The sequence below is a fragment of the Subdoligranulum variabile genome (assembly GCF_025152575.1).
Lineage (GTDB): Bacteria > Bacillota > Clostridia > Oscillospirales > Ruminococcaceae > Gemmiger > Gemmiger variabilis.
Genome location: NZ_CP102293.1, coordinates 1 through 115,343, shown reverse-complemented (window position 1 = coordinate 115,343; position 115,343 = coordinate 1). Strand labels below are relative to the sequence as shown.

General features: G+C 53.8%; 97 protein-coding genes, 4 tRNA genes, 3 rRNA genes, 1 other RNA gene and 1 pseudogene (1 of these 106 running past the window's edge). 86 read left to right on the top strand and 20 right to left on the bottom strand.

Annotated features, from left to right (window positions below; all coding sequences use genetic code 11):
* The 31 genes from NQ490_RS00530 to NQ490_RS00380 all read left to right on the top strand — a co-directional run.
* A protein-coding gene (locus NQ490_RS00530; protein WP_407084114.1) for a site-2 protease family protein crosses the window boundary here: on the top strand, window positions 1-644 show its 3' portion. Its footprint begins 19 nt before the window's first position; the window shows 644 of its 663 coding nt (coding positions 20-663); its start codon lies off the left edge, out of view; it ends in the stop codon at window positions 642-644.
* Between the two features lie 2 nt (window positions 645-646).
* A complete protein-coding gene (locus NQ490_RS00525) occupies window positions 647-1,378 on the top strand; it encodes a segregation and condensation protein A (protein WP_007046828.1) in 732 nt (243 codons plus the stop codon).
* Window positions 1,371-1,946, top strand: a complete 576-nt coding sequence (gene scpB / locus NQ490_RS00520) for an SMC-Scp complex subunit ScpB (RefSeq protein ID WP_007046827.1) — start codon at window positions 1,371-1,373, stop codon at window positions 1,944-1,946. Before NQ490_RS00525 ends, scpB begins: the two co-directional genes overlap by 8 nt.
* Window positions 1,947-1,961: 15 nt before the next feature.
* Window positions 1,962-2,681: a hypothetical protein gene (locus NQ490_RS00515; RefSeq protein ID WP_147644669.1), complete on the top strand. Its 720-nt coding sequence runs from the start codon at window positions 1,962-1,964 to the stop codon at window positions 2,679-2,681.
* A gap of 36 nt (window positions 2,682-2,717) precedes the next feature.
* The gene (ytfJ, locus tag NQ490_RS00510; protein WP_007046825.1) at window positions 2,718-3,110 is read left to right on the top strand and encodes a GerW family sporulation protein; all 393 of its coding nucleotides are present in this window, start codon (window positions 2,718-2,720) and stop codon (window positions 3,108-3,110) included.
* 9 nt (window positions 3,111-3,119) lie between these two features.
* The gene (locus tag NQ490_RS00505; RefSeq protein ID WP_007046824.1) at window positions 3,120-3,923 is read left to right on the top strand and encodes a pseudouridine synthase; all 804 of its coding nucleotides are present in this window, start codon (window positions 3,120-3,122) and stop codon (window positions 3,921-3,923) included.
* A 167-nt stretch (window positions 3,924-4,090) separates the two neighbouring features.
* Window positions 4,091-5,413: a carboxyl transferase domain-containing protein gene (locus NQ490_RS00500; RefSeq protein WP_007046822.1), complete on the top strand. Its 1,323-nt coding sequence runs from the start codon at window positions 4,091-4,093 to the stop codon at window positions 5,411-5,413.
* A gap of 54 nt (window positions 5,414-5,467) precedes the next feature.
* Complete coding sequence (locus tag NQ490_RS00495; RefSeq protein ID WP_007046821.1) at window positions 5,468-5,842, top strand: biotin/lipoyl-containing protein; 375 nt, start codon at window positions 5,468-5,470, stop codon at window positions 5,840-5,842.
* A gap of 22 nt (window positions 5,843-5,864) precedes the next feature.
* Entirely contained in the window at window positions 5,865-7,268 is a 1,404-nt protein-coding gene (locus NQ490_RS00490; protein ID WP_040918067.1) for an oxaloacetate decarboxylase subunit alpha, read from the top strand.
* A gap of 180 nt (window positions 7,269-7,448) precedes the next feature.
* Entirely contained in the window at window positions 7,449-8,327 is an 879-nt protein-coding gene (locus NQ490_RS00485; protein WP_007046819.1) for a YicC/YloC family endoribonuclease, read from the top strand.
* Window positions 8,328-8,336: 9 nt separating this feature from the next.
* Window positions 8,337-8,585, top strand: coding sequence for a DUF370 domain-containing protein (locus tag NQ490_RS00480; RefSeq protein ID WP_007046818.1), 249 nt, complete (start codon window positions 8,337-8,339; stop codon window positions 8,583-8,585).
* A gap of 15 nt (window positions 8,586-8,600) precedes the next feature.
* Window positions 8,601-9,179: a guanylate kinase gene (gmk, locus tag NQ490_RS00475; RefSeq protein WP_007046817.1), complete on the top strand. Its 579-nt coding sequence runs from the start codon at window positions 8,601-8,603 to the stop codon at window positions 9,177-9,179.
* Window positions 9,176-11,443: a replication restart helicase PriA gene (gene priA, locus NQ490_RS00470; protein WP_007046816.1), complete on the top strand. Its 2,268-nt coding sequence runs from the start codon at window positions 9,176-9,178 to the stop codon at window positions 11,441-11,443. The genes gmk and priA overlap by 4 nt, the downstream gene beginning before the upstream one ends.
* A 21-nt stretch (window positions 11,444-11,464) precedes the next feature.
* Window positions 11,465-11,980 (top strand): peptide deformylase, encoded by a 516-nt coding sequence (gene def / locus NQ490_RS00465; protein WP_007046815.1) that lies wholly within the window; start codon window positions 11,465-11,467, stop codon window positions 11,978-11,980.
* 3 nt (window positions 11,981-11,983) lie between these two features.
* Window positions 11,984-12,904, top strand: a complete 921-nt coding sequence (fmt, locus tag NQ490_RS00460) for a methionyl-tRNA formyltransferase (RefSeq protein ID WP_007046814.1) — start codon at window positions 11,984-11,986, stop codon at window positions 12,902-12,904.
* Window positions 12,901-14,214: a 16S rRNA (cytosine(967)-C(5))-methyltransferase RsmB gene (gene rsmB, locus NQ490_RS00455; RefSeq protein ID WP_007046813.1), complete on the top strand. Its 1,314-nt coding sequence runs from the start codon at window positions 12,901-12,903 to the stop codon at window positions 14,212-14,214. Before fmt ends, rsmB begins: the two co-directional genes overlap by 4 nt.
* Before the next feature lie 48 nt (window positions 14,215-14,262).
* On the top strand, window positions 14,263-15,300 hold the full coding sequence (rlmN, locus tag NQ490_RS00450; protein ID WP_007046812.1) for a 23S rRNA (adenine(2503)-C(2))-methyltransferase RlmN: 1,038 nt from the start codon (window positions 14,263-14,265) through the stop codon (window positions 15,298-15,300).
* Between the two features lie 65 nt (window positions 15,301-15,365).
* Window positions 15,366-16,115 (top strand): Stp1/IreP family PP2C-type Ser/Thr phosphatase, encoded by a 750-nt coding sequence (locus NQ490_RS00445; RefSeq protein WP_007046811.1) that lies wholly within the window; start codon window positions 15,366-15,368, stop codon window positions 16,113-16,115.
* Window positions 16,108-18,006 (top strand): Stk1 family PASTA domain-containing Ser/Thr kinase, encoded by a 1,899-nt coding sequence (pknB, locus tag NQ490_RS00440; protein WP_007046810.1) that lies wholly within the window; start codon window positions 16,108-16,110, stop codon window positions 18,004-18,006. The genes NQ490_RS00445 and pknB overlap by 8 nt, the downstream gene beginning before the upstream one ends.
* Window positions 18,007-18,021: 15 nt before the next feature.
* Window positions 18,022-18,882, top strand: a complete 861-nt coding sequence (gene rsgA / locus NQ490_RS00435) for a ribosome small subunit-dependent GTPase A (RefSeq protein ID WP_147644668.1) — start codon at window positions 18,022-18,024, stop codon at window positions 18,880-18,882.
* Window positions 18,879-19,514 carry a thiamine diphosphokinase gene (locus tag NQ490_RS00430; RefSeq protein ID WP_007046808.1) on the top strand — a complete coding sequence of 212 codons (636 nt, stop codon included), beginning with the start codon at window positions 18,879-18,881 and terminating at the stop codon, window positions 19,512-19,514. Before rsgA ends, NQ490_RS00430 begins: the two co-directional genes overlap by 4 nt.
* 241 nt (window positions 19,515-19,755) lie before the next feature.
* Window positions 19,756-21,303, top strand: a complete 1,548-nt coding sequence (locus NQ490_RS00425; protein ID WP_040917665.1) for a DUF3794 domain-containing protein — start codon at window positions 19,756-19,758, stop codon at window positions 21,301-21,303.
* A gap of 13 nt (window positions 21,304-21,316) precedes the next feature.
* Window positions 21,317-22,792: a stage IV sporulation protein A gene (spoIVA, locus tag NQ490_RS00420; protein WP_007046806.1), complete on the top strand. Its 1,476-nt coding sequence runs from the start codon at window positions 21,317-21,319 to the stop codon at window positions 22,790-22,792.
* 16 nt (window positions 22,793-22,808) lie between these two features.
* The gene (locus NQ490_RS00415; protein ID WP_147644667.1) at window positions 22,809-23,021 is read left to right on the top strand and encodes a hypothetical protein; all 213 of its coding nucleotides are present in this window, start codon (window positions 22,809-22,811) and stop codon (window positions 23,019-23,021) included.
* On the top strand, window positions 23,018-23,272 hold the full coding sequence (locus NQ490_RS00410; RefSeq protein WP_007046804.1) for a pro-sigmaK processing inhibitor BofA family protein: 255 nt from the start codon (window positions 23,018-23,020) through the stop codon (window positions 23,270-23,272). Before NQ490_RS00415 ends, NQ490_RS00410 begins: the two co-directional genes overlap by 4 nt.
* A 42-nt stretch (window positions 23,273-23,314) precedes the next feature.
* Window positions 23,315-23,657, top strand: an RNA gene (gene rnpB, locus NQ490_RS00405) — RNase P RNA component class A.
* Window positions 23,658-23,802: 145 nt separating this feature from the next.
* Window positions 23,803-24,702: an RluA family pseudouridine synthase gene (locus NQ490_RS00400; protein ID WP_007046803.1), complete on the top strand. Its 900-nt coding sequence runs from the start codon at window positions 23,803-23,805 to the stop codon at window positions 24,700-24,702.
* 68 nt (window positions 24,703-24,770) lie between these two features.
* The gene (locus tag NQ490_RS00395; RefSeq protein ID WP_040917663.1) at window positions 24,771-26,621 is read left to right on the top strand and encodes a peptidoglycan DD-metalloendopeptidase family protein; all 1,851 of its coding nucleotides are present in this window, start codon (window positions 24,771-24,773) and stop codon (window positions 26,619-26,621) included.
* A gap of 178 nt (window positions 26,622-26,799) precedes the next feature.
* Window positions 26,800-28,083 (top strand): UDP-N-acetylglucosamine 1-carboxyvinyltransferase, encoded by a 1,284-nt coding sequence (locus NQ490_RS00390; RefSeq protein ID WP_040917662.1) that lies wholly within the window; start codon window positions 26,800-26,802, stop codon window positions 28,081-28,083.
* A gap of 121 nt (window positions 28,084-28,204) precedes the next feature.
* Window positions 28,205-28,942, top strand: a complete 738-nt coding sequence (locus tag NQ490_RS00385) for an MBL fold metallo-hydrolase (protein ID WP_007046800.1) — start codon at window positions 28,205-28,207, stop codon at window positions 28,940-28,942.
* Between the two features lie 13 nt (window positions 28,943-28,955).
* Entirely contained in the window at window positions 28,956-29,441 is a 486-nt protein-coding gene (locus NQ490_RS00380; protein ID WP_007046799.1) for a 23S rRNA (pseudouridine(1915)-N(3))-methyltransferase RlmH, read from the top strand.
* A 43-nt stretch (window positions 29,442-29,484) separates the two neighbouring features.
* Here NQ490_RS00380 and NQ490_RS00375 read toward each other — a convergent pair whose 3' ends face one another.
* On the bottom strand, window positions 29,485-31,008 hold the full coding sequence (locus NQ490_RS00375; protein WP_007046798.1) for a 4Fe-4S dicluster domain-containing protein: 1,524 nt from the start codon (window positions 31,006-31,008) through the stop codon (window positions 29,485-29,487).
* 200 nt (window positions 31,009-31,208) lie between these two features.
* Window positions 31,209-32,510 carry a tRNA (N(6)-L-threonylcarbamoyladenosine(37)-C(2))-methylthiotransferase MtaB gene (mtaB, locus tag NQ490_RS00370; RefSeq protein WP_040917659.1) on the bottom strand — a complete coding sequence of 434 codons (1,302 nt, stop codon included), beginning with the start codon at window positions 32,508-32,510 and terminating at the stop codon, window positions 31,209-31,211.
* Window positions 32,511-32,647: 137 nt separating this feature from the next.
* Between mtaB and NQ490_RS00365 the strand changes: the two genes are divergently transcribed.
* From NQ490_RS00365 to NQ490_RS00275, 19 genes are all read left to right on the top strand, one after another.
* On the top strand, window positions 32,648-33,865 hold the full coding sequence (locus NQ490_RS00365; RefSeq protein WP_007046796.1) for a D-alanyl-D-alanine carboxypeptidase family protein: 1,218 nt from the start codon (window positions 32,648-32,650) through the stop codon (window positions 33,863-33,865).
* 110 nt (window positions 33,866-33,975) lie between these two features.
* A complete protein-coding gene (locus NQ490_RS00360; protein ID WP_007046795.1) occupies window positions 33,976-35,310 on the top strand; it encodes a glucose-6-phosphate isomerase in 1,335 nt (444 codons plus the stop codon).
* 48 nt (window positions 35,311-35,358) lie between these two features.
* Window positions 35,359-35,763: a hypothetical protein gene (locus NQ490_RS00355; RefSeq protein ID WP_007046794.1), complete on the top strand. Its 405-nt coding sequence runs from the start codon at window positions 35,359-35,361 to the stop codon at window positions 35,761-35,763.
* A gap of 159 nt (window positions 35,764-35,922) precedes the next feature.
* Window positions 35,923-36,423 carry a YceD family protein gene (locus NQ490_RS00350; protein ID WP_007046792.1) on the top strand — a complete coding sequence of 167 codons (501 nt, stop codon included), beginning with the start codon at window positions 35,923-35,925 and terminating at the stop codon, window positions 36,421-36,423.
* Window positions 36,424-36,447: 24 nt separating this feature from the next.
* The gene (rpmF, locus tag NQ490_RS00345; protein WP_007046791.1) at window positions 36,448-36,633 is read left to right on the top strand and encodes a 50S ribosomal protein L32; all 186 of its coding nucleotides are present in this window, start codon (window positions 36,448-36,450) and stop codon (window positions 36,631-36,633) included.
* Window positions 36,634-36,706: 73 nt separating this feature from the next.
* The gene (locus tag NQ490_RS00340) at window positions 36,707-38,044 is read left to right on the top strand and encodes a DUF512 domain-containing protein (RefSeq protein WP_007046790.1); all 1,338 of its coding nucleotides are present in this window, start codon (window positions 36,707-36,709) and stop codon (window positions 38,042-38,044) included.
* A 12-nt stretch (window positions 38,045-38,056) separates the two neighbouring features.
* Entirely contained in the window at window positions 38,057-39,400 is a 1,344-nt protein-coding gene (gene der, locus NQ490_RS00335) for a ribosome biogenesis GTPase Der (protein WP_007046789.1), read from the top strand.
* Window positions 39,401-39,406: 6 nt separating this feature from the next.
* Entirely contained in the window at window positions 39,407-40,069 is a 663-nt protein-coding gene (plsY, locus tag NQ490_RS00330; RefSeq protein WP_007046788.1) for a glycerol-3-phosphate 1-O-acyltransferase PlsY, read from the top strand.
* Window positions 40,070-40,423: 354 nt separating this feature from the next.
* Window positions 40,424-40,693 (top strand): AtpZ/AtpI family protein, encoded by a 270-nt coding sequence (locus NQ490_RS00325; protein ID WP_040917656.1) that lies wholly within the window; start codon window positions 40,424-40,426, stop codon window positions 40,691-40,693.
* A gap of 19 nt (window positions 40,694-40,712) precedes the next feature.
* A complete protein-coding gene (locus NQ490_RS00320; RefSeq protein ID WP_007046785.1) occupies window positions 40,713-41,129 on the top strand; it encodes an ATP synthase subunit I in 417 nt (138 codons plus the stop codon).
* Window positions 41,126-41,989, top strand: coding sequence for a FoF1 ATP synthase subunit A (locus tag NQ490_RS00315; RefSeq protein ID WP_007046784.1), 864 nt, complete (start codon window positions 41,126-41,128; stop codon window positions 41,987-41,989). Before NQ490_RS00320 ends, NQ490_RS00315 begins: the two co-directional genes overlap by 4 nt.
* 29 nt (window positions 41,990-42,018) lie before the next feature.
* On the top strand, window positions 42,019-42,258 hold the full coding sequence (gene atpE, locus NQ490_RS00310; RefSeq protein WP_040917654.1) for an ATP synthase F0 subunit C: 240 nt from the start codon (window positions 42,019-42,021) through the stop codon (window positions 42,256-42,258).
* Window positions 42,259-42,292: 34 nt separating this feature from the next.
* Window positions 42,293-42,799, top strand: coding sequence for a F0F1 ATP synthase subunit B (atpF, locus tag NQ490_RS00305; protein WP_007046782.1), 507 nt, complete (start codon window positions 42,293-42,295; stop codon window positions 42,797-42,799).
* Window positions 42,796-43,332 carry an ATP synthase F1 subunit delta gene (gene atpH / locus NQ490_RS00300; RefSeq protein WP_007046781.1) on the top strand — a complete coding sequence of 179 codons (537 nt, stop codon included), beginning with the start codon at window positions 42,796-42,798 and terminating at the stop codon, window positions 43,330-43,332. The genes atpF and atpH overlap by 4 nt, the downstream gene beginning before the upstream one ends.
* Before the next feature lie 42 nt (window positions 43,333-43,374).
* The gene (atpA, locus tag NQ490_RS00295) at window positions 43,375-44,895 is read left to right on the top strand and encodes a F0F1 ATP synthase subunit alpha (RefSeq protein WP_040918064.1); all 1,521 of its coding nucleotides are present in this window, start codon (window positions 43,375-43,377) and stop codon (window positions 44,893-44,895) included.
* Between the two features lie 16 nt (window positions 44,896-44,911).
* Window positions 44,912-45,766, top strand: a complete 855-nt coding sequence (gene atpG / locus NQ490_RS00290) for an ATP synthase F1 subunit gamma (RefSeq protein ID WP_007046779.1) — start codon at window positions 44,912-44,914, stop codon at window positions 45,764-45,766.
* A 23-nt stretch (window positions 45,767-45,789) separates the two neighbouring features.
* On the top strand, window positions 45,790-47,184 hold the full coding sequence (atpD, locus tag NQ490_RS00285; RefSeq protein ID WP_007046778.1) for a F0F1 ATP synthase subunit beta: 1,395 nt from the start codon (window positions 45,790-45,792) through the stop codon (window positions 47,182-47,184).
* Between the two features lie 12 nt (window positions 47,185-47,196).
* Complete coding sequence (locus tag NQ490_RS00280) at window positions 47,197-47,601, top strand: F0F1 ATP synthase subunit epsilon (protein WP_007046777.1); 405 nt, start codon at window positions 47,197-47,199, stop codon at window positions 47,599-47,601.
* Between the two features lie 109 nt (window positions 47,602-47,710).
* Window positions 47,711-47,787: transfer RNA gene (locus NQ490_RS00275), tRNA-Pro, on the top strand.
* Window positions 47,788-48,184: 397 nt separating this feature from the next.
* Here the strand turns inward: NQ490_RS00275 and NQ490_RS00270 are convergent.
* Window positions 48,185-50,635 (bottom strand): site-specific integrase, encoded by a 2,451-nt coding sequence (locus NQ490_RS00270; protein ID WP_007046775.1) that lies wholly within the window; start codon window positions 50,633-50,635, stop codon window positions 48,185-48,187.
* 567 nt (window positions 50,636-51,202) lie between these two features.
* Here NQ490_RS00270 and NQ490_RS00265 point away from each other — a divergent pair.
* The 6 genes from NQ490_RS00265 to NQ490_RS00240 all read left to right on the top strand — a co-directional run bounded on the left by NQ490_RS00265 (window position 51,203) and on the right by NQ490_RS00240 (window position 56,559).
* Window positions 51,203-52,731, top strand: a 16S ribosomal RNA gene (locus NQ490_RS00265).
* A 155-nt stretch (window positions 52,732-52,886) separates the two neighbouring features.
* A tRNA-Ala gene (locus NQ490_RS00260) sits at window positions 52,887-52,962 on the top strand.
* A 3-nt stretch (window positions 52,963-52,965) separates the two neighbouring features.
* Window positions 52,966-53,042 (top strand) — tRNA-Ile (locus tag NQ490_RS00255).
* 337 nt (window positions 53,043-53,379) lie between these two features.
* Window positions 53,380-56,211 (top strand): 23S ribosomal RNA (locus tag NQ490_RS00250).
* Window positions 56,212-56,308: 97 nt separating this feature from the next.
* Window positions 56,309-56,425, top strand: a 5S ribosomal RNA gene (gene rrf / locus NQ490_RS00245).
* The 16S, 23S and 5S rRNA genes sit together here with 3 tRNA genes alongside, the layout of an rRNA operon.
* A 58-nt stretch (window positions 56,426-56,483) precedes the next feature.
* Window positions 56,484-56,559: transfer RNA gene (locus NQ490_RS00240), tRNA-Lys, on the top strand.
* Window positions 56,560-56,727: 168 nt separating this feature from the next.
* Here NQ490_RS00240 and NQ490_RS00235 read toward each other — a convergent pair.
* From NQ490_RS00235 to NQ490_RS00225, 3 genes are all read right to left on the bottom strand, one after another.
* Entirely contained in the window at window positions 56,728-56,907 is a 180-nt protein-coding gene (locus tag NQ490_RS00235; RefSeq protein WP_007046198.1) for a hypothetical protein, read from the bottom strand.
* A gap of 27 nt (window positions 56,908-56,934) precedes the next feature.
* Entirely contained in the window at window positions 56,935-57,894 is a 960-nt protein-coding gene (gene mobV / locus NQ490_RS00230; protein ID WP_007046199.1) for a MobV family relaxase, read from the bottom strand.
* A 181-nt stretch (window positions 57,895-58,075) separates the two neighbouring features.
* Window positions 58,076-58,924 carry an RNA polymerase sigma factor gene (locus NQ490_RS00225; protein WP_007046200.1) on the bottom strand — a complete coding sequence of 283 codons (849 nt, stop codon included), beginning with the start codon at window positions 58,922-58,924 and terminating at the stop codon, window positions 58,076-58,078.
* A 252-nt stretch (window positions 58,925-59,176) separates the two neighbouring features.
* Here NQ490_RS00225 and NQ490_RS00220 point away from each other — a divergent pair, with 252 nt between their 5' ends.
* The 6 genes from NQ490_RS00220 (at window position 59,177) to NQ490_RS00195 (ending at window position 65,354) form a co-directional block, all read left to right on the top strand.
* Window positions 59,177-59,692 (top strand): hypothetical protein, encoded by a 516-nt coding sequence (locus tag NQ490_RS00220; RefSeq protein ID WP_007046202.1) that lies wholly within the window; start codon window positions 59,177-59,179, stop codon window positions 59,690-59,692.
* Window positions 59,693-59,761: 69 nt separating this feature from the next.
* Window positions 59,762-60,271 (top strand): hypothetical protein, encoded by a 510-nt coding sequence (locus NQ490_RS00215; protein ID WP_007046203.1) that lies wholly within the window; start codon window positions 59,762-59,764, stop codon window positions 60,269-60,271.
* A 69-nt stretch (window positions 60,272-60,340) separates the two neighbouring features.
* Window positions 60,341-60,886: a hypothetical protein gene (locus tag NQ490_RS00210; RefSeq protein WP_040917508.1), complete on the top strand. Its 546-nt coding sequence runs from the start codon at window positions 60,341-60,343 to the stop codon at window positions 60,884-60,886.
* Window positions 60,887-61,294: 408 nt separating this feature from the next.
* Window positions 61,295-61,648, top strand: a complete 354-nt coding sequence (locus tag NQ490_RS00205) for a helix-turn-helix domain-containing protein (protein ID WP_007046206.1) — start codon at window positions 61,295-61,297, stop codon at window positions 61,646-61,648.
* Window positions 61,645-63,150: a recombinase family protein gene (locus tag NQ490_RS00200; protein WP_259951336.1), complete on the top strand. Its 1,506-nt coding sequence runs from the start codon at window positions 61,645-61,647 to the stop codon at window positions 63,148-63,150. The genes NQ490_RS00205 and NQ490_RS00200 overlap by 4 nt, the downstream gene beginning before the upstream one ends.
* Before the next feature lie 731 nt (window positions 63,151-63,881).
* Window positions 63,882-65,354, top strand: a complete 1,473-nt coding sequence (locus tag NQ490_RS00195; RefSeq protein WP_040917510.1) for an MFS transporter — start codon at window positions 63,882-63,884, stop codon at window positions 65,352-65,354.
* A 3-nt stretch (window positions 65,355-65,357) separates the two neighbouring features.
* Here the strand turns inward: NQ490_RS00195 and NQ490_RS00190 are convergent, their stop codons facing one another.
* Window positions 65,358-66,380, bottom strand: coding sequence for an AraC family transcriptional regulator (locus tag NQ490_RS00190; RefSeq protein WP_007046210.1), 1,023 nt, complete (start codon window positions 66,378-66,380; stop codon window positions 65,358-65,360).
* Between the two features lie 64 nt (window positions 66,381-66,444).
* Here NQ490_RS00190 and NQ490_RS00185 point away from each other — a divergent pair, with 64 nt between their 5' ends.
* The 4 genes from NQ490_RS00185 (at window position 66,445) to NQ490_RS00170 (ending at window position 72,201) form a co-directional block, all read left to right on the top strand.
* Window positions 66,445-67,908 carry a family 43 glycosylhydrolase gene (locus tag NQ490_RS00185; protein WP_040917512.1) on the top strand — a complete coding sequence of 488 codons (1,464 nt, stop codon included), beginning with the start codon at window positions 66,445-66,447 and terminating at the stop codon, window positions 67,906-67,908.
* 12 nt (window positions 67,909-67,920) lie between these two features.
* On the top strand, window positions 67,921-69,045 hold the full coding sequence (locus tag NQ490_RS00180; protein ID WP_007046212.1) for a GDSL-type esterase/lipase family protein: 1,125 nt from the start codon (window positions 67,921-67,923) through the stop codon (window positions 69,043-69,045).
* A 2-nt stretch (window positions 69,046-69,047) separates the two neighbouring features.
* On the top strand, window positions 69,048-69,788 hold the full coding sequence (locus tag NQ490_RS00175) for a polysaccharide deacetylase family protein (protein ID WP_007046213.1): 741 nt from the start codon (window positions 69,048-69,050) through the stop codon (window positions 69,786-69,788).
* A gap of 73 nt (window positions 69,789-69,861) precedes the next feature.
* Window positions 69,862-72,201: a glycoside hydrolase family 2 TIM barrel-domain containing protein gene (locus NQ490_RS00170; protein ID WP_187118493.1), complete on the top strand. Its 2,340-nt coding sequence runs from the start codon at window positions 69,862-69,864 to the stop codon at window positions 72,199-72,201.
* Window positions 72,202-72,356: 155 nt separating this feature from the next.
* On the opposite strand, the gene NQ490_RS00165 is transcribed toward NQ490_RS00170, so the two are convergent.
* Window positions 72,357-74,969: a family 78 glycoside hydrolase catalytic domain gene (locus NQ490_RS00165; RefSeq protein ID WP_040917514.1), complete on the bottom strand. Its 2,613-nt coding sequence runs from the start codon at window positions 74,967-74,969 to the stop codon at window positions 72,357-72,359.
* Window positions 74,970-75,163: 194 nt separating this feature from the next.
* Entirely contained in the window at window positions 75,164-76,519 is a 1,356-nt protein-coding gene (locus tag NQ490_RS00160) for an MATE family efflux transporter (RefSeq protein ID WP_040917516.1), read from the bottom strand.
* Between the two features lie 168 nt (window positions 76,520-76,687).
* Here NQ490_RS00160 and NQ490_RS00155 point away from each other — a divergent pair, with 168 nt between their 5' ends.
* Window positions 76,688-77,260, top strand: coding sequence for a TetR/AcrR family transcriptional regulator (locus NQ490_RS00155; protein WP_007046218.1), 573 nt, complete (start codon window positions 76,688-76,690; stop codon window positions 77,258-77,260).
* 65 nt (window positions 77,261-77,325) lie between these two features.
* On the opposite strand, the gene NQ490_RS00150 is transcribed toward NQ490_RS00155, so the two are convergent.
* Both NQ490_RS00150 and NQ490_RS00145 read right to left on the bottom strand, forming a co-directional pair.
* Window positions 77,326-78,525 carry a helix-turn-helix domain-containing protein gene (locus NQ490_RS00150; RefSeq protein WP_007046219.1) on the bottom strand — a complete coding sequence of 400 codons (1,200 nt, stop codon included), beginning with the start codon at window positions 78,523-78,525 and terminating at the stop codon, window positions 77,326-77,328.
* A gap of 69 nt (window positions 78,526-78,594) precedes the next feature.
* Complete coding sequence (locus tag NQ490_RS00145; protein ID WP_040917518.1) at window positions 78,595-79,896, bottom strand: glycoside hydrolase family 1 protein; 1,302 nt, start codon at window positions 79,894-79,896, stop codon at window positions 78,595-78,597.
* Between the two features lie 239 nt (window positions 79,897-80,135).
* Between NQ490_RS00145 and NQ490_RS00140 the strand changes: the two genes are divergently transcribed.
* The 6 genes from NQ490_RS00140 (at window position 80,136) to NQ490_RS00115 (ending at window position 89,943) form a co-directional block, all read left to right on the top strand.
* Complete coding sequence (locus NQ490_RS00140) at window positions 80,136-81,623, top strand: MFS transporter (protein WP_007046221.1); 1,488 nt, start codon at window positions 80,136-80,138, stop codon at window positions 81,621-81,623.
* Between the two features lie 70 nt (window positions 81,624-81,693).
* Complete coding sequence (locus tag NQ490_RS00135) at window positions 81,694-83,877, top strand: glycoside hydrolase family 2 protein (RefSeq protein WP_007046222.1); 2,184 nt, start codon at window positions 81,694-81,696, stop codon at window positions 83,875-83,877.
* 5 nt (window positions 83,878-83,882) lie between these two features.
* Window positions 83,883-85,697, top strand: coding sequence for a family 43 glycosylhydrolase (locus NQ490_RS00130; protein ID WP_007046223.1), 1,815 nt, complete (start codon window positions 83,883-83,885; stop codon window positions 85,695-85,697).
* Window positions 85,698-85,700: 3 nt separating this feature from the next.
* Entirely contained in the window at window positions 85,701-86,552 is an 852-nt protein-coding gene (locus NQ490_RS00125) for a sugar phosphate isomerase/epimerase family protein (RefSeq protein WP_007046224.1), read from the top strand.
* A gap of 45 nt (window positions 86,553-86,597) precedes the next feature.
* Window positions 86,598-87,422 (top strand): SDR family NAD(P)-dependent oxidoreductase, encoded by an 825-nt coding sequence (locus NQ490_RS00120; RefSeq protein ID WP_007046225.1) that lies wholly within the window; start codon window positions 86,598-86,600, stop codon window positions 87,420-87,422.
* A 460-nt stretch (window positions 87,423-87,882) separates the two neighbouring features.
* Window positions 87,883-89,943, top strand: a complete 2,061-nt coding sequence (locus NQ490_RS00115; protein WP_198005053.1) for a beta-glucosidase — start codon at window positions 87,883-87,885, stop codon at window positions 89,941-89,943.
* Window positions 89,944-90,055: 112 nt separating this feature from the next.
* Here the strand turns inward: NQ490_RS00115 and NQ490_RS00110 are convergent, their stop codons facing one another.
* Window positions 90,056-91,237 carry an IS110 family RNA-guided transposase gene (locus NQ490_RS00110; protein WP_040917863.1) on the bottom strand — a complete coding sequence of 394 codons (1,182 nt, stop codon included), beginning with the start codon at window positions 91,235-91,237 and terminating at the stop codon, window positions 90,056-90,058.
* A gap of 248 nt (window positions 91,238-91,485) precedes the next feature.
* On the opposite strand from NQ490_RS00110, the gene NQ490_RS00105 reads away from it, so the two are divergent.
* From NQ490_RS00105 to NQ490_RS00055, 11 genes are all read left to right on the top strand, one after another.
* Window positions 91,486-91,659 carry a hypothetical protein gene (locus NQ490_RS00105; RefSeq protein WP_156793904.1) on the top strand — a complete coding sequence of 58 codons (174 nt, stop codon included), beginning with the start codon at window positions 91,486-91,488 and terminating at the stop codon, window positions 91,657-91,659.
* 47 nt (window positions 91,660-91,706) lie between these two features.
* Window positions 91,707-92,681 carry an AraC family transcriptional regulator gene (locus tag NQ490_RS00100; RefSeq protein ID WP_007046228.1) on the top strand — a complete coding sequence of 325 codons (975 nt, stop codon included), beginning with the start codon at window positions 91,707-91,709 and terminating at the stop codon, window positions 92,679-92,681.
* 83 nt (window positions 92,682-92,764) lie between these two features.
* Window positions 92,765-94,261 (top strand): rhamnulokinase, encoded by a 1,497-nt coding sequence (gene rhaB, locus NQ490_RS00095; RefSeq protein ID WP_007046229.1) that lies wholly within the window; start codon window positions 92,765-92,767, stop codon window positions 94,259-94,261.
* A complete protein-coding gene (locus NQ490_RS00090; RefSeq protein ID WP_007046230.1) occupies window positions 94,258-95,682 on the top strand; it encodes an arabinose isomerase in 1,425 nt (474 codons plus the stop codon). The genes rhaB and NQ490_RS00090 overlap by 4 nt, the downstream gene beginning before the upstream one ends.
* Before the next feature lie 42 nt (window positions 95,683-95,724).
* Complete coding sequence (rhaD, locus tag NQ490_RS00085) at window positions 95,725-96,552, top strand: rhamnulose-1-phosphate aldolase (RefSeq protein WP_040917521.1); 828 nt, start codon at window positions 95,725-95,727, stop codon at window positions 96,550-96,552.
* A 69-nt stretch (window positions 96,553-96,621) separates the two neighbouring features.
* On the top strand, window positions 96,622-97,770 hold the full coding sequence (gene fucO / locus NQ490_RS00080) for a lactaldehyde reductase (protein WP_007046232.1): 1,149 nt from the start codon (window positions 96,622-96,624) through the stop codon (window positions 97,768-97,770).
* Between the two features lie 444 nt (window positions 97,771-98,214).
* Entirely contained in the window at window positions 98,215-98,535 is a 321-nt protein-coding gene (locus tag NQ490_RS00075) for a DeoR family transcriptional regulator (protein WP_040917523.1), read from the top strand.
* A 540-nt stretch (window positions 98,536-99,075) separates the two neighbouring features.
* Window positions 99,076-101,016 carry an ATP-dependent DNA helicase gene (locus tag NQ490_RS00070; RefSeq protein ID WP_259951335.1) on the top strand — a complete coding sequence of 647 codons (1,941 nt, stop codon included), beginning with the start codon at window positions 99,076-99,078 and terminating at the stop codon, window positions 101,014-101,016.
* Complete coding sequence (locus NQ490_RS00065; RefSeq protein WP_007046237.1) at window positions 100,971-101,348, top strand: recombinase family protein; 378 nt, start codon at window positions 100,971-100,973, stop codon at window positions 101,346-101,348. Before NQ490_RS00070 ends, NQ490_RS00065 begins: the two co-directional genes overlap by 46 nt.
* Before the next feature lies 1 nt (window position 101,349).
* Entirely contained in the window at window positions 101,350-101,790 is a 441-nt protein-coding gene (locus NQ490_RS00060) for a recombinase family protein (protein WP_187118495.1), read from the top strand.
* A 267-nt stretch (window positions 101,791-102,057) separates the two neighbouring features.
* Window positions 102,058-103,746: a recombinase family protein gene (locus NQ490_RS00055; protein ID WP_007046239.1), complete on the top strand. Its 1,689-nt coding sequence runs from the start codon at window positions 102,058-102,060 to the stop codon at window positions 103,744-103,746.
* Between the two features lie 293 nt (window positions 103,747-104,039).
* Here NQ490_RS00055 and NQ490_RS00050 read toward each other — a convergent pair whose 3' ends face one another.
* The 3 genes and pseudogenes from NQ490_RS00050 to NQ490_RS00040 all read right to left on the bottom strand — a co-directional run bounded on the left by NQ490_RS00050 (window position 104,040) and on the right by NQ490_RS00040 (window position 107,807).
* Complete coding sequence (locus tag NQ490_RS00050) at window positions 104,040-106,169, bottom strand: tetratricopeptide repeat protein (protein ID WP_040917528.1); 2,130 nt, start codon at window positions 106,167-106,169, stop codon at window positions 104,040-104,042.
* A gap of 456 nt (window positions 106,170-106,625) precedes the next feature.
* A pseudogene (locus tag NQ490_RS00045) lies at window positions 106,626-107,255 on the bottom strand (IS110 family transposase); the annotation flags it as partial.
* Between the two features lie 336 nt (window positions 107,256-107,591).
* Window positions 107,592-107,807 (bottom strand): aldo-keto reductase family protein, encoded by a 216-nt coding sequence (locus tag NQ490_RS00040; protein WP_040917533.1) that lies wholly within the window; start codon window positions 107,805-107,807, stop codon window positions 107,592-107,594.
* Window positions 107,808-108,095: 288 nt separating this feature from the next.
* Here NQ490_RS00040 and NQ490_RS00035 point away from each other — a divergent pair, with 288 nt between their 5' ends.
* On the top strand, window positions 108,096-108,971 hold the full coding sequence (locus NQ490_RS00035) for a LysR family transcriptional regulator (RefSeq protein ID WP_007046243.1): 876 nt from the start codon (window positions 108,096-108,098) through the stop codon (window positions 108,969-108,971).
* A 502-nt stretch (window positions 108,972-109,473) separates the two neighbouring features.
* Here NQ490_RS00035 and NQ490_RS00030 read toward each other — a convergent pair.
* A complete protein-coding gene (locus tag NQ490_RS00030) occupies window positions 109,474-110,118 on the bottom strand; it encodes a Crp/Fnr family transcriptional regulator (RefSeq protein WP_007046244.1) in 645 nt (214 codons plus the stop codon).
* 99 nt (window positions 110,119-110,217) lie between these two features.
* Here NQ490_RS00030 and NQ490_RS00025 point away from each other — a divergent pair, with 99 nt between their 5' ends.
* Window positions 110,218-111,549, top strand: coding sequence for an MATE family efflux transporter (locus tag NQ490_RS00025; protein WP_040917954.1), 1,332 nt, complete (start codon window positions 110,218-110,220; stop codon window positions 111,547-111,549).
* Between the two features lie 403 nt (window positions 111,550-111,952).
* Here the strand turns inward: NQ490_RS00025 and NQ490_RS00020 are convergent, their stop codons facing one another.
* From NQ490_RS00020 to NQ490_RS00005, 4 genes are all read right to left on the bottom strand, one after another.
* Window positions 111,953-113,464 (bottom strand): recombinase family protein, encoded by a 1,512-nt coding sequence (locus NQ490_RS00020; protein WP_007046246.1) that lies wholly within the window; start codon window positions 113,462-113,464, stop codon window positions 111,953-111,955.
* A 94-nt stretch (window positions 113,465-113,558) separates the two neighbouring features.
* A complete protein-coding gene (locus tag NQ490_RS00015; protein WP_007046247.1) occupies window positions 113,559-113,750 on the bottom strand; it encodes a hypothetical protein in 192 nt (63 codons plus the stop codon).
* Window positions 113,751-113,820: 70 nt separating this feature from the next.
* On the bottom strand, window positions 113,821-114,762 hold the full coding sequence (gene mobV, locus NQ490_RS00010) for a MobV family relaxase (protein ID WP_007046248.1): 942 nt from the start codon (window positions 114,760-114,762) through the stop codon (window positions 113,821-113,823).
* Between the two features lie 185 nt (window positions 114,763-114,947).
* Window positions 114,948-115,343 carry a replication initiator protein A gene (locus tag NQ490_RS00005; RefSeq protein ID WP_007046249.1) on the bottom strand — a complete coding sequence of 132 codons (396 nt, stop codon included), beginning with the start codon at window positions 115,341-115,343 and terminating at the stop codon, window positions 114,948-114,950.

Below are 115,343 nucleotides of genomic sequence, written 5' to 3'. Positions count from 1 at the left end.
TGCTTTCGCCGTATGAGATTGCACTCTATCTGCTGCGGGCTCTTGTTGTGCTGATCGCCATCCCGTTTCATGAGGCTGCCCATGCGCTTGTCAGTCACTGGCTGGGAGACGATACAGCCGTTCGCGCAGGGCGGCTGTCGCTCAATCCTATGCGCCATTTTGATCCGCTGGGAGCGCTTTGCATGCTCATTGGCGGTGTGGGGTGGGCAAAACCGGTTGGCATCGATGTGCGAAACTATAAAAATCCGAAAGTCGGAATGGCTGTATCGGCGGCAGCCGGCCCTGTCAGCAATTTTTTGCTGGCCTGGTTTTCCATGATTCTATATAAATGCGTTGTTTACAGCGGCCTGGGAGGAAAAGTGCCTGCTGTGAGCATTTTCTTTTATTATATGGTGGCCATGAATCTGAGTCTGGCGGTGTTCAACCTGATTCCGATCCCGCCGTTCGACGGAAGCCGTATCGCCTTACTGTTTTTGCCGCAGCGTCTGTATTTCAAGGCCATGCGGTATGAACGTCAGATTATGCTTGTGGTTCTGCTGCTTGTGTTTTTAGGCATTCTCAATCTGCCGCTTTCCGTTACGGTGGATTTTCTTTGGGATCGCATGGTGGACGCAACGGGCTTTGTAGATATGCTCTGGGGGTAACTTTGCAGGAAACACTGACATTCAAACTGGAAGATTTTGAAGGACCGCTGGATCTTCTGCTGTATCTGGTGGGGAAGAACAAGATGAATCTCTATGATGTGAACATCATGGAGTTGATCGACCAATATACAACGGCCATCCGTACGCTGCAACAGAACCGCATGGATGTATCCAGCGAGTTCATTGATATGGCAGCTCATCTGGTGCAGATGAAGAGCGCCTTGCTGTTGCCGCGCAGTCCGGAAGCGGAGCGCATGAAAGCGGAATTGACCGGAAGGCTGATCGAATACAGCGCCTGCAAGGAGGTGGCTGCCCAGCTCGGCAGCCGCGCCAGGGACCTGTATACAGCGGTACGGGAACCGATGCCGCTGGTGGGGGCGGCTGAATATACACGCCGTCATGATCCCAACCTTTTGGTGCAGGCGTGGTTTAATTTGATGGGCCGCAGCCTTCGAAAACGCAAGCCCACGCAGGAACGCTTTGAGCCGTTGGTGACGGCACCGTTTGTTTCGGTGGCCAGCCGAGTATCTCATATGCTGCGCGGCTTGCTGCGCGGGAGTCTGCGCAAGATGAATCAGCTGTTCAGCCGGGAGGAAAGCCGCAGTACCAATGTGGCCACTTTTCTGGCGCTGCTGGAATTGATTCGTGCAGGGCGTATCCGCGTAGAGGATAACGGAACATTGGATCTGGACCGTAGCCATCACAGACGAAAGGAGGGCACAGCCCATGAATGAAGCACAGCATATCGGTGCATTGGAGGCGATGCTGTTCGCTCATGCGGAACCGGTGGAAACAGAGCGACTGGCGGATGCGCTGCGCCTGTCTGTCGGGGAAGCGCAGGAACTGTTGGAACGGCTTCAAAAGCGTTACGATGAGCAGGAAAGCGGACTGGCTTTGCTGCGGTTCGAACCGGACCGCTGGCAGATGACAACCCGCCCTTATTACGGGGAAATGGTCAAACGAATACTGGATACCCGGCGTAATGCGCCGCTTTCGCCGGCTGCGCTGGAAGTGTTGTCGGTCATTGCCTACAATCAGCCGGTGTCTCGCAGTTTCATCGAGCAGGTGCGCGGAGTGGATTCCTCCTCCACTGTGACGAAACTGCTGGAAAAAGGTTTGATCGAGGAAGCGGGACGATTGGATTTGCCCGGAAAGCCGGTGGCGTTTCAGGTGACGGATACGTTCTTGCGCGTGTTTGGATTGGGAAGTCTCAACGATCTGCCGCCGCTGCATGATGAGGCCGGAGGAACCGTGCAGGAAGAAAATCGTGACGACGAAGCTGAACAGCTGGAATGGAAGTGAGTGCCAATGCCTGTATTGCTTGCGGTGCTGAAAATTCTGGCGGTTCTGCTGGTGATCCTTGTGGTGTTGGCGGTTGTGGCGTTGCTCCTGCCGTTGGGGTTTGCGTTGGAATATCGGCCGGATCGGTTCCGGGTGTCGGCGGTTTACGGTCCGTTTCGCCGTACGGTCTGGTCTCATCGGATGCACCGGCCGAAGCAAGGAAAAATAGTGGACGTCCCGAAAGAAACGGCCACTGAAGCACCGGCGCCGCCCGCCGCAAAAGAGGAAGTCGTGCCGCCGGAACCGTCGCAGGAAGAAGAGGAAGAAGAACTTCCGTCCGGCGCTATGGGACGGCTGGAGCGAATGATTTTGCTTCTGGAAGATAACCCGAAAGCTTTGGCGGATTGTGTACTGGGGCATATGCGGTGGCTGCATCGGCATTCGATTTTTAAAATGAGCATCCGACATGCGGATGTCTTCTGGACCGTAACCTGCGGGGATGCGGCTAAGACGGCCATTGCCTACGGTGCAGAAATGGCGGCCCTGAACACAGCGATTGCGTTGGTGCAGCAAACGGTTCGTCTGCAAAGTGACCGCCTGTGGCTGGAACCGGATTTTACCGGTAATCGCCGTGCCGAACGAAAAATTGCCTGCACGGTGTCAGCCAGCGCCATTTTGATGCTGCATCTTCTGTATCGTGTCTGGAAAGACCCGCTGCTTCAGCCGCAAACACAACCTGAACCACAAAAGATCTGATTCATTCATAAAACCTATTCTTGGGAGGAGTTTATTATGGCAGAACATCCGATTCAAGGTCTTATGGGCGTTACCATCGACAAGATTCGCGAAATGGTGGACACCAGCACAATTATCGGAGATCCCATCCGTGTGGATGGCGCTACAACCATTATTCCGGTGTCTCGTGTCACCTTTGGGTTTGCGTCAGGCGGCTCTGATGTGGCGCCCAAATCCGACAAGCAGATGTTTGGCGGCGGGACCGGTGCCGGGGTTTCGGTAACACCTGTGGCATTTCTGGTTATTTCGGGCGGGAATGTGCGCACGGTACAGCTGATTGAAAAAGTGACGGCAGTGGATAACGCCATTGCCGCGTTGCCGGATCTTGTGGAGAAGATTACGGCCATGATCAAAAAGGACAAGGACGAAGCGTCTTCGTCCGAAGCATAAGGAGTAAGCATGGCAGAACAACGAATTCAAAAGGTGCTGGCAGATCAGGGAATCTGCTCCCGCCGCGAAGCGGAACGGCTGATTGCGGCGGGCAAAGTCAAGGTCAACGGACGTCCGGTCGGCCTGGGGGATAAAATGGACCCGGATTATGATAAGGTCTCGATTGACGGCAAGAATGTGCGCATTGTGCGCAAACGCCAGTATACCTATATCATGCTGCACAAGCCGCGCGGTTACCTGACGACTCGTTCCGATGACCGGGGACGGAAAACGGTGATGGATCTTGTGGCAGATGTGCCGGCCATGCTGCGTCCGGTGGGACGTCTTGACAAGGACAGCGAAGGCCTTCTGCTGATGACCGATGATGGCGCCTTCATCAACCTGCTGACGCATCCTTCGGGTGGCGTCGGTAAGCTGTACCGTGTGACGGTCAATCCGCGGGCCACCGAGGAGCAGGTTGTGCAGATGGCATCCGGCGTGGTACTTGACGACGGCGTACGGACTCAGCCCTGTGTCATTCATGTGGTAACAGACGAACCGGGACGCACGGTTCTGGAAATCACGCTTCATGAAGGGCGCAATCGCCAGATTCGCCGGATGTGTTCGGCGGTGGGACTTCAGGTGGTACGTCTCAAACGCAGTGCGGAGGGCCCCGTCAAATTGGGAATGCTGCAGCCCGGCGAGTACCGCGAACTGAAAAAGTCGGAGGTCAGTGCTTTGCGCAATGCGGCACAGAAAAACACTCGTTCTGCGCCGGTTCGGGAAGAAAATGCGCCGCGTAGACCCGGCCCGTTGCCTCGCAAAAAGGATTGAACCGCACAAAATGCTGCGGAAAATACGAAAAAAGAATAAAAAATCCAGAAAAACTGAATCGTTTCTACTTGTGGAATTTTACACAAAGTAGTATAATTGTGCCAAATGACATATTTTTATGAACATTTTCACAAAAAACAGTCAGTCTTATCATGGGAGGTCACTGTATGGCAGCAAACAAACCCGGCAAGGCAGAAATCCTTGCAGCATTTTTTGACGACGGTACATATTCGCCGCTGTATACTGAGGGCGCCGTCAGTGCGGCGTATGGCTGTGCCAATGGGCAGAGCGTGTACGTTGTGTACGAGAACGGTGAGGCCGTTGGCGTGCAGGATATCAAAAACAATATCCGCGTGCTCGAAATGGCTGCTGAGACCGGCGCACCCGTTGTTACATTCTACAATTCCACCGGTGCCAAGTTGGATGGTGGTCTGGAACTGCTCAATGCTACCGCTGCTTTGACAGCGGAGATTGCTCGCGTTTCCGGCGTTGTGCCGCAGATTGCGGTGATTACCGGTACTTGTGCCGGAACCAACGCCATCAATGCGGCAGCAGCCGATGTCTGCATTATGGCAGAGGATGCCGAGCTGTTCCTGAATGCTCCTTTTACGGCTGAGGATAATGTCGGCGGAGCGGGTTCTGCTGCGTTTGCTGCCAAGGCTGGTGTTGCAGCTGTGACGGCCGCGGATGCAGTGGCGGCGGCCAAGCAGGCGGCCAGCATTGTGGCCCTGCTGCCGGCAAACAACCTGGCTGGGCCTGCACTTTTTGACTTTGCTGCGCCCAGCAAGAACCTCAACGCGGCCCAGTATTCCGCTGCCAATGCGGTGGCTGCTTTGGCAGACGCTGACAGTGCGGTGGAGCTTTACAGCGGCTATGGCAAAAACATTGTCACCGCCCTGGCTACCATCAACGGCAGCGCGGTGGGCATTGTGGCAACGGAGAAGGATGCCATCTGCCATAAGTGTACAGCGAAGGCTGCCCGTTTTGTCCGCCTGTGTGATGCCTACAGCATTCCCGTAGTGACGGTCGTCAACACCAATGGCTTTGTCAAGAGCGAAGGGGATGACCAGGCCGGCGGCATTCGTCAGGCTGCCCGTATGGCCGGTGTGTATGCAGAAGCCACCACGGCGAAGGTTGCCGTACTCGTTGGAGATGCCATCGGGCCCGTTTACACTGTCTTTGCGGCCTGTGCCGACTGGCGTGTGGCGGTTCAGGGATGCACCGTTGCTCCGCTGGCTCCTGAGACGGCCGTCAGCGTCATGTACAAGGATGAAATTTACGCTTCCGACAATATTGCCAACGCTACCAAGGCCAAGGCTGCTGCCTATGCCAAGGAGGTCTGCGGTGCCCAGGCTGCCGTACAGAACGGTGCTGCGGATACGGTTTGCGAAGCAGCCGGCGCCCGCGGAGCTGTCGCTCAGGCGCTGGATATGCTGGCCAGCAAGCGTGCGGTTCGTCTGGCCAAGAAGCATGGCAACATTACACTGTAAGCACCCGCTCACAGAATAAAATCATAAACCTTGATTTTTAAGGAGGAACTTCCTATGAAAAACCTGATCGTTACCGTCAACGGTGTTGCTTACAATGTCACGGTTGAGGAAGGCACCGGCGCGCCCGTGGCTGCCGCTGCTCCCGCCGCTGCGCCGGCACCGGCTGCCGCTCCTGCTGCGCCGGCTGCTCCCGCTGCACCTGCCGGTGCCGCCGGTTCTGTGGTGGTCAATGCCCCCATGCCCGGTAATATCCTGGATGTGAAAGTCAAGCCCGGTGATTCCGTCAAGGCCGGTGACACGCTGCTCATTCTGGAAGCCATGAAGATGGAAAATGAGATCAGTGCTCCGCAGGATGGCACCATCGCCAGCATCGATGTGCGCAAGGGCGACGTCGTGGATTCCGGCGCGCTGCTGTGCACCATGAACTGATCGAAAGACGAGGTGAATGACATTGGCTAAGAAACCGATTAAGATTACCGAGGTCGTTCTGCGCGATGCGCATCAGTCTTTGCTCGCCACCCGTATGACGATGGACGAAATGCGCCCGATTCTGCCCGAAATGGACAAAATTCCGTACTTCTCCGTGGAATGCTGGGGCGGCGCCACCTTCGACTCCTGCATCCGTTTCCTGGATGAAGACCCGTGGGAGCGTCTGCGTATCCTGCGCAAGGAGTTGCCCCATCAGAAGCTGCAGATGCTTTTCCGTGGCCAGAACATGCTGGGTTACCGTCCGTACGCCGATGACGCTGTTGAGTACTTTGTCCAGAAGTCTGTTGCCAACGGCATCGATGTGATTCGTATTTTTGACGCACTGAATGACCCTCGCAACCTGCAGACTGCCATCGAGGCGGCCAACAAGGAAGGTGCTCATGTACAGGCATGTATCAGCTACACTCTGAGCCCTGTACATAACAATGAGTATTTTGCCAAGTATGCCAAGACTCTTGAGGAGATGGGCGCCAACTCCATCTGCATCAAAGATATGGCTGGCCTTCTGAAGCCGTATACCTGCTACGATCTGGTGAAAGAACTCAAGTCCACCGTCAGCATTCCGGTAGATATCCACAGCCACTATACGGCAGGTCTGGCCTCCATGTCCATCCTCAAGGGCATCGAAGCTGGTGCTGACATCGTTGATACCGCCATGAGCCCGCTGGCACTGGGCACTTCCCATATGCCCACCGAGAGCCTTGTTGCTGCGCTGCAGGGGACTGATTACGACACCGGTCTTGACCTCAACCAGCTCAATGTGGTGCGTGCCTACTTCGCCAAGCTGCGCGAAAAGTACATCGCCAACGGTCAGATCAGCCCGAAGTCTCTGGGCGTCGATGCCAACACGCTGCTGTATCAGGTGCCGGGCGGTATGTTCTCCAACATGCTCAAACAGCTCAAGGACGCTGGCAAGGAAGACAAGCTGGATGAAGTTCTGGCAGAGATTCCTCGCGTGCGTGAGGATGCCGGCTACCCGCCGCTGGTTACGCCCACCAGTCAGATCGTTGGTACTCAGGCTGTCTTCAATGTTATTCTGGGTGAGCGCTACAAGATGGTCACCAAGGAGTTCAAGGGCCTGGTCCATGGCGATTACGGCAAGACGCCCGCTCCCATTAAGAAGGAATTCAGCGATTTTATCCTGAAGGGAGAAAAGCCCATTACCTGCCGCTTTGCAGATACGCTGGAGCCTGAGATGGATAAGCTGAAGGCAGAAGCAGCCAAGTACGCTATTCAGGAGGAGGATGTGCTGACCTACGCCATGTTCCCGCAGGTCGCGCCCAAGTTCTTTGAGAAGCGCAATGCCCGTCTGCAGGGTGTGGATGCCCTGCATGCCGACTATGAGAACAAGTCTCATCCGGTCTAAGTGAAGAAGATGCCGCCCTCGCGTTTGCGAGGGCGGTTTTGTGTTGTCTGTGTAAAAATTCGCGTCAAAGACGGGGAAAGCGGCTGTCCCACCTTGCATCTTGGCGGTAAAAATAGTACAATATACAATATATGTTTTTGTGCGACCGGAACAAAAAGACATAGCCACGAGGTGTAGGATATGGTTTTGAGTATGACAGGGTATGGCCGCGCAGGTGCACTGTTGCATGGCCGTGATATCAAAGTAGAGTTGCGCAGTGTCAATGCGCGCTTTTTTGAGTATTCCTCCCGGCTGCCGCGCTCCTGCGCATTTTTGGAGGATAAGCTCAAAAAGCTGGTTGCCGCCAAAGTCAGCCGCGGAAAAGTGGAACTGAATCTTTCCATTCAGACGGTTACGGCGGCCGATACCGTTGTTTCTGTAAACTGGCAGTTGGCGCAGGGGTATCGTGCGGCACTGAATGCCATGTCAGAGCGGATGGATCTGAAAAATGATGTTACGGTCGGTATGCTGGCTCGTTTCCCGGATGTGCTCACCCAAACGGCGGCACCGACAAACGAGGAAGAGCTTTGGCAGGATGTACAGTCCGTAGCGCAGCAGGCCATTGAAGCATTTGTCGCCATGCGTGCGACGGAGGGGGAAAAGCTCAAGGAGGATGTGGAAGGCCGACTGACAACCATCGAGGAACTGGTTGCACAGATTGAAAAGGACAGTGCCGGACGGGTACAGGCGTATAGTGATAAACTCTATGCCCGTTTGCAGGAACTGCTGGGAGACCGGAACATTGATGAAGCCCGTCTTGTGACAGAGGCGGCTATCTTCGCAGATAAGACAGCCATCGATGAAGAGACGGTTCGTCTGCACAGCCATGTGGCTCAATATCGGGAAATTCTGGAGCTGAACGAACCGATCGGCCGGAAATTGGATTTCCTGACGCAGGAGCTCAACCGCGAATCCAATACTATTGGTTCCAAGTGTCAGGATGTGGCCATTACGCGTCTGGTGGTGGAGCTGAAGTCCGAAATCGAAAAGATCCGTGAACAGATTCAGAACATTGAGTAAGAGGGAACCATGAAACTCATCAATATCGGCTTCGGCAACATGGTCAATGCGGATCGGGTCATCACCATCGTGAGCCCGGATTCGGCGCCGATCAAGCGTCTGATCCAGGATGCACGGGAAAAGGGCGCGCTGATCGATGCGTCCTACGGGCGGCGTACCCAAGCTGTGCTGATTATGGATTCCGACCATGTGATATTGTCCGGCATTGCGCTGGACAGTATCACAGGACGTTTTGCACAGGAAGAAAAGGAAGAATAAAAGGGGTTAGGCAGGATGAAAGGTGAAAAATATCTGTTCGTGGTTTCGGGACCGTCGGGAACCGGCAAGGATACCGTTGTGGCCAGCTTGCTGAAGAATCATCCGGAGATTCAGCATACGGTTTCGGCCACCACCCGTGCGCCTCGCGAAGGGGAAAAGGACGGAATCAACTACCACTTCATGTCGGTGGCTGATTTTGAGGATCACCTGGCACACGATCGGATCGTAGAGCACACGCAGTATTGCGGAAACTATTATGGTACGCTGCGCAGCGAGATCGAGACACGGATGGAGCGGGGCATTCCGGTCATTCTTGTCATTGAAGTGGAAGGCGCTGGTAATATCAAGAAGATGTATCCCGGGGCCACGACGATTTTTGTGCTGCCGCCGGATATGCAGGAACTGGAGCGCCGCCTGCGCAATCGCGGCACCGAGGATGAGGCGACCATCCAGCGCCGTCTGGAGCGTGCAAAAACGGAAATTGCCAACTCGGTGGATTATGACGAACATGTGGTCAACGTGCAGGTAGAAACCTGCGCCGAAAGTTTGTATTCCATCATTCAGTTCCGGCTGCAGCACGGGAAGGACGAATGACCCTGACAACAGTTCAGGTCGCGGTGGATAACGCGACAATTCATTTTGATAAACTGTATTCCTACCGGATTCCAGACGCACTGCTAGGGCGTGTCTGGCCCGGCAGCATGGTGTTGGTCCCTTTCGGGCGGGGAGACAAACCCCGTATGGCGGTGGTGCTCCGGGTGGAAGAGCTGGATGCCGGGGCGGCGCCCAAACGATTGAAGATGCTTCATGATGCCGCTCCGGAACAGACCAGACTGACACCGGATCTGCTGGAACTGGTTCACTTTCTCAAAGATCGGACTTTTTGTACCTGGTTTGAGGCAGTGAAAGCCGTGATTCCATATGGTGCACAGTATCGTGCGGCAGTGGTTGACGGCAAGCCGGTCATGCAGAGCAGACTCAGCCGTTCTACAGAACGGGTGTACACGCTGACAGGGGAACTGCCTCAGAAGCCAAAGCCCGGCCCGCGCCAGAAGGCGGCGGTGGAGGCTCTGCGCAAGGGGCCTCTCACCGCTCACCAGTTGGATGAGGTGGGGATCTCCAAAACTACGCTGGATACCCTTTGCGAAAAAGGTGTCCTGTCTGTGGCCGAACAGGACAAAGCGCTGGATCTTTTTGCGGATATTCCGTATGAGCCGCAGCCCATCACATTGGCGCCGGAGCAGCAGCGGGCCTTTGCGGCCCTTGCGCCGGATCTGGAAGATGGAAAACCCCATGCGGCACTGCTGCATGGAGTTACGGGCAGCGGAAAGACCATTGTCTTTCTGAAACTGATCGAGCGGACGCTGGAACTGGGGCGCAAGGCAATTGTCCTGGTGCCGGAAATCAGCCTGACGCCGCAGATGATCCGCCGGCTGAAATCTACTTTCGGCAGTCGCCTGGCGGTACAGCATTCGGCACTGAACAACACCGAGCGGTTGCTTCAGTGGAGGCTGATCCAGCAAGGGCACGCGGATATTGTGGTGGGGACGCGCAGCGCTATTTTTGCACCGCTGCAAAATATTGGCCTCATCATTATGGATGAAGAGCAGGAACATACCTACCAGAGTGAATCCGCGCCGCGGTATGATGCCCATGATGTGGCAAAAAAGCGCGCGGCGATGGAAAATTCCCTGTTGGTGTTTGCTTCTGCGACGCCGATGACCGAGACCTATCATGCGGCGGAAAGCGGCAAATACAAGCTGCTTACGCTTACGCAGCGCTATGGTGGACGTCCGCTGCCGCAGGTGGATTTCATTGATATGCGTGCGGAGCTGGCTGCCGGAAATCCCAGGGAAGTCAGCACGCGAATGATCCGTGAACTGCAGGAAAACCTTGAAAATGGCGAACAAAGTATTCTGCTTTTGAACCGGCGAGGTTATCATACGGTGGCCATGTGTGCGTCCTGCGGCCATGTACTGAAATGTCCCAACTGCAGCGTTCCGCTGGTATACCACAAGCCCCAGCAGGCGCTGATGTGTCATCATTGCGGGCATATCGTGCGTCCGCTGCCGCAGCTATGCCCGGAATGCGGCGGCAAGCTGAATTACAGCGGGTTCGGTACCCAGCGCGTGGAGGAAGAACTGGCAGAACTGCTGCCTGGGGCGCGGATTCTGCGCATGGATCAGGATTCCACAAACCAGAAAAATGCCCATGAAACCATGTTGGCGCAGTTTGGGCGGCAGGAATATGACATTCTGTTGGGAACGCAGATGGTGGCCAAGGGTCTTGACTTTGAAAAGGTTACGCTGGTAGGCGTTCTCGGTATTGACTCGCTTTTGTTCGGACAAGGGTTCCGCGCGTATGAAAGCGTTTTCAGCCTGGTTACTCAGGTAATCGGCCGGGGCGGCCGCGCTGCCTTGCCTGGACGGGCACTGATTCAGACAACTGTGCCCAATCATCCGGTGCTGCAGCTGGCTGCCGCGCAGGATTATGAAGCGTTTTACCGGGAGGAAATTGCGTTTCGTAAGTTTGGCCTGTATCCGCCTTTCTGCGCGTTTTGTGTGGTGGGCTTTGTGGGCGCCGCCGAGGGAACTGTGGCCATGGCAGCGCATCGTTTCGGCACGCTGCTGGCGGAACGGGCTGCACAGCATCCGCAGATTCCGCTGCGCCTTTTGGGGCCGGCCCCCATGGGGATTACGATGCTCAACGGAAAATACCGTTACAAACTGACTTTGAAATGCCGCAACAATGCGGCGTTTCGGTCACTTTTGCAGGAGACCCTGGATGCCTATGCACAGGAAAAACTGCCGCAGAAGGCATCGGTGATTTTGGACTTCAACTCCGATGGAGATTTGTAAAGATAACGGGAGGTAATTTGTATGGCACTTCGTACCATTGTACAGGACGGCGATCCGATTCTGAAAAAGGTCTGCCGCCCCGTCACGAAATTTGATGATCGTCTGAGAATTCTTCTGGATGATATGAAGGAAACGCTGCTGGCCGCCAACGGTCTGGGACTGGCCGGACCGCAGGTCGGTATGATGCGGCGGCTTTTCATCTGCCTGGATGAGCGGGACATGCCCGAGGAGGTTCCGGAAAACTACGAATACAAGTTCATTGAATTCATCAACCCGGAGATCCTCGAACTGAGTGATGAAAAGGTGGAACTCTATGAGGGCTGCCTGTCCTTCCCGGGACATAACGGCGCGATTTCTCGCTCCAAGCATGTGAAGGTGAAAGCACAGGACCGTCATGGTGAATGGTTCGAGATGGAAGCTGACGATATGTTGGCGCGCTGCATCCAGCATGAAAACAATCATCTGGATGGCATTACAATCATGGATCTGGCTACCCATTTCTATGAGGACGATTATCCCGAAGAAAACGAGGACTAATACATGAAAATCCTGTTCATGGGCACCCCCGATATTGCTGCCGAAAGTCTGGCGGCGCTGATTGACGCCGGACATGAGATTTGTGCGGTGTTTACCCGGCGTGACAAACCGGTAGGCCGCAAACAAATCCTGACAGCGCCGCCGGTCAAACAGCTGGCGGAGAAATATGGCATTCCGGTATATCAGCCGCGTACGCTGCGGGACGGCTCTTCCGATGATCTGATCCGTAGTCTGGCTCCGGATATTGTTGTCGTGGTGGCATACGGATGCATCATCCCGCCGCAACTTTTGCATGTGGCCCGGTACGGCTGCATCAATCTGCACGTTTCACTGCTGCCCAAATACCGTGGTTCGGCTCCCATCCAGTGGGCGGTGCTGAACGGCGATACCCGTACGGGGGTATCCATTATGCAGCTGGACGAAGGGCTGGATACCGGGGACGTGTTGATGGTGGAGCCTGTGGACATTGAGCCGGAAGAGACAAGCGGTCAGCTTTTTGATCGTGTCAGCGCCACCGGGGCAAAGACATTGGTGGCGGCATTGGAAAAGCTGCAGGCCGGGGAGCTGGAGCCGGTGCCACAGCAGCAGGAACTGGCTACGCTGGCGCCGCCGCTTACCAAGGATATGGCAAAGTTTGATTTTTCACAGACTGCAGCCCATATTCATAATTGGGTGCGCGGTATGAATCCCTGGCCGGTTGCGTGGTTTGTGCAAGACGGCAAGCGCATCAAAGTGCTGGAATGCCGGGTGGCCAAAGAAACTGCCTGTGCAGCGCCGGGAACGGTGCTTGCCCTGAAACCGCTGACGATTGCAGCGGCAGAGGGAGCGGTGGAGCTTCTGACGGTAACGCCGGAGGGCGGCAAGCCCATGCCCGGAACGGCCTGGGCGGCAGGCCGACGTCTTAAAGTGGGGGATAGCCTGTGACGCCGCGCCGTCTTGCTGTCAAGGCACTGCTGCACCAGGAACAGGCGGGATATGCCAACCTGGTGCTGGATGCCGAGCTGAAAAAGTGTACGCCCCCTCTGGAAGGCCGGGATGCAGCTTTCGCAGCGCGGATCTTTTACACCGTGCTGGAATATCAGCCATTGCTGGATTTTTTGCTTGATCGCTTCAGCAAGAAACCGGTTGCAAGGTTAGATGCACCGGTGCGGGCTATCCTGCGTGCAGGTCTGGCCCAGGCCCGGTTTATGGAAGTGCCGTTGCCGGCCGCTGTAAACGAATCAGTCAAACTTACCAAGGCAATGGGAAAAACAAGTGCGGCCGGAATGGTCAATGCTGTGCTGCGGCGTGCTGCTGTTTATCCGGTCAAAGAAAAGGATTTTGCTGATCCTTTGGAACGCCTGCAAATCTATGATTGTCTGTCCCGGCCGGTGGCGGCACTGCTGTACCAGGAATACGGGGAAGAGACCTTTGATTTGGCAGCGGCTTTTCGCAATCGACCGGTGTCCGCTGTGCGCGTGAATACGCTGCGTACGACGGATGAAGCGTTGATTCAGGCTTTGCAGGCAGAAGGCCATACGGTACGTCCAGGTCCGTGGCCTCATGCATTGCTGGTGGAGTTTCAGGGATCGCCGGCAGCAGGCAACTCCTTTGCGGAGGGGCACTACCACGTCCAGGGATTGGCCAGCCAGTTCGCGGCTCTTTCGCTGGCAGTGCGCCCGGGGCAGAAGGTATTGGATCTCTGTGCAGCACCTGGCGGCAAAAGCCTGACCCTGGCGGAAGAAATGCAGAATACCGGGGAACTCATCAGTGGGGAAGTGCTCCCCGGACGTGTTTCCCTGATCCAGAAGGCTTTTGAACGATGCGGTATACGTTGTGCCCGTGCGGTTCAAAATGATGCCACGGTTCCGCGCAAAGAGTGGGGAACCTTTGATCGCGTGTTGTGCGATGTGCCCTGTTCCGGGTTGGGCGTCATAGCCAAAAAGCCCGATATCCGCTATAAAGATTTGGATGGCATGGAGAATTTGTGCGCCATTCAGCAAAAAATCTTGCAAAATGGCGCGGATTCTCTTGCCGAAAACGGCCGTTTGGTGTATTCTACCTGTACAATCAATGTGCAGGAGAATCAAAAACAAGTCGAGAATTTTCTTTGTGACCACCCGGAGTTCCGTGTGGTTGCGCCAGAGTTGACGCTTCCGGGCATGGAGCAGGGACCCTTCGGAACCTTGTTCCTGCCCCATAAAACCGGAACTGACGGCTTTTTTGTAGCCATTTTGGAAAAACTTTCGACATAATTTTGGTTTATACTATATCATGGGAAAGGGGGAACTCCTGTGAGCGAGATGCGGAAAATCTGTTTGTCGGATTATACGCTGGCGGAACTGACTGCCTATATCGTGGGTCTGGGCCAGCCCAAATTCCGTGCCAAGCAGATCTTTAAATGGCTGCATCAGAAGCTGGTGACGGAGTTCACCCAGATGACGGACCAGCCCAAGACGCTTTTGGCGGTGCTGGAGGAGCAGTGTACCATTGCGGTACCGACGATCCGCCGCAAACAGCAATCCAAGGATGGAACCGTCAAATATCTGCTGCAGCTGGCAGACGGGAACTGTATTGAAACGGTTCTGATGCGGTATAAATATGGCAACACGGTATGTGTTTCCACGCAGGTGGGGTGTGCCATGGGATGCCGTTTCTGCGCCTCTACCCAGGCTGGCCGCGTGCGGGACCTGACGGCGGGGGAAATCGCAGCAGAAATCTACACGGCGCAGAAGGATTCCGGTGAGCGTGTTTCCCACATCGTTCTGATGGGAATCGGAGAACCGCTGCACAATTTTGACAACGTGATGGATTTTCTGGAGATTATATCCTGCCCGGAAGGCGTCAATATTGGCATGCGCAATATCAGCCTTTCCACCTGCGGTCTGGTCCCGAAAATCGATGAACTGGCCAAACGGCACCTGCAGCTCACCTTGTCAGTTTCGCTGCATGCGCCGGACAATGTGACCCGTTCCGGCATGATGCCGGTCAATGATGCTTATCCGTTGGAGGAGCTGATTCCTGCCTGCCGCCGGTATCAGAAGGAAACAGGGCGTCGTATCAGCTTTGAGTATTCCATGGTGCGCGGCGTCAATGATAGTTCGGAGATGGCACAGAAATTGGCCCGGCTGATCCATGGTATGGGTGCGCATGTGAATCTGATTCCCATCAATCCGGTGGATGGCAGTCCCTACTCCGCAACGGATGAGGCCAATGTGCGCCGCTTTCAGCAGGAATTGGAGCATCTGGGGGTCAACGCAACGGTGCGTCGGCGCTTGGGAACGGATATCAGCGCCGCCTGCGGACAGTTGCGCCGTGAAGATGCGCAGGCTTCCACCTGAAACAATCAGTATCCGGGAAAGTCCGGAATTTGTAATGAATTACACCAAGGAAAGGAACATCCTGAATGAAGATCGCCGCGATCACCGATATCGGCAGTTGTCGCCAGGAAAATCAGGATAATTACTGTGCGCAGCAGCTGGCGGGCGGTACGGCCTGGGGGATTGTATGTGACGGCATGGGCGGTGTGAATGGCGGACGGATTGCCGCCCGTATTGCCACCGATACCATGCAGCAGTACTTTGCCCGGCAGATGCGCGCTTTGCAGCCGGGCGGAGAAAAAAGCTTTATTATGCGGGGGTTTGATGTTACAAACCGCGCGGTCTATGATAAGGCAACGTCGGATCCTGAAATGCTGGGTATGGGGACGACCGGTGTCTGTGCCTATGCCGGAAACGGATACGCACATATCGTGCATGCGGGCGATTCCCGAGCGTACCTGTACCACGAGGGGGAACTTCGCCAGATCACGCGGGACCATTCGATGGTCCAGCAGCTGGTGGACAGCGGACAGATCACCCGGGAGCAGGCTTCTCTGCATCCGCAGAAAAATCTGATTACCCGGGCACTGGGCGTGGCGGCCAACATCGTACCGGAATACAACCGCTGTGAGATAGAAGCCGGGGACATTCTGCTCCTGTGTACGGATGGCCTGACGAATATGATCCCGGACGGTGAGATTGCACGGGTTCTGAAGGAAGTGCCGTTCTTCGATGCGACGAATATTCTGGTAGACCGGGCTTTACAGGCCGGTGGTCAGGACAACATTACGGTTTTGCTTATGGGCGTGGAAACAACGGAGGTCAACAATGGATAATCTGATTGGGAAACGACTGGATGGCCGGTATCTGATTCAAAGCCTGGTCGGCGTCGGCGGTATGGCCAACGTGTACCGTGGTGTGGACGAGAAGACCGGCAATGCCATTGCAGTTAAGGTATTGAAAGAAGAATTCCTGGACAATGAGGAACTGGTTCGCCGCTTCAAGAATGAATCCAAGGCGATTTCTATTCTGGATCACCCCAACATCGTCAAGGTGTATGATGTTTCTGTCACCGATAAGCTGCAATATATCGTGATGGAATATGTGGATGGCATCACGCTGAAGGAGTATCTCAAACAGCGCGGCGGCGCGTTGACCTGGAAGGAAACGGTGCATTTTGCCACCCAGATCCTGGGGGCGCTGCAGCACGCACACTCCAAGGGAATCATTCACCGCGACGTCAAGCCGCAAAACATTATGCTGCTGGCGGATGGTTCCATCAAGATGATGGACTTCGGCATCGCCCGCTTCTCCCGGGCACAGAGTCAGACCGTCAGCGATAAGGCCATCGGTTCTGTACACTATATCAGCCCCGAGCAGGCCAAGGGCGACAAGACCGATGCACGCACCGATATCTACTCGGTGGGCGTTATGCTGTATGAGATGCTTTCGGGGCGGCTGCCTTTCGATGGCGACGGTGCGGTATCCATTGCGATCATGCAGATTTCCGATAAAGCCAAGCCGCTGGCACAGGTAGCACCGAATGTGCCCGAGGGACTTCGGCAGATCACCGAAAAGGCGATGGAGAAAGATCCGGCCAAGCGCTACCAGAGTGCACAGGAAATGCTGGAAGCCATCGAGGCATTCAAGCGCAATCCTTCGGCACGTTTTGAGTACGAATATCGCAACACCCAGGATAATCCGGAAAAGAGTATCAACCGAGTGGTAAACAACGTGAAGTCCAACAACAAAACCAGTAATATTCGGACCGGGGAAGCCCGCCGCGTGGGAACGTCCAACCCGGGACGCAGCAAATCTTCCAGGAAGTCTCGCAAGGAGAAAAAGCCTTTCTCTGTGCTGCCGATTTTCTTTGGCATGGCGGTTGCCTTTGTCATCGGCGCTGCGATTCTTGTGTATCTGATCTTCACCAATTCCAGTAACCTTCTGTTCTCCAACCGGGCAGATGTGACCATCATTAACTTCGTGGGTATGACGCTGGATGAATACCGTGCTTCGGACTATAATACACTGCTCAAGCTCCAGGAGGCGGAAGAATACAATTCCACCTATCCGGCTGGCACCATCATCCGGCAGAATCCCAAAGCGGGACGTACGGTGAAAGAGGGCCAGAAAATCACGCTGACTGTGAGTCTGGGTACCCAGTATGTGACGATTCCCGAAACCAAGAATATGGTGGCGGAAGATGCAGAGAAGACCCTGAAAGATATGGGGCTCAACGTGCTTCAGAAGCCGATGCAGGATAATACGGTGGCAAATGGTGCGGTCATTTATACCAGCCCGGCTGCAGGCGAAACGGTGGAAGGCGATTCTACCGTGATTCTGTATGTCAGCCGCGCTGTCATCAGTAACACCAACTATGTGCCCAGCGTTACCGGCAAGACGCTGGATGACGCCAAGAATGACCTGAAGGTCCTAAACTTCTCGGTTCGTACCATCGAGCAGGCCAGCGAGGAGCCGGCCGGCACCGTTCTGAATCAGTCTCCCGAGGCCGGTACAGAGGCGCGCGTCAGCTCCATCATTACGCTGGTGGTCTCCACCGGTGTGCCGGAGCCCCCTGCCGAAACGCCTGCTCCCAGCACCGACGGAACCATACAGGAAAGCTGGTGGTGGAGCAGCGACGGCAGTCATCAGATCCATCAGTATCCTGACGGCTCCATGGTGAATGAAAATGGCGTCCCGTGTGACGCACAGGGCAACCCCATCTGACGTATGGCGAGGGCAATGAAGTATATTACCAAAGGCATCGGTGGATTTTACTATGTCCGGACACCGGACGGAATCGTGGAATGCAAGGCAAGAGGCATTTTCCGGAAACGCGGTATTACGCCCGTGGCGGGAGACAATGTAGAACTTTCGGCCGATGGTTCCATGATCGACGAGATTCTGCCGCGCAAAAATGTGTTTGTCCGCCCTCCGGTGGCCAATCTGGATGTGCTGTTCATCGTGGCCAGTACCACCCAGCCGGTTCCGAGTACATTGGTGCTGGATGAACTGGCGGCGGCGGCCATATATAAAGACGTGCAGCCGGTTTTTGTGGTGACCAAGGCGGATCTGGCAACGGCGGACAAACTGGCCCAGGATTATGCAACCAGTGGGATTCCGCTGATTCAGCTCCACTATGAAACGGGCGAAGGGCTGGATACCATCCGTGAATATATCCGGGGACATCTTTGCGCCTTCTGCGGCAACTCCGGCGTGGGCAAGTCAACCCTGCTGAACGCTCTGGCTCCGGAACTGAAACGGGAAACCGGCCAGATCAGTCAAAAGCTTGGACGTGGCCGGCATACCACCCGGGAAGTGGAGATTTTTGAGGTCTGTGGTGGACGTCTGGCGGATACGCCGGGCTTTGCGAGCCTGGAAGCACAAAAGCTTTGCCGTATTCCCAAAGAAGATCTGCAGCATACCTTTCCGGATTTTGAACCCTATTTCGGACAATGCCGGTTTACTGGATGCTCGCATCGCAGTGAAACAGGCTGTGCGGTGCGTGAGGCCGTGGACCAGGGAAAAATCAGCAAGACCCGGTATGCCAGTTACCTGACCATGTATGAAGAAGCCAACGCCCGGAAAGAGTGGGAAAAATGAGCAAACGTGCCGTTGTGTTTTCGGCAGTCCCCATTGGAACCGAGATGGCTGCCTATCTGCGGCCGCAGGATTTCATTGTGGCCTGCGATGCAGGCTATCGCAATGCAGCCAGACTTGGGGTTCATCCGGATCTGATCGTCGGGGATTTTGATTCGGCGCCACAGCCTGTAACCGACAGAGAGACCATCGTGCTGCCGCATGTCAAAGATGACACGGATACCCAGTTTGCCGCGCGCTGGCTTGTGGAACACGGATTCGACGAGGTGGTCCTGCTTGGCGCGTTGGGCGGCGCCAGGGTGGAACATATGTTTGCGAATATTTCCACAGGGCTGTACCTGGCGTTGCAAGGCGTCGAGGTTATTCTGGCTGATGCCAGAAGTGAAATGCACTACCTTTTGCCGGAACATCCGCTGGATCTGGAACACAGAGACTGGATGTACCTGTCTGTCTTTGCGCTGGGGCAGCCTATGACAGGTGTCACGCTGCGGGGGGTGTACTATCCCTTGCAGGATGCGACTCTGTCGGAGTTGGATTATCCGTTGGGCACAAGCAATGAGTTCGTTGCCCCTACCGCCCACCTGGAGTGTGTGACCGGACATGGTCTTGTAGTGCTGACCCGGTCGGACGGGTAACACAACACACCTGTTCCCGCATAGTATGGCATACATCACGCGACGAAAGTGAGGTGTATGCCATGCATGTGGTCGTGGTCCGCTGCCCGCGCGCACTGCGCTGGCTGCTTCGTGCAGCGTTCAAAGTCTGAAGTCTTCTTTACGCAATCCCTGCCGCAAGGCAGGGGTTATTTTTTTGCCCTGCCGCATATACATGCACCAGACAGCCAACCAAGCGATCAATGGAAAGGGGCAATCAAACATGGAACTTAAGGTGTTTAAAGACACCATAGCTGCCTATGGAGGCCGATGGGAAACACGGCTGGAACTTCCGGTGGAAACGGAAATTCTGATTCCGGATTATCTGCCGGCGGTGTTCAAGATTGTTAAATGCCTGATGGAACCGGTCGTACTGCAAAATCGCGTGACAGCAAGCCGCTGGCAGGTGGAAGGGTATCTGCGTTGTACGGTCTATTATCAAAGCGAGGAGCCGGGGTGCCGGTTGTACCGTACTGAGCAGAAATTTGCCTTTGAAAAGTCGGTCGAGCTGCCGGAAGGATTGTACGCTGAGGGACCGGCGCAGCTTTGGGGAGAACCGGAGTACTGCAATTGCAGAGCGGTCAGCGAACACCGCATTGATCTGCGCGGAGCGTACATCCTGTGTGGCGCGGTGCTGCTCAGTAAGGAGTGTGAATTGCTGACTTCCCTGGCGGACTGCGGCATCGAACAGAGAACCCGGGAACTGGATGGGCTGCAGCGCATTGCAGCGGAGGAAAAGACACTTACCGCCGAAACAACTCTGCAGATTCCGGATGTGGGAGAAGCGGTGCTGGACATTGGGGGCAATTTTTCTTTGGGAAGCGCTACTCTGCAAACCGGTCAGGCCAGTGTACAGGGGACGCTGCAGATGCAGGTGTGCTATCAGGCGGCCGATTCTGAGGAGCTGGAAGTCCGGCAAAAGGAAATTCCCGTACAGCAGACAGTGGAACTGCCGGGGGCGGCAGAAGAGGACACTTGTATTGCCTGGGGAAAGGTAATGGCCTGTACACTCACTGCCGCCGATGTCAGCGGAGAAGCGGTGCTGAATATTACCTGGAAATTGCATTTGGAGGTCTGGCATCGAGCTGCCCGAACCGTGGTGGCGGATGCCTATTCGACTGTCTGCCAGACGCAGACGATCCAGACGGTTTGTAAACTGCTGAATCAGACGGCAGATTTGGGGGGGCGCACCAGCGTTGTGCTGGAAGATGAACTGCCGGACCCCGAAGTGACCGTCAAGGGCTGCTTCGTCAGCCTGGGGAACGCCATACCCGTGGCGGAGGAAAATGATAAGGAGGGAAAATTTTCCTTACAGGGAAAAGGAACCGCTCATGTTTTCTGTGCGGATGCCCGCGGAGAACTGACGTGCTATGATAAGTCCTTTACATGGCAGCCGGAAGGCAGCTGGAACGGAACAACAGCCGATGCATGTGTGTGTATGGGGGCCTCGGCGGCACGGGTTTCCAGCTCCAAAAATGGTGGAAGGCTTCGTGTGGAACTGGAGGTTGAAACCCAGGGCATGCTGCTGCAGGCAATGGCTTGTGAGGCGCTCTGTGAAGTGGAGCTGGGGGAAGAGTATGCGGAAGGAAAGGACGGGCCAGCGCTGTACATTTACTACGCGCAGACGGGGGAACGTGTATTTGATATTGCCAAACGCTACCATGCGCGAGCAAAAGATCTTGTGGCGGCCAATCGTTTGGAAACGGACGGTCAGGTTCCTCAGGATCTTACAACGGGAACAGCGTGCCTGCTGATTCCGGCGGCGCTGTAAAGGAGGAACGACTGTGACCCAGGAACAAATTTATCAGAACATTGCGCAGCGCACCGGAGGTGACATCTATCTTGGCGTGGTGGGCCCGGTACGCAGTGGCAAAAGCACATTCATCAAGCGGTTCTCCGAGTTGATGCTGCTGCCGCACATTCAAAATGATGCCCGCCGTGCGCGCGCCAATGATGAATTGCCGCAGTCGGCCGCGGGGCGTACCATTATGACCACCGAACCGAAGTTCATTCCCGAAAAAGCTGTCACCATTGAATTATCCGGGGGAGGAAGCTTTCGGGCGCGCCTGATCGACTGCGTCGGGTACATGGTCGAGGGCGCATTGGGACACGAAGAAAATGATGCACCGCGTCTGGTCAAAAGCCCCTGGTTTGATCATGAAGTTCCTTTTGACCTGGCGGCGGAGACCGGCACCCGTCGGGTGATCCGGGAGCACGCCACAGTCGGCGTCGTTGTTACGACGGATGGATCAGTGGCCGATTTGCCCCGGGAAGCTTATCGGGAGGCGGAACAGCGCATTGTGGCCGAACTGGATGCCATCGGTAAACCGTATATCATTTTGCTGAACTGTGCCGAACCAGAGTCTGATGCGGCTCAGCAGTTGGTAGCCCAGATGAGCGAACTGTACAATCACACCGTGTTCCCAGTCAATTGCGTAACCATGACGGCAGAAACTGTGGATGGTCTGCTACAGAAGCTGCTGTACGAATTTCCGGTGCGGGAAATCGCAGTCCATATGCCCAGCTGGGTGACGATGCTGGAGTCCGGGCACTGGCTGCAAAATGCTGTATACACGGCCATGCTGGAATATGCGGGAACTGTTCATAAGATGGCGGATGTGGCCGGCCGGCGGCCGCAGCTGGACTGCGAGTATATCGTGAGTACCTCCCTCACGGGGATGGACCTTTCTACCGGCAGTGTACGCATCACGGCCGGAATTGCGCCGGATATCTTTTACAGGATTCTGGGGGAACAGACGGGGCTGGAAATCGTGGATGAGGCAAGCCTGCTTCCCTGCGTGGTAAGCCTGGCCCGCGCTAAACGAGCCTACGACAAGATCAAGTCGGCATTGGATCAGGTGGAGGCGACTGGCTATGGAATCGTAATGCCGGGCATTGACGAACTGACGCTGGAAGAACCGGAGATTGTCCGGCAGGGGGGACAGTACGGGGTTCGTCTTTCGGCCAGTGCGCCCAGCCTGCACATCATGCGTGCCAATATCCATACGGAACTTTCTCCCACGGTGGGCAGTGAGCAGCAGGGGGAGGAACTGATCAAGAGTCTGCTGTCTGACTTTGAGACCGACCCCGGAAAATTATGGAGTACCAATATTTTCGGAAAAAGTCTCAATGAACTGGTCAGCGAGGGCGTGCAGGCCAAGCTGCTGCATATGCCTCAGGAAGCAAGAAATCGACTGCAGGTTACGCTGGAAAGGATCATCAACGAAGGCTGTGATGGTTTGATCTGTATTTTGCTGTGAGATGGGGGAGAGGCCTGTGTTTAAGCGAATGACCCGCCAGGAAAAGGAACGCCGCGCGGTACAGGGAGAACTTAGGGAAGCCATGCAGGCGTTGCGTGCCAACGAAGTGGCTTTTGAGGAGGCACAGGACCCGTTTTACATCGAACAGCTGACTTATCAGCATGCGGCGCTGATGTGCCGATGCCGTGCCTTGCTGCGGGTGCTTCGTTCGGGAGGTGAAGATCCTTGAACAGTTGGTGGTGTCTGGTGGGGGCAGGTGTTTCTTTGGTAGTGGTAGGCCGTTGTGCGGCACACCAGCGCCATCCGCTTCGCGCACTGCTGGGAGCCGCCATCTGCGGTTTGGGCACGTTGGCGCTGCTGGCGCTGCTGGAACCGCTCACCGGGGTAGCACTGCCGCTCAATCGCCTTACCGGATTTGTTGCCGTAGTACTGGGGATGCCGGGGGTGATTGCACTGTTGCTTTTGCAACTGCTTGTGTAGCACTTGCCAAGAGAATGATTTTATGCTATACTAAGCCGAAAACGAGTGGAACATACGGCGGCGGGACAGCTCGCAAGAGCTGCCTGAGGAAAGTCCGGGCTTCACAGAGGCGTAGCAACTGCTAACGGCAGCCGGGGGTGACCCCAGGGATAGTGCAACAGAAAGAAACCGCCGTGCTTTGGCACGGTAAGGATGGAAAGGCGAGGTAAGAGCTCACCAGCGCACTGGCGACTTTGCGGCTATGTAAACCCTGCTTGAAGCAACATCCGTATGGGACATTATGCGGAGCCTCGCGCGTCCCGGTGATGGCGTGAGCCTTGCGGCGACGCAAGGCCAAGATAGATCGTCGTTTGATACAGAACCCGGCTTACGGTCCAGTCGTTTTTTATGAACGTTCCGGCACGCCCGCAGCGTCACTGCGCGGGGGTGCCGTTTTTGTTGTCCGAAGGTACCAAACATTGGGTTTGCATCGCCGGAGGCTTTGTGTTATAATACCCACATATGGGTGCAAAAGGAGGACGCACGAAGCAATGGAACTGCACTATGTCGTGCCGTCCGAAGCCGAGGGCCAGCGTCTGGGGCTTTTTTTGCGTACCTGCGGCGTGACTGCTGGGCTGATCAAGTCGGTCAAACACACGGGTCAAGGCTTTTTTGCTGATGGTCAGGCGCTGCATACCGACCAAAAAGTTCACGCAGGGCAGTGTATCACGTTTGCTTTGCCGCCGGAACCGGCTACCAGTGTTATACCCCAGCCGATTCCTTTATCCATTGTGTATGAAGATGAATTTGCTGCGGTGTTGGACAAACCTGCCGGGTTGGCAGTTCATCCTACATTGAATTATCCGGACCATACCCTGGCCAATGGCTGGATTTATTATCTGCAGAGCCAGGGAAAAAACGGTGTGTTTCGGCCGGTCAACCGGATTGATAAAAATACCAGTGGCCTTGTATTGTGTGCTCAGAATGCTTTCGCTGCTCCGCTTCTGGCGGGACAAGCGAAAAAATGCTATCTGGCCATCGTACAAGGGTCCCTGCCGCTGGGACCGGGACGGGTTGAGGCACCGATCGGCAGACGAGGAGATTCCATCATCGGCCGCTGCGTGACGCCGGAGGGAAAGTACAGCCTGACAGAGTATACAGTGCTGGCTGCAAGTGCGGAGCACAGCCTGGTGGCGTGTATACCGCGCACCGGCAGGACCCACCAGATTCGGGTGCATATGGCCTACATAGGCCACCCGCTGGCGGGAGATACTCTCTACGGCGGAAATATCCGTCGAATCGGGCGGCATGCGCTGCACTGTGCTGTACTGCATTTTGTCCATCCTGTTACCAGGAAACCGATTCGGGTATCCTGCCCAATGCCCTCCGATATGGAGGGGTTGGCGCAGGCTAATTATCTGCTTGACGGATGGTCATTGGATCAGTTCTGAACGTTTCATGCAGAGGAAATAACGCCTCGTCTTTGCCACGTTGTTACGCGGAAAGGAGACCCCGTACTTTGAATTCCACCCAGACTGATAAACAACCCAATCAGAAAAAGAAGAGCGGTCTGTCCCAGCGTCTGGATGACTGGCGCTGCAAGCGGACGGTTCGTTCCTGGCATCGCAGGAAGAAGCGTGCCAAACGCCGGCGTCATATGTCAGGCCTGCTTGATAAGATTCCCTATGCCTATGTGATCGGCGATTTCCTGTACATGGTCGGCTTTTGGGTCGAGTATGCGGGCGTTTGTGCGTGGCGAAAGCTGCGGGGAATTGTAGGTGCCATTGCGGCTACCATCGGCAACCTTTTGCTGATGATTGTACGGCCTTTTGTGTTGGGCATCCTGACCTTTATTGAAGATCTTACCAGCCCGTTTACCAGGATGGCTTCGGGAATCCGCCATATCCGGGAATTGCCGGATGTGTTGGAAGAAGAAGACGCCGGACAGATTCGCGCAGCCAAGGTACAGTATTTCCGCCGTGGCGTCAAAAAATATTACCCGGTGGTCTGGAACGCCATTACATATTTCCTGCCGGCGCTGGCAGCAGCAGCCCTGATCGTGATTGTTCGCAATGGACTGAATGTTCGCTTTGTGCTCAATGTTCAGGTGAACGGCGAGAGCGTAGGATATGTGGCCAACGAGCAGGTGTTCGAGAACGCACGGGATGATGTGCAGTCCCGTATCAATACGGCCAAAAGCATGCTCATCGAGAGCGGCGCCAATGTGCCGGATACACAGTGGGATGTATCGCCCACTTACACACTGGCGGTTTCCGGCCAGACAATGACCGAAAGTGAAATCGCCAACGCTATTTTACGCACGGCCAGCGATGAGATCATTGATGCCACGGCTGTTTACATCGATGGGGAACTGCGTTTTGTCACTACCGAAGGTGACCATCTGCGTACCTATCTGGAAAGCATTAAGGAACCTTACGAAGATACCACGGATCCCTCGGTCTATACTGCTTTTGCCCATGAGATCCGTTTGCTGGACGGTGTGTATCTGAATGAATCCATCAGTTCCTACTCAGATATCATTCAGGAACTGAACGCCGGTTCTGGTATCCAGACTTATACGGCGGTGGATGGCGATACGGTCCAAAGCATTGTGGATGCGACAGGCGTTTCCTTCGATTCCCTTGCGCAGATGAATCCTGAACTGCTTACACTGGATCAGGAAGTGGATGCGGGTACCGAGCTGATTACCGGTGCCGCATCGGCGGAACTGCTCAAAGTCAAGGTGGTTCGCCGTGAGACCGAGACGGTGGCAATTCCTTTTGATACGCAGAATACAGATTCTTCGGAATACGATTTCGGGAAAGTCGTGACACTCCAAGAAGGGGAAGACGGCTCGGAGGATGTCACTTACGAAGTAACCATGATTGACGGTGTGGTTACCGACCGGCAGGCAATCTCTTACACGGTGACCAAAGCGACTGTTCCGGAAATTACGGTGACCGGCACTCGCCTGAAGAGTGGCATGGTGGCACAGGTCGGTTCCGGCAGCTTTATCTGGCCGGTTCCCAACTACACCTACGTCAGCCGCTGGATGAGCAGTGGACACCGTGGCGCAGATATCTGCGCCCCCTATGGGACCACAATCATTGCCTCGGACTCCGGTACGGTGGTGGCAGCCGGCTGGCACTACTCTTACGGTAACTACGTGGAAATCGACCACGGCAATGGCTACAAGACCCTGTATGCACATATGTCTGCCATTGCGGTCACACAGGGGCAGGCGATCGCACAGGGCGACAAGATTGGTGAAGTGGGATCGACCGGCAACTCGACCGGCAATCATTGCCATTTTGAAATGTTCTATAACGGCAGTCTGTTCAGTGCCCAGACTTTGTTCCCCAACATGTAAGCCCGCTTAAAAAAGTGGCTGTACACCGTCAAACACTGGCACTTTTTCACAAAGTTTTTGCATTTGTGATAGGGGATACTTTTCAAATAGTGTATAATGGTGTATAATGAGACAAAGTGCGCAAAGATCTACCGATGGAGGGACTCCGTTCGGTATATCGCACAAAGGAGAGCTACATTTGGAAAAATTTGTGATCCGCGGGGGTAACCCGCTGCATGGCGATGTGAACATCGGCGGCGCGAAGAACGCTGCGGTGGCCATTTTGCCTGCCACGATTTTGGCTGCTGATAAATGTCTGATCGAAAATTTGCCCTGCATCAGTGACGTGATGGCGTCGCTCCAGATCCTCAGCGAGCTGGGGGCCAGCATCCGCATGGTCAGCCGCAGTACCTACGAGATTGATACCACCCATATTGATTGCACCGAGGTGTCCAACGAACTGTCCCGTCAGATGCGTGCCAGTTATTATTTCCTGGGTGCGCTTTTGGGACGTTTTGGTACCGGGCAGGTTGCCATGCCGGGCGGCTGCAACCTGGGGCCTCGGCCCATTGATCAGCATCTGAAAGCGTTTACCGCTTTTGGCGCAGATGATTCGGTCGAATACGGTCAGATTCACGTGAAAGCCGACAAATTGCTCGGTGCCCATGTTTTCTTTGACACAGTATCTGTAGGTGCCACAATGAATGCCATGCTGGCTGCCGTGTTGGCGGAAGGCACGACGATTCTGGAAAATGTGGCGCGTGAGCCGCACATTGTGGATCTGGCAAACTTCCTGAATATGATGGGAGCCGATGTGCATGGCGCCGGCACGGATGTGATCAAGATTCATGGCGTCAAAAAGCTGCACGGTTGTAATTATGCCATTATTCCGGATCAGATTGAGGCAGGCAGTTATATGGTGGCAACGGCTATCACCAAGGGCGATGTGATGCTGCATAACATTATTCCCAAGCATCTGGAGCCCATTACCGCGAAGCTGCGGGCGGCCGGATGCACCATTCAGGAGTATGATGATGCGCTGCGGATCACCCGCACGGGGGCGCTTAAACCGCTGAAAGTCAAGACGATGCCTCATCCGGGATTCCCCACCGATATGCAGCCGCTGATGACGGCCCTGTTGACACTGGCGGAAGGAACATCCATCGTGACCGAGGGAATCTGGGAAAACAGATTCCGTTATGTGGATGAGCTGATTCATATGGGGGCTAACATTCAGGTGGACGGTCAGGTCGCGGTGATTGAAGGCGTGAAAGAGCTTCGTCCTGCGCCGCTGCGGGCTACCGACCTTCGTGCCGGCGCTGCTATGGTGGTCGCTGCTTTGGCAGCCAACGGAGTGAGCGAGATCGACGAGACAATCCATATTGAACGCGGTTATGAGAATATTGTAGAGAAATTGCAGTTGCTGGGAGCGGATATTCGCCGGGTCGAGATTCCGGCCAATGCCATTACCCGCGCTATCTGAAAAAGGTCAGTGGGCCGCCCAACGGCGGCCCACTTTTTATGGGTTGAGAGCAAAAGGAAACTGTTTTATGGCATTATTTACCACTTTGTATTCGGGGTCTTCCGGGAATTGCGGTTTGGTGATGCAGGATCGGTCATATCTGCTGGTCGATATGGGAAAGAGCTGCCGCACGACTTTGGCGGCATTGCGCAAACTGGATCTGGCAATCAGCGATTGTGCGGGCATCCTGGTTACCCACGAACATTCGGATCACGTAGCCGGATTGGACACCTTCTTGAAGAAATATCCGGTTCCTGTATATGCACGGGCAGATACGCTGGAGGTACTGGAATCTCGGGGCACATTGCCTCCGGCGGTGGAAGGAATTGCGGTAGACGGTGGCCAGACCATGGATGTGGGACATTTCCGGGTAACGGCTTTCCCTACCAGCCATGATGTCCCTTGTTGCGGCTACCGAATTATAACGCCGGATCAGCATCGTATGGCCATTGCCACCGACTTGGGGGTGCTGACGCCGGTGGTGGAAGACAATCTGATGGGGTGCGATCTTGTGGCGCTGGAAGCCAACTATGACGCGTTCAGCCTGCATGGCGGACCCTATCCTTATTATCTGAAAAAACGCATTGCCAGTGATCGGGGGCACTTGGACAACAAAGCCTGCGCGGCGGCAATTTTGGACCTGATCCAGGAAGGCTGCAAAAAGTTCGCCTTGTGCCATCTAAGCCAGACAAACAATTCTCCGGAACTGGCCTTGACCACCGTTTACAATGTGTTGCTGGCGGCGGGGATTCAGCCAGGACGTGATGTGGTGGTCCAAGCACAAACGCGCAATGACATCAGTCCTTTCCTGGAATTTTAAGGTGGGGGATGTTATGCAGAATGTGGATCTGATTTGTGTGGGGAAACTCAATGCCAGTTATTTTGCAGCTGGTGTGGCAGAATACCAGAAACGACTGGGAGGGTTTTGCAACTTCCGTATTCTGGAGTTGCCGGAGGTCACGATTGCAGATAAGAACGCAAGCGACAAGCAAATTGCCAAAGCGCTGGAAAAAGAGGGCGAGGCAATTTTACATGCAGTTCGGAAAGGTGCTTATCTTGTGGCGCTCTGTGTGGAAGGCAAGCAAATCTCCAGCGAAGAGTTGGCAGACTTGTTGGCTCAACGGGCGGGAAGCGGCGCGGGGGATGTAGCATTTGCGATTGGCTCTTCCCATGGATTGGATGAACGCGTCAAGCGTGCGGCGCAGGCCAGAATTAGTTTGGGGCGCATCACCTTGCCCCATCAACTGGCGCGGCTGGTCTTGACAGAGCAACTGTACCGTGCCTGCACCATCAATGCTGGTATGAAATATCATAAATAAAAAATGCCCTGCACGATTTCGTGCAGGGCATTTTATCATACAATCAATACTTCAGCAGGCTGATGGAATCCTTGTACGGAGTCTCCGTAGAGTTCTTCATCTTGGCCTCATTCTTGTACTTGTTGAGCATAGCCGCGCTCTTGGCGGGATCTGCCAGCGTGCCGGCACCGGCGATACAACCGCCCGGGCAAGCCATGCCTTCCAGCAGATAACCGTTGTATTTGCCGGCCTTGGCCATGGTCATCATCTTGCGGCAATCGGCCAGGCCCTGGGCGTTGGCAACTTTGACCTCGCGGTCGGGATCCATCTTCTTGATGGCGTTGACAACGGCCTGGGCCACGCCGCCGGAAGCAGCAAAGCCACGACCATCGGCACTGGCGCTCTCAAAGGCATCTTCGGGACTGTTGGGCAGGGAAGCGAAGTCGACTTCCTTGGCTTCAAACAGACCCATCAATTCCTCGAAGGTAAGAACGAAGTCCACCTCACTGCGGACAGAACGACGGCTGGCCTCCAGCTTTTTGGCGGAGCAGGGACCCACGAAGCAGATGCGGGCATCCGGATGATCTTTCTTGATCAGACGGGCAGTCAGCACCATGGGGGTCATCGTCATACTGATGCAATCTGCATATTCGGGGAAGAGTTTCTTGGCCATAACGCTCCAGGCGGGGCAGCAAGAAGTGCCCATGAAGGGATGCTTGGAGGGGACCTCTTCCATGAAATCTTTGGCTTCATCAATGGTGCACAGGTCGGCGCCGATGGCGACCTCCTCCACGTCGCAGAAGCCCAGCATCCGCATGCCTTCCTTGAGCTTGGAAGGAGTCATGCCGGGGAACTGATTGATGAAAGCAGGAGCCACAATGGCAATGACTTTGTCACCGCGCTTGATGGACTGTACCAGCTGGAAGATCTGTCCTTTATCCACGATGGCACCAAACGGGCAATTGACAAGGCACATGCCGCAGGAAACGCACTTGTCGTAGTCGATGTCTGCGCGGCCATACTGGTCGGAGTGGATGGCACCCATACCGCAGGCGGCAGCGCAGGGACGCTCCGTCTTGACGATTGCGCTGTAGGGGCAGCTGTTGACGCAGCGGCCGCACTTGACGCAGAGACTCTGATCGATGTGGCTCTTTCCGTTGCGGAAGCTGATGGCGTGCTTGGGGCAGACTTCCTGGCAGGGATGGGCAAGGCAGCCCTGGCACATGGCAGTGACCTTGATGATCTTCTCCGGGCAGCGGTTGCAGGCAAACTTGATGACGTTGATCAGCGGCGGTTCGTAGTACTTATCCGCAATGACGCTGTGCTCGAGACCTTCGCTGGCGGGAACGCTTTCATCCAGAGGGCGCAGGGACAGGCCCATAGCCAGACGAATGCGCTCCGAGATGATGGCTCTCTCCAGGAAAATGCTGCTGCGCAGAGAACCTTCTTCGCCGGGAATGATCTTGTAGGGCAGCTCGCGCATCAGATTGGCGTAGTCAGACATTTCGTTGACTTCGTACGCCATGCGCGCGACTTCGGTGAACACCTTGCGACGGATATTCGTAACGGGGGTGTAAATACCTCTCATTGTGATTGCTCCTTCTTCATTTGCTCCGATTTCTCCAAAAAGACGCGACCTGAGCGGGGTATAACCGCTCCTGTTAAAATTTTACCAAAAAGACACTCGTTTGGCAAGAGGCACGGCAACAAAAAACAGGGAAAATACAAATTATTTTCCCTGTTTGCCAATTTTATTTTGATTGATTCTGTTTTGGTGACTTCTTATCTTTATCGGAAAAGTGTGGCCCGGCAACGTTTGCCGTCCCACTCACCCAATGTGACCTGGACGATGTCGCCTGTGTGATGATCGGGGGCGGTGACAAGGACCGGAAGATACTGCTTGGTATAGCCGGTAAACAGGGTGGCGGAAAGCGGTGTTTCCAGTAGTACCTCAGCGGTACGGCCCTGCATTTTGACAGCCTCCTCGGCGCGCACGGCTTCTACGGCGGCGGTCATCCGGCGGCTGCGGTCCTCCTTCTCATGCTCGGGAATCTGGTCCGGAAAATCGTAGGCGGGGGTGCCTTCGCGGCGGGAGTAGGGGAAGACGTGCACCTTGAGAAAATGCTGGCCTGTTACAAAGGCCATGCTGGCCTCGAAGTCCTCCTCGGTCTCTCCGGGAAAACCGACAATCACATCGGTGGTGAAACTGACATTTTCAGCGCCAAATGCATGCCGGAGCTTGTCAGCGATTTTGGCGAACTGTGCAGTGGTATAAGGGCGCCGCATGGCCCGCAGCGTTTTATCGCAGCCACTTTGCAGGCTGAGATGGAACTGAGGACAGAGTTTTTTCACCCGGGAAAGGCGCAGAATGACTTCATCATGCAGCATGTCGGGATCCAGACTGCCCAATCGGAGCCGTTCCACGCCCGGTACGGCGGCGGCCTTTTCTACAAGCTCCACCAGGCTGGTCCCGCTGTCTGTACCGTAGCTCGGCAGACTGATGGCTGTCAGGACGATCTCCTTATACCCGGCTTCGGTCAGCCGATGCAGTTCCTGCAGGATGCTGCTTTCCTCTCTGCTGCGCACAGGACCACGAGCGCGGGGAATCACGCAATAGGCGCAGCGGCGGTTGCAGCCGTCCTCCACTTTGACAAATGCGCGGGTGTGCTCAGCAAATTTATCCATGGGAAGCTCTTCAAAACGTTCGCCCTTCTCGTGAGGGCGGATATCGATTACCCGCTCCTGTTCGCCGTTCAGTACCATTTGCACGTCGTGCAGAATGGACCGGCGGTTCCCGGAACCGGTTACCACGTCAGCCTCGGCGATTTCAGAGGCTTCCTCAGGAAAAGCCTGCGGATAGCAGCCTGTCAGCACCGTGACTGCGCCGGGATTTTCCCGCTTGGCACGCCGAAGCCATTTGCGGCTTTTCTGGTCGCCGAAGTTGGTTACGGTGCAGCTGTTGACCACATAGACATCCGCTGCCTCCTCGTTGGAAACAACGGTGTACCCGCTTTCTTCAAACAACTGCGCCAGGGCGCCGGTTTCGTTCTGGTTTACCTTGCAGCCCAAGGTATAAAATGTTACCCGCATGGTGATGGTTCCTTTACAATCAAAAGTGTTCAATAGCGCCCTTATTATAATGGAAACGCCATAAAAGCGCAATACTAAAACCGAAACACCCCGCATAGCCTTAAACAAAGTCAATTTGCAGCGGGGGTGTTGTTGCAATGAAAAAGCGTACCGTGACAATCCTATTGTGTCTGGCACTGGTGCTGTTCTCGGTATTTCGGGCGTATGCCGAAGCGGATTCTGCCGTGACGGTTCCGGCAGAGGTGACGCCGCAGGCGCAGACAATTACACCAGCGGGAACCAGCGAGTTTGACGTTCCCTGTGAAGCGGCGATTCTGGTGGATGAAGATTCCGGTACTGTGTTGTATGAAAAAAATGCAGATGAACAGCGCCCCATTGCCTCCATCACCAAGGTGATGACGCTGCTGTTGACTTTTCAGGCGCTGGAATCCAGGAAAATCAGCCTGGAAGACAACGTCCCTGTCAGCGAACATGCCTACAGTATGGGGGGCAGTCAGATCTGGCTGGAGCCCGGGGAACAGATGACGCTGAACGATATGCTGAAAGCGATCTGTGTTTCCAGTGCCAACGATGCGGCCGTAGCGGTGGCGGAGTTTGTAGGGGGCAGCGAACCGGCGTTCGTGCAGATGATGAATGAAACCGCTGCGCAGCTGGGCATGACTTCGACGCACTTTGAAAATGCCTGCGGCCTTGACCAGGAGGGACATCTTTCCAGTGCCCGGGACGTGGCCATCATGAGCCGGGAGATGCTGCTGCACCATACCGAGGTCCGGGACTACTGCTCGATCTGGACCGATACCCTGCGCAATGGTGCAACACAGCTCGTCAACACCAACAAGCTGCTCAAGAGCTATAACGGCATTACGGGCCTCAAAACCGGTACGACCAGCAAGGCGGGGGTGTGCATTTCTGCCAGTGCGGAGCGCAATGGCCTGCGTCTGATTGCGGTGGTTCTGGGGTCGGCTTCCGGAAAAGAACGTTTCCAGGCCGCTACTGCGTTGCTGGACTACGGCTTTGCCAACTTTGAGAATATAACGGCAGAACTTCCGGACGATGCACCGCAGACGATCCCGGTAACCCGTGGCACCGCCGATGCTGTTGCTCTGGAATATGATACACCGCAAAAATGCCTTGTGCCAAAAGGGCAGGGGGAAAACCTGCGGATTGAGGTGGAGCTGCCGCAGACCTTGCAGGCTCCGGTGAAGGCGGGAAGCCAGGTGGGCACCGTGCATTGGATGGATGGAGAAGCTGAATTGCAAACATTTACCATTACTGCAGCACAAGACGTAGAGGCGTTGAGTTTTGGGTATTGTTTCGGGCTTTTGGTGCAGAGTCTTGCCTTATCCGACGTTTAATTTGTGCAATGTTCATGAAAAAGTCGAAAAAAATACCGGACATTTGCTTGACAATACCGACGCAAAACGGTATCATGAAGACAATCAAAACATAAAGGAGGGGCATTAAGATGGCTGTCAAATTCAATGGCAAGCATCTGGCAAAATTCATCCGTCCTGAAGAATATGAGGCAATTTATCCGCAGGTCGAGTTGGCCCACAAGCAACTGGAAACCAAAACCGGATTCGGCAATGATTTCCTGGGCTGGCTTGACCTGCCTGTTACTTATGACAAGGAAGAGTTTGCCCGCATCAAAGAGGCGGCCAAGAAGATTCGTTCGGATTCCGACGTTCTGCTGGTTGCCGGTATCGGCGGCTCTTACCTGGGCGCCCGTGCTGTGGTGGAGGCTGTCCGCGGTCTGTACCACAATGAACTGGATGATGGTCTTAAGATTTACTTCTGCGGCAACACCATTTCGCCCACGGCACTCAATGATATCATCAAGCTGACCAAGGGTAAGCGGTTCTCCATCAACGTTATTTCCAAGTCCGGTACGACCACGGAGACTGCCTTGGCGTTCCGCGTGCTCCGCAAGCTGCTGGAAGATTCCGTCGGCCCCGAGGAAGCCAACAAGCGCATCTACGCCACCACCGACCGTGCCAAGGGCACCCTCAAGCAGCTGGCCAATGAGCAGGGCTGGCCGACCTTCGTCGTTCCCGATGATGTCGGCGGCCGCTACTCGGTGCTTACCGCTGTAGGCCTGTTGCCCATTGCCTGCGCCGGCATCGATATCGATGAACTGATGCAGGGTGCTGCAGATGGCCGTGAAAAGTTCGGCAAGTGCAGCATGGACAATGACGCGTACCGTTACGCGATGACCCGCAATATTTTGTATCGCAAGGGCAAGAGCGTGGAAACGCTGGCTTGCTTTGAGCCGGACTTTACCATGATGAATGAATGGTACAAGCAGCTGTTCGGCGAGAGCGAGGGTAAGGATCAGAAGGGGCTGATGCCGACTTCCTGCATCTTCTCTACGGATCTGCATTCCATGGGTCAGTTCCTGCAGGATGGCAGCCGCGTGATGTTTGAAACCTATGTGGATGTGAAAAACACCCGGGAGGATTTCTACATCGAGCCGCTGGAAGGCAACTTCGACGGTTTGAACTTCCTGGCCGAGCAGAATATGAGTGTTGTCAACCGCAAGGCGATGGAAGGCACCATTCTGGCCCATACCGATGGCGGCGTGCCGTTGGGCATCATCGAAGTGGATTCGCTGAATGCGCATGACATCGGCGAGTTGATTTACTTCTTCTGGAAAGCCTGTGCGGTATCCGGTTATCTGCTTTCTGTGAACCCCTTCGACCAGCCCGGCGTGGAGAGCTATAAGAAGAATATGTTCGCACTGCTTGGCAAGCCCGGTTATGAAGACCGCAAGGCGGAGCTGGAGGCTAAGCTGCAGGACTGACGGAAACTCGCGCCGTGAGGCGCCTACGAATAAAGGAGGTACCCCCTTATGCTGAAACTGATTGTTGGAACCAAAGGCTCTGGCAAGACCAAGACCATGATTGACATGATCGACAAGGCGACCAAGACCACTTCCGGCAACATTGTGGTGATCGAAAAGTGCATGAAACTCACCACTGAAATCAATCATGCTGCCCGTCTGGTGGACGTGGACGAATACGGTGTCGTCGGTGCGGACATGCTGTACGGCTTTGTGGCCGGCGTTCTGGCAGGCAACTATGATATTACAGAGCTGTTCATCGACGGTATCCTGCGCATCATCGATCATGATCTGGACGCCGCAGACAAGGTTCTGAAGGCCATCGACAAGATCACCAAGAACATCGAGGTCGTGGTTACGGTTTCTGCAAATGCGGACGAGCTGCCCGAAGATTTGAAGAAGTACGTGATCTGAGCATAAACGACCCTTTGAAGAAGATTGCAGGGCGGGAAAGAGGTTTCCCGCCCTGTTTTTTGCGAAAAATGCGAAAAAAATCGCAACTTTTTGCGGTTTTCTGGTTGACAAGCCCCTGCCACTTGTGTATACTATTTAAGCAACCTTTTGAGGTGTACTATGCAATTTGATCTTCGACCCTTTCTGGAAAATGCCAGAGTGCCTTGCAAGACACATTTTCTGGCTGATCTTTCACAGGCGGATTTCGGCGGCTATACGCTGGCCGCACCGGCAGAATGTGATTTCTCGGCAACGCCCACCGCTGATGGCGCGGCGTTGCTGTTGTGTGTAAAGGCACAAATCAATGCCGAGTGTGCCCGTTGCCTGGAACCAATCCAAAGGGAATATGCGTTTGAGCGGGAATATCTCGTTCGGATGCGGGATGTGGAAGATCCTGATTTTGAATTGCCCTGTCAGGAAAAAGGCTGTCTCGACCTCGAGGAACTGGTCTTTCAGGAACTGATTTTCGAGGTTCCCACGGTACTGCTTTGCAGCACCGATTGCCAAGGTCTATGCCCCATCTGCGGCAAGAAGAAGGCGGCAGGATGTACCTGCCAACCGGCAGACAATGCTGCCCCTGCGGATGCTCGGCTTAGCATATTAAAACAACTGCTCAGTTGAATTTCACCAAGGAGGTGTCCGATTATGGCTATCGTACCCAAGAGAAAGCATTCTCAAGCCCGCCGCGACAAACGTCGCTCTAATGTCTGGAAACTGGAGGCGCCGACGCTGGTGAAGTGCCCGCAGTGTGGCGAACTGAAGGTTCCCCATAAGGTTTGCGGCAAGTGTGGCTACTACAAAGGCCAGGAAGTCATCAAGAAGGAAGCGTAAGTTTCTTGCTAGGGGAGGGCAATGCCTTCCCCCTTTTTGTTACAGTTGATTTTAGGAGAGGAGGGCCGGGACAATGGCCTTGTATGTGACCTCGGTTGATGAAAATTCACCGGCCCAGAAGCTTGGCATCGGAGAAGGCTGCGCCCTGCTGGCCGTCGACGGGCATCCGCTCGGGGACGCGTTGGACTATCAGTTTTATACAACCCCGGCGCGCTTTACGCTGGAGGTTTGCGAAAATGAGCAGCACCGGACGCTGACGGTAGAAAAAGGCGAGTATGAACCGCTGGGCTGCAATTTCAAAACCTATCTGGGAGATGAAAAACACAGCTGCGCCAATCATTGTATGTTCTGCTTTATTGATCAGCTGCCGCCCGGAATGCGGGAGCCCCTCTATTTTAAAGATGATGATGAGCGCCTCTCTTTTCTTTTCGGCAACTATATTACGCTGACCAATCTCAGCGATCGGGAAATTGACCGCATCATAGAGATGCACATCAGCCCGATTTTCGTCTCGGTGCATACGACGAATCCGCAGCTGCGGATCCGGATGCTGGCCAACAAACGGGGCGGTGAAGTGCTTGCATACCTGCCCAGGTTGGCTGCCGGCGGGGTCGAGCTGAACTGTCAGCTGGTTCTGTGCCGAGGGATCAATGACGGGGATGAGCTGCGCCGTACGCTGGATGACCTGCTGGCGCTGCGCCCGCAGGTAGGCAGCATTGCGGTGGTGCCGGCTGGTGTGACAGATTACCGCAAAGGTCTTTATAAATTACAGGCCTATGACAAGGATTCTGCGGCGGAGACACTGGCCATTCTGGAAGAATACAGCAATCGCTGCCGTAAGGAGTACGGCCGCAGCATTGTCTATCCCAGTGATGAGTGGTATCTTACTTCCGGACGGGAATTGCCTCCGGCGGAATTCTATGATGAGTTTGCCCAGCTGGAGGACGGCGTCGGTATGTGGCGTCTTTACCACGATACCTTTCTGGAAGAACTGGAAAACTATCGCGGTCTGGTATTGCCTCACAGCATGGATGTGGTCACCGGCACTTTGGCCGGACCGCTGATCGAACAGTCTGCTCGGGCGCTCATGCAAAAGTATCCTCAGGTAAAGATCAAGGTGCATCAGATCCGCAACGAGTATTTTGGCGGAAATGTCAGTGTGGCGGGGCTTGTCACGGGCACCGACATCATCAAGCAATGCAAAGGGAACCTGCAGAGCGATCTGCTGGCCGTGCCGGAAGTGATGTTGCGGGACGAGAAAGATCGTTTCCTTGACGATATCACGCTGCCGCAGCTTTCCGAGGCGCTGGGGTGCCGGACGATGGCGATTCCCACTGACGGCGCAGGCTGCTGCAAGGCTTGCCTCAGTGCCCATAAACGTATACGAAGAATCAAACGAGGACCCAACTAAGGAGGGGTGGACATGGCAAAACCGATCGTTGCCATCGTGGGACGGCCCAACGTGGGCAAATCCACGATTTTCAATAAACTGACCGGCCAGCGCCTGGCCATCGTGGAGGACACGCCGGGCGTGACCCGCGATCGCATTTTCTGCGACTGCGAATGGTGCGGCAACAAATTCCTGCTGGTTGATACGGGTGGCATTGAACCTCGGATCGATGACGGTTTGCTGGCCCATATGCGGGAGCAGGCACAGATTGCCATTGACTCGGCAGACTGCATCATCATGGTTACGGAGCTGACCAACGGTGTCACGCCGCAGGATCAGGATATTGCCGGTATGCTGATGCGCAGCGGTAAGCCGGTTGTGCTGGCCGTCAACAAGTGCGATAAGATTGGCGAACCGCCTATGGAGCTCTATGACTTTTATTCGCTGGGTCTGGGAGAGATCATCCCGGTCTCGGGTGTGCATGGTCATGGAACCGGCGATTTGCTCGACGCAGTGTGCGCACATCTTGACTTCACGCGGGATGACGAGGACGGCGACGACCGCATTACGGTGGCAGTCATTGGACGGCCCAATGTGGGCAAGTCCAGCCTCATCAACCACATTCTGGGCGAAAACCGTCTGATCGTGGCCAACGAAGCCGGCACCACCCGGGATGCCATCGATACGCTGGTGGAGAACAAGTACGGCAAGTTTGTCTTTACCGATACGGCCGGCCTGCGCAAAAAAGGCAAGGTGGAAAGCGGCGTGGAGCGCTACAGCGTTCTGCGCAGCCTTGCGGCGGTGGAACGCAGCCGGGTGTGCGTCATTATGATCGACGCGACGGTTGGATTTACCGAACAGGACTCCAAGGTTGCCGGTTATGCGCACGAACAGGGTAAGGCCTGCATCATTGCGGTGAACAAATGGGATGCGGTCGAAAAAGACAGCTACACGATGGATGCCATGCGCAAACAGCTGGAAGAAGATTTCAGCTTTATGTCCTATGCCCCCATTGTTTTTATCAGTGCCAAGACCGGACAGCGTGTGGACAAGCTGTTTGAGACGATTCATTTTGTGGATATCCAGAACGGTACCCGTGTACCTACCGGTGCACTCAATGAAATGCTGGCGCGTGCTACCGCCAAGGTACAGCCGCCTTCCGATAAAGGCAAACGCCTGAAAGTATTTTATATTACCCAGACTTCCACCCGTCCGCCGACGTTTGTGTGTTTTGTGAACCAGAAAGCACTGTTCCATTTTTCCTATCAGCGGTATCTGGAAAACCAGATCCGTGAAACGTTCGGCCTGACGGGAACGCCTATTCGTATGATCACGCGGGAACACGGAGACGGCTCGGTAAAAGCAGGGAAGGTGTAAAGAATCATGGTACTTCATGTGATTGCGGCTTGTGTACTGACGGCGCTGGCGGGATATCTGCTGGGAAGCATCCTGTTTGGCGTGCTTGTATCCAAAACCATGTTCAACGAGGACGTCCGTACCCACGGAAGCGGCAACGCGGGTATGACCAACGTTCTGCGTACCTACGGCAAACTGCCTGCGGTATTGACCATCATCGGCGATGTGGGAAAAAGTGTGGCCGCAGCTAGCCTCGGCCGGCTGCTGTTTGCCTCGTTGATCGGTACAGACGCCCTTCTGGCACCGGTATGCGGTGCGTATCTCGCGGCGATTTTCTGTATGATCGGCCATAGCCGTCCGCTGTATTTTGGTTTTAAGGGCGGTAAATGTGTTCTGGTAGGCGCTGGCGCAGCGCTGTCCATCAGCCCCATTGTTTGCGGAATTCTGCTGCTGGTGTTCCTCATCCAGTTCGCTTTCTCCCGCATTGTTTCTCTGGGCAGCATTATGGTGGCAGCGTTGTTCCCAGTGGTAACGCTGATTTATTGGGTTGTGTGCGGAGTCAACGTCCCCACGGTGATCTTCAATACCCTGTGTTGTGTAATTATGGCAACAATGGTGATCTGGTTGCATCGTTCCAATATTGAGCGCCTGAAAAACGGCACGGAATATCGGTTTGGCTCCCAAAAATAAAAGATTTAACTACACGAAGAAAGCGGTATGGGATAAGGATCCCATACCGCTTTTTCTTTTTGAGGACTTCCATATATTGGAAATCTTTGAAAACTTTGCCTTGCTGGGCGTTGCATGCCGATGGTAAAAACAAATTTATACTGTAAAATGCTTCTTAGGTACTGAGAATACAGGTTGCGCATAGCAACGTTGAATTAAAAGTCATACATATGTTGATGAAATAACGTGTCAAAAAACCAAATCCAGGCAAGAGTGAACAAAAATTATAGGACACAGACAAAAGAAACTGTTGAAAAATTAAGCGTGCTGGTGTATACTATAGCCATTGAGCGGCTTTTGCACGCGGGAGGTTCCATGAAAGATCTGTATGATGTTGCCCGGCATCTGGTATGGCTGACGCAGTTCGGCCTCTCGGTCTGCGTGCCGCCCATTTTGTTTGTGCCGATTTCGGTCTGGTTGCGGAAAGCTCTTTCGCTCGGCAGCTGGATTGTGGCGGTGGGTGTGATTCTGGGTATACTGGGAGCAGTGAGCAGCCTCCGCTATTCTTTGAAGGCCATTGAGCGGCAGGGAAGAGAACCTAAGAAAAAATCTTCGCCACCGGTATCCTTTAATCACCACGGGTAAGGAAAGGAGCAACCTTCGGATGCAAAAACACAGAGATATTCTGCGTCAGGTTGGCCGTCTGACGATTGCTTTGGCGATCTGCGTAGGAATCATGCTGGGGATTTATGCACTGCTGGGTGCGTTCACAAAACAGGTCCTTGCCGGCGCCGCAATCGGCTTTATCTTGTCGATCGGTAATTTTGTGTCGCTGAGCATCACCGTATCCAATGCGTTGGATCGCGCAGCGCGGGATAACGACCCGCAGCGGGCGCAGCTTTCCATTCAAGCATCCAGTGTAGTCCGGCTGTTGGTGCTTGCGGTCATTTATATTCTGGTTTTCCGGACGCATGTATGTGATCCGGTGGCAGCGCTGCTGCCGTTGCTTCTGGCACAAGCGGTGCTGAAACTTGTGGAGTTTTTCCGCAACGATGATAAAGGCGGTGATGCGGCCGTATGAATGGTCCTAAAATTTATTTTACCATACCGCTGTTCGGTGGAATCCCAATCACACAAACCATTGTCTCCTCGTTCGTGGTGATGGTCTGCCTGTGCGTTGCCGGTATTTTGCTGGGGCGCAATCTGCAAAAGCGGCCGTCCCGGCGTCAGGTTCTGGTAGAAAAAGGCGTATCTATGCTGTATGGCATGGTGGAAGATACCATGGGCAAACACAATGCTTATTGGACACCTTACATCGGCGCGCTGTTTCTGTCTTCCATGTTTGGATCTTATATCGGAATGACCGGTATATTCCGTTCTTCCACAGCAGATCTTTCTACAACCGTCACATGGGCCTTGATGACCAGCTTCCTTTGCTGGGGCTGTTCCATCAGAGCCAATGGCGTGTTGGGATGGCTGAAAGGTTTTACCGAGCCGATTGTCGTTATGACGCCGATGAATCTTGTGTCGGAAATCGCGCAGCCGATTTCCATGGCATTCCGTCATTTCGGCAATATTGCGGGAGGCAGTGTGCTGACCAGTCTGGTGTATTCGGCGCTGGCCACGGCCTCGGCTGCACTGCTAGGGCTGGTAGGGAAAAGTGTCCTGGTTTCAGCGGTGATTTTACTGATCGGTGCCGTATTGCTGATAAATGGTGTGCGAGAGAAAAAGATGGCGCGCAAAATTTTTGGCGTTGTTTTCCTGGTTACCGGTATTCTTGCTTTGCTGGGACTTAGCGGCGTACCGTATCTGGAGGTCGGCATTCCCGGCATCCTGAGCCTTTATTTTGATGTTTTTTCCGGCGGGGTACAAGCCCTTGTCTTTAGTTTGCTGACGATGGTTTATGTGGGCAATGCATGCCCCCCGCCGGAAGAAGCCTGATTTTGTATTTTATTATAGGAGGAACCCCTATGGAAGCTGCAATTGTAAAAGCCGCCTGCGCGATTGGTGCTGGTATCGCAATCGGATTCGGAGCCATTGGTCCGGCTATCGGTGAAGGCAATGCTGTGGGCAAGGCGTTGGAGGGTATGTCCCGCCAGCCTGAAATGACCAATGTCCTGCGCACCAACATGATTCTGGGCTGCGCCATTACCGAGTCCACCGGCATTTATTCGCTGGTTATCTCCCTGCTGCTTCTCTTCGTTTTCTGATGAAATACGAAGAATACGGAAGGAGGGATGACTTATGACGGGATTTGAAAGCTTTGTCGGCGTTAATCCGTGGACGGCGCTTTTCACCTTCTGCAATATGCTCATCACCTTTGCGGTGCTGCGCCATTTCCTGTTTAAACCGGTCAAACGGATGATCGACGACCGCCAACAGGAAATCGACAACATGTACGCCGAGGCGGCGGATGCAAAGCAAAAGGCGGCTGATCTTGAAAAAGAATACCAGGCACATTTGCAGAGCATCAAAGCCGAACAGGACGACATGCTTCGGGAAGCTACGACCCGCGCACAGAAGCGCGAAGAGGAAATCGTAAACGCGGCCCGTGCCGAGGCGCAGGCTTTGCGGAATGCAGCCGAAGCTGAGATGGCGCAGGAACGCAAAAAAGCAGTCAATGACCTGAAAAATGAGATCGGCGGTATCGCGGTAGAGATTGCCAGCAAGGTAGTGGAACGCGAGATCAATACGGCGGATCATCAGGCCTTGATTGACGAATTCATCCGGAATGTGGGGGATGCCTCATGACCGAACAGGCCAAGCGTTATGGAAGCAGTCTCTACGAACTGGCAGCGGAAGAATCGCTGACGGAACCTATTCTGCAGGAGCTCATTTTGGCTGATGCCTGCTGCAAGCAGGAACCTTCCTATCTCCGACTTCTGCAAACGCCCAGCATTCCCAAAAGGGAACGGTGTGCGTTGCTGGACAAGGCTTTTGAGGGGATGCATCCGTATGTGGTGAATTTCCTCAAGGTCTTGTGTGAAGCGGATCTGATAGGAGAGCTTTCCGGGTGTCTGGAAGCCTATCGGCAGCAGTACAATGAAGAGCATGGCATTTTGGAAGCGACTGTGACCTCGGCAGTACCGCTGTCCGAGGCAGAACGCGAAAAGCTGATTGCCAAATTGGAGGCAAAAACGGGCAAGACCATCCATCTGAGCGAAAAGACGGACCCGTCGGTTCTTGCCGGATTGCGCCTCGATCTGGCGGGCGAACGCTTGGATGGTACCGTGCAGCGTCGTTTGGAATTGCTGCGCGAGGACATTGCCAACGTGGTTCTATAACGAAGAACGCCCCATTTTATAGATTGAGTGGTGAAACAAACCGTGCAACTGAAACCCGAACAAATTTCTCGCATTATTCGCTCCCAGATCAAGTACTATCAGAATGCCATTGAGCAGTCCGAAACCGGCACTGTCACGATGGTAGGTGACGGTATTGCCCGCGCCTCGGGGCTTGATAACTGTATGGCTGGCGAACTGGTGCAGTTTGACAGCGGCACCTACGGCATGGCTCAGAATCTGGAAGAAAACAGCGTTTCCATTGTTCTGCTGGGCGATGACAGTGGTATCAAAGAGGGAGACGGCATTCGCCGTACTGGAAAAGTAGTTTCTGTCCCGGTGGGCGAGAAGATGATTGGCCGTGTGGTCAACGCCCTGGGACAGCCCATTGACGGAAAAGGCCCCATTGAAGCGGCAGATTACCGAGCCATCGAATCTCCGGCGCCGGGTATCATTGACCGTCAACCGGTGAAACAGCCGCTGCAGACCGGCATCAAGGCCATCGACTCGATGATTCCCATCGGGCGAGGTCAGCGCGAGCTGATTATCGGTGACCGCCAGACCGGCAAGACGGTCATCGCAACTGACACGATCATCAATCAGAAGGGCAAGGATGTCCTTTGCATTTACGTGGCGATCGGCCAGAAGCGTTCTACCGTTGCTTCGCTGGTAGAAAACCTGGAAAAGAACGGTGCGATGGCTTATACCACAGTGGTTTGTGCAACTGCGTCGGAACTGTCTCCGCTGCAGTATATTGCTCCGTACGCCGGATGCGCCATGGGCGAGTATTTCATGCAGAAGGGAAAGCATGTGCTGATCATCTATGATGATCTTTCTAAACATGCGGTGGCTTACCGTGCGCTGTCTCTGCTGATTCGGCGCCCGCCCGGACGAGAAGCGTACCCTGGCGACGTCTTCTATCTGCACAGCCGGTTGCTGGAACGTGCAGCTAAGCTCAGCGATGAGAAGGGCGGCGGATCTCTGACGGCACTGCCCATCATCGAGACGCAGGCAGGTGACGTGGCGGCCTATATTCCCACCAACGTTATTTCTATTACCGATGGTCAGATCTTCCTGGAAACCGAGTTGTTCCACGCGGGCATTCGTCCTGCTGTCAACCCGGGTATTTCGGTGTCTCGTGTTGGCGGCAACGCCCAGATCAAGGCCATGAAGAAAGTGGCCGGTACGCTGAAGCTGATTTATTCTCAGTATCGTGAATTGCAGGGCTTTGCTCAGTTTGGCTCTGATCTGGATGCCGACACCAAAGCGCGTCTGGCCCAGGGGGAGCGTATTGTAGAAGTCCTCAAGCAGGACCGCAACAGCCCTGTTGCGGTGGAAAAACAGGTGGCCATTCTCTATGCCACGGTACACGGATATCTGAAGGAAATTGAGGTGCCCGCAATTGCATCCTATGAACGGGAACTGTACCAGTACCTCGATGAAGATTCGGACGCTGCGGATGTTATGGAAATCATCCGAACGACCGGGGATCTGAAAGCAGAAACTGAGGAAAAACTTAAGGCTGTTCTGACAGCGTTTACTGAAAAATTCCAGAAAGAGAACTAAGCCGTAAAGGGAGGTGATGGTGGTGGCTGGCTCGATGAAAGAAATCAAGCTGCGCATCAAAAGTGTGGAGAGCACCATGCAGATCACCAAAGCGATGGAGCTGGTGGCATCCAGTAAACTGCGCCGTGCCAAGGAGCGTGTAGAACGGAGCCGTCCCTATTTTGAAACCTTGTATGCGACTTTGTTTGACATTGCAGCGACGGATACGCAATTCGACAGTCCCTATCTCGCCAAGCGGGAAACCCAGCGCAGGTTGTATATTGTAATTGCTGGTGATCGTGGTCTGGCAGGCGGCTATAACGCCAATATCCTAAAAGCGGTTCAGGCTGACGCGGAGGAGCAGGATTATGTGGTGCTTCCTATCGGCAAAAAAGCTGTGGAGTATTTTGTGCGCCACAATGTCCCAATTGTTACCCAGGCCTTTGCCGAAGCGGGGGATTTATCTGTAAGCGATTGCTTTGAGATCTCCAAAATCGTATGCCAGAAATTTCTGACAGGGGAGATTGACGAGATCAGACTTTGCTTTACACAGTTTGTCTCTATGCTGACGCAGACGGCTACGATTCTGCCTGTGTTGCCTTTTGAAAAGCCCAAAAGCCCAAAAAAGCGCCAGAGTCTGATGCTGTATGAACCCGATATTACGACGGTGTTTGATAATATCATCCCGGAATATCTGGCCGGTGTTGTGTATGGGGCTTTGTGTGAAAGCGTAGCCAGTGAACAGGGGGCACGCCGCACGGCGATGGAGGCTGCCACCAAAAATGCCGGTGAAATGATCGAGCATTTGAATTTGTACTATAACCGTGCCCGCCAGGCCGCGATCACTCAGGAAATTACTGAAATCGTGGCCGGTGCCGACGCGGAATCTTGAAAGCCCACAAAGGAGTGTGTGCTATGCCAGAAAAACACATCGGTAAGGTTGTACAAGTGACCGGACCTGTGCTGGACATTCGTTTCAATGATGGGGAACTTCCTGCCTTGCTGAATGCGGTAGAACTGCAGAACCACGGCAAAACACTGGTGGTGGAAGTTGCACAACATATTGGCGATAATGTGGCCCGTTGCATTGCTATGGCTGCCACGGATGGCCTGGTACGTGGCACCGAGGCCGTTGATACTGGAGGTCCCATCACGGTACCTGTCGGTGATGAATGCCTGGGACGTGTTTTCAATCTGCTGGGCGAGCCCGTGGATGAAAAACCTGCGCCGGAGAATATGGAACGTTGGCCCATTCATCGTGCGGCGCCTGCTTTTGATGAGCAGGAATCCTCCACTGAAATCCTGGAAACTGGCATCAAGGTCGTGGATTTGATCTGCCCCTATGCAAAAGGCGGCAAGATTGGCCTGTTCGGTGGTGCCGGTGTCGGTAAGACTGTTCTGATTCAGGAATTGATCTACAATATCGCTACAGCGCATAATGGCTATTCTGTTTTTACCGGTGTCGGAGAACGTACCCGTGAGGGCAACGATCTTTATGGTGAAATGCAGGAAAGCGGAGTTTTGAACAAGACAGCGCTGGTCTACGGCCAGATGAACGAACCCCCGGGAGCTCGTATGCGTGTGGCGCTGTCCGGCTTGACGATGGCTGAATATTTCCGCGATGTCAAGCATCAGGATGTGCTTCTTTTTATTGATAACATCTTCCGTTTTACCCAGGCGGGCTCTGAGGTCTCGGCGCTGCTGGGGCGTATGCCTTCGGCCGTAGGCTATCAGCCTACGCTGGCCACGGAAATGGGCGCTTTGCAGGAAAGAATTACCTCTACCCAGAAAGGGTCTATTACGTCGGTGCAGGCGGTATATGTGCCCGCGGATGACCTGACAGACCCCGCACCTGCCACGACCTTTACCCACCTGGATGCTACGACGGTTCTGAGCCGTGATATTGCTTCTCAGGGCATTTATCCGGCTGTAGACCCTCTGGATTCCACCTCCCGGATTCTTTCTCCGGAAGTAGTAGGGCAGGAGCATTATAAAACAGCCCGGGCGGTGCAGCAGGTGTTGCAGCGCTACAAAGATTTGCAGGACATTATTGCCATCATGGGCATGGATGAACTGTCCGAAGAAGATAAAATTACTGTCAACCGTGCCCGTAAGGTGCAGCGTTTCTTGTCTCAGTCTTTCCATGTGGCGGAGCAGTTCACCGGTATGCCCGGTCAGTATGTGCCGCTGAAAGAGACACTGCGGGGCTTCAACATGATTTTGAACGGTGAATGCGATTCCATCCCGGAAAGCGCTTTCCTCTTTGCGGGCACTATTGATGATGTGCTGGCAAAGGCCGGAAAGCAGTAAGGAGGCGGGCCTATGGCAAGTTTCCCTCTGAAGATTTTGACTCCGGATGGCGTTGCATTTGACGGTGAGGTCAAATCTCTGTCTTGCCGCACCATCGGCGGGCAGGTGGAGCTGCTCGCGCGGCATATTGATTATTGCACAGCGGTAGGTATGGGAGAAGCCCGTATTACCACGGAGAATGGAACTGTACGCCGGGCGGCCTGCATGGGTGGTATGCTCAGTATGATAGGCGGGGATTGTCGTCTTCTTGCGACGACCTTTGAATGGGCGGATGCCATTGACGTAGAGCGTGTAGCGCGCAGTAAGGCACGTGCGGAAGCTATTCTGGCCCAGAAAGGAATTGATAAGCACGAAATTGAGCTGGCGGAAGCCCGGCTTAAGCGTGCGCTGGTACGTGGCAGTGTGGCAAGTCGATAGCGTGAATTGTAAGCTCAAAAAAAGTTTTGAAAAAAATCAAAAAATGTGTTGACATTTTTTGCAAATGGGCTTATAATAAACAAGCTGATTCGAGACAGCCCAGTTCCGACCGGGTGTAGCGCAGTTTGGTAGCGCGCTTGAATGGGGTTCAAGAGGCCGTGAGTTCGACTCTCGCCACTCGGACCAAACAAGGGCCGTCAGGGTCAGCTAAAAAAGGACCGTGGAACGTAGGTTCCAAGGTCCTTTTTCTTTGCTTGTATCATAAAACGGACTTCTATATTTTCGGCATGGAGCGCTTTTTCGGCTCTCGTATTGAATACGTATTGAATAGCGCAAAATACCCCGATTTTGAAGGGGCTGTTTTTGCATCAAAGATACATAATTTTCGCGCTTTTTTACTTAATCTGGCTTTGACAAAACAGAAAATTTTGAAAGACGGAATTGTACACGATGCACAATGATTTTATGCGTAGAAGTTTTTGCTTTTTTGACCCGGCATTTTCCGTTTCGCACCATCTTGGAGATTTGAGGGGCGATTAGTCCATAGGGAACTCGTATTGAATAAAATCGGTAAAAATCTATGTTATTTGCCGGACCGAAACGGATACCGTTTGCTTTGAATTGCCAATAAATTGTTTCTAGCCAGAAATTCTGAAGAATCGGATCTGGCGGGTAACGATTCCTTGTAGCGCACTTCCACCTTCAAACTGTTGGTTATCACCAGAATTTGATTTTGAGGTTCGGTATCCTGGATAGTGATTTCGTAGGTTCCATTCGGAGGTAATGAAAGTTCAATGCCGCAGGCAGGAACTTCAGTATAGGTATATTTGCCGCCGGCATTATACCGTAAATGGCGGGCAGGACTAAATACCGTAGAGCGTACGTACTTCTGTAAGCACATGACATATAGTTCAGAAGGCGTTTTACCTCGGTTCATAGAACGACTATCTATGGTTTTCATGGCATGACCCATCTGCTGGTAGAGCTCTTGCGTGGAAATGCCTCGACAGTGCAGCCATGTACAGAAGTTCCTTCGCAGAGCGTGACAGGTCGCCATAGACTGCAAAGATTGGTCTTGTTTTTTAGAGGCGAATGTGTAGGCGCGTTCATTTGATATTAACGTAAAATTCTCTTTTTTGCGAAGAACCCCTGAAATCAACTTACTGGTATAGTCTTGGAAGGCGGCTGGGGCGCTGTTTGACTCCGAGACTTCACCACCCAATTGATTACACATCAGAGATAAGAAATAATTGTTATCCTTTGTATTCGTGCCAATGGCGCAGATAAGCTGACGTCCTAAATCAACGGATACCGGGATGGTTCTATAGGATGGATTGGTTTTCGGAAACTCAGTTCTTTTGCCATTTTTAGTATCGAACTGACCAGTGACACTGATATAGTAGAGTTGGCCCTGAGAGCCTTGGATGCAGTGGAGAGAGCTGTATAAGAGGCCTGTGCATTCACTGATGCGCAAACCAGTATCAATGAGCAATGCTATCTGACCATGTATTTCAGAAGTACTGCAGAGCTGCTGGAGAACATTGAATGGAAGACTCCGAGCACTGTCTGTTCTGGCTAGCAATAATTCATCGTGCGAAGGCTTTCCGTTATATCGGCTCGGGATAACAGGAATTTCGTAGCCACTTACTTTTTGTAAATCCAGAATCAATTCGTAAAGCAGATTTAGACGCTTCTTTGCTGACTCTGGAGCTTCCATTCCGGGAGACCATTGAGTGGTGCCACGAGTTGCTTCCAAGGCGTGGCGACAAATCTTATATTGAAGTTCTGTATACACTTCTTTGGTAAGGTCTTCCGCAGTATAGCCTTTTATCTCATCCATAAGGATCTTGTACTGACCCCTATTCATGGCATTTGCCATCTTTTGAATGGCATCACTGTACTCCGATACGAGTAAAAAACCTCGTGTGGGTTGGATTCCCTCAAGGACAAGGCCGTCCCAGTACATCTTAAGCTGATATAAATCCTGAGGTTCGGCCTTATGCGCCTTAAGTTCGTAGATGTCGTACTTGTCATTTGTCCCTTTGTCGACTACATCAATACGAGTGCCGGTTGGCCAAACAGAAATTTCACTGGTTACTTCATCTTCAGGATTCGCGGCTTTGAGGAGTTTCATCCATTTCTTTTTCAGTTCATCCTCGCTGTATTTTATGGCGTTTTTCTGGGGAGGAAACTCTGATAGCGCATCGAAAACAGTTTCCCAATCGGGATCGTTTCGGTCGATTCCCGTTTTGTTGTTAAGGGTGGCAAGAACTCCCCGCGGCAGTTCGGGTAAAATCAGCTCACCTACGAATTCGTTGTAGCTGTTGTGCCGACAGAGGGGACTTCCATCTTCACGGTGCCAAATCTCTCCCAACTGGGCAGTGGCGATTACACGCTTGCCAAGCCGAATATCAATGCCTTGGGTAGGCTGGCTGCATTGATAGTAAAATCGAGTTTTACTGCCATGTACAAGGTGCTCACGCTTGGATTTGTCAAGCGTACCGTGAACATAGGTGACCGGAACTATCTGACCACCCAGTTCGACTTCCAGCCGTTCGGTTCGTGCCATCATTATAGGAACCGGGATGGGCGGTACCAGCAGGCTGTTTTGCCCGATGGTTACTGCAATTTTAGCGCTGGGTTCAAGTGAGATGGGGTCCAGCTCTAGATAGCCACGGTAGGCAACCCCCAGATGTTCAATAAGCCACTGACGCAGTGTAGATAAATCGCTTAGTTTACGGTTTCCCTGACGTTGCAAAGTGCGGGCCATAGACATCGGCACTCGCACATAAATGACCGTCGAAGGCTCGGGCCACTGGAGATTCAGCGTATCAGGAAGGTCGATTGTATTTGTCATTTTTACCGTCATGTTGAGGTCGAAGGGACCGCTGACCTTGTAATAGGGACCGGGCTGGCAACGGGTGTAGATACACCAGTCTCCGCTACCGCCGGACAAGCAGGCCAGTGCGTTATTCAAGCCATAACCGTGTTCGTTTAAACGGTTATCGTTTATCCCTCCTTGCGATACTCCCATTATACCGTTTCTTTTTCCGAGGAACAATTGAGCCGTACTTCAATCGGGAGGCACAAAAATTAACCGGAAGTTAAACAACAGAAAATAGAGTGGAATGATTTTATAGGCTTATTGTTTCTTTAAGAGGAAAAGCCGCTTTCGAGTTAAAGAGGGAAACAAAAGTGCGGAGAGAAAAAAATCTGAAAAAAGGTGTTGACAAAGTGAGTTCGGGGTGGTATTATAGTCAGGCTGTCCGGCGCGGAAGCGACGCGGATGGCCGCTGAAAAACCGCATAACAACAGCCTTTGAGAGCTTTTCGGGAGCTTCGCTCCTCGAAAAAACTTCAAAAAATCTCAAAAAAGTTCTTGACAAAATGAACTTCGCGAGATATAATAAATAGGCTGTCACGCGAGATGCGAACAGCGGGCAGGACCTTGAAAATTGAACAAAACTGAAACTTGTGGAACCTTATCGTGGGTGGAAACCCACGTAAATCAATTCCAAATTACAAGTAATTCAAATAGGACGCAAGCGATTGTGTCTGAGTGATTTACAAGATTAAACACTTATAAAGTGATTTAATACCATTTTATAAAGAGTTTGATCCTGGCTCAGGACGAACGCTGGCGGCGCGCCTAACACATGCAAGTCGAACGGAGTTATTTCGGTTGAAGTTTTCGGATGGATACTGGTTTAACTTAGTGGCGAACGGGTGAGTAACGCGTGAGTAACCTGCCCTGGAGTGGGGGACAACAGTTGGAAACGACTGCTAATACCGCATAAGCCCACGGCCCGGCATCGGGCTGAGGGAAAAGGATTTATTCGCTTCAGGATGGACTCGCGTCCAATTAGCTAGTTGGTGAGGTAACGGCCCACCAAGGCGACGATTGGTAGCCGGACTGAGAGGTTGAACGGCCACATTGGGACTGAGACACGGCCCAGACTCCTACGGGAGGCAGCAGTGGGGGATATTGCACAATGGGGGAAACCCTGATGCAGCGACGCCGCGTGGAGGAAGAAGGTTTTCGGATTGTAAACTCCTGTCGTTAGGGACGAATCTTGACGGTACCTAACAAGAAAGCACCGGCTAACTACGTGCCAGCAGCCGCGGTAAAACGTAGGGTGCAAGCGTTGTCCGGAATTACTGGGTGTAAAGGGAGCGCAGGCGGACCGGCAAGTTGGAAGTGAAATCTATGGGCTCAACCCATAAATTGCTTTCAAAACTGCTGGCCTTGAGTAGTGCAGAGGTAGGTGGAATTCCCGGTGTAGCGGTGGAATGCGTAGATATCGGGAGGAACACCAGTGGCGAAGGCGACCTACTGGGCACCAACTGACGCTGAGGCTCGAAAGCATGGGTAGCAAACAGGATTAGATACCCTGGTAGTCCATGCCGTAAACGATGATTACTAGGTGTTGGAGGATTGACCCCTTCAGTGCCGCAGTTAACACAATAAGTAATCCACCTGGGGAGTACGACCGCAAGGTTGAAACTCAAAGGAATTGACGGGGGCCCGCACAAGCAGTGGAGTATGTGGTTTAATTCGAAGCAACGCGAAGAACCTTACCAGGTCTTGACATCCGATGCATAGTGCAGAGATGCATGAAGTCCTTCGGGACATCGAGACAGGTGGTGCATGGTTGTCGTCAGCTCGTGTCGTGAGATGTTGGGTTAAGTCCCGCAACGAGCGCAACCCTTATTGCCAGTTACTACGCAAGAGGACTCTGGCGAGACTGCCGTTGACAAAACGGAGGAAGGTGGGGATGACGTCAAATCATCATGCCCTTTATGACCTGGGCTACACACGTACTACAATGGCGTTTAACAAAGAGATGCAAGACCGCGAGGTGGAGCAAAACTCAAAAACAACGTCTCAGTTCAGATTGCAGGCTGCAACTCGCCTGCATGAAGTCGGAATTGCTAGTAATCGCGGATCAGCATGCCGCGGTGAATACGTTCCCGGGCCTTGTACACACCGCCCGTCACACCATGAGAGCCGGGGGGACCCGAAGTCGGTAGTCTAACCGCAAGGAGGACGCCGCCGAAGGTAAAACTGGTGATTGGGGTGAAGTCGTAACAAGGTAGCCGTATCGGAAGGTGCGGCTGGATCACCTCCTTTCTAGGGAGTCAGACGTAATGAGTCAGCTGGTCTGAGTCATTACGGACAGGGAAACAAGTTTCAGTATTGTTCAATTTTGAAGGCCCTGAAGTGCGAAAGCACGACAGACCTTCAGAAGCATAAGGGACAGCGAAACCCGAAACGCTGTAAGGCGCGGGGGTATAGCTCAGTTGGGAGAGCACCTGCTTTGCAAGCAGGGGGTCAAGGGTTCGAATCCCTTTATCTCCACCATTTGGGCTGATAGCTCAGCTGGTTAGAGCACTCGGCTGATAACCGAGAGGTCGATGGTTCGAGTCCATTTCAGCCCACCACTGGTTATCCAGTGCGCTGGGTAACCCAAGAATCCTTATGCAAAGACCTCGAAGGCTATACGGAGTGAAACGAGCCCTTCACGGAGCGAGTTGAACGAAGTATAACACACTCGATGGTCGAGTCCAACGGATGGATGTACACCGCATCGCGCAAGCGAGGCGGACAGATGTCCGAAGGACAGATGTACCTTGAAAACTGAATATAGAACTGCGAAATGAGATTTTAAGCTAGTAAAATTCCTGATTTTTTATAAAATCTATAATTTCACCAAGCGGTAAAATCTCGTTGGCAAATGGAGAATCTGAAAAGAGATATGTTTATCGAGAGATAAACAACGGTCAAGCTACAAAGGGCGCAAGGAGAATGCCTTGGCACTGGGAGCCGATGAAAGACGTGGTAAGCTGCGATAAGCCTTGGGGAGGAGCAAACATCCTTTGATCCAGGGATTTCTGAATGAGGAAACTCACTGAAGCTCATACTTCAGTATCCTGCACTGAATCCATAGGTGCAGGAGGGGAACCGCCTGAACTGAAACATCTAAGTAGGGCGAGGAAGAGACATCAACCGAGATTCCGTTAGTAGTGGCGAGCGAACGCGGAAGAGGGCAAACCGGAAGGAGAAATCCTTCCGGGGTACGGACCGCTTTTAGGACCCAAGCTGTTAGCCGAATGGTGTGGGAAAGCCATCCGGAGAGTGTGAGAGACACGTAGGCGAAAACGGCGAGGGCTGCGCGAGTTCCAGAGTACGGCCAGACACGTGAAACCTGGTCGGAAGATGGGGGGACCACCCTCCAACCCTAAATACTACCCAGTGACCGATAGCGTATAGTACTGTGAAGGAAAGGTGAAAAGGACCCCGGGAGGGGAGTGAAAAAGAACCTGAAACCTTGTGCCTACAAGCACATAGAGCACATCAACGTGTGATATGGTACTTTTTGTAGAACGGTCCGGCGAGCGATTGTACGTTGCGAGCTTAAGCACTTCAGGTGCGGAGGCGTAGCGAGAGCGAGTCTGAATAGGGCGTTCAGTAACGTGCAATGGGCCCGAAACCGGGTGACCTACCCATGATCAGGCTGAAGTGAAAGTAAAATTTCATGGAGGGCCGAACCGACCTCCGTTGAAAAGGCGGCGGATGAATTGTGGGTAGCGGAGAAATTCCAATCGAACTCGGAGATAGCTGGTTCTCCCCGAAATAGCTTTAGGGCTAGCCTCATGTTAGATACCCGGAGGTAAAGCACTGAATGGCCTAGCGCCCGAGAGGGTAGCGAAGCCTATCAAACTAAGAATGCCGGAGTATCGATGCATGGGAGTCAGACAGTGTGAGATAAATCTCATTGTCAAAAGGGAAACAGCCCAGATCTACAGCTAAGGTCCCAAATTGTATCTAAGTGGAAAACGATGTGAAAATACACAGACAACCAGGATGTTGGCTCAGAAGCAGCCACTCATTTAAAGAGTGCGTAATAGCTCACTGGTCGAGCGTCTTTGCGCGGAAAATTTAACGGGGCTAAGATACAAACCGAAGCTTAGGCTGCATCGTAAGATGCGGGGTAGGGGAGCGTTGTGTAAGCGGAGAAACAGTAGCGTAAGCGGCTGTGGAGTTTACAGAAGTGAGAATGCCGGAATGAGTAGCGCGAATGCAGTGAGAATCTGCATGGCCGGAAACCTCAGGTTTTTGGAGGAAGGTTCGTCCGCTCCAAGTTAGGCGGGAGCTAAGGTGAGGCCGAAAGGCGTAGCCGATGCACAGACGGTAGAGATTCCGTCCCCACCGAAAGATTTAAGCGCAGGGACACTTTTTGAAGGTCAGAGCCGGGTGTTGGTTCCGGTAGTGATCGAGGGAAATTTAGTACCGAAGTCTGGCTGAATGAGAGGCGAGAAAAGCTGCGTGTATATCTAAGGTGCCCGTACCGCAAACCGACACAGGTAGGTAGGAAGAAGATTCTAAGGCCAACGGGAGAAGGGTTGTTAAGGAACTCGGCAAGTTGACCCCGTAACTTCGGAATAAGGGGTGCTCACGAGAGTGAGCCGCAGAGAATAGGCCCAGGCAACTGTTTACCAAAAACACAGGTTTGTGCTAAATCGAAAGATGACGTATACGAGCTGACGCCTGCCCGGTGCTGGAAGGTTAAAAGGAGATGTGCAAGCATTGAATTGAAGCCCCAGTGAACGGCGGCCGTAACTATAACGGTCCTAAGGTAGCGAAATTCCTTGTCAGGTAAGTTCTGACCCGCATGAAAGGCGTAATGATCTGGGCACTGTCTCAACAGCCCGCCCGGCGAAATTGTAGTACCGGTGAAGATGCCGGTTTCCCGCGACAAGACGGAAAGACCCCATGGAGCTTTACTGTAGCCTGATATTGGGTTTCGGTGTTGCATGCACAGGATAGATGGGACGCTAGGAAGCAGAGGCTTTGGCCTTTGTGGAGCGGACGTTGGGATACCATCCTTGCGACATTGGAATTCTAACCTGCGCCCTTGAATCAGGGCGGGGGACATTGTCAGGTGGGCAGTTTGACTGGGGCGGTCGCCTCCTAAAATGTAGCGGAGGCGTTCAAAGGTTCGTTCGATCTGGACGGAAACCAGATGAAAGAGTGCAAACGCATAAACGAGCCTGACTGCGAGACTGACGGGTCGAGCAGAGACGAAAGTCGGAGTTAGTGATCCGGTGGTATGTGAGTGGAAATGCCATCGCTCAACGGATAAAAGTTACCCTGGGGATAACAGGCTGATCTCCCCCAAGAGTCCACATCGACGGGGAGGTTTGGCACCTCGATGTCGGCTCATCGCATCCTGGGGCTGAATTCGGTCCCAAGGGTTTGGCTGTTCGCCAATTAAAGCGGTACGCGAGCTGGGTTCAGAACGTCGTGAGACAGTTCGGTCCCTATCTGTCGTGGGCGCAGGATATTTGAAAGGCGCTGTCCCTAGTACGAGAGGACCGGGATGGACGAACCTCTGGTGCACCAGTTGTCACGCCAGTGGCACAGCTGGGCAGCTATGTTCGGATCGGATAAACGCTGAAAGCATCTAAGCGTGAAGCCGGCCTTAAGATAAGATATCCCACTGAGTCAATCAGGTAAGACCCCTTGAAGACTACAAGGTTGATAGGCACAATGTGTAAGTGGCGCGAGCCATTCAGCAAGCGTGTACTAATAGGTCGAGGGCTTGACCCCATCTTGATCAGATACTCTATTTGCAAAGCAGTTCGATATTCAGTTTTGAGGGTACATCCTCAACAAAAGAGAAGCAGATGACAAGGTCATATGCATGGCCGGTGTCGATGACGGTGAGGTTCCACCTGTTCCCATTCCGAACACAGAAGTTAAGCTCACTTGTGCCGAAGATAGTTGGCTGGAGACGGCCTGTGAAAATAGGTAGATGCCGGCTTCTCTGAAAAGCAGCCTCCGGGCCGAGCCTTGGGCCCGGTCCGGAGTTTGCTTTATATGCACCATTAGCTCAGCTGGTAGAGCAACTGACTCTTAATCAGTGGGTCCTGGGTTCGAGTCCCCGATGGTGCACCAAAACAATATAATCCGAACTTATTTCCGATAGGAGATGGGTTCGGATTATTTGTTATATTCGACCCCGGCGAAGCCAACCACTCGGCTCGGGGAAGGAAAAGGACCATATAAATGCAAAAAAGGCGGGGCGTCACCATTGCTGGATGACGTCCCGCCTTTGCTATACCTTTATTTCTTTTCCTTCTCTTTTTCCTTTTCCTCTTGCTCCTTCCTCCATTGGGCAAACTCCCGCTGGCCTTCCTCACTTTCAAAGAAGGCCAGGATATCCGGCAGAAGGCATCTGGCGATGGCCTCTACCTGATACTGAGGGATGTTGGTGCGGTTGATCGGTTTCTTCCTTCTTCCCAAATGTACCTCCGTGACTCTGAAAATGTTTCATCGCTCTTGTTCTTTCGCCCGACGGTGGACTTTCTGCTGTTCCCGCAGCGCCTTTCGCACTTCCGGGGGAATGTTGTCCACAAACCGCCGCAGCTGTTGATTTTCCTTTTTCAGCATGAACAACTCCAACTCCTTCTGGCTGCTGTCGTCCTCCTTGATCTGGCTTCGGAGGTTGATGTTCTCCTGGGTCAGATACTGGATGGTGGCTTGATACTTCTTCATCTGGCCCAAATGCTTTTCCAGCTGGGAGAAGTAAGGCTCCACCATTTGCAGCAGCTCGTCCCGTTTCTTCCCTGCATTCAGCACCCCGATCTGAGAAATGACCTGTTCAATGGCCTGTTGCTGTTTAGAAAGGTCAGTGGACTGTTTGAACAGCCATGTGGGAATGTGCTTTCTCTTGGTGACCAGAGAACTTTCCCCCCGCTGCAGGACTGGGAACGCCTTGTTCATGTGGGCGTGGAACTCATCCTGCCACCGGGAGAGCTGCACCCGATTCCCCAAAATCTCCTTGGCAGACAACCGTCCATCCTTCGTGATGGGGGTGAAGCAGAGATGCAGGTGGGGCGTTTTCTCGTCCATGTGTACCACGGCGGAGAAGATATTGCCCCGCCCCACCTTCTGCTCCATGAAGGCCACAGCCTCCGTGAAGTAGGCCCGGACTTCCTGCCTGCTTCTTCCCTTAAAGAATTCTGGGCTGGCAGTGATGAGGGTGTCCACAAACATGGTGCTGTCCTTCCGGGTTCGGCAGCCCGCCGCCTTGATCCGGCTGTTTATCTCTCGCCGATACTTCTGCGTGGGCTGAATGATATGAAAATTGTCCTTGCTCCTGCGGACATCTATGTCCGGGTTGCTGGCGTACTGTTCCTTCCGGCGCTCGTGGTGTGCTTCCAGAGCACCTGCCGGTCCCGCCTTGTGTTTGGTAAACCGTAGAATTGCATACTGTGATTTTTCTCCCATTTTGCCTCCTGTGGCCGATATTTTTCCCCGTCAGTGGAGTGGGCCGCCCCATCCCTGTACAGGGTCGGTACGGCCCGGTTTGGGGCCTCTGTGGCCCCTGGGTGCCCTGCATGATAACCACCTCCCTTGCAGTTATCGGGACAGAAAAAAGCCACGCTCACCCGGTTCGGGTTGCGTGGCTTTATCGCCCTGATTCCTGTTCGTATTGGATAAACTGCTTCTTGATAGCCTCCATTCGCTTGACCACGGCACTGTGGGTTTTGTACCCCAGCCTGTCTGCGATCTCTTCCAGTGTGTATCCCTCCACCCGAAGTTCCAAAATCGCCATATCCTTTTGGGATAGGGTGGCCTTGAACCGCCGACAGAAGTCCTCGCTCTCCACCTGTTCCGTGAAGTCACCCTTTGGGTCGGGGAGGGAATGAATGTTGCTGTCCTCATCCTCCATGCATTCTTCCAGGGAAACGGTCTGTACCCGTTTGGAGCGGGTGTGATACCACTTGCGGAGGAAGTCTTTTCGGACATTGGTGTCCCACCGCTCAAAATCTTCCTCGCAGGGCATGTTCCGTATTACTTCCAACATGGGGCCCCAGCCCTGTTCCTCGATGGTCTGTTCCACCACCTGTTTCATGACCTGGCGCACATCTTCCGGGTCGCAGAAGGGAATCTCATAGTCAGGGGGCAAGGCAAAGAGTGCCTGCACGCCCCAGCCCCGCAGTTTTTCCACTCCTTTGGCCCACAGGGGCAAGGCATAGGACAAGCGCCATACCGGGGAATAGCCGGAGTAATGTTCCTTCCAGCCGCCAAAGCCAAAGTGAGGGAAAGCAAGGGAAGCCACGGCATCCATGATCTCGTTCAAGAACTGCTGGCTCAAAATGACCTTGCCCCATCCGGGGGAAGCGTTCAGTGCTCCCATGCTGCGGGGCAGTTTGCTCAGTGTAGGATAATGGGAAATCACATCATAGGGCAGCATATACGCCAGAGGCAGGTAACGGACGGGGCTGTCATAGGAAAATTGGTAGATAACGGGCATATAGGTTCGACCTCCTTTCGTGAGAGACGGTTGTGTCTCTAATTATTAACGGCACAAGTATATACCTTTTGTTCCTGCTTTTCAAAGAAATTTGAAAAGCAGGGAAATAAATTTCCATAGCAATAGGGAGCAGAAAGCCTTTTAGGCGAAGAAAGGAAGTTTTTCTGTTTATGACTTGCAGTTTTCACTTTATCCCTTTACAATGAAAGCAGATAGAATTGCACCTGTTTGGTGCGGAAGGGGGATTGTTGCATGGGACTGATTGCAAAATCTGCAAAAGAAGTTACGGAACGACACAAAGGATTTGAGCCGCTGGAACTGACCGAGGGCAACGTCCAGGCCATCTTCAATCGGTGTTTGGCGAAAGAGGGTGAGGACTTCTATAATGTTCAGGTGGTCGGCTCAGAACTGACAAAGAACCCTTCAGATATTGTCCAGTTGTCCAGAGAAAAGATGGAAAAAAACGAGCAGAATATTCGTTATCTGCTGGGCCAGTTGAAAACAATCCATATTCCCAATGTGAAAGTAATCTCACTGCAAGAGGGTTTCTTCCGATATGACAATCATGTTTGGACAAAAGACTTTAACTCTCTTTTTCAACTCTACGATTTGGCATTGGGCTGTGTCTATTTCCGTGGCTTTGGACAAACAGAGGACGGGAACATTAGCAGCCTGATAGATTACAAGCATATCACCCCCACGCTCTCCCCGAAAGACCCCGCCTTCCCGGCGTGGTGGGAGGCCCACAAGAGCGAGTGGGAAGCGTGAGGGCGAATCTTACGGATAAACTATTGAAAATAAACTTGCACCTGTTTGGTGCGGAAGGGGGATTGTGTCATGGGCTTTAATCTGAATAAGGCAAAGGCGGCAAAAGAAGAAATTTTGAAGTCGTTTACTCCTCTGGAACTCAACGAGGGCAATGTTCAGGCCATCTTCAAACGGTGCCTGATTACAGAGCAAACAACCGATACAATCGGCACTTCAATTATGGATGTGGAATTAGGTTTACTGAAAGAGCATGTTCCTGTTTTGTTTGATAAGAAGAAAATAGTACAAGATAAAAGGGCCATTCAATATCTCTATGGTCAGCTTTTGAACAGACATCAGGGAAAATCCTCTATTTCGCTGAATGAGGTATTTCAAACATACAATGGGGAAACCTGGACGAAAAGCAATGGGGTTGTATTGATTTTTTTGCATTTGGGCAGTGCGACAACATCTATCATGCCATTCGATTGCCAAACCAAAGTGGCCCCTCTCCCATTTCTTTATCCTGCGACCCTCTCCCCGAAGGACCCGGCGTTCCCAGCCTGGTGGGAAGCCCACAAAAGTGAGTGGGAAGCGTGAGGGCGAATCTTGTGAACAAATGATAGATGATAAACCAGCACACGTTTGGTGCGGAAGGAGGATTGTGTTGTGGCGATTGACATGAATGCTTTGCGGGCAAAGGCTATGGAGAAAAAGACGGAGAAACCACCAGAGTTTATCCCTATTGATTTGAACGAGGGCAATGTCCAGGCCATTTTCAATCGGTGTATTGCCAAGGAGGGAACGCCGGAGGACAAGTGCTTCAACAGCATCCTGTTTTCCCGTCTGCGGGGGTACAGCTCCGATGCAGAGCGCATCGTTGTGTTCAACCGGGAAAAGGTGTTGGCCAACAAGAAAAATATTCGGTATTTCTATGGTCAGTTGAAAAATATCCATGCAGGAAACAAAAACTTGCAGATTAGCGAGGCGTTCCTCACCTACTCCGGCACGCACTGGACAACAAACAAGGGTGTTCTGCTGGAATTTTTGTATTTGGGTGCTATCAATGATGGACATTGTCTATTGTGTGCTTTTGATGCCGAGAGTAACAATTCTACTATTTTGAATACCGATACCATCACCCCCACTCTTTCACCAAAAGACCCGGCGTTCCCGACGTGGTGGGAGGCCCACAAAGCCGAGTGGGAGGACTGACAGTTTCGTCCGAGTGCGTACCATCGAATTAGGTGGTCTGCCCTGACTTTGTATACCTGCCAGCCCCCGGCACCTTTTCCCAGCCCGTGGTATAGGGCGCTTCGCCCAACCTTGCGCCCCCGTTTCCGTACTCCTGTGGCCGGCAGGTATAACACACTATACCTTGCAAGCAAGGTAGTGTGCCAGGGGGACACCCCCTGGACCCCCTCGTGCTACTGGTGTGCGCCGAGTTGATCCCGTCCACCTCTGTTTTGTAAAACGCATAGAACCAGCGCAGGACAGCGTACCCCGTGGCTGCCCTGCGCTTTTTCTTTTGCCCATCCGTAAATCTCGGAGAATCTGATTTCGGGTTGCATTTTTGGAAAAACCGGGTTATAATGAAATTGACCCGGAAAAGGAGGCGAGAGTATGATAGAAGTGGGTAAGCGATTGAAAGCCCTGCGGGAGAGCATCGGATTCTCTCAGGTGAAGATGGCCCAGGCATTGGGCAGCACACAGTCCAGCATCAACCGATATGAAAATGGACAGTCCTCTCCATCGGTGGAACTGTTCCGCCGGTATGCAGATTACTTTGATGTGTCCCTGGATTATATCTTTGCCCGGACGGATAAGCCCCAGGGGGAAACCTATCACTTCAAGCCCAAGGCAGCCCCGGAGCGGGAGGAGCTGCGGCAATTCATTGAGATGTGCTTTGACCCGCAATCTCCCATGAACGAAAAGCTGAAGGAAACCCTGTTCCGCATGATGGAGGGTGAATCATGAATGCTGTGATCTATGCCCGGTACTCCTCGGACAACCAGCGGGAAGAAAGTATCGAGGGCCAGATCCGGGAATGCACTGCCTACGCTGAGAAAAACGGCATTACCATCCTGCGCCACTACATTGACCGGGCCTTGTCCGCCAAGACCGACAACCGCCCGGAGTTTCAGAACATGATCAAGGACAGCGGCAAACGCCTGTTTGATATGGTCATTGTCTGGAAGCTGGACCGGTTTGCCCGCAACCGCTACGATAGCGCCCGTTACAAGACCACACTGAAAAAGAACGGGGTGAAGGTGGTGTCTGCCACCGAGATTATCTCCAACGGGTCCGAAGGAATCCTTCTGGAAAGTCTGCTGGAGGGCTATGCGGAGTATTACTCCGCCGATCTGGCAGAAAAGGTCTCACGGGGAATGACCGAGAATGTCCTCAAGTCCAAGTACAATGGGGGAAACCGCACCATGGGATATGTCATTGACAGTGACCGGCATTTCCAGCCGGACCCCTTGACTGCGCCATTTATCCGAGAGGTATTCCAGCGGTATGCCGAAGGAGCTACCATGACCGAGATACGGGACTGGCTCAATGAGCAAGGGGTAAGAAACACCAGGGGCCAGAAGATGAACTACGGCAGCATCCAGCGGATTTTAAACAATCGCCGGTATATTGGAGAATACACCTTCCGGGGAACCGTATCGCCGGAGGGTATCCCGGCCCTTGTGACGCGGGAACTCTTTGACCGGGTGCAGGAGAGGATGGCCAAAAACAGAAAGGCCCCGGCCCGTTATAAGGCCGAGGAAGAATATCTGCTGACTACCAAGCTGTTCTGCGGTTACTGCGGAGCGTACCTCTGTGGGGAGAGCGGTGTCAGCCACACGGGAAAGGTGCATCGGTACTACAAGTGCGTATCTGTGAAAAAGAAGCGGACGGAGTGCCACAAGAAATCGGTGCGGAAGGACTGGATCGAAGACCTGGTGGTCAGCGAGACCATGAAGATGGTCATGGACGATCAGGTCATTGAAGCCATCGTGTCCATGCTCATGGATCTGCAGGACCGGGAGAATGTGAATCTTCCCCTGTACGAACAGCAGCTGCGGGAGGTAGACCGGGCCATCGAGAATCTGCTGAACGCCATCCAGCAGGGGATTCTCACCAAATCCACCAAGGCACGGCTGGAAGAACTGGAAGCCAACAAAGAGGACCTGGAGACCAGGATCACCTGTGAGAAGTTGGCTAAGCCTCGGATCAGCGCCGAGTTCATCACCTTCTGGCTGCAACGGTTCCGCAAACTGGATGTACGGCAGGAATCCCACAGGAAAATGCTCATTGATACCTTCATCAACGCCATTTTCCTGTATGACGACAAGGTGGTGCTCACCTTCAACTATAAGGAAGGAACCAAGACCATCACCTTCGATGACCTCAAGACCGCTCTGGCAGAGGAAAAAATAAGTTCGGATTTGGATTGCCAAGCTGCACCAAGAAGAGCCTTACGGAAAACGTAGGGCTCTTTTTTTATTGCTATAATCCGGGATGTTGCGGCAGCCTGTGCACCATCGGGGACGAGAACAGCTGCGAAGGCGACCGCCGCCTGCGGCGGAAACAGTGAGCCGGAGCAGGGGCAGAGGTTGCAGAGGTGGCGTCCCATTCCAAGGGGCGCTGGCCGATGCGGGCACCGCAACCTGTAGGGCCCCGCCGCCTTGCGTACCGGCGGGCAAAAACGGTGCAGTGGACCATTTTAGAGCGCAAGTCCCTCCACAGCCTGATTGGCCGGAAAGGGGGCTGTACCATCCCCTTCGGGGCGGGCTCATGTGTCGTGCAAGCGCTTGCATTCGCCTCGCGGGGATCGGTCGCTAATTTTGCACCATACTGAAAAATCCGAACGCATACTTTTTGTAGATGCGTTCGGATTTGTGTTTTTGTAGGTTTGGTGATGCGATTGTGATTACACCCGATAATGTCACAGACCTTATGGGGTACCCATCGGAAGGCTTTTGAAAGGCCAAGAGGGATATCTGTCGCCATTTTTGTGAAAGGTACATACCGCGTTGTAACAAAATGTGATTATTCTTTCTTGCTTCGGCGTCAAGAAACAAAATGATACAATAAATTGAAAAAGGGCGACCTTTTGTCATTGTGGAATACAAAGGAATAATCTATCATTGAATTGTTGGAATTGCACGAATTCGGGCCTTGTTGGTTGAGAATAACTGATTAAATGGCAAGGGGGATAGTAATGCTCAAGTCTATCTGTGTGAAAAATCCGGACGCAATTACGCTGCGAGACTGTTTCGGCGCAACGGCGCTGTCTACTGTAAATGGTCTCTGTACCGTGTTTATGTCCAGCATGTTTATGCAGTATATGACCGACTACGCCGGACTGGGCGCTATGGGAGCGACCTTGGCTACATCGCTTCTTCTGTTTGCGCGGATCTTTGATGCTGTGGATGATCCCGTTCAGGGATTATTGATGGATCGCGGGAAACGGACCAAAATCGGAAAGTACAAACCTTTTTTTCTCCTCAGCATACTGCTGACTGGCATTGGCTGTGTATGTCTCTACTCGTTCCCGTCCGAGTTTGTGTCCAAGCCCGTACTGGTTGTTGTGTGGGTTGTCGTTTTCTACTTTTTGTTTGATGTGGGAACATCCTTTTATAAGGATAATCTATTGTTCCGAACGATGACCAATGATCTCAACGAACGTTCCAAGCTGGTTATCGGGCCGCGGGTTTGGACCATGATCCTGGGCGTTGTTACGTCCGCCTTTACAGCTGTGCTGGTTGCGGTCAACGAACGCGTGGGCAACTATCATGACTCATTTGCCATCCTGATCACTGTTATTGTTGGTGCAGCGATGGTGCTCTCTCTTATTGGCTGGTTCCTTGTCAAAGAAAAGCACAGTGTGCAGGAAGAAAAGGCAGAGTCGGTAAAGTTTAAGGACTTCTTTCTTCTGTTCAAAGAGAACAAGCCGATGGTGGTCTACTATTTGAAATGCGTCTTTTCCGGTTTTATCTGGTCCCTTATTTTTGCCACACCTGCGTATTACATAAAATGGGGATTCTGCACGGATTTGGCCACCGGCGTCACAGACATGGAGCAGTATGGTGTCCTCAACGGCATTTCTTCCATGATGATGCTCGTACCACTCCTGTTTGGTGCAGTTATTGGCCGTCCGCTCTTGAAACTCTTTAAGAACAACCCGATCAAAATGACTTGTTTCCTTCTGATTGTGCAGTCTGTCGGCGGGGTGGTCCTGTTTATTACCCAGATGGCGGGCCTGCTTACGAATATTCCTGCGCTGTTCTTCATTACCCTGTTCATCATGGCAGTGGGGGTGGGAAGCGACTTTGTCCCGCAGTCCATGGTGGAAATGGAGATTATGGACTACAACATTTATAAAACCGGCAAGGATCGTTCCGCTTTGACAATGGTTGTCGGCAGCTTCATTGTCAAAGCCCAGGCGGCGCTTTCGGCTGCAATTATTGGCGCTGTGCTCATGGCAATCGGCTACAACGTTGATCCCGTCACCTCCGAATACATGGGGGAACTGTCGCAGATCCCGACCATGCTCAATTGGTTTATCGTTATCATGGGCCTTGTTCCTGCCATCCTCGGTGTATTGTCGGCTTTGATCCTGCGGGCATACCCGATCAAGAACGATGAGCGCCGAAAAATCCGGGAATGCCTGGATCGCTGCAGTGCTGGGTAAGGCTCATTCCTCCGCAATATGTCGGCGGTATTCCAATGGGGTGAGACCATACTCACGCTGAAACACTTTGTAGAATTGCGTTCTGTTCTCATAGCCCAGTGATGCCGCGATCTGGCAGACCGGCAGCTCTGTGTTTCTCAGAAGCCGCGCCGCCTCGGCCATCTGTACCTTTTGACAGTACGCTTTAAGTGTGTATCCGGTGTTTGTCTTGATGATGCGGGATATATGCTCGCAGGAGTAGTTGAGTGCCTCCGCCAGATTGGTCCGGTGGATAGCCCCGTGGTGGGCTTCAATCAGCTTCTTGACCTGTTCCACCGCCAGCAGTTCTTGACTGTGCCTCAGCGAAATGTGTGTTGCTTTGTATATGTCAGGATTCTCTAGGGCGGCAAACAGCCGGAGCAGAGAGGAGTAAACGTCAAACTGGTATCCGATCCGCTTGACCGAGAAAGCACGAATCAGTTCCTGGGTGAGCTGTGGGATCGTATCTGCTCCTAAAAGGGTGAAGTCCAGGTAGTCCTTTTTATAGGCGGCACGTTCCGACAGGTTGTCGCTGAAAAACTGATTGAGAATGCTTTTGTACTGAAAGGGTGGTGGAAATGATTTGGGCCACTGTGTCAGCAGAGAGGCATTGATGCCGATGTAAACGATATCCGCATTCGACATATCTGTTTCGCGATGCATGGTGTTTCGATTGAGGAGACAAAGGTTTCCCTGCGTATAGGTGGTCTCGGCCCCCTCGATCATCACCCGGACGTGGCCCCGCTGCACATACATCAGCTCAAAAAAATTATGTTTGTGCATGTAGGTCTCATGAAAGAATTCGTGTTTGTTTGGGGTGTGAACGCAAAAGGACCATGCATCCATATAGTTGGAAAACAAGTATTCCTGAGGTTTCTGGATGCTGGTTACGATCGACAACGGAGAAAAATAGTCCCGTTCGGCCGTATGGTTGCGAAGATAGTTCGGACCATGGCTGCCGGTCTGGTTCCGCATTTCATCAATGCTGTCAAAAAACAGGTGTTCCATGCGAGCATCCCCCCTTTATGGCAGTATAGCATGGAATTGAGTATTTTTGAAGGAGGAAGTATCTGTGAAACGGCAATGCTATAACCCCTATCTTCCCAGTTGGGAATACATCCCGGACGCTGAACCGAAAGTATTTGGTCAGCGGCTGTACATTTATGGGAGCCATGATCTCTTTGGTGCCAAGGAATACTGTGAGGGCGATTACGTATGCTGGTCGACCCCGGTAGACGATCTTTCCGACTGGCGGTATGAAGGCGTAATCTTTAAAAAGCAAGATACGCCGTGGAATAAAAAGAACCAGTCCTACTATGCACCGGACGTGGTGCGCGGCACAGACGGACGGTACTACCTTTACTATTCGGTGGCCAATACGTCGATCACATCGGTCGCTGTGTGTGACAAACCTGCGGGGAAATACCAATATTTGGGCGATGTTCACTTCCCGGACGGGCGAGTCTACGGCTCAAAGCCGGAAGATTGGTTTATGTTTGACCCAGCCGTTCTGGTTGATGATGACGGGCGGGTGTTTCTCTACGTGGGTAGCGGGCAGAAATCCAATGGACAATTCGGCCACGAGATCAAGGGGCTGTTTGTGATGGAACTCAGCTCTGATATGCTGACCATCGTCAGCGAACCAACCATCATCATGCCGGCGGATTTTGATCCCAAGAAGCCGAACTATTGGGAAGGGCCCTCTATCCGTCACATCGGTGAGTGGTATTATCTGGTCTATCCGGCCACGGACATCACCGGTCTCAATTACGCGATGAGCCTGTTCCCCGACAAGGGATTTATCCACAAGGGACCGATCCATTCCTCAAGCGATATCGGTCTGGAGGGAAGAAAGCTCATGAATGCGGCATATCCGATGGGAAACAGCCACGGCGGTATGGTATGTGTCCACGGGCAATGGTATATATTTGACCACCGAACGACCAATGGCGCCAAACGAAACCGGCAGGCGGTAGCCGAGCCCATTGAGATCCGTGCGGACGGGACCATCCGCATGGTGGAGTCCACGAGCTGCGGATTGAATGGCGGCCCTTTGAAGGGAACCGGGACCTATCCGGCCTACATTGCCTGCGTCCTGCACCATGCCGGTACGTTTGGTCTGCGCAACCCGATGGGCGGACCCGAGATCACCCAGGATGGTCCGGACTACGAGCCACCGGAGCCCGGGGAACGGGAAGTGACCATAGAGACCGAGAGGACGGCACCAAAGGCGTATATTTCCAAAATGAAGAATGGCAGTATTGCCGGCTTCCGATATTTTGATCTGAATGAAAGCACCCACATTGCTGTAACGGTTCGCGGCGCAGGCGGCGTGCTGGAACTCTTACCTGGGGAAAAAGGCCCTGTCATAGCATCCATTCCCATTGCCGGGACAGCCGACTGGACAACCGCCGGAGTAAAATTCAACGCCAGACGTTTGGCGTTGGAGAGCCGACGCCCCATTGATTCCTGCCCGCTGTATTTCCGGTATAAGGGAAAGGGAACGCTTGACATCTTGAGTATTACGTTGGCATAAAGGGGGATAACGATGGACTGGACACCAATCTGGCATCAAGCCGCGGCCCCTGCCTTTGCGATGGGCTTTTTGGCGGGCAAGAAAAAAACAGTGGTGTATTCTGTGATATCCCAGGTTTCGGGCGAGAAACTTCGGGTCCGCTTCTCCAACCACTATGGAAAGAAACCCTACACCATTGGGGGACTGACCGTGTGGGCACATGGAGAGATGCATACCGTCACGCGGGACGGCAGCCGTGTGTTCACGGTCCCCGCGGGGGAAAGCTGTTATTCGGATGAGTTGACGCTCCCGGTGACGATGGGGGAAGAGCTGGAAATCAGACTCTACTATGCATCCAAGGTCATGGACAGCAATATGATCGAGGAAAATGCGGTAAGCTATCCGGGAAATCATACGGCGGACAGAGAGCTGCCCCCACCCCGGCGGGAAAGATATATGGAACAGTACAACCTTTATGAAGCGATTCCCGGGATGGATCAGATCGAGGTGTTTACCGGTCAGCCTTCCAAAATCATCGTGGCGTTCGGGGACAGTATAACGGCTATGAACCGCTGGGTAAAACCGTTGCAAAGGCGTCTGTTCGATGCATATGGCGGTGACTACGCACTGATGAACGCCGGAATCGGCGGGAATTGTCTGCTTTATGATGTCCCGGGCCTGATGGGAGCTTCCTACGGGGAGAAAGGGGTGTCTCGCTTTGAGCGTGATGTACTCCGCTTTTCAGAACTCTGCGGAGTGATTTTTGCATTGGGGGTCAATGATGTGGCCTACTATTCCCAAAAGACAGGGGCGGTCATCTCGCTGGAACAATATTGTTCGGCCGTAACCGATATTGTGGATCGGCTTCATAAGGCCGGTGTCCGGGTGATTGCCCAGACTCTTCCGCCTCGCACCGGTTTTGTGAAAAAAGGGTATACCCGGGAGATGGAGGCGCTGAGAGTCCGCATCAATGGATGGATCAGAGATAGCGCGCTGTTCGATTATGTGCTTGATGCGGATGCACTGCTGCGCGATCAGAAGAATCCTTCGTTCACCGACGAGCGTTATCACCAGGGGGACCACCTGCACCCGAATCAGGCCGGAGGAATGCTGCTGGCGCAGGCGTATGATTTGCAAAAGCTGACAGGGGAGGTGTAGGCATGGGGAAAAAGTATTTCACGCTCAGCTTTGATGATGGACTGGAACAGGACAAACGGGTGATCCGGCTCATGAGGCAATACGGGCTCAAAGGAACCTTCAACCTCAATGCCGGCCTGTTTGGCACTCGCGGCGAGGTGAAGGGACTTGGAACCTTCTCTTTTCAGGATTGCCCCGAAGGCGTAAAGCACAAGTGGCCATTTTCCTATGTGCAGCACAACCGGATCCCACTGGACGAGGTGTGCCAGGTCTATGAGGGAATGGAGATTGCCACCCATGGCTTCCGGCATGAACCGCTGGGGGCTGTCAGCGAGGATGAAATGCGCGCATCGGTGGATGCGGACAAGGCCGCGCTGGAAAAAATCTTCGGCACCACGGTCGTGGGGCACGCCTATGCGCAGGGTTCAACCTCGCCGGCTGTCCAGGCGTATCTGAAGGCGCAGGGGTATCAATATGCCAGAGTGGTCTTTCCCACCGGCGGCTTTGCGTTCCCGGATGATCCGCTGAACTTTCGGCCTTCCTCCTCGCTTATTCTGAAAAATGCCGTGAAGCTGGTGGAGCGCTTCAAACGTGAGGAACCCGGAGAAAAGGATCTGCTGTTGTTCCTGTGGGCACACAGTTATGAAATGGACTACGAAAAGGGGAACGCCAGTTGGTATGCTTTGGAGCGGCTTTTTGAATCGATCGCAGGCCGAAGCGATATCGTGTATTGCACAAACAGCGAAGCGTTCGCGCATATTTAAGGAGAGCAGGAAAGTGAAAAAGAAAGATTTTAACCGAGGTTGGCTATTTGGCGCCGTGGGAAAGGAACAGTCTATGCAACCGGTCACGCTTCCCCACGATGCCATGCTGTACGAGAAACGTTCAAAGGATGCGGCAACAGCGGGAGCGTGCGGATACTTTCCCGGCGGGGCCTATGTCTACGTCAAACGGATTCTTGTGCCTGAAACGTGGCGGACACAGTCCGCTGTACTGGAATTTGAGGCGGTTTATCAAAACGCGCAGGTGTTCGTGAACGATGCGCTTGTGGCTGAACAGCGGTACGGGTATACCAACTTCTTTGTGGTGCTGGACCCACAACTGAAGTATGGCGAAGAAAATGAGATCAAAGTGATCGCGGACAACTCGTCGGTACCCAATTCCCGTTGGTATTCCGGTAGCGGAATTTATCGCAACGTAAACCTCTTCCTGGGCGATAAGAGTCATATCCGCCCGGATGGACTGCTCGTCTCCACTTCCGGAAACGATGCGGCCCATGTGAAAGTTTCGGTCACCGGTGGTGATACGGTCAGAGTCTCTATTCTGGATGGTGAAAAGGTGGTAGCGCAGGCCGAATCTGCGGTCAAGGAAGGCACTGCATCGGCGGACATTCCCGTTTCCCAGCCGCGGCTTTGGGACGCGGAACATCCCGAACTGTACCGGTGCAGAGCGGAACTGTTGAAAAATGGTGAGATGGTGGATGAGGCGGACGCCTGGTTTGGATTCCGTACCCTTAGCTGGAGCACCAGAGGATTTTTTGTAAACGGCAAGAAAACGCTGTTCCGTGGCGCCTGCGTCCACCACGACAATGGTATTCTGGGCGCATGCTCTTTTGAGGATGCCGAGTTCCGCCGTGTCCGTCTGCTCAAGGAAGCCGGTTTCAACGCGATACGTTCCGCCCACAACCCTGCCTCCAAGGCGTTGTTGGATGCCTGTGACCGGCTGGGTCTGTACGTCATGGATGAATTCTGCGACAACTGGCTGGTACATAAAAACCCCTACGACTATGCGGACCAGGATTTTCGCGCATGGTGGCAGCGGGATCTCACAGCTATGGTCATCAAAAACTACAATCATCCCAGTGTGGTCATGAACTCTATCGGAAATGAAATCTCCGAACTGGCTATGCCCGAAGGACAGGAGTACTGTAAAAAATTGGCAGTCCTGGCACGAAAGCTGGACCCGGACAAAGCAGTGACGATGGGAGTCAACCTGATGCTGTGCAGTATGTCGGCCAAGGGCGGCGGCATATACGGCAACAAAAAGAATGGGAAAGAGAATAAAAACGGCAGTCAGACGATGGACAACGTTCCCACCAGCGCCTTCTTCAACATGCTAATGAACCTGGCCGGGGGTATGATTGAAAAAATGGCCGCCAAACCTGCCGCGGACGATGCCACAAAGGTGAGTTTCTCTTATCTGGATATTGGCGGTTACAACTACGCCGCGTCCCGATACGAGAAGGACGGTACGCTCCATCCCGACCGCGTCATTGTCGGGTCCGAGACCCTGCCCAAGAACCTGTATCATAACTGGCAACTGGTGAAAAAACTCCCCTATGTCATCGGCGACTTTATGTGGACGGGCTGGGATTATCTGGGGGAGGCGGGCATCGGTACCGTCCGTTACAAAAGTTTCAAAAATCCCGGTCAGGATGCGCCCATCATCTCCGCCGGCTGCGGCGTGATCGACATTTGCGGAAAGCTTCGCCCCGAGGTGCAGTGGAACCGGCTGATCTGGGGGCTGGACCATACCCCTGGCATCGGCGTAGAACCGTTTACCCATGCAGGGGAGACCGGCTCGGTATCCATGTGGCGTGACACAGACGCAGTGGAAAGCTGGTCCTGGGCCGGCTGTGAAGGCAAAAAAACCAAGGTCACGGTCTACTCTGACGGCGAAACGGCGGAACTCATTGTCAACGGGCATTCCTATGGCCGGAAAAAGACGAAGGAATACAAGGCTGTCTTTAAGCGCGTTGTCTATGAGCCCGGTACCATCACCGCAATCAGCTACGATGGCGAGGGAAAAGAACAGAGCCGGACTTCCATGAAGACGGCTGCAGGGGCTACCGAACTGCGTGTGGTGGCCGACCGGAGCACCTTGCAGGCAAAAACGCAGGATTTGGCCTACATCAGCATTGACCTGACGGGGGCGGATGGCACCACAAAATCTTCTGAGGATACTGCGGTCACGGTGGAGGTTGACGGTGCCGGGAAGCTGCTGGCCCTTGGTTCTGCACGGCCCAACATGGGGGAGAACTTTTTCTCCGATACCCACACGACCTACTACGGCAAGGCATTGGCCGTGGTCCGCGGCGGCGATGCCCCCGGAAAGGTTACGGTTACGGTGAAGGCAAAAGGCCTGCGGGCCAAAACGCTTGAATTGGAAGTGATCTGAGAAAAGGGCATAGGCCAGACGGCAGATTCCGATGTCTCACCAAAAAGACTGCAACAATCGTTGCAGTCTTTTTCTACGTGATCTACTTCATAGATTTTGCGGGAAATTCACATTCTTCCGGAAGAGGGAACATCGGCTGCGCTATGAAGCGACCTTTAGAGCCTGTGTGTGCCAGCAGATAGCATTCGTGTTCTTCCGTCCGGAAGGTGAATGTGTGCTGTGATATTGGTGGGAATGGTGAATTCGTAGGTGACCGTATCTCCTTCATACCGCCAGCCGCTTTCGATTCGGCCTGCAGGCGAATCATAAACAGCTTTGGCGTACCCCAGCGCTTTGTGCGGAGTGGGAGCAATGGTCAGTTGACCGTCCGTGAAGTGAATGCCGCAGACGCCCCCGAACAGCCAGCCGCAGATAGCACCGTAGGAGTAGTGGTTCAGGGATTCGTGTGGTTTGCCCTCGGCGTCAATGCCGGTCCAGGTTTCCCACACCGTGTTGGCGCCTTTGTTTACCTCATACAGCCAGCCCGGAGCCTCCGGCTGCAGCAGCAGGCGGTAAGCGGTATCAATGTAACCGTATTGGGCCAGCACACCGCACAGGAAGGGGGTGGAGAGAAATCCGGTGTTCAGATGGCAGCCGTTATCCACCACCATCTGGTTTAAAGTGGTGGCAGCCGCCCGGCTCTCCTCCTCACCCAGCAGGGCAAAGGCAATGGCCCGGACGTATTCACACTGGCGGTCCGAGTGAATGACGCCGTCCTCCGTGAAAGCTGCACGGTAGGCTTTTACGGCCTTGTCGGCGGTAGCACGGTAAGCGTCGGCTTCTTCCTGCCGCCCCAGTACGGCTGCAATTTCGGCCAGCAACCGGCCGGAATAGGCGAGATAGGCTGTGCCCACGCTCTTGCGGGGATTGGCCATGGCCTGCATGGGTGTCACCCCGGGTTCGCACCACTCGCCGTAGTCCAGGCCGTTGAGCACCGTGTATTTGGCATACTCGCCGCTCTGTTGCTCTTCCGTGGTCTGCTGGGCCCGGCCCAGCAAAAAGGCATACCACCGCTGCATCATCTCATAGTTATCGGCCAGGATGCGACGGTCGCCGGTGCGCTTATAGAGAGCGTAGGGCACCAAAATGGCGGCGTCCCCCCAACCGGCGGACATGCACAGCATGGGTGTCATATACCCGGGGCGGCTGTTGGGCGGGGCAATGTTGGCCATCCGTCCGTCAGGGTACTGGTTCAGGCGGCATTCTTTCAGCCACTTGGCAACCACCGGGTAGCAGTCCATCAGGGTCAGGCCGGTCTCAATAAAGACGCCCATGTCTCCGGTCCAGCCCGCCCGTTCCCGGGTGGGGCAGTCGGTAGGAATATCGCAGAAGTTGCCTTTCTGGCTCCAGATGCTGTTGGCTACCAGCCGGTTTACCGCTTTGTTCCCGCAGGTGAAAGAGCCGGTGACCGCCATATCAGAGTAGACTGCATGGGCGGTGAACACCGCCCCGGTCAGGTCTGCATCCGTCTCTACTTTGGCATACTGAAAGCCCATGATGGTGAAGCTGGGTTTCCAGTGATTTACCCCTTCCTTGCAGATCAGCTCCAGCATCTGGGCGGTGCCGCCTTCATTGTGGCGGCTGCGGTCCTGGAAGTTCTCCTGGGTGAAGTTGCCGTTTTCATCCAGCGTTTCACCACAGGTCAGCAGGACTTTCTGTCCCGCATGAGCGGTAAGGGTCATCTCCACATAGCCGGCAATGTTCTGGCCGAAATCCAGCACGGTTTCTCCGTTGGGGGCGGTGAACAGCCGCCCGGGAAACGCCTCCCGCTCCCGGATGGGAACCGTATTCATGCCGGTGACGGGCAGGGCATCGCGGTAGGTTTGTACTTCGTGCCAGCCGGAAAGGAGCCCTTCCAGCCGGGCGTCATACACTTCGCCCTGCTGTAAATCATTCTGGCGGATGGGGCCCTGCTGGGTGGCCTGCATGGTATCGTCCGAAACACAGACCACTTTGCCATCAACCTCCAACTGGAAGAGAACGCCCAGTGTATCGCCGAAGAGGTTGCGGTCACCGTCTACGCCGCTGGTGCTGCGGTACCAGCCATCGCCCAAGGCGATCAGCAGCTCGTTTTCCCCCTCCCGCAGAAGAGCTGTCACGTCGTAGGTCTGGGCGCCCAGGTGCTTGTCAGCGGTAAAACTGCCGGGAGCCAGCACCATATCGCCCACCCGTACACCGTTGAGCCAGGCTACATACAGTCCTTTGGCGGTGATGTACAGACGTCCGCGACCGGACGGAGCGGTGAAGGTTTTTCGCAGATAGGAGGCCGGACGGTGGGGCTGGTAGGGCTCCGCCGCACCCTTGCCGGCGGCCTCTTTCTCGGCCTGCTTGCGCTCCCAGTTGGGGCGGGCAAAGGCGTTGATGGCGTCGTCACCGGGAATATCCAACGGTGCAGTCTCAGGGGCAACCCACAGCCCCTGCCATTCCCCGGTGGAAAGTCCCGTCTCAAACCGGGCCCCGCTCCAGGGGCCGGGACAGTTATTTTCGTCCCACAGCCGGACCTTCCAGCTGCCCCGGACCCGGGCCCCTTCTACGGCGGGAGCATCGGCATGCATACTTTGGGTTGCCACCTTGCCGCTTTCCCAGACAAGGGCATCGTCTGCCGTCAGGTGGATCTCATAAGCGGTCTGGCGCAATCCGCCGGTACATTGCCAGGATAAAAACAATGGGCCGCCATCCATTCCAAGAGGGGCCGTCAGGTGATTGGTTTGAAGATTGGTTGCTTGCACGGTTCTGCAGTCCTTTCCCTTTCAGATTGTTTTCATTATAGCGAAAAAACAGGGACTATACGGGGTGATAATTTGGAATGTGGGGTGAATTTTCATGCAATATAAAGACTGTTGCAAATGAAAAGCCCGGGCAGCATTTTGAAAACAAAATGTGCCGGGCTCTTTGGAACGTGAGGATAACACGTTGGGGCACTTTATAGACAGGTTCGAGGCCGGAGGCTGCTCGTCAATTTATGCCAGACCATAATAAAGAGCAGCAGAGCAATGGCTGCACTGAACAGGTCGGTGGCGGCACGGGCAGCCGCCAGGCCGGGCAGCCCCAGCAGATGGTGGAACCCGTACAGGGCCGGAACCAGCAGCACGCCCTGGCGCAGGGCGGAAAGAAGGGTGGCACTGCCGGCATAGCCGGCGGCCTGCAGGAAATTGATGCCCAGATAGTACAGGCCCAGCAGCGGACTGCCTGCCAGCAGCCAGGGAAGAAGCTGGCGAGCCAGGAACACTGCCTCAGGATCGGATAAAAACAGTCCAATCAGCGGCCGCTGTGCCAGCAGGCAGAACAGAGAAAACAGGGTGCCAAAACCTACGGTCAGGCCCAAACTTCTGCTCAGGACTGCCCGAAGCCGGGGGAGATTCCGTCCGCCCACATTATAGGAAAGCAATGGCTGCAATCCCATACAGATGCCCATCTGGACCAGGGTCACGACCATGGCGGATTTGTCGGCGGCTGCCATGGCAGCCAGGGCGTTGGTGCCGTAAGCAGCCAACAGACGATTGCTGAAACTGCCGGCCAGACCACTCAGCAGACTGCTTACCCCATTGGGCAGGCCCAGAGTCAGGACCCGCCCCAGCCGGGAGGGGCAGCGCAGGGCATCGGCAGGTCGCAGACTCAGGGCATCAGAACGGCAAAGAATGTGGTGAAGGTAAAGCCCGCTGGCCACCAGATTGCCCAGCATGGTGGCTGCGGCAGCTCCGGCAATGTTCCAGCCGAAAGCCAGGATGAAAAGCGGGTCCAGCAGGATATTGGTAAGGCTTCCGGCCAGGTTGCCCACCAGTCCCCGGCGGATGGCGCCGTCTGCCCGCAGCAGGGTGGCTGCGGAAACCGAGAAGATCATGGCCGGGGCACCCAGAGCCAGGATGCGCAGGTAATGGGTAGCGTAAGGCAGAATCTCGGCATTGGTGCCCAGCAAATACAAAATCGGTTCACAGAACAGATTCAGTACCACGGCCAGGAGTACGCCGGTCAGAAGGCCACACCAACCGCAAAGGCTGGAAACGCACCGGGCGTCCTGACGGTCGCCGGCGCCCAAAGAACCGGCCACCACGGCACAACCGCCCATGCCCAGAACAGTGGCACCGGCAGAAGCCAGGGTGAAAACAGGCCCTACCACCGCCACCGCCGCGGTCAGGGCGGTATCCTGCAGCAATCCGATAAAAAACAGGTCGGTCATATTATAGATGATCATGACCAGAACCGACAGGACAGAGGGGCCCACCAGCGCACCGATAGCCTGCCAGACAGGCGCCTCCTTGAACAGCCGTTCGCTCTGCACAGAAAGTCCTCCTTTTAAAAGAACGCATGATGATTTTGTGAACACGTGTTGCTTTTTCTTCTGCCTTTCAGTATACTGAGGAAAAAGAACCGGCGCAATCAGCAATAGAGCGGCAGCTGTTGCTTTGTGCGACATAAAGCGTCTGGCTGTTGCAAAAAGGAGCACAATATGAAAACTGATCCGCGTACCCGTTATACACGGGAGATCATCACCACCGCCTTCTGGCAACTTCTGCAGCAAAAGCCGATGGAGAAGATCACCGTCAAAGAGGTCTGTACCCTGGCGCAGATCAACAGGGGAACCTTTTACCGGCATTTCCGGGATTGTTATGATCTGATGGAACAGTTGGAGGAACAGGCTCTGGAACAGCTGGAAGCAGTCTTGGTGAGTACCCGAGACCGGGGCGTGCAGGCGGTTTTGCTTTCCATGCTGCAAAAGCTGCAGAGCGACGAGGATTTTCTGGCGGTTCTGGCGCGGCAGAGCCCGGACGATGCCTTTCTGCACCGGGTGGTGGGGTGTTGTTTTCACTATATGGACCTGCGGATGGACGCTGGAGAGCGCACCGGGGCGGATGACGGCTGGAGGGGAATGCAGAATACCTTTTTGTTTGCGGGGGCTTTCGGGGTGATGTCATACTGGCTGCACAGTGACCGGAAAGCGCCGCCGGAACAGGTGGCGGCGGCCATTGCGGCGCTGTGTGCCGGAGCGGCCGGCGTGGAGCCGCCAGCATATTCTCTGTAAAGAAGAAAACAGACAGCGAAGAAGTTCCTTCGCTGTCTGTTTTGATGTGCTGGAAAAAATAAGTCTCATCCACCCCTATACTCTACGGGCGTTTGTCCGGTCACTTCCTGAAAGATCCGGCTGAAATAGTTGCGGGTACTGAAACACAGGGCGGCAGCAATCTCCTGTACGGTCTGGTCGGTGCTTTTCAGAAGGACCTTTGCCCGCTCAATTTTGGCAAACTTGATGTAGTCACTGATGCAAAGCCCCGTTTCGGCCTTGAACTTATGGGTCAGGTAATATTCGGTATATCCCACCACGGCTGCCAGATCGGCGGCCCGGATTTTCTGGTCCAGATGCATCTCGATGTAATCCACACACTGCTGGACCGGACGGCTGAGCTTGGGATTGGTGCGGCATTTGTGTACCCGGCGGATAAAGTCATCGTACATCACCAGGCTCAGCGGATTCAGATCGTCCAGGGTTTTGGCGGACTCGGCAGTCTGGATATAACTGTCACCCAAAGCGTAGGCCTCCTCGGGAGAAAGCCCGCCCTCAATGGCTGCACGGCACACCAGAGAGGTGAACACGATCACCGAAATTTTGCTTTGCCGCAAGGCGTCATCGCTGTGTACCGGGACACCGGCACTCAAGGTCATGCTGTTGGACAGTGCCTGTTTGTAGTTCAGATCCCCGGTGCGTACCATCTGTAAAAGACCTTGTTCTGCCATCCAGACCTTGTGGCGGTCATGGGCAGGGGTATAGGTCGGATCATAGACTTTGGGCGGAGTTTCGCTGTTGATATCACTGATTTCCAGGTGGATTCCCGTCAGACAATAGTGCATCATCAAGGTGTACCGGTGCAGGATGGTATTTTGCAGTACAGGAACTTTGGCCAGGACCTGCTGCAGATGCATCGTCCAGGAAACACTGGTTTCCAGATGGCTGTAATAGCGCAGACCCTGTTCAATTCCTCGCATGGAAACATCCTGATAGAAGACAGGCCCCATTACCCAGGCACGTTTCAGCTCTCCGTTTTTCTTTTCAAAAGCGGCCGCCCACAGGATTCCCAGGGCGGTTCCCAGCGTAATGGGGGTATCATGGGCGGCGCCGTATTCCATCATCTGCTGTTTGCAGCCGAACAGGCCAAAAATACCGGACAGGAAGGCTTCGTCCGGGCAGTTGCTGCGCAGCAGGTTTCCCTTTTCGTCGTAACACCAGGTGAAAATCGGGCCGCCGCACTGTACCAGCTCTGCCAGCAATGCCATGCTCTGAAAAACTTCCATCGGAATCACCTCGCTTGCCGTTATTATACCATGAAAAACGGGCTGCCGTACAGACAGCCCGTTCCGGATTTATTCGCCAGCGTAACTGCCCAACACTGCCAGACTGGGCTTGGGCGTGCGGGCCATGGTGGTTCGGTCCACGGCAATCAGCCCGAAGTTCATGGCAAAACCTTTCTGCCACTCAAAATTGTCCATCAGGCTCCAGTGGAAGTATCCCTTCACCGGCAGACCGTCGGCTACACAACGCTGTACCCCGGCCAGGGCTTGCTCGATAAAAGCTGCCCGACGAGTGTCATCGGCGGTGGCAATGCCGTTCTCGGTGACAATCAGGTCTCCGTGGAAGTCCTTGGCTACCTTGCGCAGCACATGTTCCAGGGCCTGGGGATAGAATTCATAGTCCATTTGGGTCAGTTCTGCACCTTCGGGGGCGGGCAGCTGGCCGGTGGGGCCGTACAGAGTACGGGTGTAGTTCTGCACGCCCAGAAAGTCGTCTCCCTGAATATAGGGCAGGTAGTGGGTAAACTCCTCATTCCAGGCCGCCTCGGCAAAGGGTTCTCCGCCCGATTGGGCCTGCAGGTCATGGAGAGAAAGGGTCAGGCCCACCTTTACATGTGGGCAGATGGCCCGGATGGCCTCCCGGGCGGCGGTGTGGGCGCGCATAACCAGCAGATCTCCTTCGGGGGTACGCTCGCTGACAAAGATTTTGGGCTGCGGGTCCCCAAAGACACCGGCGTTTTCAGCGGCGGCATATTTCATGTTTTCCATCATCTTCTGGAAATTCATGCCCACCTGCACGGTACCCTCGGCGGATTTGCCAGCAGCGGCAGCGTTCCTGGCCGCCTGTTCGGCCATCAGCCGGAACCGCTTGGAGATGGCTGCCAGCTGCAGCCCCATGTTGGCTTCGTTGATGGTGCAGACATAGTGCAGCGCATCGCCCAGCTGTTCCATTACATACGTGACATACCGCTTGAAATAGGAGATGGTGGACTCGGCCTCCCAGCCGCCTTTGGCGATCAGCCACCTGGGGCTGGTGAAATGCAGCAGGGTCACTACCGGCTCTACCCCATGGGCCTTACAGCAGGCAATAACCCGGCGGTAATGTTCCATTTCACCGGCATCAAACTTTCCTTCCTCCGGCTCGATACGCGCCCACTCAATGGAAAAGCGGTAGGCGTTGAGTCCGGCTTCGGCAAGCAATCGGATATCTTCCTCATATCGATTATAATGGTCACAGGCGATGCCGCTGGGTTCGGCAAAGCTGGAGTGGGGCAGCTGTTCCTGGGCCCAGTAGTCGGAATGGATGTTGTTTCCTTCCACCTGGTGGGCCGCAGTGGCAGCACCCACCAGAAATCCTTTTGCAAATTTCTGCATGGATAATCCTCCTTTTATTATCGAGACGTCAAAGTCCATTTGCTTGTCCGTATCATACCATACCTGTCGGATTCTTATGGTGTAAAAATTGAAAATAAGGGGTAAAAAATTGATTATACAGGGAAATTACATGAATAATTGTACTGGTTTGCTGAAAATTGACTCTTTCTTGCGATGGCGGTCTGCTATAGTGAGAGTACAAACAAAACCGTTGCACACTTTTAAGGAGGAAAAACCGTATGGCAAAAAAACATCTCAGCGCCAGCGAAATCGACGGCGTCCAGTACCGCCGCGCCAAGCTCTGGCAAATTATCTGCTACGCCTGCAATGGCCTTGTGGGTATGAGCGTTTACTCTCTGATTGGTATGGCCAGCTATTCGGCCAGTATCGGGTACGGCATCACAACCGCCGCAGTGGGCATTATCCTGACCTGCTCCCGTATTCTGGACGCGATCACCGACCCACTTCTGGCCTTTGTGTATGACCGGGTCAACACCCGATTCGGCAAGCTGCGTATTTTGCTGGTGGTTGGCTATCTCATTGAGGCGGCTGCCCTCTACGGTATGTTCACCGGCTTCTCTTCCAAAGGATTGGGTCTGCCGGTCTTTGTTTTGCTCTATGTGGGCTACGTCATTGGCTACACCGTCACCAACATGACAGCCCAGACCATCCCCGCCATCATGACCAACGACCCCACCCAGCGCCCCACCATCGGCGTCTGGACTACCGCTTTCAATTATCTGGTGCCCATGGCCATGTCCATGGTGATGAACGTAGTGCTGCTGCCCAAGTTCGGCGGCCAGTACAACCAGGCCTTCCTCTCTGCTGCCTGCGCCATCACGCTGGTCGTGGCCGCAGTGGGCACCCTGCTGGTCTGCCTGGGCGTATCCTCGTACGACAAGCCCGAAACTTTTCTGGGAACCAAGAAGTCTGAGCCACTGAAAATGGGGGATATTATCGAAGTGCTGATGCACAACAAACCTCTGCAATGCTACATTGCCTCCAACGCCTCGGACAAATTGGCCCAGCAAGTGGCCAGTCAGGCCGTCATCAACACCCTGTTCAACGGCATCATCATCGGCAACATGGGCCTGGCCACCATCCTGACGGTCATCAGCATGGTGCCCTCCATCTTCTTTGCAGCCTTTGGTGCCAAATATGTGGGCAAGCACGGCAGCAAGAAGGGAATTGTGACCTGGACATATGTCAGCATGGCCATCACGGTGGTATTGGTGGTCTTTTTCCTGTCCATCGACCCGACTCGAATTGGCGTCATAGGCAGTTCTGAAATGATCATCAATACAGTACTGAACCTGTTGCTCAACGGTTCCAACATGTGCATTACTACCTCCAATACCTCTTACATGGCCGATGCTATCGACTTTGAGCTGGATCGCTCCGGCCGGTACATCCCGGCGGTGGTTTCCGGCACTTACAGCCTGGTGGACAAGCTCATTACCTCCTTCGCGGCGGTCATTGCTACCGGTGCTGTGGCGCTGCTGGGTTACACCACCACCATGCCTCAGCCCACCGATCCCTGCACCACCTCCATCTTCTGGATGGCCATGTTCCTCAAGTTTGGCCTGCCCATCATCGGATGGATCATTACCTTGGTGGCTATGCGCGACTGCCCTCTGACCAAGGAAGAGATGGTCCATGTACAGAAGCGCATCGCTGAAAAGAAAGCCGCTGCCCGGGCCGAGCTTTTTGCCGAACAGTTGAAGTAAACCCACACAAAAACCGAAAGGGTTTGCCCCTTTCGGTTTTTGCCCTAAGACCAGAGAAGGAGTGTTTTCCATGAGTGAAACGATCGTATTGAATACAGGCTGGACCTTCACCAAGGAGGAACACAGCGAACCCGTGACCCTGCCCCACACCTGGAATGCGGTGGATGGGCAAGACGGCGGAAACGATTACTACCGTGGCAGCTGTACTTACGCCCTTCAGCTGCCGGCTATCCGGCTGCCGGAAGGCGGCCGGGCGGTGCTGCAGTTTGACGGCGTGGCTATGACAGCGGTGGTCAATCTGAACGGGCAGAAGGTGGCCGAGCACAAGGGCGGGTATTCCACCTTCCGGGTGGATATCACCGATGTGCTGCAGGACACAAACAACCTCACCGTCGAGGTGGACAACAGCGACAACGACACCGTCTACCCCCAGAAGGCGGACTTCACCTTCTACGGCGGCATCTACCGGGAGGTGACGCTGCACATTTTACCCGCCGCCCACTTTGCTATGGAGGAAAACGGCGCGGTGCCGGTGAAGGTGACCCCGGTGGTCACCGACCTGGCAACCCGCCGCTGCGAGGTGACGGTGGAGGCTCTTGTGGTGGACGCCGACAGGGTGCGCTTTGCCCTGGACGGCCAGGAAATGAGCGCTCCGGTGGAGAATGGCACCGCCAAGGCTATTTTCACGATGGAAAACGCCCATCTGTGGGACGGTCTGGAGGACCCTCACCTTTACACCCTCACCGCCGCCCTGGACAACGGCGAAAGCCGGTCTGTCCGGTTCGGCTGCCGCAAATTCGAGATCGACCCGCAGAAAGGCTTTCTCCTCAACGGGCGGTCCTATCCGCTGCGGGGTGTTTCCCGCCACCAGGACCGCAAGGGGGTGGGCACTGCCATCACCAAGGAGATGATGGAGGAGGACCTGGCCCTGATTCTCGAGATGGGGGCCAATACCATCCGGTTGGCCCACTACCAGCATGCTCAGGCCTTCTATGACCTCTGCGATGAGAAAGGCCTGGTGATCTGGGCCGAGATTCCCTACATCACCATGCACATGCACAACGGCCGGGCCAACACCCTGAGCCAGATGGAGGAACTCATCGTCCAGAACTACAACCATCCCTGCATTGCGGTGTGGGGCCTTTCCAACGAGATCACTGCTGCCAGCGCGGTGAACGAGGAGCTGCTGGAAAACCACCGCGCCCTCAACGATCTGGCCCACAAGCTGGACCCCACCCGGCCCACCACCATGGCCAACGTATTCATGCTGGAGATCACCAGCCCCATCCTGGAAATTCCCGACGTAAACAGCTACAACCTCTATTTCGGCTGGTATCTGGGGGATCTGGACCAGAATGACGAATTCTTTGACAACTACCATGCCAAGTATCCCGACCGCTGCATCGGCTTCAGCGAGTACGGTGCTGACGCCAACCCGGCCTACCAGACCTCTCACCCCGAAAAGGGAGACTACACCGAGACCTACCAGTGTGTCTTCCATGAGCACATGGCCAAGTTGATCACCGACCGCCCCTGGCTGTGGGCCACCCACGTCTGGAACATGTTCGACTTTGCCGCCGACGGCCGGGACGAGGGCGGCAAGAACGGCGAAAACCAGAAAGGGCTTGTCACCTTTGACCGCAAAATCAAGAAGGACGCCTTCTATCTTTATAAGGCCTACTGGAGCAAGGAGCCCTTCGTGCACACCTGCGGCAGCCGGTATGTGGACCGGGCCGAGGATGTCACCGAAGTCAAGGTCTACTCCAACCTGCCGGAAGTGTCCCTGTATGTGGATGGCCACCTGCAGGAGACCAAGCAGGGGGACAAGGTGTTCACCTTCCAGGTGCCCATCACCGGCAAGCACTCCATCGAGGCCCGGGCCGGCGGCTATTCCAGCGTGATTCTGGTGAACAAGGTGGACACCCCCAATCCCGCCTATGCCATGGCCAACCGGCGGGAAGTGACCAACTGGTTCGACGGGGAACTGGACGAAAGCTGCTGGAGCGTCAAGGACAACATGGCGGCCGCTATGGCCGATGCCAAGGTGGGGCCCATCCTCAAGCAGATCAGCGACAAGGCCGCCGCCTCCCGGGGCGATGTGGCCGCCGCCGTCAAGGACAACCCGGCCCTGGTGGCCATGATGCAGCGGGCCATGAAGCGTATGACCATCGAGAGCATGCTCAGGCAGGCGGGTGCCAGCATCGAGGATATCAAGCAGCTCAACCGGGTACTGCAGGGCATTGCCAAGGAGTGAATACTATGAAACAGACCTACTGCAACCCCCTGGATCTGGGCTACCGCTACCAGCATATGAAGGAAGGTCCCCGTGTCGCGGGCTTCCGGGAGGGCGCCGACCCTACGCTGGTGTTCTTCAAGGGAAAATACTACCTCTTTGTATCCATGTCGGCGGGGTTCTGGTACTCCGACGATCTTCTGCACTGGGAGTTCCACGCTGACCCGGACCTGCTGATCTACGACTATGCCCCCGATGTGCGGCAGGTGGGGGAGTACCTGTATTTCTGCGCCAGCCGCAAGGGACAGAACTGCCCGATTCTGCGCTCCAAGGACCCGCTGCACGAGCCCTTTGAAGAAGTCAGCGCTCCCTTTGCCTTCTGGGACCCCGACCTGTTCCAGGATGACGATGGCCGGGTGTATCTCTACTGGGGCTGCTCCAACACCACTCCCATCTGGGGCGTAGAGATGGACCCCGAAACGATGATGCCCATCGGCGAAAAGAAGGAACTGATCTTCGGGCAGGAAGAAACCTTGGGCTACGAGCGCCCCGGGGACAATGGGGTGGTCAACCGGGAAGCCAGCGTGGTGTATCAGGCACTGAAAAAACACTACAACCCTGCCACCGGCAAGCTGGAATTTCCGCCGGAGATGCAGCACATCCCCGGCATGAGCACCGACGATCTGGCCGCTATGTTCTTTGCGGTGGGCAAGCCCTACATTGAGGGGGCCTACATGACCAAGCATAACGGTACCTACTACCTGCAGTACGCTTGCCCCGGCACCCAGTACAACACCTACGCCGACGGTGTCTATACCTCGGATTCGCCCCTGGGGCCCTTCACCCTGCAGGCTTCCAACCCCTTCTCGGCGGTGCCAGGCGGTTTCATGACCGGTGCGGGCCACGGCAGCACCATCGCCGACCGGTACGGCAACTACTGGCATGCCGCCACCATGCGCATCTCGGTCAACCACGACTTCGAGCGCAGGGTGGGACTCTTCCCGGCGGGCTTTGACCGGGATGGGGTGCTCTTCTGCAACCAGAATTTTGCTGATTATCCCCACCGCATGCCGGATGGCCCCATTGACGCCGCCTGCTGGCAGCCGGAATGGATGCTGCTGAGCTACAGAAAGCCGGCCACTGCCTCCTCCACGGCGGCGGGCAGCGATCCGGTCCTGGCAGTGAACGAGACCTGCAGGGACTGGTGGAGCGCCGGCAGCGCGGCCCCCGGTCAGTGGCTCTGCGTGGACCTGGAAAAGGAGCAGGATGTGCGGGCTATCCAGGTGAATCTGGCCGATGAAGGTGTGGTGGTGGACTTTCCCGCCGACAGTTACGGGGATGCCCGCAAGACCCGGCACATTGAACTGCAACCGCAGATTTCTCGTTATACGGTGGAAACCAGCCTGGATGGGGCCACCTGGACCGCCCGGGAAACGGTGGCCCGGGAATGTTCCAACGGATATTATGAATACCCTGAAGGCATCCGTGCCCGGTATGTGCGGGTGACGGGCGGCGAGCTGCCCTACGGTCAAACCCTGCGCATCAGCGGGCTGCGGGTGTTCGGCAACGGGGATGGGGACAAACCCGCCCGGGCCCGGGCCTCCGCCGTGCGGGTCAGCCCGCTGGACGGCAAGGTGCACTGGCAGCATCTGGAAGATGCGCAGGGCTGCAATGTGCGCTACGGCATTGCTCCCGACAAACTCTACTACAGCTGGCTGGTTTACGGTGCCGACGAGGTCAACCTGTCCACCCTCGTGGCGGGGCAGACATATTACGTCTGTGTGGACAGCTTCAACGAAAACGGCATCACCACCGGCGAAATCATCAGAATGGAGGGGTGAGTCATGCCCAAAAAGGCAGTCCAGCAATTTATGCTGGGAACGGTATTGAACAGCGAACCCCAGGCCCGGCAAACCTTGGCCGCCCTCAAGGCTGCCGGGTACGACGGCATCGAGCTGTGTGGGTTCATGATCCATCCCATCGGGTTCATGGTCAAGATGCTGACCAAGGCCGCCGGCATGCCGGTGGGCAAGGGCGGCAACCTGGACTGGCACAAGCTGGTGCAGGAGGCAGGGCTAGAAGTGGTCAGCCTGCACACCGACCTGGGCAGCCTGGAACGGGACCCGAAAGAGGTTGCCCGGGAGGCCCAGAGCTTCGGGACCAAGTATGTGGTCATCACCGGTATGTATCGGTTTGACTACGGGGACGAAGCCACCGTGCGCAACCTGGCCGCCCGGCTGAACAAAGCCGGGGAGGCCCTCCTGCAAGAGGGTGTGGAACTGCTCTACCACAACCATAACTGTGAGCTGCGCCGGGTAAATGATCAAAAACGTGCCTATGACATTTTGCTGGAGGAGACCGATCCCCGGTTTGTGAACTTTGAGTTCGACAGCTACTGGTTTACCGAGGGTGGTGCCAACGCCCTGGCCTGGATGCAGCGGCTGGGCCATCGCATGAAGCTGTGGCACATCAACGACCGGGGCAGTCGAGTGCAGGGCCCTGCCGTGACCCCCATCCTGAAAACCGACAGCATGGAACTGGGCACCGGCAACATGGACCTGGACAGCCTGCTGGAACAGGCCCTGCAGGCCAACGTGGACGCGGTGATTCTGGAGAGCCACCGCAACTGGATCGACGGTAGCCCGGTGAAAAGCGCGCAGGTCAGCGCGCAATTTCTGAACCGGATTCCGGAATAAAATCGAAGAAAAGGCAGAGTGAAACGAGCGAAGAGAGAAATACCAATGAAAGCTACTTTTGAAAGCGTACAGGGCAAAGTTGCCGTTGTGACCGGCGCAAGCAGAGGCATTGGGGAAGCAATTGCACGCGCTTTTGCCGCCAACGGTATGAAGGTTGTGCTGGCCGCACGCAGTGAGGAACAGGGCCAGAAGGTGGCAGGTGAGATCGTTGCGCAAGGCGGCGATGCCGTCTTTGTCCGTACGGATTGCAGCGATCCCGCACAGATCAAGGCTCTGGTAGAGAAAGCGGTGGAAACCTATGGTCGGCTGGACGGTTTCGTATCCAATGCCGGAATCGGCATGGGTGGCAATCCTTTGCATGAATATGAGATGGAAGAGTATGAGCGGATTTTTGCGCTCAACAGCGAAGGCGTATTTGCCGGCATGAAGTACGCAGCGGAGGCAATCTTCCGCAGCAAATCCAAAGGCGGTTTCCTGATCAACGTTGCGTCGGTGGCTGGCATTGTTCCGCAGCGGGGACAGGCATTGTATACCGCAACGAAATTCGGTGTAGTCGGTATGACCCGTGCCGCGGCTCTGGATTACGCCGCCTATGGAATCACGGTGAATGCAATCTGCCCCGGATACACAAAGATCAGCATCTTCGGCGATATTCCCGAAGCTGCGATGGCCATGTTTGCAAAAGACTGCCCGGCAGGCAGAATGGGAGATCCTATGGAGTGCGCCTGGTTGGCTTTGTTCCTGGCAAGCGATATGGCCCGGTATATCACCGGTGCGGTCATTCCGGTGGACGGAGCGCTGAGCGCGGGACATCAGAATGTGACCACCTGGAAAAATCCCGGACTTTACGCGGGCACAGCAGAGAATTGACACGGGACTTCTGGCAGAAATGCCTTGATAAAGCTGCTGCATTGTATGCAGACTGATTCAAGTACAGAGTGAAAAATTCTCTTACTGATTGACGGATATTAGCAGGCAAACGTTAAAGGGACAGATGTGCCCGTGATTCACCGCCCGATTTTCGGTAATACCGGGATCGGGTGTTTTTTGTATGTGTTTGGTTATATGTATGGTTTAAAGTATTGGGAGCCGCATAGGCGCAGGCAACCGCTTTGGAAATCAAGAGAGGCAGTATAGAAACAGTGAAATCCGCGCAAGGGTGACGAATAACGGCATAAACTTTCTGCTTTTCATAAACTTATGGAATTATAGTCCTTTAAGCTGAATTTTTGACTCCTCACTGATTGGCAAATATGCTATGCTGTCATTAACCAAAATTACGGCAATACGTAAGAAATATCCTGCGTTGCTTTTGAACGGGAGGAATACCATGGTGAACTTGAATGAATTGATACAGCAACTCACGCTGGAAGAAAAGGCAGAACTTTTGACTGGTGGAGATTTTTGGCACACCCGCGCCATAGAGCGCTTGGAAATTCCGGCCATTATGATGAGTGATGGGCCCAGTGGTTTACGAAAACAGGAAAAAGAAAGTGATCACCTGGGCATATATGGAAGTACGCCTGCTGTGTGCTTCCCCTCGTCGGCTGCGGTGGCCGCAAGCTTTGATACAGCTCTGGCACAAAAGCTGGGATGTGTAGTGGGAAACGAATGCCAGGCTGAAGGGGTCGCATTGCTGTTGGGGCCGGGGCTGAATATCAAGCGAAGCCCTCTGTGCGGACGAAATTTTGAATATTACAGTGAAGATCCCGTCCTGGCCGGACAGATGGGGGCCGCCATGGTGGAAGGCGTCCAGAGCACCGGTACGGGAAGCTGCATCAAACATTTTGCCGCCAACAATCAGGAAACTGACCGCATGGTGGGTGACAGTGTGGTAGACGAACGCACCCTGCACGAAATTTATCTGGCACCCTTTGAAGCCGTCGTCAAGGAGGCCAGACCTCAGGCGGTTATGTGTGCCTATAACAAGGTGAACGGAACATTCTGCAGTGAAAACGGAACGCTGCTTACCGATATTCTGCGCTCGGCCTGGGGATACCAGGGTATGGTGGTAACCGATTGGGGAGCTGTAAAAAATCGCGCAGTGGGAGTAAGAGCCGGGTTGGATCTGGAAATGCCGGGAGGCAGCCGGAGAGGAATTCAACAGGTATTGGATGCGGTGGCCGCCGGAACTTTGACGGAGGCAGAGGTGGACCGTGCGGTGTACAATGTGCTGAAACTGGTACAGACAGGCATAGAAAACCACCATCCGGATGCTGTTTTTGATCGCGCTGCCGACCATGACTTTGCCCGTCACATCGCTGAAGAATGCGCGGTACTGCTGAAAAACAAGGACTCGGTGCTGCCTCTGACGGAGGAAAGTTCCGTGGCGCTCATCGGAGACTTTGCCGCTGCACCACGGTATCAGGGTGGCGGAAGCAGTCATGTAAACAGTGCATATATCAGCCGTGCGGTGGATTGCATGCCGAAGGGTATGAGCTGGACGCGCGGTTATGATCAGGGATCTGATACGTCGGACCGTACACTGCTGGAGGAAGCGGTGGCTGCGGCCCGCAAGGCTGATGCAGCGGTGATTCTGGCCGGACTGCCGGAACGGTATGAAAGCGAAGGCGTAGACCGTACGACATTGGAAATGCCGGCCAACCAGAATGAACTGATAGAAGCAGTTTCTGATGTGCAGCCCAATACCATTGTCGTGCTGTATAACGGCGCTCCGATCACTATGCCCTGGCTGGACAAGGTGGCCGCTGTGTTGGAAATGTATCTCCCCGGTGACGGTGTGGGTGCAGCCACCATGGATCTTTTGTATGGCAAGGCAAATCCCAGCGGAAAGCTGCCCGAGACCTTCCCGCAGAAACTTGCCCACACCCCGTCCTGGTTCAACTTCCCCGGCGAAAATGGCATTACAGAATATCGTGAAGGCGTTTTTGTGGGATACCGCTATTATGACGCCAAAGAAATGGATGTTTTGTTCCCATTCGGGTATGGCCTGTCCTATACCAGTTTTGCCTACAGCAATATGACGGTGGATCGCTCCCGGATGGGGGAAGGGGAAACGCTGCGGGTACAGCTGACCGTGATCAATACAGGGAAGCTTCCGGGAAAGGAAGTCGTACAGTTGTATGTGGCGCCGCCTGCCGGGATGCGGCGCAGACCTGTACGGGAGTTGAAGTCTTTTGCCAAGGTGGCACTGCAGCCGGGTGAGCGGCGGGAGATTACCTTCGAACTGAATGCCCGTGATTTGGCATATTATGAGCCGCTGCTCCATGATTTTTATACCCCCACCGGTTGTTATGAGATCGAAGTCGGAGCGTCCAGCAGGGATATCCGGCTTCGCAAGGAAGTATCGTTCACTGCGGAGCGGCCATTACCTCGGATGTTTACCGAATACAGTACGCTGGCCGACGTAGTATCGGATCCCAAAGATTAACTATTAAAAGTCAACCCCAAAAATGAATGGTGGTGGTGAAAAGAGATAGTTCAAGAAAGGTATAGCAAAGCAGAGGTCCGTAGGGACCCCGGCGTAGGCTAACAAGATGGAATTAGGCCGCCAAGCTGCAATAAGGCTGTCTGGATCTTTCCAGGGCAAACAGCAGACGAACTAACTTTTTGGTGGCATGAGAAAGTGCGACATTGTAGTGTTTGCCTTCATCTCTTTTCTTAGCAAGGTAAGCAGCAAAGGTTGGGTCCCAGTGACATACATACTTGGCTGCGTTGTAAAGAGCGTAGCGTAAGTATCGAGAGCCACGCTTCTCCATGTGGGGATAGCAATTTTTGAGCTGCCCGGACTGGTAAGTAGAAGGCGACATTCCGGCGTAGGCCAATAATTTGTCCGGTGACTCAAACCGAGAGAAGTCGCCGATTTCAGCAAGAATCATGGCAGCCATACGAAAGCCCATGCCAGGGATAGTTGTAATGGGAGACTGTATCTTGTCCATCATTGTCTCAATTTCAGCCTCGATTTCAGCGATCTCAGCATCCAATTCACGGATAAGCCGGATGGTATGTTGCAATTCCAGGGATTTGGCAGGCATACAGGACCCAACAGAATTCTGAGCAGCGCTCCGGATAGTAACAGCCATATCCCGACCGTAGCGACCTTTGGAGGCGTTCCCCAAAAGGGTTTTGAGCCTTGTCAGGTGTGCCTTGGCAATCTGTTTGGAACCTGGAAACTCTTCCAGCAGAGCGTAGACAGTCGCCAAATGGAGAGAGGACACCAGCTTCTCCAGTTCAGGGAAGAGAATGCAAACCAGTCTGGAAATTGAGCTTTTCAGCTTTGCTCGTTCTTTCACCTTGTCAAAACGGTATCTGGTGAGTGACTTTAGTTCCTCGTTGTGATATGCTGTATTCGTGTAGGGTTTGAGGCCCACATCGGATAACAGCATAGCAGCAATGGTTCGAGCATCTACACGGTCGGTCTTGGTCTTTCGCAGGCTGAGACTTTTCCGGTAGAGATTCGTGCGTAAGGGATTCAAGACATAGGTGGCCAGACCGTTGTCCAGAAGAAACCCAAGAATGTTGTAGCTGTAATGCCCGGTTGCCTCAAGCCCTACTTTTATTTTGTCCTGCGGTGTAGTACAAGCTCGAATTTTTTCCAGTAGAGCATAAAAACCGTCCATGTTGTTAGGGATAGTAAAAACATCCGCCAGGACTTCACCCTCTGAGCTTACAATGAAGCAATCATGCTTGTTTTTTGAGACATCAATGCCAACAGAAACTACCATAACAAATACCTCCAGAGAAAATATGTGATGCTGCATCCACAGTACACCTTACTTTTGTAGCCTTGTTCCACATAAACCGTCTGGCGGTATTTAACTGATTAACAAAATTGTAAGGGGCTGTGGTTGGAACCTTTCGTGAACCATCTTGTGGTAGGAGCCGCCAACCAATCCACAGCATCCCTTACAGTGTAGCACAGCCCTTGGAGAGGGGCTCTAATAACTACTACTCTATAATACAAGGAGCCGCCGTGTTTGGCCCGATCCTGCAGCGGCTGGCGGAAGCAGCGGCAGGACAGGCCTCTGCCGGTGATACCGAAGGCGCCTCCCGTATGCTGGAGGGAATGACATTGGGAACACTGGTTTCCTTTGGTGTTTTAACGGAAGAACAACTCAAAGGAATGTTGGAAGGACTGAACGGGTAAAAGAGAACGTACGTCTGAATACGGATAAAAGAGACCAGAAGCAAACTATGGATACAGAAATTCTGAACACATTGTCCCACATTACATCGGAAGAGCAGAAACTGCGGGATGGGGAACCGCTAGACCGGACATTGTATGCCTCCGGCCATGGGTTTGAGATCGATGCGGCCAAGCTGCTGCGCCAGGGCCAGCTCATCACCATACGCCCCCATACCCGGTTCGTAGCCTTTCCCCGTCACAGCCACAACTATGTGGAGATCATGTATATGTGCGCCGGTCAGACAACCCACCTCATCGGCGGCGGTACGCCGGTGCATCTGCAGGCGGGAGAGCTGTTGTTTCTGAATCAGCAGGCCAGCCACGCCATCCAAAGAGCGGAGGCTGGGGATGTAGCGGTGAACTTCATTGTGCTGCCCCAATTTTTTGACTATGCTTTTCAGATTGTGGGAACTTCCAATCTTTTGGGACGTTTTTTGCTGGGAACGCTGAAAAACGGCGGTGCGGAGATTTCCCATCTGGTCTGCCATACCGCAGAACTGCTTCCGGTCCAGAATTTGGTGGAAAGCATGGTCTGGAGCCTTTTGCACAATGAACCTGGGACCCGTGGCGCCAATCAACTGCGCATGGCGATGCTGATGCTGGACTTGCTGAACCACCATGAATGTATCGAAGTGCAGGGCGAACCGGGGCAGGGAAGCCCGCTTGTGCTGGCGGCACTACGCGAAATTGAGGATAACTGCCGCGATGCCAGCCTGTCCCATGTGGCGGAGCGGTTCCATGTTTCGCTTCCCTACCTGAGCGCCCTGATCCGGCAGGCAACTGGTAATACCTTCAAGGAACTGCTGCAGCAGAAACGTTTGGACCGGGCCCAGCAGCTGCTGCGCACCACCAGGCTGCCCGTGCAGGCGATAGCCGAGTCCGTGGGGTATGACACCACCAGTTATTTTTACGGTATTTATAAAAAAGCCTTTGGCATAACGCCGAAAGAATACCGGGATCATTTGTGCAATTCCGATAATTGAGGAAAAATTACTTAAATAAGCGCGTGATTTTATTGTAAATCACGCGCTTATTTTTTTAGACCTCTGCCGGTATACTGATACCAGTGAAAAAACAGGAAGGGGAGCTGCAGGAAGTGCGGTATTATCTTGCAATCGATATCGGCGCATCGTCAGGTCGCCTCATTCTGGGGCATTTGAAAGAGGGGCGGATGGTGCTGGAGGAAGCATACCGGTTCGAAAACCGGCAGATCCGCAAGAACGGCCACGACTGCTGGGACATGGACAATCTGTGGCAGGGCATTCTGGGCGGACTGAAAGCCTGCAAGGCGCTGGGCAAGGTCCCCACCACGGTGGGCATTGATACTTGGGCTGTGGACTTTGTACTGCTGGACAAGGACGGGGCGCCGGTGGGCGACGCGGTGGCCTACCGCGACAGCCGTACCGAGGGTGCCGACAAACTGGTGGAGGCCAAGATCAGCCCCGCCGAGCTCTATGCCCGCACCGGCATCCAGAAGCAGCTGTTCAACACCATCTATCAGCTGGCGGCGCTGCAAAAAGAGCACCCCGAACAGCTGGAAGCGGCCCACAGCCTGCTTATGATTCCGGACTACTTCAATTATCTGCTCACCGGCGTGCAGAAGCAGGAATACACCAACGCCAGCAGCACCAACCTGGTCAACGCGGCTAAAAAGACCTGGGACCGGGAACTGCTGGACACCCTGGGCCTGCCCCGGCGGCTGTTCGGCCCCCTGTCTATGCCCGGCACGGTGGTGGGGCCTCTGAAAGAGGAGATCGCCGCCGAAGTGGGCTTCCAGACCACCGTCATTCTGCCCGCCACCCACGACACCGGCTCGGCCTTCCTGGCGGTGCCGGCCCGGGATGACCGGGCGGTGTATCTGTCCAGCGGCACCTGGAGCCTGCTGGGGGTGGAGAATGAAGCCCCCATCACCACCGAGGAGAGCCGCGTCCAGAACTTCACCAACGAGGGCGGCGCCTGGTACCGGTTCCGGTATCTGAAGAACATCATGGGTCTGTGGATGATCCAGTCCATCCGGCGGGAACTCAACGGGGTGGACTACGTGGCCGGCAAGACCCGGGTCGCATGGACCCTGGATGTGCAGGCAGGGGAGAAGCAGTGGAGCTTCCCCGACCTGATTGCCGCCGCCGAAAGCGCCGCCGATTTCCCGTCGGTGGTTAACGCCAACGACGATGCCTTCCTGGCCCCGGCCAGCATGATCACCGCCGTGCAGGACGCCTGCGCCGGGAGCGGCCAGCCTGTGCCCCAGACGGTGGGCCAGCTGATGCAGTGCGTCTACCGCAGCCTGACCCTGTGCTACAAGAACGCCATCGCCGGCCTTTCCGAACTGACCGGCAAGACCTACACCAGCATCAACATCGTGGGCGGCGGCTGCCAGGACAACTACCTCAACCGCATGACCGCCGCCGTCACCGGTCTGCCGGTGTACGCCGGCCCGGTGGAGGGCACGGCCATCGGTAACCTGACCGTTCAGATGATTCACGGCGGCGAATTTGCCGGCCTGGTCACCGCAAGACAAAGTATCCGTGAAAGTTTTGATATCAAGGAGGTTCTTCCCCAATGAGCATGTTAGTGGAAACCAAAGCCCGGGTAGGCGTGTTCGCCATTGCCCTGGGCGCCTATCTGCCCCAGTTCCCCAGTCTGGTGCCGGAATTCCAGGCCCAGTATGAGCAGTTCAAAACCATGATTCCCGACACCGTAGAACTGGTGGACGGCGGCATCGTGACCACCAAGGAGCTGAGCCAGGCGGCCGGGGACAAGTTCCGCGCCGCCGACGTGGACCTGGTGATTCTGCAGCTGCTGACCTACGCCACCTCCTACAACATGCTGCCCGCCGTGCGGGACCTGGATGTGCCGGTGGTGCTGGTGAACGTCCAGAAGCTGCGCGCCCCCGACTACGAGCACACCGACACCGCCAAGTGGCTGGGTGAGCTCTACGCCTGCGGCGCCGTGGGCGAGATGGTGGCCGACCTGGAGCGGGCCGGCAAGCGCCATGCGGTGATCACCGGCGTGGTGGAGGGCGGTGACCCCACCGTCCAGGCCGAGATCAACGACTGGTGCAAGGCCGCCCAGGTGCGCCGCCGTTTCCGGGACACCAATCTGGCCCAGATCGGCCGTCCCTACCCCGGCATGATGGACCTCTACATCGACGAGACCAACCTCTACCACCGGATGTGGCTCTACACCAAACAGTTTGACTGGGAGAAGATGTGGGCCATTGCTGACAACGTCACCGACGAGGCGGTCATCCGCGCCAAGGCCGAGGAGATCCTCGACACCTTCGACATCGAGGGCGGCGGCACGGTGGAAAAGGTCTGGGAGATGGCCCGCTACGTGGTGGCTTTTGAGCAGTGGGTCAAGGACGAGAAGATCGCCTTCATCGCCTCCCACTATGACGGCTTTGCCCAGGGCAAGGCGGGGGTGCTGGACTCCATGCTGATTCCTGCCTTCTCGATGCTCATCAAGCAGGGCGTCGCCTGCGCCGTGGAGGGGGACATCAAGGTGGCCATGGCCATGTCCATTCTCAAGACGATTTCCGGCCAGGGCCAGCTGTCCGAGATGTATTCCATCGACTTTGACAAGGACATCTGCATCATCGGCCATTCCGGCTCCGGCGACGCAGCCATCTCGGCCAAAAAGCCCACCATGAAGATCGTGCCGGTCTTCCACGGCAAGACCGGCGGCGGTTACCTGACCCAGTTCTACCCCCATCTGGGTCCCGTGACCTACCTGGGCATCACCCAGGACAAGGACGGCCACTTCAAGTTTGTGGTGGCCGAGGGCATCAACGAGGAAGGCCCCATCTTCACCTTCGGCGACACCAATATGCGCACCCGCTTTGCCTGCGGTGCCCGGGAGTTCGTCAACCGCTGGAGCGAGGCCGGCCCCACCCACCATATGGCTGCCGCCTGCGGCCGCCACATCGACACCATCCTGAAGGTTGCCAAAATCTTCAATGTGCCGGTGGATGTAATCACCCGCTGATCCCACTTCTTAAGACAGATTTATACAGAAAGGAACATGAATATGGAAATCTATGACATCCCCTGTGTCAAAGGCTTTATCCGGATGTGCAACGACGGCTGGCTGCAGGGCTGGCACGAGCGCAACGGCGGCAACCTGACCTACCGCATGACCGAGGAGGACGTGGCCGCCTGCCGTCCCTACTTTGACGAGACGCCCCGGGAATGGGTGAAGATGGGTGTCCAGGCGGACAACCTGGCCGGGGAATATTTCATCACCACCGGTTCCGGCAAGTACTTCCGCAACGTGGAACCCGATCCCATCCACTCCATCGGCATTGTGGAGATCAACGCCGCCGGGGACAGCTGGCGCATCGTCTGGGGTCTGGCCGACGGCGCCAAGCCCACCAGCGAATTCCCCAGCCACTTCATGAACCACAGCGTGCGCAAGGCCGCCACCAACGGCGCCAACCGGGTCATCTACCACTGCCACGCCACCAACGTCATTGCCCTGACCTACATCCTGCCGCTCACCGACCGTGCCTTCAGCCGCGCTCTGTGGCAGAGCGCCACCGAGTGCCCCGTGGTCTTCCCCGAGGGCGTGGGCGTATGCCCCTGGATGGTGCCGGGCGGCGCTGACATCGCCATGGCCACCAGCGAGAAGATGAAGATCTACCAGGCCGCCATCTGGGCCCAGCACGGCCTGTTTGCCTCCGGCCCCGACTACGACACCACCTTCGGTCTGGCCCATACCATTGAGAAGAGCGCCGAAGTTTACGTCAAGGTGCTCTCCATGGGCGGCGGCCTGATCCGCCAGACCATCGAGGACGACGATCTGCGTGCCATCGCCCGGGACTTCGGCGTCACCCTTAATGAGAATTTTCTCAATTAAGTTCCGTTATAACTCCCATAGGAGAGTTTAATCAATCATTTTCAACCCATCAAAAAGGAGTGCATCATTATGGTATCCCGCATCGTTCTGAACACCATTTCCTACCACGGCCACGGTGCCATCGAAAACATCGTTCCCGAGCTGACTTCCCGTGGCTACAAGAAAGCCTTTGTCTGCTCTGACCCCGACCTGGTGAAGTTCGGCGTAACCAAGAAGGTCACCGATCTGCTGGAGGTTGCTGGCTTCGCCTATGCCCTCTACAGTGAGATCAAGCCCAACCCTACCATCCAGAACGTCCAGGACGGCGTAAAGGCTTTCCAGGAGGCCCAGGCCGACTGCATCGTCACCATCGGCGGTGGCTCCTCCATGGACACCGCCAAGGCCATCGGCATCATCATCAACAACCCTGAGTTTGCCGACGTGCGCAGCCTGGAGGGCGTGGCCCCCACCAAGAAGCATGCTGTCTTCACCATCGCTGTGCCTACCACCGCTGGCACCGCTGCCGAGGTCACTATCAACTACGTCATCACCGACGTGGAGAAGAAGCGCAAGTTCGTCTGTGTGGATACCAACGACATCCCCGAGGTTGCCGTTGTCGATCCTGACATGATGGCTTCCATGCCCAAGGGCTTGACCGCCGCCACCGGTATGGATGCCCTGACCCATGCCATTGAGGGCTACATCACCAAGGGCCACTGCACCATCTCCGATATGTTCCATCTGGAAGCCATCCGCCTGATCAGCGAAAATCTGCGCGGCGCCGTCCAGAACACCCCGGAGGGCCGCGAGGGCATGGCCCTGGGCCAGTACATCGCCGGTATGGGCTTCTCCAACGTGGGCCTGGGAATCGTGCACAGCATGGCTCACGGCCTGTCTGCTCTGTACGACACCCCCCACGGCGTGGCCTGCGCCATCCTGCTGCCGGTGGGCCTGGAGTACAACAAGAGCGTGGCCGGTGAGCGCTATCGTGCCGTCGGCAAGGCCATGGGCGTGGAAGGCATCGACGCCATGAGCGATGCCGAGGCCGCCGACGCTACCATCGCCGCCGTGAAGAAGCTCAGTGCCGATGTGGGCATCCCCTCGAACCTCCAGGGCATCCTGAAGGAGGAGGACATCCAGTTCCTGGCTGAGTCCGCCTTTGCCGATGCCTGCTGCCCGGGCAACCCACGCGACACCAGCGTAGAGGAGATCAAGGAACTCTATAAGAGCCAGCTGTAAGTGGGAATGCTTGTGAATCTGCAAGTCGACGGCCAACTCAAAAATATTACCGTTGTCCGTATATGGGGGATCTGAGCGTAGATAAATTTGAGTTGCGCTGTTTTATAAAAACCTCTACCTACGGGGAAAAGGAATATTGAAAGATAAAAAACTGTTTTTTAAAAGAAAGATACAAATTAAAATAAATCTAAAGAAGAGTGCTGATCGCGATGCGGTTGGCACTCTTTTTTTGTTCGACAATATATTATAAAAAACGCCATCTTTCGGGAATTATCGACTTGCGGACTTGCGTTGATAGTACCTGAGGACGGTGTTTTTTTATTTCTGTGTCTGCAGAAAGGCACCTTCTTTTATGAAATATAAATTTTTTATTTAAATGTATCAAAAGGTGTTAGGTTTAGGCGATAAGATACCCCCATAGCAAAGGAAGGGAGGGAAACCGCGGTGCGGCCGAACGAACGGCGCAGAAAAATCCTTGAACTGATGAATCTGCGTCGGTATGACACCATGCAACATCTTGCCGAAGAGTTCGGCGTATCGCGGATGACGATCTATAGGGACTTTCTTACTCTTGCCGAGGAGTATCCGTTTATTCATACGATCGGTCGTAGCGGGGGTGTTTCTCTGCCAGATGGATATTACTTAAGCAGAAAATATTTAAGTCCTGATCAGGCGGATGCCATTCGGAGAAATCTGAACAATGTCGCTGCCCAAGATCGTGAAATATTCCAAAGTATCCTGAACGACTTTGCTTGGTCTGATTGATCAGATCGCACCTTGACAACTGAATACCCAGCACGGAGGTACGTTCCCGGTGCAGGAAGCGTGATCGGAGAAGCGCCATGACGTACAAGCTCACACCCGGCAAGGTGGCGAGATTGTACCGAGCGATTCATTCTACTGAAAAAGCAGCGAGAGCTGCTTCGCCATGATCTGCATGGGAGATAATGATACCCTGTTTGCCCCGCACGTCAGACGGGGTGGCCGACCTTGGGTTGCAATCCTTAGACCTCTGGAACGCCAGTGAAGGCTGCGCAAGCGGCTGCCTAACGAAAGTGAACCGTGTTCCCAACTGCCAGGGGGGCGAGCGGCAAATATGGCATTTCTGTATATTACTCTTTTTTGCCGAACATCAACAACCCCATGTGTTGATGTCGAACCCGTGCGGCGCAGTGCAGACCGCTGCGCCGCACTATTTTGCCATCAACCAAGGAGATGATCCTATTGACTAATCCAGAAACCGGATACGAGAAAGCCCACCGACAAGCAGAGCAGATATTCCGGGAAGTGTTTTCGGCCAGAGGGATGAACGTACGCGAAGGCCAGATACGATTGTGCCATGCGATGCTGGATACCTTGTTTGGCAGGGATGTGGCCCTGTGTGACGCCGGTGTGGGTCTGGGCAAGACCTATGCCTATCTGGTCGCCTGCGTTTTGTGGCAGCTGCAAAGACCGCGACCGATGCAGCGCCCGGTGGTGATCTCCACGGCCAGCATCACGCTGCAGAATGCAATTTTGGAAGAATACATACCGTTTTTATCGGATGCATTAATACAAAATGGATATATTCAAGCCCCGGTTTGTGCCGTGCTGCGAAAAGGAAAGGAACGCTTCGTTTGCGATGTGCGTTTGCTGATTCGCCAAAAGCAGATTACGGCAAGGGGAAAACGCTTCCGCAAGCGGGCCCCCGCGCTGCAGGAAGCTAGGCAATGCCTGGACCTTGACCGACTGCCGAACCTGCCTCGCCATGAGCGCCGCCTGATCTGTGTGCCGAGCCGGTGCGCCCGCAGCTGCATCGCACATACGGACTGCCGCTACCGACAATATCTGAAAGCATCCAACGGGCCTTCGGTCACGATCCAGGTTTGCAATCACAATTACCTGCTGGCAGACGCGGCTCATCGGAAAAACGGTTGGACGCCGCTTTTGAAGGATTACCAGGCTTTGGTGATCGACGAAGCGCACAAGCTACCGGAAACCGTACGACAGATGAACACCCGGCGGATCTGTTCAGCAGAGTTGCTCGCCTATGAAAAACTGCTGACAGCCGGTCATTGTGGGCTGAGCGCGCAGAAACTCCGAGCCGTCACCCGGGAATTCCTCGCGGCATTTGCGCCGCCGGAAACGAAAGCAGAACGGGCAATACCGCTGAAACAGACAAAGGCCGGAACCGCGGCGCTCCAGCATCTGGACAAAGCAATCGGCGAAATTCTGAAACAGAGGCCCGAAGCAATGCCCCGAGGACTGCGCGGCAAACTAAGCGCAGTACAGCAGCTGATACCGCTGTTTCTGGGCACAGACAGCACCTTTGTGCGCTATCTTACCTGGCAACGGGAAAGCGGTGGGACTGGCGTGGACCTGTGTGCCGTACCGTTTGATCTGCCGAAATGTCTGACCTCTGCGCTTTGGAATGAACAAAAGCCTGCGATCCTTACTTCGGGTACACTGGCCGCAGGGGAAGACTTTTCACATACTGAAAAGCGAATGGGACTGGACCGGGGCACGCCGCTGCGCACCCTGAAAGTCCTTTCACCCTTTGATTACGAGAAAAACTGCATGTTGTATTTCCCGGAATCCCGGCGGCGCAAGAGTGAACCGGAGGAGGAGCGCATTGCCCGGCAGATCGAAGAACTGGTTTGTGCGGCAAACGGTCACACGCTGGTGCTGTTTACATCCTATGACCAGATGGGCCGTGTCTACGAAAAACTGAAGGCCAAACTTCCTTTACCCGTTTTGCAGCTGCGGCGCAATGCACAGAGCTATCTGCAGCAGTTCAAACAACTGCCCAATGCGGTCCTGTTCGCCAGCGGTGCCTGTTGGGAAGGAGTGGATTTCCCAGGAGATATGGTTTCTCTGCTTGTGATCCCGAGGCTTCCGTTCCCCGTGCCCGATCCGCTGGGAGAAGCGCTGCGGACGCAATACGGCGATCTTCACAGTTACATCCAGACCGAGATCGTGCCCGAAATGCAGATCAAGCTGCGTCAGGGCTTTGGCCGTGCCATCCGCACCGAAACGGATAGCGGTGTGGTGGCAATCCTCGATCCCCGTGCGGCCCCCGGCGGGCGCTACCACCGGGCAGTGCTGGACGCATTGCCGGAAATGCCCGTTGGCGCCTCGCTCCGGGCGGTCCGCAAATTTTACCGGAAGCATAAAAGCCCGGAATACTTTTTGCCCAAATTATCCAGGGAGGTAGATTTATCATGCGAGCCATCTGTTTTATCCAGGAAGTCAAAAGTGGAGACCTGACCATGCGGCAGCAGATCCTGATTTGCCGCAAAGCGCTGCGTAAACTGCGCTGGCCCTGCGTACAGGAAGTGTATGCTCAGGCTGGCACCGAAGACCAGCCGCTGTCGCTGCGCCCCGGTATGGCCGACCTGCTGCGCGCCGCGGCAGACGGCGAAGCAGATGTTCTGATCGTGGTGGATGCCGAGCATCTACATTGTGGCCGTCCCGAACTGGAAGGGCTTATCGCTTCGTTGCTCTGCTATGGCATCCACACCTTCGGCGTTAAGTGCGGCTGGATCGAACCGGGCGGCAGGCACTGGATGGCTCTCCCGAATTACGATTCGGAGGTGTGAGATGGAACGCAAGAAAGAAGATGTGCTTTTCTTTCCGCGTGTCTGGTTGTATGCGCGCACAGGCAGCGGGCATCGCTCTGTTGCTGAACAGCAGCTGGCAGAACTTCGTGAATGGGCCAATTGCAATGGGTACTGTATAGTTGGCCAAAGCTGCGAATGTACCAAGGACAATTCCTTTTGGCGGCCCGGTTTATTTTCCATGCTCCGGGCCGTGCGCAGGGGCGATGTCGATGCCGTGGCAGTAACAAGGCTCTCTCGATTTGCCCGTAATAGAAGCAAACTTTGCAAGATCCTTGCCGAATTACAGGCAAGCGATGTGACGCTGATCACCACCGACGTAAGTTTGCGGTATCAGCTATATCTTTATGGCCTGGATTGTGTGATTGCAGATTGTCCGAAAGGAAGGAACCGGTGTGCAGGAATACATACAGCAGATGCCTGATGGCCGTACTCGGATACAACGGGAAGTAGAGGGGGGCTCCGTTACCATATACTTTTCGGAAAAAGACGATGAAGATACGCTTGAAAAAGTAAAATCCATGATCATGGATGCCTATGCAGAGAGAAAACACCGTGAGGGTAAACCGTCAAATTCCGGCCCGCAATAAGACAGGGATTTCTCCGTTTTGGTGATAGCTTTCCTGTCCCGGAATGAGTATTGTTGGGATAGGCAAATAACCCATACTAAGAGAATGCGAGAGGAACAAAAATGACATTTTGGGACCAACATGGGCAGGAAGTGGAGATCTCGCAGGCAGATCAGAAGTGGTTAGATGATTCGTATTTTATGACCCAACAGATGCGGTTGGAGGTCGATGCACCACGGGCGGCCCTGTCCTATCGAGTTTCCACGAAAGGACAGGTGGACCACGACGATATCCCTATGCAGAAGATCGCCTGTCGGAAGTTCGCCCAGGAGCATGGCTGGCGTGTGGTACTGGAAAAAGCCGAGAAGGGAATCTCGGGTTCCAAAGTTTCCGCCAGTAAGCGGGATGTGATTCAGGAACTGCGCAGCGAAGCGGGCAAGGGAAACTTCGATATCCTTCTTGTGTATATGTTTGACCGGCTGGGACGCATCGAGAGTGAAACGCCGTTTGTACTGGAATGGTTCGTCCAGCACGGCATCCAGATGTGGAGCACCCACGAAGGCCAGCAGCGTATCGAAAGTCACGGCGACAAGCTCATGAACTATATCCGGTTCTGGCAGGCGGCAGGGGAAAGCGAAAAGACTTCCATGCGAACCAGGGACCGCATCCGTCAGATCGTTTCCAGTGGACATTTTGCCGGAGGTTTTGTCCCTTACGGATATCGAGCTATTAATAAAGGTAGAGTCAACAAGAGAGACCAGCCCGTAAAGGATCTGGAAATCAATCCAGATGAAGCGGCATGGGTCCGGGAAGTATTTACGAAAGTGGCGGAAGAAGGTGCCAGTGGATATGCCATGGCACAGATGCTGAACCAACGAGGACTGCGTACCCGCCAGGGGGCGGAGTTCCAGTCCTCCAATATCAAGAGAATGATTCAGCATGAGGGCTATACTGGATATATCATTACTAAAGCGGCACGGTCAGAGTTCATACCGCAGCTGCAGATCATTGATGAGGCTTTGTTCACCAAGGCCAACGAGATGATCAGCAAGAGAAGCAAAAAGGCTATGAAAGATAAAAACGCTGCCCAAAAGAGCAGCAATCCAACATTATTGGCCGGCATCATAGTCTGCGCACATTGCGGGGCGAAGATGTCGGCCTTTTTGCATACGGACCGATATAAACTGGCCGATGGGAGTATCCGGGAAAAGGTGCAGGCAAAGTACAACTGCTACCAGCGCGGCCAGCACCTGCGGCAATGTGATGGTCAGTCACTTTATCTGGCAGAGCGGGTAGACAGAATTGTGCTTGCTTACGCCGATGAGCTGTTCCACAAGATTAAAAGTGAGCCGTATGACAAAAGCATTGAACAGAGAATCAGGCAGCAGGATGCTGAACATAACAGACAAAAACAGGCTGCCGAGAAGAAAATCAAGGCAGCCCAGTACAAGCAACAACGCTATGAGGATGAAGTGTTGAAATGTCTGGAAGGGGAGAGCGCCTTCTCGCAGGAGATGCTGGCCCGACTGATTGCTCAGGCAGAGGCTGAAGTCAGGCAAGCAAAAGATGAGTATGCAGCTCTATTGCAGAGTAATACCGACCGTACAACGGTGCAACAGATACGCGGCTACTATGATGAATTCCTCGGCTGGGCAAATGAATTTGATCTTGCCCCGATTCAGAGAAAAAGAGCCATTCTGGCACAGCTGCTTGAAAAAGTGGAGTTGGGGAAAGGGTATAAGATTACCATCCATGTGAAAGGAACATATCAGCAGTTTTTAGGGGAAGGAGAGCCAAATGAAAAGCTTTGATTACACCATTAGTATTGGTCATGTGGGAGAGCAACTGACTCTTAATCAGTGGGTCCTGGGTTCGAGTCCCCGATGGTGCACCATTAAACGCAAATCCGAACGTACTTCTTTTTGAAGGTGTGTTCGGATTTGTTTTTTATTTAAATTTCTTTTGAACTTTAGAAAGAGAGCTGAACATCTAGGTACTACGATATAGTAAAAAGGAACCGGCCCCTAAGAGAAGCAGCTCTATCTTCCTTTGAGGCCGGTTCTTACGTATAATATAATATTTTGGAGTAAGTGATTGCAGGAAATCAGCCTGTAGACGGATTTCCCTGCAGCTGTTTCGCTTTTTCTTCCGCTTGGGCGGCCTCTTTTTCAAGGCCCATTTTTTTGTAAGTTTGGGACAGATTTCTGTAATAGATAGCATTCTTAGGATTCAGCTCGATAGCTTTTTTAAACGCTGCCACTGCTTCCTTGTACAGCTCCATCGCGTAGAGTGTCATACCGCAACTATCATGGTACCTCGCATTGTCAGGTTCCAATTCCAGAGCTTTCCTAGACTCAGCCAGCGCCTCCTTGTACCGGCCCATTGCGTGGAGAGTCACGCTGCAGTTATCGTGATACCTTGCATTGTCAGGTTCCAATTTTAGAGCTTTATGCTTTTCAGCCAGCGCCTCCTCGTACTGACCCATTTCGTCGAGAGTCACGCCGCAGCTATCGTGATACCATGCATTGTTAGGTTCCAATTCCAGAGCTTTCTGCTTTTCAGCCAGCGCCTCCTCGTACCAGCCCATTGCGTGGAGAGTCACGCCGCAATTATTGTGATACCTTGCATTGTCAGGTTCCAATTCCAGAGCTTTCCTAGACTCAGCTAGCGCCTCCTCGTACCGGCCCATTGCGTGGAGAGTCACGCCGCAGCTATCGTGATACCTTGCATTGTCAGGTTCCAATTCCAGAGCTTTCCTAGACTCAGCCAGAGCTTCCTCGTACCGACCCATTTCATCGAGAGTCACGCCGCAGCTATCGTGATACCTTGCATTGTCAGATTCCAATTCCAGAGCTTTCTGCTTTTCAGCCAGCGCCTCCTTGTACCGGCCCATTTCGTGGAGAGTCACGCCGCGGCTATCGTGATACCTTGCATTGTCAGGTTCCAATTCCAGAGCTTTCTGCTTTTCAGTCAGAGCTTCCTCGTACCGGCCCATTTCGTGGAGAGTCACGCCGCAACTATAGTGATATCTTGCATTATTAGGATTCTTTTGAATCAACTCTTGAAGCAGCGCAAGCGATTCTTTATAGTGCTTATCGTTGTGTAATACCAGAGCACGCAAATATAGCGTTGAATCCGATGTATCCTGATCAGATTGTGGCGGGGAGTCGATTTCCGTTTCGGGCAAATCCTGCGGAGAAGCGTTTTCCTTTCTTGGCGGAATAGGAGCATCTTTCGGGTTGTTGTCCGAAGTTGTAGAAGAATCTTTCATGCTGTCGCCCGGAGATGTTTTGCTTCCTTCCTGTACCTTTGCAAAGGCGTCCTGCAATTTGTTGTACTGTTTTTCGGCTTCCTCCTGATAGTCCCCTTCCGTCGGAATCTTGACGTTTAATGCCAATGCCAGTCTGGCCATCATATCGTCGAAGCCGTTATTGTGTATTAAAAATGCGCCGGATTTGTTCAAGAAGTCCTTGACTTTCCCTTTCGGGGGTTCGGTGCCATACACCGTCCAGTAAGGCCGTTTCCATTCATTGCCTTTCTGAAACTTGTCGGCATTGTCGATCAAATAGTCCATCACGTCAGGGTCATTGCCAGCAAATCCAATGAAAATCGGGTGGTATTTCGAAAAAATCTCGGAAAGCGCCTTTTGCCACCGTTCATCCAGTTGCTGAAGATCGGCGTTTTTGCTTTTTGGGTCAAGTAAAAGGTCGTGATGGATCTTGACCACGGTTGGGCGCGCGACATCACTGGTGATGTAATGCGCCATCGCTACATGCCCGACTACCAGTGAAAATTCATGGGCGTATAAAGTCACTGCATCTTCGGTCAAGCGATCAAAGTTTGTGGTCACCACTACCTTGTGTGGGGTCTGCGTCAGCAAAAATGCTAAGCAAGCATAGCCACCACTGGGGGATGCTTCTTTCATTTTCTTTTCCAGAAAATTGTATCCGTCGACAGGGTTGGAAGAGAACTGCTTCTCATAGTAATCGCTGTAATGATTGTATTTGTTATTTTCATCAATTTCTTTTTCGTTCTTCCATTGCTCATATTCTTCTGCAGGAAATCGTGTCCTTATTTTTTCATCCCACAGATCAACTAGCTTTGTAGCGGCAGGGATACCGGAGGTGATAGATGCACCTGCTCCTAGAAAAAAACAGAATTTTCTGGCATAAGGGCCCTCCGTCACATCTGCGACTTCCTCCAAAAAGCCATCAAGTTTAATCACCTGATACATACGATTCTCCTCTTTCGACAACCCGTATACTTTTATCAGAATATTTTCACTATACCATAGCGTTTTGGCAATTTCAACCAATTTTTTGATTTGTGCATAAGCGCATGGCCACAGCATTTTGTACCTGTATAAATAAAATGTCTGGACGGTCTTATAAATAGTCTATGGGCGGTAGGAGAGACTACAGAGAACAAGAGGCGAGTCAACAAACATGACAATTCGGTTAAAAATCCAGAAATCTAGCTAGAGTAGGTCTGCTAAGTGCGGGAAGTATTTGAAAAAAGGTATAGGATGGTAGGGAACATGAAATGACGATTTATCCACAAAGGAATAAATAGGTATGGAGATTAAGCAAGGGAGTGGATCGGCAAAGAAGCGCATAAGGCGCATTTTTAAGGGCCATTGCGAATGATCTTCTCAAACTCCTCCCAGCTGATCTCTCCCAATTGGTACTTAGCGACCTTTGGAGGCGTTCCCCAAAAGGGTTTTGAGCCTTGTCAGGTGTGCCTTGGCAATCTGTTTGGAACCTGGAAACTCTTCCAGCAGAGCGTAGACAGTCGCCAAATGGAGAGAGGACACCAGCTTCTCCAGTTCAGGGAAGAGAATGCAAACCAGTCTGGAAATTGAGCTTTTCAGCTTTGCTCGTTCTTTCACCTTGTCAAAACGGTATCTGGTGAGTGACTTTAGTTCCTCGTTGTGATATGCTGTATTCGTGTAGGGTTTGAGGCCCACATCGGATAACAGCATAGCAGCAATGGTTCGAGCATCTACACGGTCGGTCTTGGTCTTTCGCAGGCTGAGACTTTTCCGGTAGAGATTCGTGCGTAAGGGATTCAAGACATAGGTGGCCAGACCGTTGTCCAGAAGAAACCCAAGAATGTTGTAGCTGTAATGCCCGGTTGCCTCAAGCCCTACTTTTATTTTGTCCTGCGGTGTAGTACAAGCTCGAATTTTTTCCAGTAGAGCATAAAAACCGTCCATGTTGTTAGGGATAGTAAAAACATCCGCCAGGACTTCACCCTCTGAGCTTACAATGAAGCAATCATGCTTGTTTTTTGAGACATCAATGCCAACAGAAACTACCATAACAAATACCTCCAGAGAAAATATGTGATGCTGCATCCACAGTACACCTTACTTTTGTAGCCTTGTTCCACATAAACCGTCTGGCGGTATTTAACTGATTAACAAAATTGTAAGGGGCTGTGGTTGGAACCTTTCGTGAACCATCTTGTGGTAGGAGCCGCCAACCAATCCACAGCATCCCTTACAGTGTAGCACAGCCCTTGGAGAGGGGCTCTAATAACTACTACTCTATAATACAAGGAGCCGCCAACCAATCCACAGCATCCCTTACAGTGTAGCACAGCCCTTGGAGAGGGGCTCTAATAACTACTACTCTATAATACAAGGAGTCGCCTATCAGCAAAATACATCGGACCGTCGTGCGCAATGAGCGCTACCCTCACCGTACACGGCGGCGGTGTCCCACAGGTTCAGACCCAGTTCCATCGTTTTATCAAAAACGGGCTTCAGTTCCTGTTCAAACAGATGGTTCCCAAATACCTGATCCCCACCGGCGGCACCAGCGCCCCAGGACCAGGCACCCATTGCGATTTTCGGCATCTTTGTATTCATAAAAGATTTCCTCCTTCGTGTTTTCCATGTTCCGGTCAGAACATCCAAATGTCCAGAAAGCCAAGTCCCATTTGGCGGGTGCCAACGGTATCCGGCGTCTTTGAGACTTTGCAGTAACAACCCATGGGAGGCTGGAACGCATACGGCATTGTTCTCACCGTCTGATTTCATTATAGAGATACCGGGCTGTGATGTAAAATATTTAGTTTCTGTTTCCAGTTATTCTTGATACGAATATCAGCTCTGTGCTATACTGGTTCAAACATAAAGGAAACGGGAGGCAGAGAGATGGAAATCAGAGTGTTGCGCTACTTTTTGGAGGTTGCAAGGGAGGAAAATGTGACCCACGCTGCCCAGCGGCTGCACATCTCGCAGCCTACCTTGTCGCGTCAAATCAAAGAGTTGGAGGAAGAGCTGGGCAAGAAGCTGTTCACCCGCAGCAATTACAGCGTAAAATTGACCGAGGAGGGGATGCTCCTGCGCAAGCGCGCCGAGGATCTTTTGGATATGGCGGACAAAACCCTGGCGGAATTTCGGGCCATGGATGAAGTGAACGGTGGCGATATTCATATCGGATGCGCAGAGTCCAACGGGATCACGCCCTTTGTCCAGGTGATCCAGTCGCTTCAAAAGGAATACCCCCGCATCCGTTACCACTTTTACAGCAGCGGAACCGAAACTGTAAACGAGCGGCTGGACCGGGGGCTTTTGGATTTTGCTATTATCGTGCAGGAAGTAGACCCGTCAAAATATAATTCTCTGCGAATTCCCGCTTCCGATCAGTGGGGACTTATTATGCGTAAGGACAGCCCCCTTGCTCAGCACTCCTGCATTCATCTCCATGACCTGATGGACATCCCGCTCATCCTGTCCCGGCAGGCCATGGGAGAGGAAATGCCCCGTTGGTTTGGGGAAACGCAGGATAAGCTGCATGTAGTGGCAACTTATGACTTGCTGTTCAACACCTCCGTCATGGTGCGGGAAGGGGTTGGCTATGTGCTTGGCTTTGACGGACTGGTCTACACCGGGCTGGACAGCGATTTGTGCTTTCGGCCATTGGAACCGGCACTGGAATCCCCCATGTATATCATCTGGAAGAAATATCAGGTCTTCAGTCCGGCGGCTTCCTTATTGCTGAAGAAACTAAAGCGGAACTTCGGATAAATTGCTCTTATTTTATACGACTTGTGGACGATGTGATCCATAGACAGATAAAGCAGCTACCTGCCCGGCAAGCAGATAGCTGCTTTTTATAGTATCTTTTTAAAAAGCAGATGATTTTATGTAAGGGAAAATGCCCGATGTTGTTAAGCAAGCAACTGGAAGAGAGGGACCCGCTCCACGCCGAGGCCGGGGTAGGGCGCACGTTGCTATAGAAGGAAAGCGCCCTGCGGGGGGATTTCCCCGGCAGATTGCCACGCTCGCCACGCTGGTGTGGCTGGAGAGAGGGGACGAGGGTTGGATGGATTTCTTTGAGGCGTTTTGCAGGAACCAGACTATTCGGATCGTGATTTCAAAAAGATTGATGCCAACCGGCCTTTTGCGGCCGAGGACAACCAAATCATGAAAGAGCAAATATAAAAAATGCAAAGAAAGATGTGAAGCATGTCCCGATATACCAGAGACCTATCTGCCTATGAAAAAAACAGCTTTGCCGGGGGGCTATTTATTGGCTTTCAGGAGAGAAAGAACCAACCAGCTTGTAATGACCTTTCCCAACTTTCTGTATCGTGCCATTTGTACACAACTTTTGCAGCACCCTCTGTAGCTGGCGCCTGCTGCAACGCAAGCGGGATACTGCCATTTCAATTCCTGTAAATTCGTGGTTTGGGCAAAAGTTTTTCAGATACAGCAGCACCCTCTCTTCCAATGTTTCAGCTGGGGCATCTACAAATGCAAAAAACTGCAGCTTTTCTGCATAGGAGTGCAGCAGGGCATGCAAGAACCGCAAATCACGGTGCAGTTCTTTTTCGTAAGGCTTTACAGGCAGCCCAATGCAAAGGACATCGGTGGTAGCCTGGGTGAAAAAGGGGCGGGTACCTTGTTGCGAAAACTCAATATCGCCTAAAATTACTGGAGGAGTTTGCTGATTCACTGGAGAAGTGGTTCCATCCGGGCGGATTCCAAAGATACGCACGGTTCCCTCAATGACAAACAGGATGGTGTCCAGCTTCTGGTCCGGCGCTGTGATTATTTCGCCCTTTTTATAGCGGCAGGCAAAAAATTGCAAATCCGGCGTGGAAAAGTACTGGCGGATGCCAGCCTGCGCCACCAGGGCGTGTACCTCTTTTTTACTGTGCAGCTTTTCCATAGAAACACCTGCTTTCTATGGCCTATTGTGCCATGTGACACAGAAAAAGTCAACGAAATGGAGTACAATGATCCGGTACAAAAGAAACGGGGGATTTGCGTGGAAAACGAGATTTTTCAGGAAACCAACGTGGCCAAGGCCTATATGAAACTGTCTGTTCCGCTGGTGTGCAGCATGGTGGTGACTTTGATCTACAACCTGGCGGATACTTTTTTCGTGGCGCAGACCAATGATACCAATATCGTGGCCGGCGTTTCTCTGGGAATGCCGGTTTTTACCCTGTTGATGGCGATGGGGAATATCTTCGGTCAGGGCGGCAGTTCTCTGGTGTCGCGTCTTTTGGGACAGCAGGAGGAAGAAGGCGTCCGGTGTGTCAGTTCCTTTTGCTTTTACATCACCATCCTAGTGGGAATTGTCATAGGTGCATTCATGCTGCTTTTCCGCCTGCCGCTGCTTGCCATGATCGGTGCCAGTCCGGAAACCTTTTCCCATGCATCGGACTACTTTGTATACCTGGCCATCGGCGCGCCGATCATTATGCTTTCTTTCATCCATTCCAACCTGCTGCGCTCGGAAGGAATGTCCAAAGAATCCATGGCGGGCACGATCCTGGGCGCAGTAGTCAATATTATTCTGGACCCGATTTTCATTTCTGTGTGGGGGTGGGGTGCCGGCGGTGCGGCTATCGCTACGGTGATCGGGTATCTGACATCCGACCTTTTCTTTGCAGTGGTTGTACTGCGCAAAAGTCGTGTCCTATCGGTGGCCATTGGGAAAAGCAAGGTATCACACGGTGTTGTTTTCCAGATTCTCAAAATCGGTGTGCCGGCGGCAATCGTGAACCTGATGCAGAGTGCCAGTGTTGTGCTCATGAACCAGTTCCTGCTGCCCTATGGCAACCAGAAAATTGCGGCCATGGGCATCGTCCTGAAAATCAGTATGATTGCGCTGCTGCTTTTGACCGGATTTGCTTTTGGAGGGCAGCCGCTGTTCGGATATTATTACGGCGCAGGGGATAAGGCACGGCTTTCCGCCCTGTTTCGTTTCTGCGTTCGTTTTATCGGTTTAGTGGCGATCCTGTTGACCGCCGGAATCTATGCTGCAGCACCGTTGTTGATGCGCTGCTTTATGGACAGTGAGGGGATTGTGGCCGATGGCACCGTCATGCTGCGGTGGCAGGTCCTGACCATGCTTTTTGTGGGACTGATCCTGCTGATGACGATTCTCTTTCAGGCAATGGGCAAGGCAACGGGTGCGTTTATACTCTCCATCAGCCGTCAGGGCGTTCTGTTCCTTCTGGTGCTGATGGTGGCCTATCATCTGGCTGGTTATGATGGGGTTGTGGTTTCGCAGGCGATTTCGGATTGCCTTACAGCCATCATCGCCTTTGGGCTGTTCCAGACCCAGCTTCGTAAAGAATTCAGGGCGTAAAGATCGGAAAAATGGCTGGTCGCATTGCTAATCCTTACATCGCCCGCAATCGGAACAGCCGTTGCAGATCAGACGGCTTCCGCAGTGGTCACAATTCCTGCGGTAACATAAGAAGATATATAGGTGGCGAATCAAAAACGTAGCTACGTTAGGGTTTCCGAAGCGACCATATCTGATATCGGCCAAAGTAAGCAAAAAGGGGCAGGCAGAAGATTGACTCCTGCCATGCTCCTTTTTGCTTAATAGATAAACCGCAAGCTGAGTTTGTGGGCGAGAATAGCACGAGCGTTGATAGTGTAAAAGGAGGTCCGATCCAGATGGATGAGAAAAGTTTATCGCACACGAAAGTACAGTTTACAAGGGACTACACAGAGTAGGTATCTGACGGGAGGGGTTCCGCCCGTCAGATTTTCCATATGATGTTCAAGCTGTCGCTTGTAGCGGCTATGGTGGTAATCATTAAATCCACCACCCGCCGCTTGTCGTCAAAGGATACATTCTCCCAAGTGTCGAGGTAGCCGGAAATCTGGCTGACCTGTTCCGGGCTAATGGCTTCCACCGTCAGTTCCGCTATCCTCGCCAGAAGTTCCTGCTTGCGCCCGTCCAGTTCTGCTATCTTCACATTCACATAGGAGAGCAGGACATTGTTTGCACCCGTCAGACTGTCCACCAGCTTTTCAATCTCGCTGTCCACATGGGCAAGCTCCACTTGCAGTGCTGCAATTTTCGGGTTTGCCTTTGCCGCTTTCTTTCTGCCTGTCAGCGTCTTGTAGCTTGCCAGTTTCTTTACCATCTGCTGATAAACAACCGCTTCCAGTTCCGAAGTAATGATTTTCCCGCACCCCGGACAACTCTTGTTATCCAGCCGTTTCGTACAGCGAAGGTATTGCTTGCCGGAGGGATTGAAGATACTCATAAGGGCATACCCGCAGTTCCCGCACTTGATTTTTCCCGCCAGCCATGTGTGGGTGGCTTTTCGGGCAGACTGGATTTTCATGTTGTTCATCAGCTTCTTGCGGCAGGTCAGCCAGATGTCGGAGGGGACAATGCCCTCATGGGGAGCCAGTACCAGCATTTGGTCTTTCAAGTCGTTCTTTTTGCTGGGCTTCACATCCCTCCCTTGATACAGATAGCAGCCGTTCATGCCAGTAAAATCGGCAGCGTCATTGACAATGACCGTCCCTTGACTTTTGAAAAATTCGTACACATCAAGGTCTGCCTGCACATAGACAGGATTGCGTAACATCTGCGCCAGCGTGGGGCGTATCAGCTCTTTGCCATGGAACAAAATGCCCTGTTCGGCAAAGTACCGGGTAATGTCCCCGTAGGAGGTAGTGGGCTGGGCGTACATCTCAAACATCAGCCGGATATTTGCCGCTTCGTCTGGATTTACCACCAGCTTTTTTGTATTGATACCGTCCATCTTAATCGGCTCTGTATGAAAGCCGTAAGGGGCTTTCCCACCCATCTTGAAGCCTCGCTGGCTGCGGGAATAGTAAGCGTCCGTTACCCGCTTCTGTATGGTTTCCCTCTCAAGCTGGGCGAACACGATACAGATATTCAGCATCGCCCGCCCCATCGGGGTGGAGGTATCAAACTTTTCCGTAGAGGACACAAACTCCACATTGTACTGTTGGAACAGCTCCATCATGTTGGCAAAGTCCAGAATGGAACGGCTGATACGGTCGAGCTTGTAAACAACGACCTTTGCAATCAGCCCCCGCTTGATGTCCCGCACCAGTTCTTGAAACTTCGGACGGTCTGTGTTCTTGCCGCTGTACCCTTTGTCTGTGTATTCCTTGCAGTTACCGCCTTTCAACTCGTATTTGCAAAATTCAATCTGGCTTTCAATGGAAATGCTGTCCTTTTTGTCTACCGATTGCCTTGCATAGATTGCGTCTATTCGATTATTCATATTGTCGCTCCTTTTCTTAAAAAAGAAACGGAGCTGCTGACACCTTTATTATACCGCCAGCAGCCCCGCAAATCAACGATGGCTTCGGAAAACCTTATGCCCCGGCTTCCTCACTCTGCCGTTTGTCGGCATACTTGCGGAACACCTCATAAAGCTGCTGTTCCAGCTCCCGGCGTTTTGCCGCTTCCTGCCCCGGCGTGAACACCGGGGAGAGATTTTCCAGCGTGATTTCCTTTCCCTGAAAAGTCACGACTTCTGTTTCTTTCTTGTATCTGATATGCTCCATAGTACCTCCGTATTTAATTTTCAAAGTGCAGTGCCGCCATGCTGCGGCGTGAAATGTTTTCTGTCATCAATCACCGTTCCCTTGTGTGCCGCTGCTGCCGTTTCAGTTCCGCCAGTATATCCGGCGGGATACGGTCAACCAGCCGCTGTAAATCGTCCAGTTCGCTTTTCAGCTTTGCCCGTTCCATCGTATCTTTCATCTTGCCTTTTTCGCTGGCTTTGGCTCTGGCTTCCAACTGTTCATTTTCCGCCAAAAGGTCGTTTATCGTGACCTTGTATTTTTTGAGCTGCCCGGAGAAGTTCTCCATCTGCGGAAACCACTTTTTCAGCAGGGAGAGGGCTTCCTCTTTCTTCTTTCCGGCATTGAACGGGGTAATACCGTCCAGCGTGGCTTCAATGGCTCTTGCCTGTTTGGAGAGATTGACCGCCTGCTTGAACAGACGGGTGGGGATATGCTTCCTGCCTGTCTTGCTGGCACTTTCTCCACGCTCCAAGTCGGGATATTTCTCCACCATATAGGCGTGAAAATCGTCCTGCCATTTTGTGAGGTTGGCTCTGTTCCCAATAATCTCCTTTGCACACAGGCGATTGTCCTTTGTCAGCGGAACAAAGACCAAATGTAGGTGCGGTGTTTTCTCGTCCATGTGTACCACCGCCGACACGATATTTTCCCGGCCCACTTTGTCAATGAGGAAGTCAGCCGCCCGCTGGAAAAATGCCTGTATCTCCTTTGGGGGCTTCCCCTTGAAAAACTCCGGGCTGGCGGTTATCAGCGTATCGACAAATCGGGTGCTGTCCTTGCGGGTGCGGCACCCGGCCTGTTCAATACGGCTCTGAATGAAGTGGTAATAGCGTCCCTCCGGCTTGACGATATGGAAGTTGTATTTGCTTCGGCTGGTGTCAATGTCGGGGTTGCTGGCATATTGTTCTTTCTGCCGTTCATGATGGGATTCCAGCGGCCTTGCCGGGTTGCCCTTGTGCTTTTCAAACCGCAAAATTGCGTGTTGTGCCATTCTGCTCCTTTCCCCATTCCTTTCCTATCCGGGGTTTTCCACAGGGAAAATCCCGCCGAAATTATCTCTGATAGGATTGGAATGGAATAGATATAAATAAAATATTTTTAATCTTTGTATTTCTATATACCGTCCGATTTTCGTACTCCAAGAGGATTGATTATCGTACTTGTCAGGTACGGTTTTCAGTCCTCCGGTGTTCCATAACCGGATTTCTTGAAGTCGGTGTTTGAAACCGCTTCATAGGATTTTGGGTAAATACAGTTGGGTTTTCCACAGCCCTGTTTCTTAATGTCAATCAACTCTGCATACTGTAACTCCCGCAAGGTGTTGACGGCTTTCTGCCGCCCACAGTGGAGCAAGTCCACCACCTCACAGATGGGATAGTACAGGTAAATGCGCCCGTACTCGTCCGACCAGCCATTCTTGCGGGATAACTCCGCTCGCCGCAGGATAAAGGCATACAGCAGTTTCGCTTCGTTGGACAAAGGCGTGAATGTAGGGGCTTCAAAGAGGAAGTTGGGTAAGCGTGTGAAGCTGACCGATTTCTCCGGCTGATGAATATAAATCGTATTTGTCAT

Coding starts and splice junctions, on each gene's coding strand:
- scpB (WP_007046827.1), top strand. CDS start 1,371: ATGAATGAAGCACAGCATATCGGTGCATTGGAGGCGATGCTGTTCGCT.
- ytfJ (WP_007046825.1), top strand. CDS start 2,718: ATGGCAGAACATCCGATTCAAGGTCTTATGGGCGTTACCATCGACAAG.
- NQ490_RS00505 (WP_007046824.1), top strand. CDS start 3,120: ATGGCAGAACAACGAATTCAAAAGGTGCTGGCAGATCAGGGAATCTGC.
- NQ490_RS00500 (WP_007046822.1), top strand. CDS start 4,091: ATGGCAGCAAACAAACCCGGCAAGGCAGAAATCCTTGCAGCATTTTTT.
- NQ490_RS00495 (WP_007046821.1), top strand. CDS start 5,468: ATGAAAAACCTGATCGTTACCGTCAACGGTGTTGCTTACAATGTCACG.
- NQ490_RS00485 (WP_007046819.1), top strand. CDS start 7,449: ATGGTTTTGAGTATGACAGGGTATGGCCGCGCAGGTGCACTGTTGCAT.
- NQ490_RS00480 (WP_007046818.1), top strand. CDS start 8,337: ATGAAACTCATCAATATCGGCTTCGGCAACATGGTCAATGCGGATCGG.
- gmk (WP_007046817.1), top strand. CDS start 8,601: ATGAAAGGTGAAAAATATCTGTTCGTGGTTTCGGGACCGTCGGGAACC.
- priA (WP_007046816.1), top strand. CDS start 9,176: ATGACCCTGACAACAGTTCAGGTCGCGGTGGATAACGCGACAATTCAT.
- def (WP_007046815.1), top strand. CDS start 11,465: ATGGCACTTCGTACCATTGTACAGGACGGCGATCCGATTCTGAAAAAG.
- fmt (WP_007046814.1), top strand. CDS start 11,984: ATGAAAATCCTGTTCATGGGCACCCCCGATATTGCTGCCGAAAGTCTG.
- rlmN (WP_007046812.1), top strand. CDS start 14,263: ATGCGGAAAATCTGTTTGTCGGATTATACGCTGGCGGAACTGACTGCC.
- NQ490_RS00445 (WP_007046811.1), top strand. CDS start 15,366: ATGAAGATCGCCGCGATCACCGATATCGGCAGTTGTCGCCAGGAAAAT.
- pknB (WP_007046810.1), top strand. CDS start 16,108: ATGGATAATCTGATTGGGAAACGACTGGATGGCCGGTATCTGATTCAA.
- rsgA (WP_147644668.1), top strand. CDS start 18,022: ATGAAGTATATTACCAAAGGCATCGGTGGATTTTACTATGTCCGGACA.
- NQ490_RS00430 (WP_007046808.1), top strand. CDS start 18,879: ATGAGCAAACGTGCCGTTGTGTTTTCGGCAGTCCCCATTGGAACCGAG.
- NQ490_RS00425 (WP_040917665.1), top strand. CDS start 19,756: ATGGAACTTAAGGTGTTTAAAGACACCATAGCTGCCTATGGAGGCCGA.
- NQ490_RS00400 (WP_007046803.1), top strand. CDS start 23,803: ATGGAACTGCACTATGTCGTGCCGTCCGAAGCCGAGGGCCAGCGTCTG.
- NQ490_RS00385 (WP_007046800.1), top strand. CDS start 28,205: ATGCAGGATCGGTCATATCTGCTGGTCGATATGGGAAAGAGCTGCCGC.
- NQ490_RS00380 (WP_007046799.1), top strand. CDS start 28,956: ATGCAGAATGTGGATCTGATTTGTGTGGGGAAACTCAATGCCAGTTAT.
- NQ490_RS00375 (WP_007046798.1), bottom strand. CDS start 31,008: ATGAGAGGTATTTACACCCCCGTTACGAATATCCGTCGCAAGGTGTTC.
- mtaB (WP_040917659.1), bottom strand. CDS start 32,510: ATGCGGGTAACATTTTATACCTTGGGCTGCAAGGTAAACCAGAACGAA.
- NQ490_RS00365 (WP_007046796.1), top strand. CDS start 32,648: ATGAAAAAGCGTACCGTGACAATCCTATTGTGTCTGGCACTGGTGCTG.
- NQ490_RS00360 (WP_007046795.1), top strand. CDS start 33,976: ATGGCTGTCAAATTCAATGGCAAGCATCTGGCAAAATTCATCCGTCCT.
- NQ490_RS00355 (WP_007046794.1), top strand. CDS start 35,359: ATGCTGAAACTGATTGTTGGAACCAAAGGCTCTGGCAAGACCAAGACC.
- NQ490_RS00350 (WP_007046792.1), top strand. CDS start 35,923: ATGCAATTTGATCTTCGACCCTTTCTGGAAAATGCCAGAGTGCCTTGC.
- rpmF (WP_007046791.1), top strand. CDS start 36,448: ATGGCTATCGTACCCAAGAGAAAGCATTCTCAAGCCCGCCGCGACAAA.
- NQ490_RS00340 (WP_007046790.1), top strand. CDS start 36,707: ATGGCCTTGTATGTGACCTCGGTTGATGAAAATTCACCGGCCCAGAAG.
- der (WP_007046789.1), top strand. CDS start 38,057: ATGGCAAAACCGATCGTTGCCATCGTGGGACGGCCCAACGTGGGCAAA.
- plsY (WP_007046788.1), top strand. CDS start 39,407: ATGGTACTTCATGTGATTGCGGCTTGTGTACTGACGGCGCTGGCGGGA.
- NQ490_RS00325 (WP_040917656.1), top strand. CDS start 40,424: ATGAAAGATCTGTATGATGTTGCCCGGCATCTGGTATGGCTGACGCAG.
- NQ490_RS00320 (WP_007046785.1), top strand. CDS start 40,713: ATGCAAAAACACAGAGATATTCTGCGTCAGGTTGGCCGTCTGACGATT.
- NQ490_RS00315 (WP_007046784.1), top strand. CDS start 41,126: ATGAATGGTCCTAAAATTTATTTTACCATACCGCTGTTCGGTGGAATC.
- atpE (WP_040917654.1), top strand. CDS start 42,019: ATGGAAGCTGCAATTGTAAAAGCCGCCTGCGCGATTGGTGCTGGTATC.
- atpF (WP_007046782.1), top strand. CDS start 42,293: ATGACGGGATTTGAAAGCTTTGTCGGCGTTAATCCGTGGACGGCGCTT.
- atpH (WP_007046781.1), top strand. CDS start 42,796: ATGACCGAACAGGCCAAGCGTTATGGAAGCAGTCTCTACGAACTGGCA.
- atpG (WP_007046779.1), top strand. CDS start 44,912: ATGGTGGTGGCTGGCTCGATGAAAGAAATCAAGCTGCGCATCAAAAGT.
- atpD (WP_007046778.1), top strand. CDS start 45,790: ATGCCAGAAAAACACATCGGTAAGGTTGTACAAGTGACCGGACCTGTG.
- NQ490_RS00280 (WP_007046777.1), top strand. CDS start 47,197: ATGGCAAGTTTCCCTCTGAAGATTTTGACTCCGGATGGCGTTGCATTT.
- NQ490_RS00270 (WP_007046775.1), bottom strand. CDS start 50,635: ATGGGAGTATCGCAAGGAGGGATAAACGATAACCGTTTAAACGAACAC.
- mobV (WP_007046199.1), bottom strand. CDS start 57,894: ATGGGAGAAAAATCACAGTATGCAATTCTACGGTTTACCAAACACAAG.
- NQ490_RS00225 (WP_007046200.1), bottom strand. CDS start 58,924: ATGCCCGTTATCTACCAATTTTCCTATGACAGCCCCGTCCGTTACCTG.
- NQ490_RS00220 (WP_007046202.1), top strand. CDS start 59,177: ATGGGACTGATTGCAAAATCTGCAAAAGAAGTTACGGAACGACACAAA.
- NQ490_RS00215 (WP_007046203.1), top strand. CDS start 59,762: ATGGGCTTTAATCTGAATAAGGCAAAGGCGGCAAAAGAAGAAATTTTG.
- NQ490_RS00205 (WP_007046206.1), top strand. CDS start 61,295: ATGATAGAAGTGGGTAAGCGATTGAAAGCCCTGCGGGAGAGCATCGGA.
- NQ490_RS00200 (WP_259951336.1), top strand. CDS start 61,645: ATGAATGCTGTGATCTATGCCCGGTACTCCTCGGACAACCAGCGGGAA.
- NQ490_RS00195 (WP_040917510.1), top strand. CDS start 63,882: ATGCTCAAGTCTATCTGTGTGAAAAATCCGGACGCAATTACGCTGCGA.
- NQ490_RS00190 (WP_007046210.1), bottom strand. CDS start 66,380: ATGGAACACCTGTTTTTTGACAGCATTGATGAAATGCGGAACCAGACC.
- NQ490_RS00180 (WP_007046212.1), top strand. CDS start 67,921: ATGGACTGGACACCAATCTGGCATCAAGCCGCGGCCCCTGCCTTTGCG.
- NQ490_RS00175 (WP_007046213.1), top strand. CDS start 69,048: ATGGGGAAAAAGTATTTCACGCTCAGCTTTGATGATGGACTGGAACAG.
- NQ490_RS00170 (WP_187118493.1), top strand. CDS start 69,862: ATGCAACCGGTCACGCTTCCCCACGATGCCATGCTGTACGAGAAACGT.
- NQ490_RS00155 (WP_007046218.1), top strand. CDS start 76,688: ATGAAAACTGATCCGCGTACCCGTTATACACGGGAGATCATCACCACC.
- NQ490_RS00150 (WP_007046219.1), bottom strand. CDS start 78,525: ATGGAAGTTTTTCAGAGCATGGCATTGCTGGCAGAGCTGGTACAGTGC.
- NQ490_RS00145 (WP_040917518.1), bottom strand. CDS start 79,896: ATGCAGAAATTTGCAAAAGGATTTCTGGTGGGTGCTGCCACTGCGGCC.
- NQ490_RS00140 (WP_007046221.1), top strand. CDS start 80,136: ATGGCAAAAAAACATCTCAGCGCCAGCGAAATCGACGGCGTCCAGTAC.
- NQ490_RS00135 (WP_007046222.1), top strand. CDS start 81,694: ATGAGTGAAACGATCGTATTGAATACAGGCTGGACCTTCACCAAGGAG.
- NQ490_RS00130 (WP_007046223.1), top strand. CDS start 83,883: ATGAAACAGACCTACTGCAACCCCCTGGATCTGGGCTACCGCTACCAG.
- NQ490_RS00125 (WP_007046224.1), top strand. CDS start 85,701: ATGCCCAAAAAGGCAGTCCAGCAATTTATGCTGGGAACGGTATTGAAC.
- NQ490_RS00120 (WP_007046225.1), top strand. CDS start 86,598: ATGAAAGCTACTTTTGAAAGCGTACAGGGCAAAGTTGCCGTTGTGACC.
- NQ490_RS00115 (WP_198005053.1), top strand. CDS start 87,883: ATGGTGAACTTGAATGAATTGATACAGCAACTCACGCTGGAAGAAAAG.
- NQ490_RS00110 (WP_040917863.1), bottom strand. CDS start 91,237: ATGGTAGTTTCTGTTGGCATTGATGTCTCAAAAAACAAGCATGATTGC.
- NQ490_RS00100 (WP_007046228.1), top strand. CDS start 91,707: ATGGATACAGAAATTCTGAACACATTGTCCCACATTACATCGGAAGAG.
- NQ490_RS00090 (WP_007046230.1), top strand. CDS start 94,258: ATGAGCATGTTAGTGGAAACCAAAGCCCGGGTAGGCGTGTTCGCCATT.
- rhaD (WP_040917521.1), top strand. CDS start 95,725: ATGGAAATCTATGACATCCCCTGTGTCAAAGGCTTTATCCGGATGTGC.
- fucO (WP_007046232.1), top strand. CDS start 96,622: ATGGTATCCCGCATCGTTCTGAACACCATTTCCTACCACGGCCACGGT.
- NQ490_RS00070 (WP_259951335.1), top strand. CDS start 99,076: ATGAACGTACGCGAAGGCCAGATACGATTGTGCCATGCGATGCTGGAT.
- NQ490_RS00065 (WP_007046237.1), top strand. CDS start 100,971: ATGCGAGCCATCTGTTTTATCCAGGAAGTCAAAAGTGGAGACCTGACC.
- NQ490_RS00060 (WP_187118495.1), top strand. CDS start 101,350: ATGGAACGCAAGAAAGAAGATGTGCTTTTCTTTCCGCGTGTCTGGTTG.
- NQ490_RS00055 (WP_007046239.1), top strand. CDS start 102,058: ATGACATTTTGGGACCAACATGGGCAGGAAGTGGAGATCTCGCAGGCA.
- NQ490_RS00050 (WP_040917528.1), bottom strand. CDS start 106,169: ATGTATCAGGTGATTAAACTTGATGGCTTTTTGGAGGAAGTCGCAGAT.
- NQ490_RS00040 (WP_040917533.1), bottom strand. CDS start 107,807: ATGAATACAAAGATGCCGAAAATCGCAATGGGTGCCTGGTCCTGGGGC.
- NQ490_RS00035 (WP_007046243.1), top strand. CDS start 108,096: ATGGAAATCAGAGTGTTGCGCTACTTTTTGGAGGTTGCAAGGGAGGAA.
- NQ490_RS00030 (WP_007046244.1), bottom strand. CDS start 110,118: ATGGAAAAGCTGCACAGTAAAAAAGAGGTACACGCCCTGGTGGCGCAG.
- NQ490_RS00020 (WP_007046246.1), bottom strand. CDS start 113,464: ATGAATAATCGAATAGACGCAATCTATGCAAGGCAATCGGTAGACAAA.
- NQ490_RS00015 (WP_007046247.1), bottom strand. CDS start 113,750: ATGGAGCATATCAGATACAAGAAAGAAACAGAAGTCGTGACTTTTCAG.
- mobV (WP_007046248.1), bottom strand. CDS start 114,762: ATGGCACAACACGCAATTTTGCGGTTTGAAAAGCACAAGGGCAACCCG.
- NQ490_RS00005 (WP_007046249.1), bottom strand. CDS start 115,343: ATGACAAATACGATTTATATTCATCAGCCGGAGAAATCGGTCAGCTTC.